This is a genomic window from Bosea vaviloviae (genome assembly GCF_001741865.1).
Classification (GTDB): Bacteria; Pseudomonadota; Alphaproteobacteria; order Rhizobiales; family Beijerinckiaceae; genus Allobosea; species Allobosea vaviloviae.
Genome location: NZ_CP017147.1, coordinates 1,411,449 through 1,526,477, shown reverse-complemented (window position 1 = coordinate 1,526,477; position 115,029 = coordinate 1,411,449). Strand labels below are relative to the sequence as shown.

The 115,029-nt window shown below is 66.0% G+C and carries 103 protein-coding genes (2 of these 103 running past the window's edge); 49 read left to right on the top strand and 54 right to left on the bottom strand.

What is annotated here, in order from left to right; genetic code table 11:
• The 4 genes from BHK69_RS07160 to BHK69_RS07145 all read right to left on the bottom strand — a co-directional run.
• A protein-coding gene (locus tag BHK69_RS07160) for an amino acid ABC transporter permease (protein ID WP_069693448.1) crosses the window boundary here: on the bottom strand, positions 1-421 show its 5' portion. It extends 239 nt beyond the left edge of the window; 421 of the gene's 660 nt are visible here — the first part of the coding sequence; it begins with the start codon at positions 419-421; its stop codon lies off the left edge, out of view.
• Between the two features lie 223 nt (positions 422-644).
• Positions 645-1,448 (bottom strand): transporter substrate-binding domain-containing protein, encoded by an 804-nt coding sequence (locus tag BHK69_RS07155; RefSeq protein WP_069689493.1) that lies wholly within the window; start codon positions 1,446-1,448, stop codon positions 645-647.
• 96 nt (positions 1,449-1,544) lie between these two features.
• Positions 1,545-2,525, bottom strand: a complete 981-nt coding sequence (locus tag BHK69_RS07150) for a 2-hydroxyacid dehydrogenase (RefSeq protein WP_069689492.1) — start codon at positions 2,523-2,525, stop codon at positions 1,545-1,547.
• A gap of 58 nt (positions 2,526-2,583) precedes the next feature.
• Positions 2,584-3,345, bottom strand: a complete 762-nt coding sequence (locus BHK69_RS07145; protein ID WP_069689491.1) for a GntR family transcriptional regulator — start codon at positions 3,343-3,345, stop codon at positions 2,584-2,586.
• Positions 3,346-3,552: 207 nt separating this feature from the next.
• Here BHK69_RS07145 and BHK69_RS07140 point away from each other — a divergent pair, with 207 nt between their 5' ends.
• Positions 3,553-4,752 (top strand): mandelate racemase/muconate lactonizing enzyme family protein, encoded by a 1,200-nt coding sequence (locus BHK69_RS07140; protein WP_069693447.1) that lies wholly within the window; start codon positions 3,553-3,555, stop codon positions 4,750-4,752.
• A gap of 11 nt (positions 4,753-4,763) precedes the next feature.
• Positions 4,764-5,531, top strand: a complete 768-nt coding sequence (locus BHK69_RS07135) for an SDR family oxidoreductase (RefSeq protein ID WP_069689490.1) — start codon at positions 4,764-4,766, stop codon at positions 5,529-5,531.
• Between the two features lie 48 nt (positions 5,532-5,579).
• On the opposite strand, the gene BHK69_RS07130 is transcribed toward BHK69_RS07135, so the two are convergent.
• The 4 genes from BHK69_RS07130 to BHK69_RS07115 all read right to left on the bottom strand — a co-directional run bounded on the left by BHK69_RS07130 (position 5,580) and on the right by BHK69_RS07115 (position 9,924).
• On the bottom strand, positions 5,580-6,470 hold the full coding sequence (locus tag BHK69_RS07130; protein WP_069689489.1) for an ABC transporter permease: 891 nt from the start codon (positions 6,468-6,470) through the stop codon (positions 5,580-5,582).
• Positions 6,471-6,476: 6 nt separating this feature from the next.
• Positions 6,477-7,364: an ABC transporter permease gene (locus tag BHK69_RS07125; protein ID WP_069689488.1), complete on the bottom strand. Its 888-nt coding sequence runs from the start codon at positions 7,362-7,364 to the stop codon at positions 6,477-6,479.
• Between the two features lie 202 nt (positions 7,365-7,566).
• A complete protein-coding gene (locus BHK69_RS07120; RefSeq protein WP_069693446.1) occupies positions 7,567-8,859 on the bottom strand; it encodes an ABC transporter substrate-binding protein in 1,293 nt (430 codons plus the stop codon).
• Positions 8,860-8,913: 54 nt separating this feature from the next.
• Positions 8,914-9,924, bottom strand: coding sequence for an ABC transporter ATP-binding protein (locus tag BHK69_RS07115; protein ID WP_069689487.1), 1,011 nt, complete (start codon positions 9,922-9,924; stop codon positions 8,914-8,916).
• Between the two features lie 351 nt (positions 9,925-10,275).
• On the opposite strand from BHK69_RS07115, the gene BHK69_RS07105 reads away from it, so the two are divergent.
• The 5 genes from BHK69_RS07105 (at position 10,276) to BHK69_RS07085 (ending at position 14,671) form a co-directional block, all read left to right on the top strand.
• The gene (locus BHK69_RS07105; RefSeq protein WP_069693445.1) at positions 10,276-11,130 is read left to right on the top strand and encodes a transporter substrate-binding domain-containing protein; all 855 of its coding nucleotides are present in this window, start codon (positions 10,276-10,278) and stop codon (positions 11,128-11,130) included.
• 147 nt (positions 11,131-11,277) lie between these two features.
• Positions 11,278-11,940, top strand: coding sequence for an amino acid ABC transporter permease (locus BHK69_RS07100; protein WP_069689485.1), 663 nt, complete (start codon positions 11,278-11,280; stop codon positions 11,938-11,940).
• A gap of 9 nt (positions 11,941-11,949) precedes the next feature.
• The gene (locus BHK69_RS07095; protein WP_069689484.1) at positions 11,950-12,777 is read left to right on the top strand and encodes an amino acid ABC transporter ATP-binding protein; all 828 of its coding nucleotides are present in this window, start codon (positions 11,950-11,952) and stop codon (positions 12,775-12,777) included.
• Positions 12,777-13,532 carry an SDR family NAD(P)-dependent oxidoreductase gene (locus BHK69_RS07090; RefSeq protein WP_069689483.1) on the top strand — a complete coding sequence of 252 codons (756 nt, stop codon included), beginning with the start codon at positions 12,777-12,779 and terminating at the stop codon, positions 13,530-13,532. The genes BHK69_RS07095 and BHK69_RS07090 overlap by 1 nt, the downstream gene beginning before the upstream one ends.
• A gap of 11 nt (positions 13,533-13,543) precedes the next feature.
• Positions 13,544-14,671, top strand: a complete 1,128-nt coding sequence (locus BHK69_RS07085) for an enolase C-terminal domain-like protein (protein ID WP_069693444.1) — start codon at positions 13,544-13,546, stop codon at positions 14,669-14,671.
• Positions 14,672-14,832: 161 nt separating this feature from the next.
• On the opposite strand, the gene BHK69_RS07080 is transcribed toward BHK69_RS07085, so the two are convergent.
• The 9 genes from BHK69_RS07080 to BHK69_RS07040 all read right to left on the bottom strand — a co-directional run bounded on the left by BHK69_RS07080 (position 14,833) and on the right by BHK69_RS07040 (position 24,658).
• Positions 14,833-15,174 (bottom strand): DHCW motif cupin fold protein, encoded by a 342-nt coding sequence (locus BHK69_RS07080; protein WP_069689482.1) that lies wholly within the window; start codon positions 15,172-15,174, stop codon positions 14,833-14,835.
• Positions 15,175-15,232: 58 nt separating this feature from the next.
• Entirely contained in the window at positions 15,233-15,976 is a 744-nt protein-coding gene (locus BHK69_RS07075; RefSeq protein ID WP_199579060.1) for a transporter substrate-binding domain-containing protein, read from the bottom strand.
• A gap of 181 nt (positions 15,977-16,157) precedes the next feature.
• The gene (locus BHK69_RS07070; protein WP_069689481.1) at positions 16,158-17,126 is read right to left on the bottom strand and encodes an ABC transporter ATP-binding protein; all 969 of its coding nucleotides are present in this window, start codon (positions 17,124-17,126) and stop codon (positions 16,158-16,160) included.
• Complete coding sequence (locus BHK69_RS07065) at positions 17,119-18,105, bottom strand: ABC transporter ATP-binding protein (RefSeq protein WP_069689480.1); 987 nt, start codon at positions 18,103-18,105, stop codon at positions 17,119-17,121. Before BHK69_RS07065 ends, BHK69_RS07070 begins: the two co-directional genes overlap by 8 nt.
• Positions 18,102-19,607 carry an amidohydrolase family protein gene (locus tag BHK69_RS07060; protein ID WP_244548422.1) on the bottom strand — a complete coding sequence of 502 codons (1,506 nt, stop codon included), beginning with the start codon at positions 19,605-19,607 and terminating at the stop codon, positions 18,102-18,104. Before BHK69_RS07060 ends, BHK69_RS07065 begins: the two co-directional genes overlap by 4 nt.
• Entirely contained in the window at positions 19,604-20,800 is a 1,197-nt protein-coding gene (locus tag BHK69_RS07055; protein ID WP_069689479.1) for an amidohydrolase family protein, read from the bottom strand. The genes BHK69_RS07060 and BHK69_RS07055 overlap by 4 nt, the downstream gene beginning before the upstream one ends.
• A gap of 168 nt (positions 20,801-20,968) precedes the next feature.
• Positions 20,969-21,913, bottom strand: a complete 945-nt coding sequence (locus tag BHK69_RS07050) for an ABC transporter permease (protein WP_069689478.1) — start codon at positions 21,911-21,913, stop codon at positions 20,969-20,971.
• Complete coding sequence (locus BHK69_RS07045; protein WP_069689477.1) at positions 21,903-22,895, bottom strand: ABC transporter permease; 993 nt, start codon at positions 22,893-22,895, stop codon at positions 21,903-21,905. The genes BHK69_RS07050 and BHK69_RS07045 overlap by 11 nt, the downstream gene beginning before the upstream one ends.
• Before the next feature lie 194 nt (positions 22,896-23,089).
• On the bottom strand, positions 23,090-24,658 hold the full coding sequence (locus tag BHK69_RS07040; RefSeq protein WP_069689476.1) for an ABC transporter substrate-binding protein: 1,569 nt from the start codon (positions 24,656-24,658) through the stop codon (positions 23,090-23,092).
• 256 nt (positions 24,659-24,914) lie between these two features.
• On the opposite strand from BHK69_RS07040, the gene BHK69_RS07035 reads away from it, so the two are divergent.
• From BHK69_RS07035 to BHK69_RS06980, 12 genes are all read left to right on the top strand, one after another.
• A complete protein-coding gene (locus BHK69_RS07035; RefSeq protein WP_069689475.1) occupies positions 24,915-25,622 on the top strand; it encodes a GntR family transcriptional regulator in 708 nt (235 codons plus the stop codon).
• Positions 25,619-26,317, top strand: coding sequence for a flavin reductase family protein (locus BHK69_RS07030; protein ID WP_244548421.1), 699 nt, complete (start codon positions 25,619-25,621; stop codon positions 26,315-26,317). The genes BHK69_RS07035 and BHK69_RS07030 overlap by 4 nt, the downstream gene beginning before the upstream one ends.
• Positions 26,318-26,406: 89 nt before the next feature.
• Positions 26,407-27,303 (top strand): LysR family transcriptional regulator, encoded by an 897-nt coding sequence (locus BHK69_RS07025; protein ID WP_069689474.1) that lies wholly within the window; start codon positions 26,407-26,409, stop codon positions 27,301-27,303.
• A 207-nt stretch (positions 27,304-27,510) separates the two neighbouring features.
• A complete protein-coding gene (locus BHK69_RS07020; RefSeq protein ID WP_092174447.1) occupies positions 27,511-28,317 on the top strand; it encodes a carbon-nitrogen hydrolase family protein in 807 nt (268 codons plus the stop codon).
• A gap of 14 nt (positions 28,318-28,331) precedes the next feature.
• Positions 28,332-29,000: an RraA family protein gene (locus tag BHK69_RS07015; protein WP_069689473.1), complete on the top strand. Its 669-nt coding sequence runs from the start codon at positions 28,332-28,334 to the stop codon at positions 28,998-29,000.
• 70 nt (positions 29,001-29,070) lie between these two features.
• A complete protein-coding gene (locus BHK69_RS07010) occupies positions 29,071-30,117 on the top strand; it encodes an ABC transporter substrate-binding protein (protein WP_069689472.1) in 1,047 nt (348 codons plus the stop codon).
• Between the two features lie 39 nt (positions 30,118-30,156).
• Complete coding sequence (locus tag BHK69_RS07005; protein WP_069689471.1) at positions 30,157-31,254, top strand: ABC transporter ATP-binding protein; 1,098 nt, start codon at positions 30,157-30,159, stop codon at positions 31,252-31,254.
• Complete coding sequence (locus BHK69_RS07000) at positions 31,251-32,135, top strand: ABC transporter permease (protein WP_069689470.1); 885 nt, start codon at positions 31,251-31,253, stop codon at positions 32,133-32,135. The genes BHK69_RS07005 and BHK69_RS07000 overlap by 4 nt, the downstream gene beginning before the upstream one ends.
• 12 nt (positions 32,136-32,147) lie before the next feature.
• Positions 32,148-32,942: an ABC transporter permease gene (locus BHK69_RS06995; protein ID WP_069689469.1), complete on the top strand. Its 795-nt coding sequence runs from the start codon at positions 32,148-32,150 to the stop codon at positions 32,940-32,942.
• Between the two features lie 250 nt (positions 32,943-33,192).
• A complete protein-coding gene (locus tag BHK69_RS06990) occupies positions 33,193-35,241 on the top strand; it encodes a hydantoinase/oxoprolinase family protein (RefSeq protein WP_069689468.1) in 2,049 nt (682 codons plus the stop codon).
• 11 nt (positions 35,242-35,252) lie between these two features.
• On the top strand, positions 35,253-36,953 hold the full coding sequence (locus tag BHK69_RS06985; RefSeq protein WP_069689467.1) for a hydantoinase B/oxoprolinase family protein: 1,701 nt from the start codon (positions 35,253-35,255) through the stop codon (positions 36,951-36,953).
• A complete protein-coding gene (locus BHK69_RS06980; RefSeq protein ID WP_069689466.1) occupies positions 36,950-37,981 on the top strand; it encodes an Ldh family oxidoreductase in 1,032 nt (343 codons plus the stop codon). Before BHK69_RS06985 ends, BHK69_RS06980 begins: the two co-directional genes overlap by 4 nt.
• Before the next feature lie 41 nt (positions 37,982-38,022).
• Here the strand turns inward: BHK69_RS06980 and BHK69_RS06975 are convergent, their stop codons facing one another.
• Positions 38,023-38,703, bottom strand: coding sequence for a GntR family transcriptional regulator (locus BHK69_RS06975; protein ID WP_069689465.1), 681 nt, complete (start codon positions 38,701-38,703; stop codon positions 38,023-38,025).
• A gap of 263 nt (positions 38,704-38,966) precedes the next feature.
• Here BHK69_RS06975 and BHK69_RS06970 point away from each other — a divergent pair, with 263 nt between their 5' ends.
• The 11 genes from BHK69_RS06970 to BHK69_RS06920 all read left to right on the top strand — a co-directional run bounded on the left by BHK69_RS06970 (position 38,967) and on the right by BHK69_RS06920 (position 50,328).
• The gene (locus tag BHK69_RS06970; protein ID WP_069689464.1) at positions 38,967-40,499 is read left to right on the top strand and encodes an ABC transporter substrate-binding protein; all 1,533 of its coding nucleotides are present in this window, start codon (positions 38,967-38,969) and stop codon (positions 40,497-40,499) included.
• Positions 40,496-41,452 (top strand): ABC transporter permease, encoded by a 957-nt coding sequence (locus BHK69_RS06965; RefSeq protein ID WP_069689463.1) that lies wholly within the window; start codon positions 40,496-40,498, stop codon positions 41,450-41,452. The genes BHK69_RS06970 and BHK69_RS06965 overlap by 4 nt, the downstream gene beginning before the upstream one ends.
• Positions 41,449-42,252 carry an ABC transporter permease gene (locus BHK69_RS06960; RefSeq protein ID WP_069689462.1) on the top strand — a complete coding sequence of 268 codons (804 nt, stop codon included), beginning with the start codon at positions 41,449-41,451 and terminating at the stop codon, positions 42,250-42,252. Before BHK69_RS06965 ends, BHK69_RS06960 begins: the two co-directional genes overlap by 4 nt.
• A 47-nt stretch (positions 42,253-42,299) precedes the next feature.
• Positions 42,300-43,124 (top strand): creatininase family protein, encoded by an 825-nt coding sequence (locus BHK69_RS06955; RefSeq protein ID WP_069689461.1) that lies wholly within the window; start codon positions 42,300-42,302, stop codon positions 43,122-43,124.
• 71 nt (positions 43,125-43,195) lie between these two features.
• Positions 43,196-44,254 carry an extracellular solute-binding protein gene (locus BHK69_RS06950; protein ID WP_069689460.1) on the top strand — a complete coding sequence of 353 codons (1,059 nt, stop codon included), beginning with the start codon at positions 43,196-43,198 and terminating at the stop codon, positions 44,252-44,254.
• A gap of 13 nt (positions 44,255-44,267) precedes the next feature.
• On the top strand, positions 44,268-45,323 hold the full coding sequence (locus BHK69_RS06945) for an ABC transporter ATP-binding protein (protein WP_069689459.1): 1,056 nt from the start codon (positions 44,268-44,270) through the stop codon (positions 45,321-45,323).
• Positions 45,320-46,162: an ABC transporter permease gene (locus BHK69_RS06940; RefSeq protein ID WP_069689458.1), complete on the top strand. Its 843-nt coding sequence runs from the start codon at positions 45,320-45,322 to the stop codon at positions 46,160-46,162. Before BHK69_RS06945 ends, BHK69_RS06940 begins: the two co-directional genes overlap by 4 nt.
• Positions 46,159-46,947, top strand: a complete 789-nt coding sequence (locus BHK69_RS06935) for an ABC transporter permease (protein WP_069689457.1) — start codon at positions 46,159-46,161, stop codon at positions 46,945-46,947. The genes BHK69_RS06940 and BHK69_RS06935 overlap by 4 nt, the downstream gene beginning before the upstream one ends.
• A 9-nt stretch (positions 46,948-46,956) precedes the next feature.
• Positions 46,957-47,637 (top strand): RraA family protein, encoded by a 681-nt coding sequence (locus BHK69_RS06930; protein WP_069689456.1) that lies wholly within the window; start codon positions 46,957-46,959, stop codon positions 47,635-47,637.
• 84 nt (positions 47,638-47,721) lie between these two features.
• Complete coding sequence (gene ggt, locus BHK69_RS06925; RefSeq protein WP_083269809.1) at positions 47,722-49,323, top strand: gamma-glutamyltransferase; 1,602 nt, start codon at positions 47,722-47,724, stop codon at positions 49,321-49,323.
• A 39-nt stretch (positions 49,324-49,362) separates the two neighbouring features.
• The gene (locus BHK69_RS06920; protein WP_069689454.1) at positions 49,363-50,328 is read left to right on the top strand and encodes a 2-hydroxyacid dehydrogenase; all 966 of its coding nucleotides are present in this window, start codon (positions 49,363-49,365) and stop codon (positions 50,326-50,328) included.
• Between the two features lie 65 nt (positions 50,329-50,393).
• Here BHK69_RS06920 and BHK69_RS06915 read toward each other — a convergent pair whose 3' ends face one another.
• From BHK69_RS06915 to BHK69_RS06905, 3 genes are all read right to left on the bottom strand, one after another.
• Positions 50,394-53,576, bottom strand: coding sequence for an efflux RND transporter permease subunit (locus BHK69_RS06915; RefSeq protein WP_069689453.1), 3,183 nt, complete (start codon positions 53,574-53,576; stop codon positions 50,394-50,396).
• Between the two features lie 166 nt (positions 53,577-53,742).
• Positions 53,743-54,948, bottom strand: a complete 1,206-nt coding sequence (locus BHK69_RS06910) for an efflux RND transporter periplasmic adaptor subunit (RefSeq protein WP_069689452.1) — start codon at positions 54,946-54,948, stop codon at positions 53,743-53,745.
• A gap of 51 nt (positions 54,949-54,999) precedes the next feature.
• On the bottom strand, positions 55,000-55,836 hold the full coding sequence (locus tag BHK69_RS06905; RefSeq protein WP_069689451.1) for an alpha/beta hydrolase fold domain-containing protein: 837 nt from the start codon (positions 55,834-55,836) through the stop codon (positions 55,000-55,002).
• 124 nt (positions 55,837-55,960) lie between these two features.
• Between BHK69_RS06905 and BHK69_RS06900 the strand changes: the two genes are divergently transcribed.
• On the top strand, positions 55,961-56,911 hold the full coding sequence (locus tag BHK69_RS06900) for a LysR family transcriptional regulator (protein WP_069689450.1): 951 nt from the start codon (positions 55,961-55,963) through the stop codon (positions 56,909-56,911).
• A 193-nt stretch (positions 56,912-57,104) separates the two neighbouring features.
• Here the strand turns inward: BHK69_RS06900 and BHK69_RS06895 are convergent, their stop codons facing one another.
• From BHK69_RS06895 to BHK69_RS06875, 5 genes are all read right to left on the bottom strand, one after another.
• Complete coding sequence (locus tag BHK69_RS06895; protein ID WP_069689449.1) at positions 57,105-57,797, bottom strand: SDR family NAD(P)-dependent oxidoreductase; 693 nt, start codon at positions 57,795-57,797, stop codon at positions 57,105-57,107.
• A 30-nt stretch (positions 57,798-57,827) separates the two neighbouring features.
• Complete coding sequence (locus BHK69_RS06890; protein WP_069689448.1) at positions 57,828-59,144, bottom strand: MFS transporter; 1,317 nt, start codon at positions 59,142-59,144, stop codon at positions 57,828-57,830.
• A 45-nt stretch (positions 59,145-59,189) separates the two neighbouring features.
• The gene (locus BHK69_RS06885) at positions 59,190-59,588 is read right to left on the bottom strand and encodes a MarR family winged helix-turn-helix transcriptional regulator (protein ID WP_069693439.1); all 399 of its coding nucleotides are present in this window, start codon (positions 59,586-59,588) and stop codon (positions 59,190-59,192) included.
• 228 nt (positions 59,589-59,816) lie between these two features.
• Positions 59,817-60,920, bottom strand: coding sequence for an IS5 family transposase (locus BHK69_RS06880; RefSeq protein WP_069693320.1), 1,104 nt, complete (start codon positions 60,918-60,920; stop codon positions 59,817-59,819).
• 77 nt (positions 60,921-60,997) lie between these two features.
• On the bottom strand, positions 60,998-61,732 hold the full coding sequence (locus BHK69_RS06875; RefSeq protein WP_069689447.1) for a metallophosphoesterase family protein: 735 nt from the start codon (positions 61,730-61,732) through the stop codon (positions 60,998-61,000).
• Positions 61,733-61,880: 148 nt separating this feature from the next.
• Between BHK69_RS06875 and BHK69_RS06870 the strand changes: the two genes are divergently transcribed.
• From BHK69_RS06870 to BHK69_RS06860, 3 genes are all read left to right on the top strand, one after another.
• Positions 61,881-62,783, top strand: a complete 903-nt coding sequence (locus tag BHK69_RS06870) for a LysR family transcriptional regulator (RefSeq protein WP_069689446.1) — start codon at positions 61,881-61,883, stop codon at positions 62,781-62,783.
• Positions 62,784-62,883: 100 nt separating this feature from the next.
• On the top strand, positions 62,884-64,935 hold the full coding sequence (locus BHK69_RS06865; RefSeq protein ID WP_069689445.1) for a hydantoinase/oxoprolinase family protein: 2,052 nt from the start codon (positions 62,884-62,886) through the stop codon (positions 64,933-64,935).
• 2 nt (positions 64,936-64,937) lie between these two features.
• Positions 64,938-66,920 (top strand): hydantoinase B/oxoprolinase family protein, encoded by a 1,983-nt coding sequence (locus BHK69_RS06860; protein ID WP_069689444.1) that lies wholly within the window; start codon positions 64,938-64,940, stop codon positions 66,918-66,920.
• A gap of 65 nt (positions 66,921-66,985) precedes the next feature.
• Here the strand turns inward: BHK69_RS06860 and BHK69_RS06855 are convergent, their stop codons facing one another.
• The 6 genes from BHK69_RS06855 to BHK69_RS06830 all read right to left on the bottom strand — a co-directional run bounded on the left by BHK69_RS06855 (position 66,986) and on the right by BHK69_RS06830 (position 74,515).
• Positions 66,986-68,089 carry an NAD(P)/FAD-dependent oxidoreductase gene (locus tag BHK69_RS06855; protein ID WP_069689443.1) on the bottom strand — a complete coding sequence of 368 codons (1,104 nt, stop codon included), beginning with the start codon at positions 68,087-68,089 and terminating at the stop codon, positions 66,986-66,988.
• Positions 68,090-68,118: 29 nt separating this feature from the next.
• Entirely contained in the window at positions 68,119-68,847 is a 729-nt protein-coding gene (locus BHK69_RS06850; protein ID WP_083269168.1) for an MOSC domain-containing protein, read from the bottom strand.
• The gene (locus tag BHK69_RS06845) at positions 68,844-69,746 is read right to left on the bottom strand and encodes an ABC transporter permease (protein ID WP_083269167.1); all 903 of its coding nucleotides are present in this window, start codon (positions 69,744-69,746) and stop codon (positions 68,844-68,846) included. The genes BHK69_RS06850 and BHK69_RS06845 overlap by 4 nt, the downstream gene beginning before the upstream one ends.
• Positions 69,746-70,699 carry an ABC transporter permease gene (locus BHK69_RS06840; RefSeq protein ID WP_069689442.1) on the bottom strand — a complete coding sequence of 318 codons (954 nt, stop codon included), beginning with the start codon at positions 70,697-70,699 and terminating at the stop codon, positions 69,746-69,748. The genes BHK69_RS06845 and BHK69_RS06840 overlap by 1 nt, the downstream gene beginning before the upstream one ends.
• Before the next feature lie 33 nt (positions 70,700-70,732).
• Positions 70,733-72,421 carry a peptide ABC transporter substrate-binding protein gene (locus tag BHK69_RS06835; RefSeq protein WP_069689441.1) on the bottom strand — a complete coding sequence of 563 codons (1,689 nt, stop codon included), beginning with the start codon at positions 72,419-72,421 and terminating at the stop codon, positions 70,733-70,735.
• Between the two features lie 414 nt (positions 72,422-72,835).
• A complete protein-coding gene (locus BHK69_RS06830) occupies positions 72,836-74,515 on the bottom strand; it encodes a peptide ABC transporter substrate-binding protein (protein ID WP_069689440.1) in 1,680 nt (559 codons plus the stop codon).
• 346 nt (positions 74,516-74,861) lie between these two features.
• Here BHK69_RS06830 and BHK69_RS06825 point away from each other — a divergent pair, with 346 nt between their 5' ends.
• The 5 genes from BHK69_RS06825 to BHK69_RS06805 all read left to right on the top strand — a co-directional run bounded on the left by BHK69_RS06825 (position 74,862) and on the right by BHK69_RS06805 (position 80,108).
• Positions 74,862-75,485, top strand: coding sequence for a helix-turn-helix domain-containing protein (locus tag BHK69_RS06825; RefSeq protein WP_199579057.1), 624 nt, complete (start codon positions 74,862-74,864; stop codon positions 75,483-75,485).
• A gap of 59 nt (positions 75,486-75,544) precedes the next feature.
• Positions 75,545-76,873, top strand: coding sequence for an NAD(P)/FAD-dependent oxidoreductase (locus BHK69_RS06820; protein ID WP_069689439.1), 1,329 nt, complete (start codon positions 75,545-75,547; stop codon positions 76,871-76,873).
• A gap of 88 nt (positions 76,874-76,961) precedes the next feature.
• Entirely contained in the window at positions 76,962-77,306 is a 345-nt protein-coding gene (locus BHK69_RS06815; protein WP_069689438.1) for a RidA family protein, read from the top strand.
• Positions 77,307-77,347: 41 nt separating this feature from the next.
• The gene (locus BHK69_RS06810) at positions 77,348-78,694 is read left to right on the top strand and encodes an amidase (RefSeq protein ID WP_069689437.1); all 1,347 of its coding nucleotides are present in this window, start codon (positions 77,348-77,350) and stop codon (positions 78,692-78,694) included.
• An 88-nt stretch (positions 78,695-78,782) separates the two neighbouring features.
• Positions 78,783-80,108, top strand: coding sequence for an NAD(P)/FAD-dependent oxidoreductase (locus BHK69_RS06805; protein WP_069689436.1), 1,326 nt, complete (start codon positions 78,783-78,785; stop codon positions 80,106-80,108).
• A 181-nt stretch (positions 80,109-80,289) separates the two neighbouring features.
• On the opposite strand, the gene BHK69_RS06800 is transcribed toward BHK69_RS06805, so the two are convergent.
• Both BHK69_RS06800 and argE read right to left on the bottom strand, forming a co-directional pair.
• Positions 80,290-80,670, bottom strand: a complete 381-nt coding sequence (locus BHK69_RS06800; protein ID WP_069689435.1) for a nuclear transport factor 2 family protein — start codon at positions 80,668-80,670, stop codon at positions 80,290-80,292.
• Between the two features lie 80 nt (positions 80,671-80,750).
• Positions 80,751-81,896, bottom strand: a complete 1,146-nt coding sequence (argE, locus tag BHK69_RS06795) for an acetylornithine deacetylase (protein ID WP_069689434.1) — start codon at positions 81,894-81,896, stop codon at positions 80,751-80,753.
• A 247-nt stretch (positions 81,897-82,143) separates the two neighbouring features.
• Here argE and BHK69_RS06790 point away from each other — a divergent pair, with 247 nt between their 5' ends.
• Together BHK69_RS06790 and BHK69_RS06785 are read left to right on the top strand one after the other, a co-directional pair.
• Positions 82,144-82,812 (top strand): haloacid dehalogenase type II, encoded by a 669-nt coding sequence (locus BHK69_RS06790; protein ID WP_069689433.1) that lies wholly within the window; start codon positions 82,144-82,146, stop codon positions 82,810-82,812.
• A 5-nt stretch (positions 82,813-82,817) separates the two neighbouring features.
• Complete coding sequence (locus tag BHK69_RS06785) at positions 82,818-84,290, top strand: aldehyde dehydrogenase family protein (protein WP_069693435.1); 1,473 nt, start codon at positions 82,818-82,820, stop codon at positions 84,288-84,290.
• Between the two features lie 286 nt (positions 84,291-84,576).
• Here the strand turns inward: BHK69_RS06785 and BHK69_RS06780 are convergent, their stop codons facing one another.
• Positions 84,577-85,530 (bottom strand): LysR family transcriptional regulator, encoded by a 954-nt coding sequence (locus BHK69_RS06780; protein ID WP_069689432.1) that lies wholly within the window; start codon positions 85,528-85,530, stop codon positions 84,577-84,579.
• 233 nt (positions 85,531-85,763) lie between these two features.
• On the opposite strand from BHK69_RS06780, the gene BHK69_RS06775 reads away from it, so the two are divergent.
• The 6 genes from BHK69_RS06775 (at position 85,764) to BHK69_RS06750 (ending at position 91,798) form a co-directional block, all read left to right on the top strand.
• Positions 85,764-86,849 carry an ABC transporter ATP-binding protein gene (locus BHK69_RS06775; RefSeq protein WP_069689431.1) on the top strand — a complete coding sequence of 362 codons (1,086 nt, stop codon included), beginning with the start codon at positions 85,764-85,766 and terminating at the stop codon, positions 86,847-86,849.
• Between the two features lie 61 nt (positions 86,850-86,910).
• Positions 86,911-87,615: an HAD-IA family hydrolase gene (locus tag BHK69_RS06770; protein ID WP_069689430.1), complete on the top strand. Its 705-nt coding sequence runs from the start codon at positions 86,911-86,913 to the stop codon at positions 87,613-87,615.
• Positions 87,616-87,621: 6 nt separating this feature from the next.
• A complete protein-coding gene (locus BHK69_RS06765) occupies positions 87,622-88,935 on the top strand; it encodes an NAD(P)/FAD-dependent oxidoreductase (RefSeq protein ID WP_069689429.1) in 1,314 nt (437 codons plus the stop codon).
• A gap of 103 nt (positions 88,936-89,038) precedes the next feature.
• A complete protein-coding gene (locus BHK69_RS06760; RefSeq protein ID WP_069689428.1) occupies positions 89,039-90,049 on the top strand; it encodes an ABC transporter substrate-binding protein in 1,011 nt (336 codons plus the stop codon).
• A gap of 100 nt (positions 90,050-90,149) precedes the next feature.
• Positions 90,150-91,013, top strand: a complete 864-nt coding sequence (locus BHK69_RS06755) for an ABC transporter permease (protein ID WP_244548420.1) — start codon at positions 90,150-90,152, stop codon at positions 91,011-91,013.
• Complete coding sequence (locus BHK69_RS06750) at positions 91,010-91,798, top strand: ABC transporter permease (protein ID WP_069689427.1); 789 nt, start codon at positions 91,010-91,012, stop codon at positions 91,796-91,798. Before BHK69_RS06755 ends, BHK69_RS06750 begins: the two co-directional genes overlap by 4 nt.
• A 211-nt stretch (positions 91,799-92,009) precedes the next feature.
• On the opposite strand, the gene BHK69_RS06745 is transcribed toward BHK69_RS06750, so the two are convergent.
• Positions 92,010-93,287 carry an NAD(P)/FAD-dependent oxidoreductase gene (locus BHK69_RS06745; protein WP_069693433.1) on the bottom strand — a complete coding sequence of 426 codons (1,278 nt, stop codon included), beginning with the start codon at positions 93,285-93,287 and terminating at the stop codon, positions 92,010-92,012.
• A 208-nt stretch (positions 93,288-93,495) separates the two neighbouring features.
• Between BHK69_RS06745 and BHK69_RS06740 the strand changes: the two genes are divergently transcribed.
• The gene (locus BHK69_RS06740) at positions 93,496-94,371 is read left to right on the top strand and encodes a GNAT family N-acetyltransferase (protein ID WP_069689426.1); all 876 of its coding nucleotides are present in this window, start codon (positions 93,496-93,498) and stop codon (positions 94,369-94,371) included.
• 83 nt (positions 94,372-94,454) lie between these two features.
• Here BHK69_RS06740 and BHK69_RS06735 read toward each other — a convergent pair whose 3' ends face one another.
• The 13 genes from BHK69_RS06735 to BHK69_RS06675 form a co-directional block, all read right to left on the bottom strand.
• Positions 94,455-94,931: an Lrp/AsnC family transcriptional regulator gene (locus BHK69_RS06735; protein WP_199579204.1), complete on the bottom strand. Its 477-nt coding sequence runs from the start codon at positions 94,929-94,931 to the stop codon at positions 94,455-94,457.
• A gap of 128 nt (positions 94,932-95,059) precedes the next feature.
• Positions 95,060-96,439: an aminotransferase class III-fold pyridoxal phosphate-dependent enzyme gene (locus BHK69_RS06730; RefSeq protein WP_069689424.1), complete on the bottom strand. Its 1,380-nt coding sequence runs from the start codon at positions 96,437-96,439 to the stop codon at positions 95,060-95,062.
• Between the two features lie 51 nt (positions 96,440-96,490).
• Positions 96,491-96,907, bottom strand: coding sequence for a helix-turn-helix transcriptional regulator (locus BHK69_RS06725; RefSeq protein WP_069689423.1), 417 nt, complete (start codon positions 96,905-96,907; stop codon positions 96,491-96,493).
• A gap of 305 nt (positions 96,908-97,212) precedes the next feature.
• Positions 97,213-97,809 (bottom strand): NAD(P)-dependent oxidoreductase, encoded by a 597-nt coding sequence (locus tag BHK69_RS06720; protein WP_069689422.1) that lies wholly within the window; start codon positions 97,807-97,809, stop codon positions 97,213-97,215.
• A 37-nt stretch (positions 97,810-97,846) separates the two neighbouring features.
• The gene (locus tag BHK69_RS06715; RefSeq protein ID WP_069693432.1) at positions 97,847-98,707 is read right to left on the bottom strand and encodes a GNAT family N-acetyltransferase; all 861 of its coding nucleotides are present in this window, start codon (positions 98,705-98,707) and stop codon (positions 97,847-97,849) included.
• 41 nt (positions 98,708-98,748) lie between these two features.
• Positions 98,749-99,471, bottom strand: a complete 723-nt coding sequence (locus tag BHK69_RS06710) for a cupin domain-containing protein (protein WP_069693431.1) — start codon at positions 99,469-99,471, stop codon at positions 98,749-98,751.
• Between the two features lie 126 nt (positions 99,472-99,597).
• The gene (locus tag BHK69_RS06705) at positions 99,598-100,623 is read right to left on the bottom strand and encodes an SIS domain-containing protein (protein WP_199579054.1); all 1,026 of its coding nucleotides are present in this window, start codon (positions 100,621-100,623) and stop codon (positions 99,598-99,600) included.
• A complete protein-coding gene (locus BHK69_RS06700; protein ID WP_069689420.1) occupies positions 100,616-101,563 on the bottom strand; it encodes a carbohydrate kinase family protein in 948 nt (315 codons plus the stop codon). Before BHK69_RS06700 ends, BHK69_RS06705 begins: the two co-directional genes overlap by 8 nt.
• The gene (locus tag BHK69_RS06695) at positions 101,560-102,636 is read right to left on the bottom strand and encodes an ABC transporter ATP-binding protein (protein ID WP_069689419.1); all 1,077 of its coding nucleotides are present in this window, start codon (positions 102,634-102,636) and stop codon (positions 101,560-101,562) included. The genes BHK69_RS06700 and BHK69_RS06695 overlap by 4 nt, the downstream gene beginning before the upstream one ends.
• Complete coding sequence (gene argH, locus BHK69_RS06690) at positions 102,636-104,153, bottom strand: argininosuccinate lyase (protein ID WP_069689418.1); 1,518 nt, start codon at positions 104,151-104,153, stop codon at positions 102,636-102,638. Before argH ends, BHK69_RS06695 begins: the two co-directional genes overlap by 1 nt.
• Before the next feature lie 4 nt (positions 104,154-104,157).
• Positions 104,158-105,024 carry a carbohydrate ABC transporter permease gene (locus BHK69_RS06685; protein WP_069693430.1) on the bottom strand — a complete coding sequence of 289 codons (867 nt, stop codon included), beginning with the start codon at positions 105,022-105,024 and terminating at the stop codon, positions 104,158-104,160.
• A gap of 20 nt (positions 105,025-105,044) precedes the next feature.
• Positions 105,045-105,965, bottom strand: coding sequence for a carbohydrate ABC transporter permease (locus tag BHK69_RS06680; protein WP_425285561.1), 921 nt, complete (start codon positions 105,963-105,965; stop codon positions 105,045-105,047).
• Between the two features lie 185 nt (positions 105,966-106,150).
• Positions 106,151-107,410 (bottom strand): sugar ABC transporter substrate-binding protein, encoded by a 1,260-nt coding sequence (locus BHK69_RS06675; RefSeq protein WP_069693429.1) that lies wholly within the window; start codon positions 107,408-107,410, stop codon positions 106,151-106,153.
• A gap of 170 nt (positions 107,411-107,580) precedes the next feature.
• Between BHK69_RS06675 and BHK69_RS06670 the strand changes: the two genes are divergently transcribed.
• A complete protein-coding gene (locus tag BHK69_RS06670) occupies positions 107,581-108,831 on the top strand; it encodes an ROK family transcriptional regulator (RefSeq protein WP_069689416.1) in 1,251 nt (416 codons plus the stop codon).
• 3 nt (positions 108,832-108,834) lie between these two features.
• Here BHK69_RS06670 and BHK69_RS06665 read toward each other — a convergent pair whose 3' ends face one another.
• From BHK69_RS06665 to BHK69_RS06645, 5 genes are all read right to left on the bottom strand, one after another.
• Positions 108,835-110,136 carry a four-carbon acid sugar kinase family protein gene (locus tag BHK69_RS06665; RefSeq protein WP_069689415.1) on the bottom strand — a complete coding sequence of 434 codons (1,302 nt, stop codon included), beginning with the start codon at positions 110,134-110,136 and terminating at the stop codon, positions 108,835-108,837.
• A 7-nt stretch (positions 110,137-110,143) separates the two neighbouring features.
• Positions 110,144-111,418, bottom strand: a complete 1,275-nt coding sequence (locus BHK69_RS06660; protein WP_069689414.1) for a ribulose-bisphosphate carboxylase large subunit family protein — start codon at positions 111,416-111,418, stop codon at positions 110,144-110,146.
• Positions 111,419-111,572: 154 nt separating this feature from the next.
• On the bottom strand, positions 111,573-112,112 hold the full coding sequence (locus tag BHK69_RS06655; RefSeq protein WP_069689413.1) for a VOC family protein: 540 nt from the start codon (positions 112,110-112,112) through the stop codon (positions 111,573-111,575).
• A gap of 33 nt (positions 112,113-112,145) precedes the next feature.
• Entirely contained in the window at positions 112,146-114,026 is a 1,881-nt protein-coding gene (locus BHK69_RS06650) for a TRAP transporter large permease (protein ID WP_069689412.1), read from the bottom strand.
• Between the two features lie 38 nt (positions 114,027-114,064).
• A protein-coding gene (locus tag BHK69_RS06645; protein ID WP_069689411.1) for a TRAP transporter substrate-binding protein crosses the window boundary here: on the bottom strand, positions 114,065-115,029 show its 3' portion. 67 nt of this gene lie beyond the right edge of the window; 965 of the gene's 1,032 nt are visible here — the last part of the coding sequence; the start codon falls outside the window, past its right edge; the stop codon is at positions 114,065-114,067.

Here is a 115,029-nt window from a genome sequence, read left to right as displayed (position 1 = left end):
CGAACTGGCTCGACAGCGCCGGCCAGACGCGAGCGAAGGCGGGCTGCAGCACGACATATTGGAAGACCTGGCGCCGGCTCATCGCCAGCGCCAGCCCGGCCTCGATTTGTGATTTGTGGATCGAGTCGACGCCGGCGCGAATGATCTCGGTCGCATAGGCGGCGAGGTTGAGCGTCATCGCCAGCATGGAGGCTTCGAGGCCGTTCATGCGGATGCCGATCTGGGGCAACCCGAAGAAGATCATGAAGAGCTGCACCAGGAAGGGCGTGTTGCGCATCAATTCGACATAGGCGTCGACGATGTAGCCGGCCCAGCTGCCCGCGAGGCTGCGCAGCGCGCTCATCAGCGTCGCCAGCACGAGGCCGAGCGCGATGGCGACGAAGGACAGCGCGATGGTGAGCATGACCCCGTTCAGGATCATGGGCCATTTGGAAATGACGTCTTGGAAGAGCAACCGCGCGCTCCTTCGGCAGCGATCACGCCGCAACCGGACAAAATCGTCCGATTGCGACAAGCGTGACCGTCAGGAAAAACAGAGCATGGCCTGTGCGAAAACCGGTTCCGGCTTTTCGCGCCATGTTCCCGAGGTCGAGGATTGCCGGCGCGCTGTGCGAGGCAGCGCGCCGGCCTTCGGGTCAGGCGGATCAGAAGGTCGGGAGCGCCGGCAGCGGGCCACCGACCCACTTCTCGGAAATCGTGTTCAGCTCGCCGTTCTGCTTGACGTAGTAAATGAAGTTGTTGAGCCACTGGCGCAGCTCATAGGCGTCCTTGCGCATGGTCATCGAGTTGGGCTGCATGCCGAAGACGAATTTGAGCTCGGTCTCGGTCTCGCCGCGCGCCTTCATGGCAGCGTTGGCCTGCGCGTCGGGACCGGCGATCGCCTCGACCTGGCCGGAGAACAGCGCCTGCATGGTGGTGGCGTCGTCCTCGAAGCGCAGGATGGTGAGGTTCAGCTCCTTCTCGCGGCTGGTGAATTCGCGCTCGACGCTGGAGCCGCGATTGACGCCGACCTTCTTGCCCTTGAGGTCGTCCCAGCTTTTGATGGCGACGCTCTTCTTGGCGTAGATGCCGGTCTGGAAGGCGCTGTAGGGAATCGAGAACATCACCGCCTTGGCGCGCTCGGGCGTCGGCGCCAGCGTGGCGACGAGGAAATCGACCTTATTGGCTTCCAGCGCCGGGATGCGGGCCGGCGGGGTGAGCTGCACCATCTCGACCTTGACGCCGAGATATTTGCCGATCAGCGCGATGACGTCGGCATCGTAGCCGATCGCATTGCCCTGCGAGTCGACGGAGCCATAGGGCGGGGCGCCGATCAGCACGCCGATCTTGACCGAGCCGCGCTTGATGATGTCGGTGATCGTCTGGGCCGAGGCCTGGCTTGCGGCAAGCATGCCGGCGCCGAGCGCGAGCAGCGTCCCGGCGACCTTGAGATGTTTCATCAGGTTCATTGGTTGCGTTTCCTTGGGCTTCGCGGATGGGTTTGCTTTTTGCCCCGGCTTCGTTCGGCCGGTTGCTTGATCGTCAGGTCGCAGAACGTCCTTCTCTCACGACATTCTCGCTCTCACGACATTCTCGAGCGAGGAGCCGGAGAAGCACCGCTTGATGTTGTCGGCCATAGTCTGCTGACGACGGCGGATAGTTCCGCTGGTCCAGCCGGACATGTGCGGCGTCATTAAAACGTTTGAAAGCTCGTGGAAAGGTTGTTTCGACGGCAAGATTTCGGCCTGATCCGGGCCGGGATATTGATACCATGTGTCGATGATCGCGCCGCCGATCCGGCCGGCCTTGAGCGCCTCGAACAGCGCCGTCTCATCGATGGTCGGGCCCCGCCCGACATTGACGACCACGGCGCCCGGCTTCATCGCGGCGAAGGCTGCGGCCCCGACGATGCCCTTGGTCTCCTCAGTCAACGGCACCGAGACGATGATAGAGTCGGCCGAGCCCCAGAACGCGTCGAGCCGGTCGAGCGTGAAGGCGCGATCGACAAGGTCCGAGGTCGGTACGGCGCTGCGGTTGGCGACATGGACGTTCATCTCGAAGGCCTTGGCGCGCCTTGCGATCGCCTTGCCGATATGGCCGAAGCCGAGCAGGCCGATGGTCTTGCCCGCGATCTCGCCATGGACCCGCTCGGGAGAGCCCGCCCAATAGGCCCAGTCGCCTCGGCGCAGACGCCGGTCGGCATCCGCGAGCGGAATGCTCCGGGCGAGCAATGCGCTCATCACATATTCGGCGATCGCCTGCTCATGGCCGAAGCAGTTGCAGACGCTCGCCGAGGCCGGAAGCAGGCCGAGATCGACCGCGTCATAGCCGGCGCCGGGCACATGGAAGAGCTTCAACCGCGACGGAACCGGCAGGCTGGCACCGAACTTCGTGCCGATGATGACATCGGCATCGGCATAAGCGCGCTCATCGGCGCCGACGTCGAGGACATCCGGCAGGATGCGGATATCGGCCTGTGGGCCGACGAGATCGGCGAAACCGGCGCTGAAGGAGGCGGCGTTCTCGCCGTGGAAGATGATGCGCATGGGCGGCAGGGCTTTTCGTGTTTCAGGGACTTGTCGAGTTTCAGGGGCTTCTTGCGGTTCAGGCGCCGAGCAGGGGTTCGATGCTGCAATCCAGGAGAGAAGGGTCGATCCGGCTCTCCATCTCGTCGAACATGCCGTCGACAAAGGCGATCAGCGCGTCCGAGGCCGCGACCGCGCGGTCGACATGCTTGGTGGCAACGGCGTTGAGCACGGCAAGGTGATGGTCGATCGTGCCGTCGAGATTCGTCTTCTCGGCCATATAGCTGTGATGGATGAAGCCGATGCGGCGGAAGATGGTGTGGAGCGGTCGAAGCGTATGCTCCAGGAAGGGCTCGCCGGCGGCGGCCAGCACCATCTGGTCGATACGGCGGTCGAGCGTGTTGAACTCGGCAAGCGTCAAGCCAGCGCGCTTCTCGCGCAGCAAACGCTCCATATGCAGCATCTGGTTGCGGTGCGAGGGTCCGGCGCGTTCGGCGGCGAGCCTGATGACGAAGCGCTCGATATCGCGGCGCAGATGTAAAAGCACGCGCTCGCGGGCGAGGTCGATCGGCGCGATCTGCAGGCCGTGGCGCGGGCGGATGATGATCAGCGTGTCGGCGGCGAGACGGTTCACCGCGTGATGGACCGGTGTCCGGCCGAAACCGGTCATGTCCTGGAGATCCTGCATGGCGAGGAAGCGCCCGGGCGCGAGCTCGCACCGCACCAGCAATTCCTCGATGCGGTGATAGGCCAGCTCGAACAGATTGACGCGGTTGCGGCGCGGCGGGGCACTCGCCTCACTCACCTCGATCAGGGCCGGCCGGCTCGCGCGCTTGGCCATACTCGCATCTCCTCCGCCGTGGAACTCATTAGTGCGGCTCCATCTTGGCACCGACCATAAACATGTTGTGATATTTTACAAGCGCTCCTATGGTCGCCCTGCTTTGACCTGATGCCTCCATTTGGAGCTATGGTCGACACGACAATCAACCAAGGCGTTCCCCTGCGCAAGCCGGCGAAGAACGCCAGCCGCCATGGGAGGCAGGCCTTGAAGATCACCGCCATCGAAACGCTGCGGACGGAAGAGTTCGCCAATGTCCTGTGGGTGCGCGTGCATACCGATGCCGGCGTGATCGGGCTCGGCGAGACCTTCTACGGCGCCGGCGCGGTCGAATCCCACCTGCACGACACGCTCGCCATGCGGCTTCTGGGCAAGAACCCGCTGCATATCGAGGCGCTGCATCGCGAGATGTCGAACCTGCCGATGGCGCAGGCCTCGACCGGCGTCGAATCCCGCGCAACCTCGGCCGTCGACATCGCGCTCTGGGATGTGTTCGGCAAGGTCTGCGGCCAGCCGGTGCACCAGATGCTCGGCGGCCTCTGCCGCGACAAGCAGCGCATCTACAACACTTGCGCCGGCTACAAATATGTTCGCTCGCACAACATCAAGCCGGTCTCGACCTGGAATCTCGGCGAAACCTCCGGCCCCTATGAGGATCTCGACGGTTTCATGAACCGCGCCGACGCGGTCGCCGAGAGCCTGCTCGAAAGCGGCATCACGGCGATGAAGATCTGGCCGTTCGACCCGCCGGCGATCGAGAACCAGGGCCTCTACATCACGCCAGCGCAGATGAAGAAGGCGGTCGAGCCCTTCGAGAAGATCCGCAAGGCCGTCGGCGACAAGATCGAGATCATGGTCGAGTTCCATTCGCTCTGGAACCTGCCGACCGCGATCAAGATCGCCCGCGAGCTCGAGCAGTATAGCCCGACCTGGTACGAGGATCCGATCCGGATGAACTCGCCGCAGGCGCTGGCCGAATACGCCCGTTCGACGACGGTCTCAGTCTGCGCCAGCGAGACCCTGGGCTCGCGCTTCCCCTATAAGGACATGCTCGACCGCGACGCCATGCACATCGTCATGGCCGATCTGTGCTGGACCGGTGGCCTGACCGAGGGCCGCAAGATCGCGGCGATGGCGGAAACCTATCACCGCCCCTTCGCGCCGCATGACTGCATCGGCCCGGTCGGCTTCATCGCCGCGATCCACGCCTCCTTCAGCCAGCCCAACACGCTGATCCAGGAATCGGTGCGCGCCTTCTATACCGGCTGGTACAATGAGCTCGTCACCACCATGCCGGTGATCAAGGACGGCTATGTCCTGCCGATGGAAGGCCCGGGGCTGGGCGTCGAACTCCTGCCCGCCGTCTTCGAGCGTTCGGACCTCACCGTCCGCCGCTCAAGCCTCTGACGGGTGCAGGGATGAGCAACCCTCTCTTCGACCTCACCGGAAAAACCGCGCTCGTCACCGGCTCGTCGCGCGGGCTCGGCCGCGCCATGGCGGAAGGACTGGCCGTCGCCGGCGCGCGCATCCTGATCAACGGCACGGATCCGGGCCGCGTGGCGGAAGCCGTGGCGGAATTCCGGGCCGCCGGCCATCAAGCCGAACCCGCGCCCTTCAATGTCACCGACGAGACCGAGATCCTGCGCGCCTTTGAAGGCTTCGACACGGCGGGCATCGCGGTCGACATCCTCGTCAACAATGCCGGCATCCAGTTTCGCAAGCCGATGGTCGAGCTCGCCACGGCCGACTGGCAACGCGTGATCGACACCAACCTGACCTCGGCCTTCATGATCGGGCGCGAGGCGGCCAAACGGATGATCGCGCGCGGCCACGGCAAGGTCATCAATATCGGCTCGCTGACCAGCGAGCTCGCCCGTGCCACGGTCGCGCCCTATACGGTCGCCAAGGGCGGCATCAAGATGCTGACGCGGGCCATGGCGGCGGAATGGGCCGAGCACGGCATCCAGGCCAATGCGATCGGGCCCGGCTACATGATCACCGACATGAACCAGGCCTTGATCGACAATCCGAGCTTCGACGCCTGGGTCAAGGGCCGCACTCCGGCCAAGCGCTGGGGCAAGCCCGGAGAGCTTGTCGGCACCGCCGTCTTCCTGGCCTCCGAAGCCTCGAACTACGTCAACGGCCAGATCATCTATGTCGATGGCGGAATGTCGTCGGTCCTCTGACACCTGCCCGCTTGTCGACGCGCAGGTCTTCCGGTGCGGCCCACCCGGCTAAACCATGCCCTTGCCGGCATCCGAGCCGCGCCGCGCCTGGCGCGCCCTCAGGCTCAGGATCGCAGCGAGCGCCAGGCCGATCACCAGGAAAGAGACGCCGGTGGTGACGGTGCCGAGCGCATAGATCTCCGGCGTGGTCACGGTCGAGGTCAGCGCCTGGAGTTCGAGCGGCAGGGTGTTCTTCTCGCCGATCGCCTGCGAGGAGCGCGCGATCTCATCCCAGGACAAAGTGAAGCCGAAGAGCCCGACGCCGATCAGCGAGGGCAGGATCACCGGCAGGATGACATGGCGAAAGGTCTGCCAGGGCGTAGCACCAAGATCGCGCGCCGCCTCCTCCAGCCGGCCGTCGAAGCGGTTGAAGATCGCGAACATGATCAGCAGGCCGAAGGGCAAGGCCCAGGTCAGATGCGCGCCGAGGCCGGAGGTGAAGATGCCCATCGCAGTGGTGTAGCTTTCGGCGATGAAGCCCGGCGCATAGGCCTTCACCGCCTCGTCGAAGAGGCGGAATTGCAGGGCGATGCCGAGCGAGGTCACGATCGAGGGCACGATCAGGCTGGCGATGGTGACGTAGAACAGCAGGTTCTGGCCCTTGAAGCGCTTGCGGAAGGCAAGCCCGGCCAGAACCGAGAAGACCATGGTGATCAGCATCACCATCAACCCGAGCTGGAGCGAGCGCCAGAAGGCCGATTTGATGTCGACGATGCCACCACCGCTCCAGAGCTTGCCGAACCAGTGCAGCGAGACCCCGTTCATCGGGAAGGTCATGCCGCCGGTCGGCCCCTGGAAGGAGAGCACGAAGATCGCGATCATCGGCCCGTAGAGGAACAGCACGAACAGCCCGAAGAAGGCGGCGAGCCAGTAGAAGGAGGCGGGACGGCCCTCGCGCATCAGGATTCAAAGCTCCTTGCGGATGTCGACGAAGCGGTTCAGCGCCGTGATGATCAGGAGCGTGATCGCCAGCAGGATCACGGCGTTGGCGGCCGCCGGCGGGAATTGCAGCGCATTCAGCCGCGTCTCGATGATCTTGCCGGCCGAGGCGATCTGCTGGCCGCCCATCACGCCCACCGTGATGAAATCGCCCATCACGATGGTGACGACGAAGATCGAGCCGATGACGATGCCGGGCTTGGCCAGCGGGATGACCACGTTCCAGAGCGTCTGCCAGCCGCTGGCGCCGGCGTCATAGGCGGCCTCGAGCAGGCGCTTGTCGATGCGCGCCATCGAATTGAAGATCGGGATCACCATGAAGAAGGTGAACAGGTGCACGAAGGCGAGCACCACGGAGAATTGCGAGAACAGGAGCCACTCGATCGGCTGATTGATCAGGCCGGCATTCATCAGGGCGCTGTTGACCAGGCCGTTGCGGCCGAGCAGCGGCACCCAGGAGATCATCCGGATGACGTTCGAGGTCCAGAAGGGAATCGTGCAGACCAGCGCGAGCGTCATCTGCATCGTCACGGACTGGACGTGGAAGGCGAGGAAATAGGCGATGGTGAAGCCGATCACCAACGTGATCGCCCAGACGATCAGGCAGAACTTCACCGTCGAGAGATAGGTCTTCAGGATCGTACAGAGCTCGGGCAGCTGGTCGTAGCAGCCCTCGAAGGTCTCGACATAGGAGCGCGTCGTGAAGCTCGGGATGATCGAATAGTCGTTGTAGTCCCAGAACGAGACCATCACGACGAAGAGCAAGGGAACGACGAAAAACAGCGCGAAGACGCCGGCAAAGGGCAAGGCCTGAAGCCAGGCCGGCGGCGCATAGGCGGTTTTCGTCGCTGGCATGGGTGGGGCTTTTCGGTCCGTTCAGGGCCTAACATGTGTCGTCGAACCGCACCGTCATCCTGGGCGACCGCAGGTCGTCCCGGGATCCATCGTAGGGCTCAGGCGCTCTACGATGGATCCCGGATCTGCGCCGCTTCGCGGCTTGTCCAGGATGACGGCGCGGGTGTCATCTATCGATCGACGATGTGCAGCAGTGTTCACATCACGCCGCGATGAACTCGTTCCATTTGCGGACCATGTAGTCGTTCTCGTCCATCACCGCGTTCCAGCAGGCGACATTGCCCATGCGGTCGTCATAGGAGCCGCCGTCGCGGCTTGAGCCGGCCTTCTCCAGCAGCGAGCCGTCGGGCGCCTTGATGTCCTTTTCGGCAGCCTTGCCCTCCATCCAATAGGCCCATTCATAAGGTTCCATATTGGCCTTGGCAGTGGAGAGGACGGCGGAATAATAGCCCTGCCGGTTGAGATAGGCGCCGGCCCAGCCCGACAGGAACCAGTTGACGAACTCATAGGCGAGCTCGGCCTTGCGGCCCGTGACCGATTTCGACAGGCAGAAGCCCGAGGCCCAGGAGCGATAGCCCTCCTTCAGCGGCTGGAAGGTGCAGGCGATGCCCTTGGTGCGCACCGCCGTGACGGCCGGCGACCACATCGACTGAATCACCGTCTCGCCCGAGGCCATCAGGTTGACGCTCTCGTTGAAGTCCTTCCAGAAGGCGCGGAACTGGCCGCTCTTCTTCGCCTCGGTCAGGACCTTCATGGTCAGGTCAATCTCGGCGCGGGTCATGTTGCCCTTGTCGGGATATTTGTAGAGCCCGGCCGCCTCGACCACCATCGCCGCATCCATGATGCCGATCGAGGGGATGTTGAGGATCGAGGCCTTGCCCTTGAATTCCGGGTTCAGGAGCTCCTTCCAGCTCTCGATCGGGCGCTTGATCAGATCGGGGCGGATGCCGAGCGTGTCGGCGTTGTAGACGGTCGGGATCAGCGTCACCCATTGCGTCACGCCAGACGCGAATTTGGTCGAGTTCGCGCCCTCGACGAACATCACCTTCTTGGGCGCGGTGCCCTGGTCGCCGATGACCTTGCCATTAGGCAACTGGCCCTTGGTGAAGACCGGCGTGATGTTGTCGAACTCCTTGATCTTGCGGGCGTCCATGCCGAGGATGTTGCCCGACGGCACGAGCTTCTTCAGGCTGAAATATTCGGTGTCGAGCACGTCGAAGGAGTTCGGCTGGGTGATGACGCGCTTGGTCACGTCGTCGGTCGTCGCCGAGATGTATTCGATGGTGATGCCGGTATCGGCCTTGACCTTCTTGGTAATGTCATCGGCCTGGTTCACGGCCGTGCCGAGATAGCGCAGCACCTTGGGCTCCTGCGACCAGACCGCGGGGAAACCGGTGATCGCGCCCGAACCGGCGGCCACACCTGCGGCAGCCCCGGCGCCCTTGAGCAGCGTGCGCCGCGAGACGCCTTTCGTATCCTTCGTCGTCCTACCCATCACTCTCTCCTTCTCATCGATCTTGCTCATCGAGCTTGCTCATCGGTCTTGTTCTCAGGTGGCAGCGCCCAGCCGGTGGATATCGGCCTCGCGCCAGCTGACGGCGACGGTGTCGCCGGGGTTGAACGGCTCGGCGTCGAAGGCGGCTTCGCTCAGATTGGCGGTCAATTCCGTGGCGAAATCCGCCGCCAGGCCGACCTGGACATAGGAGCCCTGATATTCGACATCGCTGACCACAGCGGTACGGGCTGCACCGTTCACGGCCTTGGTCAGGCGCAGCTTGTCGGTGCGGACCGCAATCGCGCCTGATGCATCGGCGACGATGTTGTGGCCGCCGATGAAGCGGGCGATGAAGGCGGTCGCCGGCGCATTGAAGACCTCGCGCGGCGTGCCCGCCTGCTCGATCAGGCCCTGGTTCATCACCACCATCAGATCGGCCAGCGCCATCGCCTCGTCCTCGCCATGGGTGACGTGGATGAAGGTGATGCCGAGCTCTTTCTGCAGCTTCTTCAGTTCGGCGCGCATCTTGATGCGCAGGAACGGATCGAGCGCCGAAAGCGGCTCGTCGAGCAGCAGGATCTGCGGCTTGGTGATCAGGGCACGGGCGAGCGCGACGCGCTGCTGCTGGCCGCCCGAAAGCTGCGCCGGCAGGCGCTCGGCATAGCGCTCCATCGCAACGAGCTCGAGCAGGCGCATCGCCTCCGCCCGACGCTGCGCCTTCGCGACGCCACGCATCTTCAAGGAGAAGGCGACATTGTCGGCGCAGGAGAGATGCGGAAACAGCGCATAGCTCTGGAACATCATCGCCGTGCCGCGCCTGGCCGGAGGCAGATCGGTGACGTTGGTCGGGCCCAGGATGATGTCGCCTTCGCTCACCGCCTCATGGCCGGCGATCATCCGCAAGGTCGAGGATTTGCCGCAGCCGGACGGGCCGAGCAGGCAGCAATAGGTACCGGCCTTGACGCGCAGATTGATCGCATCGACGGCAACCGTCGCGCCATAGCGCTTGGTGACCTGAACGAGTTCGAGATCGGAACCGCGCAATCCTGCCTCCTGGTTGGGCATGGGCCCCTACAAGGGGCGTGCCAAACGCCAGGCGGCCATCGCGGCAGCGCATGCCGCCAGCACCATCGCGATTTTCGCGGACATGTTGTCCCGGAAGAGCCGGCAGACCGCTGAACGATTAGGCACTCGCCTAAATCAGAAGCAGGCCCTGCCCTCAGCATCCGAGCCGCCGCCCTTGCCGGCAAAGCTGCACGGGTCGCATCTTGCCAGGCCAATTCGTCACGGAAGCGCGCATATCTGCGGTGTCATCCACGCAGAAGGCGCTTGATCGGGGCGATCTTCCGGCAGAGTAAAGACGACGAGATGTCGATCGCGCCAGGGCTGGCCGGTCATCAGAGTGAGGGGATCACCATGGTTTCGCGCAGGGATATCGCCACCGCCATCGGCGCGGCGGCCGTCGGGATAGCGGCAGCCGGCATCGTCTCGCCCGCCGCGGCCCAGGCGCCGGCAGCCGGAGGCGAGACCGCCTTCGAGCGCATCCGCCGGACCAAGAAGCTGCGCATCGGCGCGGTGGCCGGAGCGGCCCCCTATTACAACAAGGATATCTCGAGCGGTCAGTGGGGTGGCTTCTATATCGACCTGTCGAAGGCGCTGGCCGAGGAGCTCGAAGTCGAGCTCGAGATCCTCGAGACGACCTGGGGCAATTCCGTCCTCGACCTGCAGGCGAACAAGATCGACATCTTCTTCGGCCTCAACCCGACGCCGAAGCGCGCCCTGGTGATCGATTTCTCGGTGCCGGTGTTCAACAACGCCTTCACGATGATCACCAAGAAGGGCCTGGGCAAGAAGACCTGGGACGATTTCAACAACCCCGCCCTCAAGATCACCGTCGATGCCGGCTCCTCTCAGGACCAGGTCGCGACACGGCTCTGTTCGAAGGCGCAGATCTCGCGCTTCAAGAGCGTCGACGACGCAGCCGCCGCCATCATGACCGGCCGCGCCGACGCGCAATGCATCGTGATGATGCTCTCGCTGACCATGCTCAAGAAGAACCCGGCGCTCGGAGAGCTCGTGGTGCCGACCCCGGTCTTCGCCACGACCTCGAATGCCGGCTTCCGCCGCGAGGCCGACCAGACCTGGCCCAAATATGTCAACACCTGGCTCGAGTTCAATCGCGGGCTCGGCCTGATCCGCAGCGTGATCATCAAGAACATGGAGTCGGTCGGCATCACCGAAGCCGACATGCCCGCCGGCGTCCAGCTCTGAGGGCGGAGCGCTCGGCCTTGCCCGGCAAGGCATCCAACCGAACCGAAGCGTCGTCCCGGGCGACCGCAGGTCGACCCGGAATGACGGCGCGGTTCTCCAGATAGCGTGACAGCCGTCACGGTCATCGTTCTTCCTGGACCTCGCCTCATGTATCAGTGGGATTTCGGCTCGCTCTGGAGCTATCGCTGGCTGTTCCTGAACGGCTTGTGGGTCACGGTCGGCTTCACCGTCGCCATCGTCGTGCTCGGGCTGCTCATCGGGCTTGTGGGGGCGCTTGCGAAACTCTCTCCCTTCGCCCCGCTGCGCTGGCTCGCGCTGGCCTATATCGAGGTCTTCCGCTGCACGCCCGTGCTGGTGCAGCTGGTCTGGTTCTACTATGCCCTGCCGATCCTCAGCGGCATCGAGATCTCGGCCATCACGGCCTCGATCCTGGCGCTCTCGCTCTATGGCGGCTCGTTCTATGCCGAGATCATCCGCGGCGGCATCGTCTCGATCGATCCCGGCCAGCCGGAAGCCGCTGCCGCGCTCGGCATGACCCCGTTCCAGTCGATGCGCCGGATCATCCTGCCGCAGGCGCTGAAGCGCATGATCCCGCCGCTGATGAACCAGTCGATCATCCAGTTCAAGAACACCTCGCTGGTCTCGGTGCTGGCAGTGCCCGACCTGCTCTATCAGGGCCAGATCGCGGCGCATGACAGCTATCGGCCGCTGGAGGTCTACAGCGCCGTGGCGGTCGCCTATTTCGTGCTTCTCTTCCCGCTCACGATCATCGTGCGGCAAGGCGAGAAGAAGCTGTCCACGAGCGATTGAGGCCAGGCGATGGACACCACACCCAAGATCGAGACGCCCGAGATCGAAACACCCAAGATCGAGGTCGCCGCGCTGCGCAAGCAGTTCGGCGAGCTCGTCGTCCTCAAGGACATCAATCTGAAGGTCGCGGCGGGAAGCGTGGTGGCGCTGATCGGCCCCTCCGGCTCGGGCAAATCGACCCTGCTGCGCTGCATCAACCTGCTGGTGACGCCCGATGGCGGGCGCGTGCGGGTCGGAGAGGACAGCTTCGCCTTCGGTGTCGGCAGCAAGCCACCCAGGACCAGGGAGCTCGCCCGCTTTCGCACCAACACGGGCATGGTGTTCCAGCACTTCAACCTGTTCCCGCATATGACGGCGCTCGGCAACGTCATGGAAGCGCCGATCACCGTCCGCAAGAAGCCCAAGGCACAGGCGCGCGAGCAGGCGCTGGCGCTGCTTGCCAAGGTCGGGCTCGCCGACAAGGTCGATGAATATCCCAGCCGCCTGTCGGGCGGGCAGAAGCAGCGCGTCGCGATTGCGCGCGCGCTCGCCATGGAGCCGGAGGTGATGCTGTTCGACGAGGCGACCTCGGCGCTCGACCCCGAGCTCGTCGGCGAGGTCCTGGGCGTGATGCAGAAGCTGGCCTCGGAAGGCATGACGATGGTGATCGTCACCCATGAGATCGCCTTCGCGCGCGAGGTCGCGGACCGCGTCATCTTCATGCGCGACGGCGTGGTCATCGAGGAAGGACCGGCGCGGCAAGTGATCGACGCGCCGCGCGAACCCGCGACGCAGGCCTTCCTCGGCCATTTCCATCGCGGCGGCGCGGCTCAAGCCCCGGCCGAAAAGGCGCTGTGATGCCCAGCCTCGATCGTGTCTATCTCGTCACCGGTGCGGCGAGCGGCATCGGCCGGGCGACCGCGCAATTGCTGGCCGGACCCGGTATCGGCCTCGTGCTGCATACCGGCACCAATCGCACCGGGCTCGACGCCGTCGCCGAGGCGGCTCGCACTGCCGGAGCCAAGGTCGAGACCATCCTTGGCGACATGGCTGCGAAGGCGACCTGCGACCAGATCGTGGCGCTCGCAGCCAATGGCTTTGGCACACTCGACGGCCTGATCGCGGTCGCCGGTCATGCCCGCAGGGCCGGCGTCATGGATCTGCCGGAAAGCGAAATCGGGCAGGCGATGGACGAATCCGTTGCCGCCCTCATGCACATGGCGCGCGCCGCGCGCCCGCTGCTGAAGGCCAGTGGCAGCGGCCGGATCGTCGCCACCTCGTCCTTCGTCGCCCACGCCCTGCGCACCGATCTCCAGCCCTTCGCCGCGACGGCTGTGAGCCGCGCCGCGCTGGAGACGGTGGTGAAGCTGATGGCGCATGAACTCGCCGCCGATGCCATCACCGTCAACGCCGTCGCGCCCGGGCTGATTCGCAAGGACGAAGGCAGGGGCAGCAAGCTCAGCCTGGAGGCGATCGCCCGCATGGAAGCGATCATTCCGCTCGGGCGGCGCGGCCTGCCCGAGGAGGTCGCGACCATGATCGCCTTCCTCGCCTCGCCGGCTGCGTCCTACGTCACCGGCCAGATCATACACGTCAATGGAGGGCTCGCATGAGCCAGGACATCATCAACCAGGCCGTTGTCGAGCGGATCAGGCTCTTCTTCATCGAAAGCCCGATCAAGATGGCCCGGCTCCAGGGCGTCGGGAACGTCAAGGGCACGGTCAAGCGCGTCCTCGTCGAGTTGACGGCAAGCGACGGCGTGGTGGGCTGGGGCGAAGCCGCTCCCTGGGAGGTCTTCACGGGCACGGCGGAAGCCGCGCTGGCGGCGATCGACGTCTATCTGCGCCCGGTACTGATGGGCCGCCCCGTCAGGCGCGTGCGCGAGACGATGACCTTGCTCGACCGTGCGCTTGTCGGCCATGCCGAGGCCAAGGTCGCGATCGAGATGGCGCTCCTCGACATCGTCGGCAAGGCCTCGGGCCTTTCGGTCGCCGACCTGCTTGGCGGGCGGGTGCGCGACACGATCCCGCTTTCCTTCTCGATCGCCGATCCGGATTTCGCCGCCGATCTCGAGCGGATGCGCGCCATGGTCCCGGCCGGCAACGTGATCTACAAGGTCAAGACCGGCGTGAAGCCGCATAAGGAGGATCTCGCCCATCTCGAAGCGATGCGCTCCGAATTCGGCGACGCGATCGACCTGAGGCTCGACTACAATCAGGCGCTGCAGCCTTTCGGCGCGATCAAGATCCTGCGCGATGTCGACGCGTTCGCACCGACCTTCATCGAGCAGCCGGTTCCGCGCGACAATCTCGACGCGATGGCCGCCTTCGTGGCGGCGTTGGACACGCCGATCCTGGCCGATGAAAGCTGTTTCGACGCCCGCGATCTCAACGAGGTGATCCGCCTCAAGGCCGCAAACGCGATCTCGGTCAAGCTGATGAAGGCGGGCGGGTTGCTCAAGGCGCAAGCCATCATGGCGATCGCCGATCAGGCCGGGCTGCCGGGCTATGGCGGCACGCTCTGGGAGGGCGGCATCGGGCTTGCCGCCGGCACCCAGCTCATCGCCGCGACGCCCGGCATCTCGCTCGGCTGCGAATTCTACATGCCCCACCATGTCCTGACCGAGGACGTGCTGGAGGAGCGCGTCGCCAACCGCAACGGGCATGTCGTGGTGCCAGACGGGCCGGGGCTCGGCATCCGCGTCAGCGAAGCCTCGGTGCGGGCCAATGCGCGGATCCTGGCCGAGCGCTGAGTCCGTTTGGAAACTCCAGCCCTGATCCTGAGGAGCCATGACGGCGAGTGGCGAATGGCGAATGGAAGCTTTACCTCGCCATTCGCTATTCGCCACTCGCCGTGAGGAAGGGTTCGTCAGGATGAGGGCTCGGGAGGTTTCCAAGCAGCCCCTGAGCTCTTTCAGTCGACGATGAAGAGCTTGGCGCCCTTCGTCGTGCGCGAGCGATGCGCTTCGGCGCCGTCGGCGACCTGATAGCTCATGCCCGGCGTCAGCACCGAGACGCGGCCATCCTCCAGCGTCGTCTCCAGTTCGCCTTCAAGGCAGAGGATGACGTGGCCCTTGCTGCACCAATGGTCGGCGACATAGCCCGGTGAATATTCGACGATGCGGACGCGGATCTGATTGTCCTGCGGCCCGAAGAAGCGCGTGCGCCAGGTCGCCTCGCCCTCCTCGCCGGCATGGCGGGTCGGCTCGACCTGCGACCAGTCGACCGTGGAAAAAGCGATCTCGGACATCTTCATGGGAGTGGCTTTCACTTCAGGTTGAAGGCGGATGCGGCAGAGGCGGATGCAGCCAGGCTCAGGCGACGCTGAGACCTTCGACGCCGTGCTTGCGAATGAGCTCGGCGACGAAGCCGGAGCTTCTGGCGGCCTCGACGAATTTCGTGAGATAGGCGATCGCATCGCCGGTCGCCTTCGGGACGCCGATCGCCTGCTGAACCGCCATGAACCGGCCATCGAGGATGCGTGTACCGGGAACCAGCGCGACATCCGAATTGAGCCGCGGCCGCAAGCCTGCGAGCGCATCGAGCTTCTTGTCGCTGAAATCCGCCAACGCCTCGTCCATCGTCGTCGAGCGCACCAATTCGGCATGGGCGATGTTGCGGTCGAGCCAGAGCCCATAGGCGGTGCGGCCGGTGACGGCGATCCGGACGCCTGCCGCATCGACCTCGGCCGGGCTCTGGAAACGCGATCCCACGGGAACGAGATAGGTCGCCTCGATCGCGGCATAGGCCGGCGTGAAGCTGATCACCTCCGCGCGCTGCGGCTCTGCCCCGATCAGGCCGATATCCCATTCGTCGCGCCCCGCTGCATCGGCGAGCAGGCCCGGCGATTCATAGGGGACATAACGCAGCGCGACACCGAGCGTGTCGGCGATCGCGCCGGCCATGTCGGGCGAGACGCCGGCGGGGCCGCCATCCGGCGTGCGGCTCGACACCAGCAGGAAATTCGACAGGTTGATGCCGGCGCGCAGCACGCCACCGGGCGCCAGGCGCTCGCGCAACTCCTCCGGCATCGTGCCGATATCGGGGCGAAATGACATGGCGGCGTCCTTTATCGTGACCGAGTCTTGCATCGTGACCAAGCCTTGCATCGTGACAGAGTCTTGCGCGAATGCCGCGCAGGATGCCGCACCGCCAGACAACGGACTACACGATATCCTGGGGCTCGCGCAGCTGCCTGGCGCGCATCTCGGCTATGAGCATCGCCGCAGAACGCGGCAATCAGCCGAAATGGCAAGCCAGCGCGCCAGCCGCCACAATGCGCAAGGGAGGCCGTTCGACCCGGCAGATATCGGCCGCCATGGCGCAACGCGGATGAAAGGCGCAGCCGGGAGGCGGCGCGATCGGGCTCGGCACCTCGCCCGACATCGGCCGGCGCGCGCGATTGGGCTTCTCGACATCGGGGATCGTCTCGAGCAGCAGCCGCGTATAGGGGTGGCGCGGATTGCCGAAGACCTCGTCTGCCGGCCCCGTCTCGACGAAGCGGCCGAGATACATGATCGCGAGCTGGTCCGACATGTGCCGCACGACCGAGAGATTGTGGCTGATGAAGAGATAGGTCAGCCCGAACTCCTTCTGGAGTTTGACCATCAGGTTGAGGATCTGCGCCTGCACGGAGACGTCGAGCGCCGAGGTCGGTTCGTCGCAGACCAGGAAATCGGCCTCGGTCGCAAGCGCACGCGCAATCGAGATGCGCTGGCGCTGGCCGCCGGAGAAGGCATGCGGATAGCGCGACGCGTCGGTGCGCGACAAGCCGACGATCTCCAGGAGGTCGCCGACGCGCTGCATGATCGCCGCCTCGTCCTGACGCAGCTTCAATTCACGGATCGGCTCGGCAATGATGTCGCCGACGCGCCAGCGCGGGTTCAGCGAGGCGTAAGGGTCCTGAAAAATCATCTGCACGCGCGGCGGGCCGATCGTGCCGTCGATGCGGGTGATGTCGGAGAAATGCAGCGCGCCTTCGGTCGGCCGCTGCAGGCCCACCACCATGCGCGCCAGCGTCGATTTCCCGCAGCCGGATTCGCCGACGATGCTGAAGGTCGTGCCGCGCTCGACCGTGAAGGAGACGGTCTCGACCGCGCGCAGGATACGGCACGGCTCGCGCGTCAGCAGGCGCGATAGTGCCGGCGCCGAGACGTCGAAGCGGCAGGAAGCGGCCGATACGGTGAGGATGGGGCCGCTCTCACGCATGCGCCGGCTCCATCAGCGGGAAATGACAGGCAGCGGCATGGGCCGAGACCGGCAAGCCGGGCTTATGCTCGCGGCAGAGCTCGCTTGCGAACCCGCAGCGGGGATTGAAGGAACAGCCTTCCGGAATGGCATTCAGACGCGGCATCGCGCCGTCGATCTGGCTGAGGACGGCGTTGCGGGTGTGGACGCTCGGGATCGAGGCCATCAGACCGGCGGTATAGGGATGATGCGGACGGCGCGTGACCTCCGCAACCGGGCCGATCTCGACGATGCGCCCGGCATACATCACCGCGACCCGATCAGCCGTCTCGGCAATGACGCCCATATCGTGCGTCACCAGCATGATCGCCGTGCCGTGCTCGCGACAAAGGCGCTTCAGCAGCGTGGTGATCTGCGCCTGGATCGAAACGTCGAGCGCCGTGGTCGGCTCGTCGGCAATGATCAGCTTCGGCTCGGCGCAGAGCGCCAGTGCGATCACGACGCGCTGGCGCATGCCGCCGGAAAACTGGTGCGGATACTGGTCGATCCGCGTTTCGGCGGCGGGGATGCCGACCTCCTTCAGGAGGTCGAGCGCGCGCTTGCGCGCCTGCACCTTGCCGACCGGAAGATGCGTCAGGATCGTCTCGACAAGCTGGTCGCCGACGGTCAGCAGCGGATGCAGCGAGGTCAAAGGGTCCTGGAAGATCGCGCCGATCTGGCGGCCGCGCAGCTTGCGCATCGGCTCGGGCGGGAGATCGTCGATACGACGCCCATCGAGATGGATCGAGCCGCCGCTGATGCGGCCCGGCGGATCGAGCAGGCCGATCACCGCCGTTCCGGTCAGGGATTTGCCGGCGCCGGATTCGCCGACCACGCCAAGAATTTCGCCGGGCGCGATGTCGAAGGAGATGCCGTCGAGCGCGGTCAACGGGCCATGACGGCCATCGAAGACGATGCGCAGATCGCGCACCGAGAGCAGCGGCGAAGCGACGGCGCTCATGTTGCCCCTCCCGCACGTTCGACCGGATAGCTCGAGGAGAAAATCCCGCTCGCGGCTGGGTGCCCATGCGTGCGCTGCGGATAGCGCGCCATCACGCCCTCGAACTGCTTTTGAGCACGGAGCTTGTCCGCCGCCTCATCGACGCCCGGGATCACGCGCTCCTCCATCACGAAGCGCCCGTCGATGATCACCGTCGCGAAATCGCGGCCATGACCGGCGAGCAGCATGGTCTGGATGGGATCGATGACCTGGCCGAGATGCGGGCGGTCGAGATCGAAGACGGTGATGTCGGCGCGCGCACCGGGCTGGAGCCGGCCGAGATCGGGGCGGCCCAGCGCCTCGGCCCCGCCGATGGTCGCTGCGTCGTAATAATCCTCGCTGCGCACTGCATGGACGCTGCCGGCCATGGTGCGGGCCAGGATCATGCCGACCTGCAGGTTCATGATCATGTCGGGCGGGCTTGTATCCGTACCCATGGCGAGCTTCAGCCCGATCTCGCGATAGCGGCCGAAATGGTCGATGGCGTTGCCGTGCCGGCCTGAGACCAGCGGGCAATGCACGATCGTGGCGCCGGCATCGCGAATGATCTCGAGGTCGCGGCCGGGGCGGTCGATATGGCGGCTGCCCGAGACATAGGTCCCGTGCGGCAGCAGCGAACGCTGGTTGAGGAAGCCGAGGCTCTGCAGCCATTCCGGCGGACTCATACCATGCTGAGCCAGCACGAGGTCGTATTCGATCTTCGACTGGCAGCAATGCAGGCGCACCGGCACCTTCAGGGCGCGCCCGGCAGCAGCCGTGCGACGCAGCAATTCGGCTGTCGACGTCTCGATCCGGTCTGGCGCCAGCATGGTGCGGATCAGCCCTCCGGCGGCGCCTTCGTTGCGCTCGCAGAAATTGATCGCGGCATCGAGTTCCGCCAGGCCACGCGGCTCGTCGTAATGCGTGGTGATGCGGCCGTCGGCCTCGACCAGCTGATTGCCGGTGCGATAGGCCGGGCCGAGATAGGCGCGCAGGCCAAGCCCGGCGGCCGCTTCCGCCGCATCCTGGAATTCCTCGGGCGTCTCGCCCCAGGCGCGGTAGAATAATGAGGCGATCGGCAGCGCAGTGGTGATGCCGTTGCGGATCAGCGTGGCGAAGGCGTGCTTCTTCTGGAAAGCGAGCTCCTCGCGCGAATACATCTCGTAGGGGCCGGCTTCGAGATAGGAGCGCGGCCAGACGCGGCCCTTCTTCCAGGCCGGCTGATTGTCATAGGCCAGGATCGTGGTGTCGAGATCCGAAAGCGCGTCGCAATCGACGAAACCCGGCCCGATCAGCGCATTGCCATAGTCGATGCGGCTGGAAACCTCGCCCGGAAAACCATGGCCGATGAAGATGACTTCGCCATCCTCGAAGACGATCTCGCCGTCCTCATAGAGGCGATGCCGCCCTTGCGCGTGGCCGACGAGCCAGCGCGCGGTCAGGAGGATGCGCCCTTCCAGGCGTTTGGCGGCGCGCAAGCTCACGGCGCGGTCCTGATCGAGACGCCGTCGCGCGCGACGACCTTGCCGCGCTTGACAACGCGGCGCTTGGGCGAGCGCGTCACGATCGCTTCGGCAACGGTCTCGCCCGGCAGGATCACGACATCGGCGTTGCTGCCCTCGGCCAGCCCGTAGCCTTCGATCTCCATCACCTTGGCGCCCTCGCTGGTGCAGACGTCGAGCGCCATCCTGAGTTCGTCGTCGCGGCGGAAATTGTTGCGCAGGCCGACGAACATGGCGCGCTCCAGCATGTCGGCATTGCCATAGGGGCCCCAGGTATCGCGGATGCCGTCATTGCCGGAGCAGACGCGCACACCGGCTTCGATCAGCTTGCGCACCGGCGGAGCCGGGCGGCTGGCGGGGGCCGTCGTCATGATCGCGATGTCGAGCTCGGCGAGCTGCGCGATCAGCGGATCGACCAGCGCGGCATCGACACCGAGGCAGAAGGCGTGACTGACCGTGACCTTGCCCTTCATGCCAAGCGCACGCGTCCGCTCGACGATCAGGTCGAAGGAGAACAGCCCCATTTCGCCGGGCTCGTGCAGGTGGATGTCGAGCGGCTTGCCGTATTTTTGGCAGAGCGCGAAGACGGCATCGAGATGGCCCTTGGGATCGCGGTCGATGGCGCAAGGGTCGAGCCCGCCGACGATCTCGCAGCCGGCCTTCATCGCCTGGTCCATCAGCTCCAGCGTGCCCGGCCGGCGCAGCAGGCCCGATTGCGGGAAGGCGACGAGCTCGATGTCGACGATGTCGCGATACTCGTCGCGGGTGCGCATCACCCCTTCGACGCCCCACATCCCATGCTCGGTGTCGACATCGACATGGCTGCGGATATGGGTCGAGCCCATCAGCGAGGACTGGATGCTCTGCCGGGCCGACTGGCTGTAGGGGTCGATGTTCAGGCGCTTCTTGTTCTCGCGCTCGTTGTCGATCTTGTCGAGGAGCTTGGGGCCGACTTCGTTCTTGTACCAGGGCAGGCCCCAGAGGCTTTTGTCGAGATGGGTATGCGCCTCGACGAGGCCGGGGATGACGATCTCGCCGCGGCCATCCTCGACCGGCACACCGGCAGGGGCCTCGATGGCGGAGGCAATGCGGCTGATCTTGCCGTCCACGACCAGGATGTCGGTGGCGGCATTGCCATAAGGGCGAACGTTGCGAAGGAGTAGGGAGGCGGTCATCTCAGGCGTTTCCTCGTTGTTTTTTAAGCGTCGCGGTCGAGCTTGCCGCCCCGTCATGCTCGCCCTTGTGGCGAGCATCCACGTCTTGGACACGCCCCTCGATCGAGGAAGACGTGGATGGTCGGGACAAGCCCGACCATGACGGGAAAGGGCATCGCCTCGCCGTCATCACCGCAGCTTCGGGTTCAGCGCGTCGCGCAGCCAGTCGCCCAGCAAATTGACCGAGAGCACGATCAATCCGAGCTGGAGCGAGGGGAAGACGACCAGCCACCAGGAGCCGGAGAAGAGATACTGGTTGCCGATACGGATCAGCGTGCCCAGCGAGGGCTGTGTGATCGGCATGCCGACGCCCAGAAAGGAGAGCGTCGCCTCCGACAGGATGGCGAGGCCGAGATTCAGCGTTGCCGCCACCATCACGGGAGTGAGCGTGTTGGGCAGGATGTGGCGGGCCATGATGCGTGTCGCCGCGACTTTGATGATGCGGGCGGCGAGCACATATTCCTTGCGACGCTCGACCATGGTCGAGGCGCGGACCGTGCGGGCATATTGCACCCAGTTGGTCAGCGAGATCGAGACCACGAGCACGACGGCGGCGAAGGGTTCACGCAGCGCCGGCGGCAAAAGCTCGCGGAAGATCGCGCTGACCAGGATCGCCATCAGCAGCGTCGGGATCGAGAGCACGGTATCGCCGAGCCGCATCAGCAGATTGTCGATGCGCCCGCCATAATAGCCGGAGACCAGTCCGATGCTGACGCCGAGCGCCATCGAGACGATGACGGCGGCGATCCCGATGATCAGCGAGACGCGCGTGCCGTAGAGGATGGCGGAGAGCACGTCGCGCCCCTGCGGATCGGTGCCGAGCAGGAAAGGCCATTCGCCATCCCTGGCCCAGATCGGCGGGATCTCGGCCTTGTCGATGAAGATCTGCGAGAGGTCGTGCGGGTTCTGGACTGCGATCAGCGGGGCCAGCAACGCCGTGACGATCAGCAGGACGAGCACGATCGCCGAGAGCCAAGCGGCCGGCGTGCGCCGAAAGCTCCAGCCGATATCGCTGTCGAGGAAGCGGCGCAGGCGGCCGGGCTTCCTGAGCGCCTTTGCGGAATCAGCGGGCATTGGCGGCTCCCGAGATCGCATCCTCGCGCAGGCGAGGATCGACATAGGCGTAGAGCAGGTCGACCAGCGTGTTCAGCGAGACGAAGATGAAGGAGACCACGATCAGATAGGCCGCCATCACCGGGATATCGACGAAGGTCACCGCCTGGACGAAGAGCAGGCCCATGCCCGGCCACTGGAACACCGTCTCCGTGACCAGCGCGAAGGCGATCAGATTGCCGATCTGCAGCCCCGTCACGGTGATCACCGGCATCAGGCAATTGCGCAGAGCGTGGCGGAAGTGGACGGCGCGCAGCGTCAGTCCGCGCGCCCGGGCGAAGCGGATGAAATCGGTGCGCATCGTCTCCAGCATCTCGGCCCGGACCAACCGCATCACCAGCGTGATCTGGAAGAGCGAAAGCGTGATGCCCGGCAGGATCAGCGCCAACCGGCCAGAGGGCGTGAGGAATCCCGTGCTCCACCAGCCGATCTGCACGACCTGGCCGCGCCCGAAGGCCGGCAGCCATTGCAGCGTCACCGAAAACAGCAGGATGAACAGGATGCCGAGCGCGAAGCTCGGCAGCGAAACGCCGAGCACCGAGACGAATTGCAGGAATTTGGCCATCAGGCTGTCGCGCTTGATGGCGGTGTAGACGCCCAGCGGAATCCCGACCGCAAGCGAGAGAAACGTCGCCACCAGCACCAGCTCGAAGGTCGCGGGGAAGCGCTCGGAGATCAGCGTGAAGACCTCCTGCTGATTGCGATAGGAGATGCCGAAATCACCATGCAACGCATTGCCGACGAAGGTCGCGAACTGCAGGACGAAGCCCTTGTCGAGCCCGAGCCTGATCCGCAATTCGTCGCGCTGGGCCTGGCTCGCCTGCTCGTTCAGCATCAATTCGACGGGATCGCCGACGAAACGGAAAATCAGGAAGGCGAGGAAGGCGACCGCGAGCATGACGCCGGCCGCGTTCAGGAGGCGCTTGAAGAGAAAGGCCGGCATGGTGCGTCTCCGGTTGGGAGGCGGAAGGTTCCGTCGGATCGGACAGGCTGGTCGCTCGCCAAGCCCCCACCGTCATCCTGGGCACCCGAAGGGTGGCCGGGATCTATCGGAGGGCTCCGGAGCTCTACGATGGATCCCCGAGCTGCGCGGCTTCGCCGCTCGTCCAGGATGACGTGGGAGGGAGACGAGAGCCTTCACTTCATCGTCGTCAGCCACAGCCTCGGCTTGTTGTCGGAAGCCTGCACGGTCGCGGCCACGGTGTTGCGCATCGCCCAGGCCATCGGCTGCTGGTGCAGCGGGATGAAGAGGTGCTCGGTCTTGGCGATCTTCAGCGCCTCCATCATCATCGGGATGCGCTTGCTGTTGTCGAGCTCGACGCCGGCCTTGTCGATCAAGGCATCGATGCGCGGATCGCCCCAATTGCCCCAGTTGAACACGCCACCCGAACCGCTCTTCGAGCGCATCACCTGGATCAGGATCGAATAGGCGTCGATCATCGGCTCATTGGCCCAGCCGAAGGAGATCACGTCGAACTCGCCCTTGACGCGCTTGGGCGTCTGCTGGCTGCGCGGGCCGAGGCTCAGATTGGGCCGCAAGCCGGCGCGCGACCACATCGAGGCGACCGCCTGACAGAACTCCTCCTCATTGACGAGACCGTCGCTCTGGCAGTTCATCTGGAAGGAGAAGCCGTTGGGATAGCCCGCCGCGGCCAGCAGCTTCTTGGCGCCGTCGAGATCGAAGGGCAGGCGCACATCCTGCGAGGGCTCATAGCCTGGAATGGCCGGAGCGATCAGGGCGCCGGTGTTGCGCGACAGTCCGCGCATGGCGCGCTTCTGGACGGCGTCGATGTCGATGGCGCGGTAGAGCGCCTCGCGAACGCGGATATCCTTGAGCGGGTTTTTATCCTTCACATCGCTCTCGAACAGCGTGTCCTTGAGGTTGAGCGCGAAGATCACGGTGCGCAGTTCATTGGTCTGCAGCACCTTGACCTCGGGCGAGGCCGAGAGGCGCGGCAGATCCTGCAAGGGCGCGACATTGGTGAAGTCGATCTCGCCCGAGAGCAGCGCCGCGACACGGGTCGAGGCCGAGGCGATCGGCAGGAACTCGATCGTGTCGATGTTGTGCTGCGGCTTGTCCCACCAGTTCGGGTTCTTGACATAGACGGTCTTGGCGTCGGCGCGGCGGCTCTCGACGATGAAGGGGCCGGTGCCGTTGGCGTTGTCGGTGGCATAGCCCTTCACGCCCTTGCCGGAATCGGTCGGCAGCAGCGAGTTGTTGGCGACGAGCCAGGCCTTGTTGAAGATGAAGATGTTGGTGAGGTCGTTGAGCAGCAGCGGATAAGGGCCGTTGACCTCGATCTCGACGGTGTAGTCGTCGATCTTTTTCGAGGATTTATAGGCCGGCAGATTGCCCTTGAGCGGCGAGGCGTCGTTGGTGACGCGCTCCAGCGAGGCGACGACGTCGTCGGCCGTGAACGGGTTGCCGTTGTGGAACTTCACGCCCTGGCGGAGCTTGAAGCGCCAGACCGTCGGCGAGACCGTCTCCCAGGACTCCGCCAGCGCCGGCTCGATCTTGAGATCGCCGGTGTAGCGCACCAACCCCTCATAGACATGGTTCAGCACCGAAAGCGTGAAGGTATCGCCATAGGAATAGGGGTCGAGCGAAGCGATCTCGCGCGCCGCGCCCCATTTCAGCGTCTTCGCCTCGGCCGCGCCGGTCAGCGCGAAGGCGGCAATGGCCGCCAGCATCCAAGCTCTCTTCATCGAAACTCTCCCTTTCGATGAGCCCGCTGCGCGTCTTCGGCGCTCGCCCGGCCCGCTGCCCCTCGTCTATGCCGCTTTATCCACCAGATTGACGTCTTCCGCGGCACGGCGTGTGCGATTAATAATCAATCTTGCATACGATTATGATATCGTATTGTATGCGATTATTGAAGACAAGCGAAAAACTGGAGCGGAGCCGAATCCCGTGACATGGAGTGAGCCTCAGAGGGCTGAACCAGGACAGAAACGGGCTGCGATGACCGATTCCCGCCAACCCGGATTGCGCGCGCAATCGGTATACAGAGCGCTCCGGCGCGCCATCATCGAACAGGCGCTGAAGCCCGGCATGAAGCTGCCGGAGGATTCGATCGGCGAGCAGCTCGGGGTGAGCCGCACACTGGTGCGCGAGGCCTTCGGCCGATTGGCCGTCGAAGGCCTGGTCGAGCTCAAGCCCAATCGCGGCGCCTCGGTGGCCTATCCGACCCTGGAGGAGGCGCGCGACGTCTTCGACGTGCGCCGGGGGCTCGAACGCCTCGTCGCCGAGAACCTCGCCGGGCGGCTCACCGCCGCGCAGGCGGCCGAGCTCGAGGATCATGTCCGGCAAGAGGACAAGGCGCATGGCCAGGATGGGCCTGAATCGATCCGGCTCGCCGGCGAGTTCCACATCAAGCTCGCCGAGATGACCGGCAACGCCCTGCTGCTGCGCTATGTCCAGGAAGTCTCCTCGCGCTGCTCGCTGATCCTGGCGATCTATGGCCGGCCGCATTCCTCGGAATGCGCGGTTTCGGAGCATCGCCAGCTGATCGAGGCCTTGCGAGCGGGCGATGGCGCGCGCGCCGCCCATCTCATGGACCATCATCTCCAGGCCGTGGTGACGCGGGCCCTGCTGACGCCGCGCGCCGAGCGCGACATCCGCGACCTCCTCGCCCCCTATGCCCTCAGCGAAGGACTGAACCCGCCGTGACCGACCTCTCGACAGAGCCGAAGCCGATCGAGGCGGCCCCGCCGGTCGTCACCTTCGATTTCGCGAAGCTTTCGCCGCGCGAGCGCTACAAGCTCTTGATCGGCGCGGTCGTGCCGCGCCCGATCGCCCTGGTGACGACGGTCGATGCGCAGGGCGTCGTCAACGCCGCGCCGTTCTCGTTCTTCAACTGCCTCTCGGCCGATCCCGCGATCCTGGCGCTCGGCGTCGAGTACCGGCCGACCGGCGGGCAGAAGGACACCGGCCGCAATGTGCGCGAGACGCTCGCCTTCACCGTCAACATCGTCTCCGACGCCCTGGTCGAGGGCATGAATATCTGCGCCGTGCCGTTCGAGCCCGGCATCGACGAGCTGGCTCGGGCCGGCCTCACCGCCATGCCTGGCGTCAAGGTGCCCTGCCCCTGGATCGGCCAGGCGCCGGCCGCGTTCGAATGCCGCCACCACACCACGCTCGGCATCGGCAATTCGCGCGAGATCATCCTGGGCGAGGTGGTCTATGCGCATTTCCGCGCGGATACGATCGATGCCGAGAAGCTCTATGTCGATCCCGCCGCGCTCGACGCCGTTGGTCGCATGGGCGGCCATGGCTATGCGACGACGCGCGACTATTTCGACCTGCCGACCATGTCCGCCGCGACCTGGCAGTCCGATCCGGCAGCAGCGAACCGGCGACGTTAGTTCAGTCCTTCCCGGCGAGGGGCAAACGGGGCTAAGTCAGGGCGGGCGGCGCAGGCTGGCGCCGCGCCCTCACGCGAAGCGGCTCCGATTTGAACCTCAAATTCCTCGAAACCTTCGTCTGGGTCGCGCGATTGCGGAATTTTTCGGTCGCGGCCGACAAGCTTTGCACGACCCAGGCCGCCGTCTCGAACCGGATCGCCACCTTGGAGCGCGAGCTCGGCGTGCGCCTGTTCGAGCGCGACCTGCGCACCGTCAGCCTGACCTCGCACGGCCAGCGCGCCTTGCCCCAGGCCGAGGCGATCGTGCGCATGGTCGGCGAATTGGAGCGGCTGATCGCCGATACCGGGCAGATGCGCGGCACGGTCATGATCGGGGCGATCGACTCGATCGTCTATGCCTGGCTGCCGCGACTGATCGAGCGGGTGAAGGTCGCTTATCCCAATGTCACGATCGATCTGAATGTCGATACCAGCCTCAACCTCGCCCGCCAGATCCAGGACGGCCAGATCGATCTCGGCCTGATCATGGGCCCCGTGGTGGCGCCCCATATCCGCAATATCGAGCTCTGTGTCTTCGATTGCCTCTGGATCGGCTCGCCGCGCCTTGCCCTGAAACCGGGCCGGCTCGCCATCGCCGATTTCGCCGACTACCCGATCTTCGCCTATTCCAAGGGCTCGCAGCCGCATCAATCCGTGCTGCGCGCGATCGAGCTCGCTGGGCTCGATGCGGGGGCGGTGCGCGTCTTCAATTCCAATTCGCTCGCCACGATCACGCGCCTGATCCGCGACGGCGTCGGTGTCGCCGTGCTGCCGCAGGTCGTGGTCCAGGAGTTCCTCGATAATGGCGAGCTGCATGTGCTCGATGTCGATGCCAAGCTGCCGCCGCTGCATCTCCACGCGGTCTTCGCCGACAATCCCGGCAACGCCCTGCCCGCGCTGATCGCCGACATGGCGGTGGGAATCGCGGCCACACAACCACCCGCCTGACGGCACCGCCCCTGCCCGCAAATGCGGCAGGGGCCGACCATGCCGGTCTCATAAGCAATTCTTGTCGAGACGAACAAGAATTTCGCGTTTGCCGCGCTTGCCCAGGTTTGGTCTGCTGCGGGACGGCCGCAACAGAGCAGGATGTCGCCCGGCAACCGGGCGTCCTCGTCACGCGTCACGCTCAAGGCCTTTGCAGGGAGAACGCCGGTGAAAGTCTCGCTCGTCCAGATGAACTCGCAGGATGACAAATCCGCGAACCTCAAAATGGCCAAGGCGCTGATCGAGAAGGTCGTCGCCGAGGAGAATCCTGATCTCGTCGTGCTGCCGGAATATTACGCCTTCCTCGACGGCAGCCCGGAGGCGATGCGCAACAGCGCCGAGACCTTCCCCAATGGCGAGAGCTACCGCCTGATGTCGGGCCTGGCCGAGAAGCACGGCATCACGCTGCATGCCGGCAGCGTCTGCGAGCGCGACGGCGACGACTATTTCAATGCGACCATCGTGTTCGGGCCGGACGGAAAGCAGATCGCGCATTACCGCAAGATCCATCTGTTCGACGTTGATGCCCCCGGCGGCGTCAGCTACCGTGAATCCAACATGGTCTCGCGCGGCAAGGATATCGTCACCTACAAGGTCGACGACACCACCGTCGGCTGCGCCATCTGCTACGACATCCGCTTCCCCGAGCTCTTCCGCAAATTGCGCGACGCCGGCGCCGACATCATCGTCCTGCCCGCCGCCTTCACGCTGATGACCGGCAAGGACCATTGGGAGCTGCTGGCGAGGGCGCGCGCCTGCGAGACGCAGACCTGGTTCCTGGCGACCGGCCAGACCGGCACCCACGCCCAAGGCAAGAACGCCTGCTACGGCCACTCCATGGTGATCAATCCCTGGGGTCATATCGCAGCGCAGGCCTCCGACGGCGTCGGCACGACCAGTGCAAGGCTCGATTTCGATTACACGGCCAAGGTCCGCGCGGCCGTGCCGGTCGCCAACCATCACGTCGTCGCCTGAGCGGAAAGCCCATCATGTTCATCGTCAATCCCATGCCGGCGCAGATCTCCGCCGACCTCGTTGCCCTGCTCGAGCAATGCGAAGTCGCGACCATCGGCCATGTGCTGCATTCCGGCTTCGTCGATCGTGAAATTCGCGCGGTCCTGCCGACCAAGCGCGTCGCCGGCACCGCCGTCACCATCCGCATCCCGCATGCGGACTCGACTGCCCTGCACTACCTGACCAAGATGGTGCGGCCGGGCGATGTCGTCGTCATCGACCGCTGCGGCGACACCAAGCATGCCTGCTGGGGCGGCGTCGTGACCCATTCCATGAAACTCGCAGGCGTGACGGCGGGCGTGATCGACGGCCCGGCGACCGACTTCTCCGAGATCGTCAAGACCGACATGCCGATGTGGTGCCGCGGTCCCTCGCCGATCACCACCAAGATCCTCGGCACCGAGGGCGCGATCAACGTGCCGGTCAGCGTCGGCGGCCAGACGATCGAGCCCGGCGATGCCGTGCTCTGCGACGAAAGCGGCGTGGTCGTGCTCAAGGCCGCGACGGCGGAAGCCTATGCCCGCCGCGCGATCGAGATGCAGCAGCAGGAACTCGTGCTGCTGGAGCGCCTGCGCAAGGGCGAGAAACTGTCCGACATCTCCGGCGCGACCGCCATGGTGGAGGGCAAGCTCGCCAAGGCCTGAGGACGAACCGACTGAACAGCCTGACGACGGGCGGATAACCGCCCGCGCATCACATAAGAGGGGATTTCGCATGCAGATTTCGACCAAATTCGCCATCGCTGCCGCCATCGCGGCCGGGCTTTCGTCCCATTCCGCCATGGCCCAGCAGACCGTGACGCTGATGGCCTATTCCGGCCTGTTCCAGGAGCGCTACACCAAGGCCGTGGTCGAGCCGTTCATGAAGGCCAATCCCGGCATCAAGATCGAATACTTCCCGATGCCGAACTCGGCCCAGATGCTGGGCAATCTGCGCGCCCAGAAGGCCGCGCCGCAGGCCGATGTCGTGATCATGGACGTCTCGGTCTCGAAGGCCGCGACCGACGAGAAACTGCTGACCAAGATCGACGAGAAGACCAGCCCCAACGTCGCCGACCTGTTCTCGGCGGCGCGCATCGCCGATGTCGACGGCGTCGCAGTGACCTTCGACAACCTGGTGATGCTCTACAACTCCGAGGTTGTGAAAGAGGCCCCCACGAGCTGGATGGATCTCGCCGACAAGAAATATGCCGGCAAGGTCGCGATCCCCGGCATGCCCGACATCCAGGGCCTCTCGCTCGTCCTGATCCTGGAGAAGGCGCGCGGCGGCTTCAACCATCTCCGCAGCGTCGACAAGGGCATCGCGGCGATGGGCGAGATCGCGCCCAACGTCCAGACCTGGGAGCCCAAGCCGGAGGTCTATCCGGTGATCATCTCCGGGCAGGCGATTATCGGAGCCGGCTGGAACGCGCGCGCGCAGGTCAATGCCGACAACTCCAACGGCAAGCTCAAGGCCGTGCTGCCGCAGGAAGGCAGCGTCTTCCAGATCAACACGATCAACCATGTCGCCGGCGGGCCGGGCAAGGACGCCACCGCCAAGTTCATCGATTACGCGCTGAGCCCCGAGGCGCAGAAGGCCTTCACCGAAAGCATGTTCTACGCTCCGACCAACGCCAAGGCGCTGATTTCGGAGGCGGCGATCGCCCGCACCGCCGTCAAGTCGATGGACAAGGTCATCCCGGTCGACTGGATCGCTCTCGCCAAGGTCCGCGAGCCGATCATGGACCAGTGGCGCCGCAAGGTGATCCCGCTGAGCCGCTGATCGAACCGAAGGGCTTGTACGACAAGGGCTTGCACGATCATGACCGACCGCATCACCGCTCCGGCCGCCGGCCAAGCCGGCGAGGGCTTCCTCTCGCTCAAGGGGTTGACCAAGAGCTATGGCGGCTTTGCGGCGGTCGACAATCTCGATCTCGAGGTTCCCAAGGGCGAGCTCGTCGCCTTCCTCGGCCCCTCCGGCTGCGGCAAGACGACCTCGCTCAGGATGATCGCCGGCTTGGTGCCGGCGACATCGGGCCGCATCGTCGTCGGCGGGCAGGATCTCACCGAGGTCCCGACGCATCGCCGCGATATGGGTCTCGTCTTCCAGAGCTACGCGCTGTTTCCGCATATGAGCGTGGCCCGGAACGTCGCCTTCGGGCTGGAGATGCGCAAGGTCGGCAAGGACGAGATCGCCCGGCGCGTGAAGGAGGCGATCGCGCTCGTGCATCTCTCCGGCAAGGAGGAGCACCGGCCGAGCCAGCTTTCCGGCGGCCAGCAGCAGCGCGTGGCGCTGGCGCGCGCGCTCGTCGTGCGCCCCTCGATCCTGCTGCTCGACGAGCCGCTCTCCAATCTCGATGCCAAATTGCGCGATGAGATGCGCAACGAAATCCGTGACATCCAGAAGCGGCTCGGCATCACCGCGATCTTCGTGACGCATGATCAGGTCGAGGCCCTGACCATGTGCGACAAGGTCGTGGTCATGAACCAGGGCCGGCTCGAACAGGTCGGCACCCCGGTCGATCTCTACGAGGCACCGAAGACCGCCTTCGTCGCCGGCTTCGTCGGCCGCAGCAACCGGCTGAAGGCCACGGCCCGGGACGGCGTGGCCGAATTCGCCGGCGAGAGCTTCGCTGCGCAGCCAAGTCTCTCCGGCCCCGTCGAGATCATGGTCCGCCCGCACCGCGTCGCGCTGTCGGCAGCGGGCGCGGATGTGACGGCCGGCGAACACCGCGTTTCCGGCGTCGTCGCGCGCACCATCTTCGCCGGCGATATCCTGCAATATGACGTCGATGTCGCCGGGCAGATCGTCTCGGTCGAGCTTGCGACGCGCGGCGGCGAGACCGTGCTGCAGCCGGGCGCCGCCGTGACCTTGTCCTGGCGGCGGCAGGACGTCTTCGTCTACGGGGCCGCGGCATGAGTGCGGCGCCCGCCATCGCGACTCCCGCGCCGGTCTCGGAAGCGCGCCGGAGCGGCCTGGCGCTGGTCGTCCTGCTGATCGCGCCGATCGCGCTGGTCAATGCGCTCGGCTTCCTCGTGCCGGTGCTGAATCTGGCGCGGATGTCGTTCTACGAGGTCGAGCCGACCGGCGCGATGCGCGAGGTCTACACGCTCGCGACCTGGCTCACCGTCTTCCAGGACACGTTCTACGCCGAATTGATCCTGAACAGCATCACGGTCAGCCTCGGCATCACGCTGCTGACGCTAGTTTGCTCCTACCCGATCGCGCTTTATCTGCACCGCTCCAGCGGCACCTGGCGGACCATCCTGCTGGTGCTGGTGATCTCGCCATTGCTGACCTCGGCAGTGGTGCGCACCTATGGCTGGATCGCAATCCTCTCCGAGAGCGGGCTCGTCAACAACGCGCTCTCCGCCATCGGCATCGCGCCGCTGCGATTGATGTTCAACAAGACCGGCGTCGTCATCGGCCTCACCGAGATCCTGATGCCCTATATGATCCTGGCGCTGCTCGCCGGCTTCGGCCGGCTCGATCCGCGCGTCGAGGAAGCCGCCTCCACATTGGGTGCGCCGCCCTTCACGATCTTCCGCCGCATCATCCTGCCATTGACGCTGCCGGGCATCGCGCTCGGCTGCCTGCTCTGCTTCGTGCTCGCGGTCTCCTCCTTCATCACGCCGAAGCTGCTTGGCGGCGGCCGCGTCTTCCTGCTCGCCACCGAGATCTACGATCAGGCGATCGTGACGCTGCACTGGCCGCTGGCCGCCACGCTCTCGATCCTGGTGCTCGTCATCTTCGGCGGCGCGCTCGTGCTCTATACCCGCGCTCTACGCGCGATCATGTGAGGGAGGTTGATCATGGATGAACGTCCCGTCTCGCTCGCCCTGAAGCTCATGGCGCTCACGATGTTCGTGTTCCTGCTGGCGCCATTGATCGTCGTCGTGCCGATCTCGTTTTCCGGCGACAGCTACATGATGTTCCCGCCCTCGAGCTGGAGCCTGAAATGGTACCCGGCGATCTTCGCCGACGGGAAGATGACCTCGGCCTTCTGGACGAGCCTGCTGCTCGCCTTCGTGGTGACGGTCTTGAGCCTGCTGATCGGCCTGCCCGCGGCCTATGCGCTGGTGCGGCTCAAGCCCCGCGGCTCGGAAGCGATGAGCGCCCTGTTCACCGCGCCGCTGCTGCTGCCCACCATCGTGCTCGGCCTCGCCATTCTGATCGTGTTCTCACGCTATGGCCTGCTCGCGACCTTCCAGGGGCTGGTCGTCGCTCATCTCGTGGTGACGCTGCCCTATGCGATCCGGGTGCTGGCGACCGCGCTCGCGACCCTGCCGATCCCGATCGAGGAGGCGGCGGCGACGCTTGGCGCCTCGCCCTTCACCGTGTTTCGCCGCATCACCCTGCCGATGATGAAATCGGGGCTGATCGGCACGACGGCGCTGTGCTTCCTGGTCTCCTTCGACGAGGTCGTGCTGTCGCTGTTCATGACCGGCCCGCGCATCTCGACCTTGCCGGTGGCGATGTATCACCATGTCGAGCAGCAGGCCGACCCGCTGGTCGCATCGCTCTCGGTCCTGCTCGTCATCCTCACCTTGCTCGTCGTGCTCGTGGTCGACCGGACGTCCGGCCTCGCCAAGACCTTCGTGAAGTGACCTCGCTCGGACACACCTCGTCATTCCGGACAAGCCGCGCCAGCGGCGCAGATCCGGAATCCATCGTAGAGCCAGATCCGTCAAAGGATTGGCCCTCCGATGGATTCCGGGTCTCCGCTGCGCTGCGCCCGGAATGACGGCGTGTTTCAATCGACGGACCATCCTACTCTAGAACCGCCTAACCGAACGCCGCCTCTCGCAAGACATGACCTGCTCGCCCTGGCGAGCGGGAGCACCGGAGCTTTGCCTCATGCAGCAAGATATCCGCATCGCCGTCGACATCGGCGGCACCTTCACCGACATCGAAATCCTCGATGCAGGCTCCGGCGCGATCCACCAGATCAAGACGCCGAGCACGCCGGCCGACCCCTCGATCGGCCTGTTGACCGGCATCCGCCAGGCCTCCGAGCGCTTCGGCTTTCCGATGGAGGCGGTGCAATACCTGCTGCACGGCACGACGATCGCGACCAATGCCGTGCTCGAACGCAAGCTGCCATTGGGCGCCATCGTCACCACGGCAGGCTTCGAGGACGTCATGCAGATCGGCCGGCATGGCCGCACCGATGTCTACGCGATCACGCTCGCCCAGCCCGAGCCGCTGGTCGCGCGCCGCTTCTGCTTTGGCGTGACCGAGCGTGTCAACGCCGAGGGCAAGGTCACGGTGCCGCTCGACGAGGATGGCGTGCGCCGCATCGCGGCCGAGCTCGCCAGGGCCGAGGTGAAGTCGGTCGCGGTCTGCCTGTTGCACGCCTATGCCAATCCCGCACATGAGCGCCGCATCGGCGCGCTTCTCACCGAGCTGCTGCCGAATCTGGCGATCACGCTCGCCTCCGACATCTCGCCGGAGATCCGCGAATATGAGCGCATGTCGACCACGGCGCTCAACGCCATGCTGGTGCCGATCGTGCAGCGCTACACCGACCGGCTCGCCGGCCGGCTTAGGGACGAAATTCCCGAGGCCCAGGTCTATCTCGTGCAGTCGAATGGCGGCGTCTCGGGCCTTGCCAAGGCGGGGCGCGAGCCGGCGCGATTGCTGCTCTCAGGCCCGAGCGGCGGAGCGGCCGCGGCCAGGCGGCTCTCGCTCGAGCTCGCCGAACCCAACCTCGTCGCCGTCGATATGGGCGGCACCTCCTTCGACGTCTCGGTCGTCCATGACGGCCAGATCTCGATGGTCAATGAAGGCGAGGTCGATGGCCTGCCGGTGCGGCTGCCGATGATCGAGATGCGCACCATCGGCGCCGGCGGCGGCTCGATCGCCTGGGTCGATGACGGCCATCGCCTGCGCATCGGCCCGCATTCGGCCGGCGCTGACCCGGGCCCAGCCTGCTACGGCAAAGGTGGCACCCGCCTGACCGTGACCGACGCCAACCTGTTGCTCGGCCGCCTCGACGGGGCGAGCTTCATGGGTGGAGCGATGCCGCTCGACCACGAGGCCGCGCGGAAGGCGGCGCAGGAGATCGCCGCCAAGCTCGATCTCTCGATCGATCAGGTCGCAGCCGGCGTCATCGACGTGGCGAATTCAGCGCTCGCGACCGCGACGCGGCTCTCGCTCTTCGAGAAGGGCATGGACCCGGAGGATTTCGCGCTGCTCTCCTTTGGCGGCGCCGGCGGGGTGCATGCCTGCGAGGTCGCCGAAGAGCTCGGCATAAACCGCGTGATTTTCCCGGCTCATGCCTCGACGCTTTCGGCCTGGGGCATCCTCTGGTCCGACATCGCCCATGATCTCAGCGCCACGCAGATCGGGCTCTTCGCCGAGCTCGCGCCGTCGCTCGGTGACAAGGCGGAGCGCCTCGTCGTCGAGGCGCAGGCTTTGCTGGCAGAGGACGGCGTCGCCCCCGAAGCACAGCGCTTCGAATGGGCCGTCGATCTGCGCTATGCCGGCCAGGCCTTCGATCTGCGCGTGCCTTTGGACGGAGCGGACTTTTCGATCGCCGGCGTCGCCAAGGCTACCGCGGCGTTCCACGACCTGCATCGCCAGCGCTTCTCCTATGACGAGCCACAGGTCGCGGTGGAGGTCGTGGCGCTCAGGCTGAAGGCGATCGGCGGGCTGGCGAAACCCGTAGCTGCGCGCGGCGGCCTTCATCAAACAGAGGCCTCGACCCGCAGCCGGCCCGTCCATGGTCGCCATGGCGCGGTCGCGACGCCGGTCTGGGATCGCGATGCGATCAGCAGCAGCCAGCCCCTCGCCGGCCCCGCCATCGTCGAGGAACCCTATACCTCGGTCTACCTGCCAGCCGGCTGGACGATCCTCACCCATGAATCGGGCGCGCTCGTCGCCGACCGCAGCGCCAGCCATTGAGGTTTGACACTATGAGCGATCTTCAGCACGGCATCGACCCGATCCGCCTCGAAGTGATCCGCAACGCACTCGTCGCCGCAGCCGAGGAGATGAGCATCACGATCTGGCGCACCAGCCGCTCGACCGTAGTGCGCGAGATCCTCGATTTCTCCACCGCTGTCTTCGATGCGCAGGGCAACAACATCGCCCAATCCGCGCGCATTCCGGTCCATCTCAACTCGATGTCGGACTGCCTGCGCACGATCCTCGACCGCTTCATCCCGCTCGAACACTGGAACGACGGCGACGTCATCGTCACCAATGATCCCTATTCCGGCGGCCAGCACCTGCCCGATATCCAGACCTTCCGGCCGGTCTTCGTCGACGGCAGGCGCGCCGCCATCGTCGGCACGCTCTGCCACCATGTCGATGTCGGCGGCGGCGCGGCCGGCAGCTATTATGCGGGCGCGACCGAAATCTTCCATGAAGGCATCCGCATCCCGCCGCTCAGGCTCGTCGACAAGGGCGTGCTGAACAGCGGCGTCTTCGAGATGCTGCTGCACAATGTCCGCCAGCCCGACGAAACCCGCGGCGACCTCAACGCCCAGATCGCGGCGCTCGGCATCGGCGAGCGCGCGGTCGCGCGCATGGCGAAGAAATACGGCTCAGACCCGCTCGCTGCGGCGATGGCGGCGATCCTCGACGGCTCGGAGCGGATGATGCGCGCCGCGCTGAAGGCATTGCCGGATGGCGAGGCCTGCTTCGTCGAACTGGTCGATGATGACGGGCAGTCGGACGAACCGATCCGGCTCCAGGTCAAGATCACCAAGACGGGCGAGACGATCGGGCTCGACTTCGCCGGCTCCAGCCCCCAGGTGCGCGGCCCCGTCAACAACACGCCGGCGATGACCTGCTCGGCGGTCTATTACGCGCTGCTCGCGGCGCTCGGCGGCGACATTCCGGCCAATTCCGGCTGCTACCGCGCCGTAACCGTGACGCTGCCCGAAGGCAGCGTCGTCAACGCCGCCTTCCCGGCGCCGGTCGCGGGTCGCATGGTCGTCAACCACCGCATCGCGACGGCCGTCTTCGGCGCGCTGGCGCAGATCGTGCCCGAGCGCATTCCGGCGGCCTATTACGCGATCTCCTATGTCTACGCGCTGCAGACGACCAACGCGGCCGGCAAGCGCCAGGTCTATTTCGACATCGAGGTCGGCGGCTGGGGCGGCCATGCCAGGGGTGACGGCGCCAGCGCCCTCTCCTGCGGCCTGCACAACAACACCAATGCGCCGATCGAGATGGTCGAAGCGAAATATCCGGTGACCTTCACGAAATACGGGCTGATCCCGGATTCGGGCGGCGCCGGCCAGTTCCGCGGGGGCCTGGGCCTCGTGCGCGAATGGCGGCTCGATGCGGCGGAAGGCTCGCTCTCGACCAATTTCGAGCGCTTCCGGCACGCCCCCTATGGCATCCAGGGCGGCGAGCCCGGCTCGCTCAGCCGCACCACGGTGACCCGCGCTGATGGCTCGCAGCTCTCGCTGCGCTCGAAAGTCTCCGGCATTCCGCTGGCGGCCGGCGACATCGTCACCATCGAGACCTCCGGCGGCGGCGGCTTCGGCGACCCGCAGAAGCGCGACCCGCAGCGCCTCGCCAAGGATCTCACTGATGGCATGGTCAGCCCGCAACAGGCGGCCTCGCTCTACGGCGCCGAGATCGAGAAGGGAGCCGCGGCATGAGCGCTCATCAGCCAGCGGACGGCGTTCCGCTCAGCCTCGCGCAGGTCGAGACGCTGACGCGACGGGCCTTGCTCGCCTGCGGCGTCGACCCGCGCAACGAAGCTGCGATCACCGCCTCCGTCGTCGCGGCCGAGGCCGAGGGCATCCATAGCCACGGCCTCGCCCGGCTGCCGACCTATTGCGAGCATGCCAGGGTCGGCAAGATCGACGGCCGAGCGCGGCCGGTGCTCGACAGCCCCAAGCCCGGCCTGGTGCGCGTCGACGCCAAGGGCGGCTTCGCCCATCCGGCAATCGATTTCGGTCTGCCGGCGCTATGCGAGGCGGCGAAGGCCCAGGGCATCGCCGCGCTGGCGGTGACCAATTCCTATAATTGCGGCGTCGTCGGCTACCATGTCGAGCGCATCGCCAGGGAGGGCCTGCTGGCGCTCGGCTTCGTCAATGCGCCGGCCTCGATCGCGCCGATGGGCGGCACCAGGCCGGTCTTCGGCACCAATCCGATCGCCATTGCCGTGCCCCGCGCCGGCCGCGAGCCGCTCGTGCTCGACCAGTCTTCGAGCGTCGTCGCCAAGAGCGAGATCGTCGTCCATCAGCAGCGCGGCGAGCCGATCCCGCTCGGCTGGGCGCTCGACAGGGACGGCAACCCGACGACCGATCCGAAGGCCGCGCTGTCCGGCGGCACCATGGTGCCGGCAGGCGGCTATAAGGGCGCGGGGCTCGCGCTGATCGTCGAGATCTTCGCCGCCTGGCTGACCGGGGCCAATCTCTCGATCGACGCCTCTTCCTTTGCCGACAATCTCGGCGGCTCGCCCCGCACGGGCCAATGCTTCATCGCGATCGATTTCGGGGCGCTGACTGAGGATGGCGCATCGGACCGGCTGGAACGGCTGTTCAGCGCGATCACCGGGCAGGAGGGCGCACGGCTCCCCGGCGAGAGGCGCAATGGCGCGCGCCAGCGCACCGCACGCGATGGCGTCGTGATCTCGCGCAAACTGTTCGAAACGCTCGAGGCTTATGCGGGGGCGGCATGAACGCGCGCCAACGGCGTCATTCCTCCCCGCTGCCGCACGCCTCAGTCGCCTTCGCCCGGCCCATAACCCGGCAGCCGCGAGACGACGCCGACGATCGGGCGCAGATGCTGCTCCAGCACTGCGCGCGCCTGCGCCTCGTCGCCCGCCTGCAAGGCCGCGAGCAAGGCGCGATGCTCGATCCGGATACGATCGACCCGGTTAGGATCGACGCTCATCGCGGTCATCGCGACACGCTGCTGCCGCGAGCCGAGCGACTGATAAAGCTCGGACAACACCTCGTTGCCGAGCGCGCCGACCATGGTGAAATGGAAACGCCGGTTGAGCTCGACGCGCGGAAAATGATCGCCGCCGGCGAACTGCTCCATCTCATCAAGGATCGTCGCCATCTCGGCGGGAACGGGAATCTTCTGCTGGCAGATCCGCGCCACCGCATAGCCTTCGATCATGCGCCTGGTCTCGTAGAGGTCGACAAGCTCCTGCGCCGTCACCTGCCGGACAAGCGCGCCGCGGCGCGGCAGCAGGTCGATGAAGCGCTCGGCCTCCAGCCGGTGGAACGCCTCGCGGACGGGCGTGCGCGACACCTTCATCGCGGACGAAATCTGCTCCTCCTCGATGAAGGAGCCGCCGGCGAAATGCCCGCGCAGGATCTCTTCCCGAACATAGAGATAGACCCGCTCCCGGGCGGGTTTCGCGACCGATGGCTGCGCCTGGCGCGGCTTCATGTTTCCATCCGTTTGCAGCGTGCGACCGCGTTTCATAGCGAGCGGGGTCGTAGACATCAAAACATCCGCCACGTATACATGAGGCATCATGAAATTGCACGACGAGCGGAAAGATCGAATAGAGGCTTGCGCACAGCCTGGACTGGCGCAGGATGTGCTCGCTCGGGCCGCCGGGCGCACCGCACCATGATGGCGCTTTTCTTGCTCAGCGCGGCGACGCCCGAAACCGGCGCCGAATGCGGCCCCAAGCAAAGGATCAGCGCATGACGATCTCCCGCCGCACCGTCCTTGGAGCAGGCCTCGCAGCCCCGCTGCTGGCATCGCCTCTCCTCTCCCGGCCCGCGGCGGCGCAGCGCGCCAACGGCATTCTCCGCTTCGGCCTCTCGGCCTTTCCGCCGAACCTGCAGCCCTGGGTCTCGACCGGCGCTTCGGCCGGCACGGTCAAGATGCTGACGCATCGCAGCCTGGTCACCTATGACAGCAAGGGCGAATTGCGCGGCGAACTGGCGGAGTCCTGGTCGATCGACGGGGGCGGCGCCTGGGTCTTCAAGCTGCGCCAGGGCTGCCTGTTCCATAATGGCGAGCCGGTCACCGCCGAGGACGTGAAGTGGTCGATCGAGCAGATCGCCGGCGAGAAATCGACGGCCTATATGCGCTCCCAGTTCCAGGGCATCGAGCGGGTCGAAATCCCTGACCCGCGCAGCATCCGCATCGTCACCAAGGAACCCCAGGCGACGCTGCCGACCTGGTTTGCCAACTACAACACCTTCATCATCTGGCGGAACTCGGCGGCAAACGAGCCGATCGGCGCTGGCCCCTTCCGGCTCGTCGGACAGGAGCGCGGCACCTCGCTCAGCCTCGTGGCCTTCGAGAAGTTCTACAAGCCCGGCTTCCCCAAGCTGAAGGGCATCAAGTTCATCGTCTATGCCGACGAGAACCTGCGCAACGCCGCGCTGCAGTCCGGCGATGTCGACATGATCGAATATGTGCCGTGGCAGTCCATGGCCGCAGTCGAGGCCGACCCGCGCCTCAAGCTCGATACCGTCGAAGGGCCGTTCATGGACGTGCTCTTCAACGGTACGAAGCCGCCCTTCAACGATGCGCGCGTGCGCCGCGCCGTCGCCCACGCGATCAGGCGCGAGGACATCGTCAAGGTCGCCTTCTTCGGCCGCGGCAAGCCGCTCGAAGGCCTGCCGATCGTCGAGGGCACGCCCTGGTACGACAAGGAGCTGGCGCATGGCTGGAACTACGACCCCGCCCGGGCCAAGGCGCTGCTGACTGAAGCAGGCTATGCCAGCGGCTTCCAGACGACGCTGCTCTCAACCGCGCAGTTCGGCATGCACAAGGACACCGCCGAGGTCGTGCAGCAGCATCTGGCGGCGATCGGCATCCAATGCGAGCTGCAACTGCCGGACTGGTCGACCCGCGTCTCCAGAGGCTCGCGCGGCCAGTACGACATGGCGATCCACGGCGTCTCCGCCGACAACAACGATCCCGACGGATTGACCGTGGTGCTCGACACCTCGCTCTCGCCGACCCATGGCCGCTCCTTCAAGGTCGATGCGCCGCGCACCGTCGCCGCCCTGGCGAAGGGCCGCGCCGAGTTCGACCAGAGCAAGCGCGTCGAGATCTACAAGGAGATGCAGCGTGCGGCCTTGGAGGAGGTGCCGCTCGTCGGTCTTGCCTGGCGCGAACAGGGCTATGGCATGGACAAGGGCGTCAAGGGCTTCACCAACCTGCCTGGCGCGCTGACGACGTCGTCCGGCGGCATGCTCGAAGAGACCTTCTTCGGATGAGCGCGATCTGGTTCGCACACCGCATCCTGATCGCGCTGGTCCTGGCCTGGATCGTCGCGACGATCGTCTTCATGGCGCTGCACATGGTGCCGGGAGATCCCGCTGAGCTCCTGCTTTCGACCGGCGGCACTTCGCCCGACCCCGCAACCGTCGCGGAACTGCGTGAGAAGCTTGGCCTCAACCAGCCCATCCTGGTGCAATATGGCAGCTTTCTCGCCGGCTTGCTCCGGGCCGATCTCGGCAATTCGCTCGTCGACGATTATCCGGTGCTGAGCGAGATCGCGCTCAGGCTGCCGCGCACGCTGGAGCTGATCTTCGCCGGGACGCTGCTTGCGATCGCGATCGGCGTGCCGGCCGGCGTCTATGCGGCGCTGCATCGCGGCGGCCGGTTCGACCGGATCGCGTCCGGCGTCACCGCCCTGCTGCTGGCGATACCGGTCTTCGTGGTCGGCACGCTGCTCGTGCTGCTGTTCGCGCAGACCCTGCGATTGATGCCGGCCGGTGGCTTCACGCCGCTGACGCAGGACCCCGTCCTGCATCTCAAGCTCCTGACCCTGCCGGCGATCGCCATCGGCAAGGGGCTGGCAGCCGTGCTGTTCCGGATGACGCGGGCCTCGATGCTCGACGCGCTGGCCAATGACTATGTTCGCACCGCGCGCGCCAAGGGCCTAGCACCCGGACGCGTGCTCTTCGTCCATGTGCTGCGCAACGCGCTGAACCCCGTCGTCACCGTGCTCGGCCTGCAGATGGGCACCTTGCTGGGAGGCACCGTTCTGGTCGAATACGTCTTCAACTGGCCAGGCCTCTCGACGCCGCTGCTGCGCGCGGTCGAGGCGCGCGACTACCCGATGGTGGTCGGCATCGTCCTGACGATCTCGGTGCTGTTCCTGCTGATCAACCTGATCGTGGAACTGATCCACGCCCTCCTCGATCCCCGGGTCAGCGCACCATGAAGCGGCTCTGGTTCCCCGGCGCCTTCGTCGCGCTGATCCTCCTCATCGCCATCGCCGCGCCCGTGCTCGGCCTGCCTGATCCGGTGCGGCAGGACATCGCCCGGCGATTGGCTGCGCCGACCGCGACCTCCTGGCTCGGCCGCGACGAATTCGGCCGCGACGTGCTCTCCCGCCTGATCTGGGGCGCCCGCACCAGTCTGGGCGTCGCCTTCGCCTCGGCGCTGACGGCAGGCTTCATCGGCGTCGTGCTCGGCCTGATCGGCGGCTGGTCGCGCGGCACCGCCGCCTTCCTGTCGGTGCGCAGCATGGACATCATCCTGTGCTTCCCGCCGGTACTGCTGGCGCTGCTCGTGGTGACCTTGCTCGGACCGGGCGCGGCGACGCTGATCCTCGTCCTCTCCGTGCTGTATCTGCCGGGCTTTGCGCGCGTGACCTATTCCGAGGTGCTCTCGGTGCGCGGGCGCGACTATGTCGAGGCGACGCGCGCGCTCGGCGGGCGCACCTGGTACATCCTGCTGCGCACGGTGCTGCCCAACATCGCCGGACCGATCCTTGTGCAGTTGTCGCTGGCGGTCGCCGCCGCCGTGGTGCTCGAGAGCGGCCTGTCCTTCCTGGGTCTCGGCGTCGTGCCGCCGGCCCCGTCCTGGGGGCTGATGATCCGGGGCGCGCGCGCCACTATGGAGCAGGCTCCGCTGCTCCTGGTCTGGCCCTGCGCCGCGCTGACGCTGACGATCCTCGCGATGAACCTGCTCTGCGACGCGCTGCGCGACGCTGTCGATCCACGCACGTCGGGACGTTGACCCGCCGGGACCTCTTTACCACCAGCCTCGACACAGGAACCTGACCCATGGCTGCAAAGACCGATCCGCTCGTCCATATGGGCACGATCTCCGGCGGCGAAGCCCGGGAGATCCTGAAGACGAATCCCGTGATCCTGCTGCCGATGGGCAGCCATGAGGATCAGGGCCCGCATGCGCCGATGGGCGATTATCTGCTGGCCGAAAAGATCGCCGAGCTCGCCGCCATCCGCGCCACCAAGGCCGGCACGCGCACGCTCGTCGCCCCCGTCCTGCCCTTCGGCGGCGCCGACTGGTTCGGCTCGATGACCGGCGGCATCGCGATCTCGCAGGCGACGCTGACCACCGTCATCGCCGAGATGGTCGACAGCCTGCATCGCAACGGCCTGACCCGCATCATCGTGATCAACGGCCATGGCGGCAATGTCGGGCCGATCGGCGAGGTCGCGCGCGAGCTCTATCTGCGCGAGCAGATCGTGCTGCCGAGCCTCTATCTCTGGCGCATCGGCTACGGCCTGCTGCCCTCGATCGTTGGCGCCGAGAAGGCGGCCGCCGTCTCCGGCCATGGCGCCGACCCGCTGACCTCGATCGGCCTGCATCTCTTCCCCGAATTGATCCGCAAGGATTTGATCCCGGAGGGCAAGCCGCTGAAGCGTGACCCCATCCTCGACCTGCCCTTCACCGGGCTCGGCACCGCAAGCTTCGAGGGCGCGGAAGTGGCGATGCCCAATGAATATGACGAGGTCTACAATCTCGGCGTCGCCAAGGGCGATCCCAAGCTGTGCTCGGCCGAGACCGGGGCAGCGCTGACCGAGAAGCTGACCGAGATCTGCGCCCGCTTCATCGCGCATTTCGCCAGCAAGATCGAAGCCTGAGCTTCCGTTTCCGATGAGGATCGGCGGCGCATCGGCGCCGCCGGCCAACAATCCCTGCAGGAGGTGTCCCCATGCCGACACGGCGTCTCGTCATCCAGGCCGGCCTTGCCAGCATCGCCGCCCCCGCGATCGTCCGGGCGCAGGGCCTCAGCGGCTCGATCACGCTGATGTCCTATAGCGGCATCTTCCAGGACAATTACACCAAGACCGTGATCGAGCCGTTCCAGCAGGCCTTTCCCGGCATCAAGGTGAACTTCGCCCCCGGCGGCACCTCGGCCCAGATGGTCGGCAGCGTGCGCGCCCAGAAGGCCGACCCGCAGATCGACGTCGCGATCATGGATGTGACGACCTCGAGCATCGGCAACAGCGAGGGCCTGTTCGAGAAGCTGACGCCGGCGGAATTCCCGGTGCTGAACGAGCTCCTGCCCGAGGCGCGGGCCGCCGGCGGCGAATACGGCCCAGCCGTGACCTTCGACCATCTCGTGCTGGTCTACGACACCCAGAACCTCAAGCCGCCGCTCACGACGCTCGCCGATCTCTGGCGGCCCGACCTCAAGGGCCAGCTCGCGATCTCTGCCCCGCCCAATATCCAGGGCCTGGCGCTGACCGCGATGGTCGAGAAGATGACCGGCGGCGACTATCGCAAATCGATCGATGGCGCGATCAAGAAGCTGCGCGAACTCGCGCCTTCCGTGAACACCTTCGAGCCCAATCCCGACGGCTACTCGCTGATCCTCAACGGCGTGGTGAAGGTCGCCACCGGCTGGAATGCGCGCTCGCAGCTCTATGCCGACCAGACCGGCGGCAAGATCGCTGCCTTGCTGCCGCCGGAGGGCTCGGTCTTCCAGATCAACACGATCAACCTGACCGCCGGCTCGAAGAACCGCGCGGCCGCAGCCGCCTTCATCAATTACGCCCTGTCGCAAGCCGCGCAGAAGGCCTTCACCGAGCGCATGTTCTACGCGCCGACCAACGCCCAGGCCGCGATCGACCCCAAGGCGATCGCTCGCACCGCCGCCGCGCCGGAAAGCCGCGCCCGCATGATCGGGCTCGACTGGAACGACGTGCTCAAGGTGCGCGACCAGTGGAACAACCGCTGGCGGCGCGAAGTGATCGCGGCGGCACGGTGAGCAGAACCACCCAATGAGCTATCTCGAACTCTCCGGCCTGCAGAAGCGCTATCGCGATTCCGTCGCGGTTGACGACGTCTCGCTCTCCGTCGAGCAAGGAGAGGCCGTCGCGCTGCTCGGCCCCTCCGGCTGCGGCAAGACCACGACCTTGCGCATGCTGGCGGGGCTGGTCGACCCCGATCGCGGCGCGATCCACCTCGACGGGACCGAGATCACGCGGCTGCCGGCGCATCGGCGCAATATGGGCTATGTCTTCCAGTCCTATGCGCTGTTTCCGCACCTCTCCGTCGCGCGCAATGTCGGCTTCGGCCTGGAGGAGCGCGGCGTCAACAAGGCGGAGATCGCGCGGCAAGTCACGGAAGCGCTGGCACTGGTGCGATTGGCGGGCCTTGACGGGCGGCGGCCGCGCGAACTTTCAGGCGGGCAGCAGCAGCGCGTGGCGCTGGCGCGCGCATTGGTGATCCGGCCCGCCGTGCTCCTGCTCGACGAATCGCTCTCCAATCTCGACGCCAAGCTGCGCGACACGATGCGCCACGAGATCCGCTCGATTCAGCGCTCGCTCGGGATCACCACACTGTTCGTCACGCATGACCAGGTCGAGGCCTTGACGATGTGCGACCGGATCGCGGTGATGAATCGCGGGCGGATCGCGCAGATCGGCTCGCCCGAGGATATCTATGAGCGCCCGGCGACCCGCTTCGTCGCCGAATTCGTCGGCCGCGCCAATGCGCTGCCGGCGACGCGCAATGCTGAAGGCCACGCCGTGCTCTGGGGCCAGGCTCTGCCGGTCAAGGCTCCGGCAAGCGGCGAGTTCGACCTGTTCGTCCGGCCGCAACGCATGCGGATCGTGCCTGTCTCCGAACCCGTTGCGGATGGCATGGCGCGCGTGACCGGCCGCGTGCTGCGCAGCGTCTTCGTCGGCGACCATGTCGAGGTTCTGCTCGAGGGGGCAGGCGGACAGCTCACGATCGAAACGCAATCGGGCTCGGCTGCCTTGCCGGAGGGCGCCGAGGTCGCGGTGATCTGGCAGGCGCGGGACACCTTATCCTTCGCCCGCGAGACGCCATGACCGGCACGGCGCGCCTGAAGCTGCTGGTCCTGCCCGCGGCGCTGTTCGTGCTCGCGGTCTATGCCTGGCCGACGCTCGGCCTGTTCCGGAACGCCTTCCACGAAACCGGCCCGACCGGCGCAATGATCGAGGCCTGGTCGCTGAAAACCGCGCAGGAGGTCTTCAGCGACGGCTTCACCTTCGAATTAACGCTGAACTCGCTCTGGCTCTCGCTCAGCGCGACGCTGATTGCGCTGATGCTGTCCTACCCGGTCGCGCTGTTCCTGTTCCGCACCACTTCGCGCTTTCGCGGGTTGCTCGCTGTGATCGCGATCATGCCGATGCTGATCTCGGGCGTGGTGCGCGTCTTCGGCTGGCTCGCGATCCTGGGCGATCGCGGCCTCGTCAACACGCTGGCCCAGTCGCTCGGCCTGATCTCGACGCCCCTCAAGCTCGTCTTCAACTGGACCGGCGTCACCATCGGCCTGGCCGAGAGCATCATGCCCTATATGATCCTGGCGCTGCTCGCGGGCTTCGGCCAGCTCGACCGGACGCTGGAAGAGGCCTCGCGCAGCCTGGGCGCCTCGCCGGCGCGCACCTTCTGGCGCGTGACGCTGCCGCTCAGCCTGCCGGCGCTGGCGCTGGCGGCGGGCCTCGGCTTCGTGCTCTCGATGTCGGCCTATATCACGCCAAAGCTGCTCGGCGGCGGGCGCGTCTTCGTGCTGGCGACGGAAATCTTCGAGCAGGCGACGACCAACACCAATTGGCCCACAGCCTCGGTGCTGGCGATCTACACGCTGGTGCTTCTGCTGCTGCTGCTCGTCGCCTCCAACATCGCCGCAAGAGGATTGCAGCGATGAACGGCGCCGGACGCGTTCTCTCCAGCCTTGCGGCGATCGTCTATGTGCTGATCCTGGCGCCGATCGCGATCGTGGTGGCGCTTGCCTTCTCCGCCGATAATTTCATCCTGTTCCCGCCCTCCGGCTATTCGCTGCGCTGGTTCAACCAGCTCGCGCATAACGCGCCGCTGCTGACCGCGCTGTGGCTCAGCGTGCAGATCGCCTGCGTGGTCACGCTGCTCTCGCTGGCGCTCGGCGTGCCTGCGGCACTCGCGCTGAACAAGGGGCAGTTCCGCTGGCGCGGCGCGTTGACCAATTTCTTCCTCGCGCCGCTGCTGCTGCCGACCCTGATCACGGGCCTTGCGCTGCTCCTGTTCTTCACGCCCCTGCGCTTGACCGCGACCCTGCCCGGCCTCGTGCTCGGCCACATGACCGTGACCGTGCCCTTCGTGATCCGGATGATGACGACGGCCTTCGCGACCTTGCCCGACGACATCGAGGCCGCCGCCGCAACGCTCGGTGCGAAACCCTGGCGCGTCGTCTGGCGGGTGACCCTGCCGCTGGCGACGCCGGGACTGATCGCCTGCGCCTGCCTGTCCTTCCTCTTGTCCTTCGACGAAACCGTGATCTCGCTGTTCCTGTCGGGACCGCGCGCCGCGACCTTGCCGGTCGAGATGGTGCGCTATGTCGAGGGTCGTACCGACCCGCTGGTCGCGGCCCTGTCCGTCTTGCTGATCGTCGCGACGCTGATCGTCGTCGTCATCGTGGAACGTCTTGTCGGCGTCGCGCGCGCCGTTGGAAAATAGGAGAACATCATGCCCGATTACCGCATCGCCCCCATGCCCGAGCAGCTGCCGGCCGCGCTCGTCGAGAAGCTCCAGCGCGTCGAAACCGCGACCATCGGCCATTCCCAGCATTGGGGCTTCATGGATCGCGGTATCCAGCCGCTGCTGCGCGGCAAGCGCATTGCCGGCGCCGCCGTGACGCTCGCCATCCCCGGCCAGGATTCGACCCTGCTGCACCACACGCTCGGCCTGCTGCGGCCCGGCGACATCCTTGTCGTCGACCGGCTCGGCGACGACAAGCATGCCTGCTGGGGCGGCGGCGTCACGGTCGCGGCCAAGGCTGCGGGCGCGATCGGCGGGATTGTCGACGGGCCCTGCACCGACCTGACCGAGATCGAGGACAGCGATTTCCCGATGTGGTGCCGGGGCATGTCGCCGATCACGACGCGGCTCTACAATCTCGGCGGCACGCTGAACCTGCCGATCTCCTGCGGCAATGTTCCGGTCAAGGCCGGCGACGTCATCCTGGCCGATGAATCGGGCGTGCTGGTGCTGCCGCGCGACGAGGCCGAGGCCATCGCCGATGCCGCACTGGCCCGGCAGGAACGCGGCGAGCGCAGCCAGGACCGCGTCAAGGCCGGCGAAAAGCTCGGCGATCTTTCCGGGGCGACCAAGATGGTGCTCGACGCCATCGCCGCGGCGAAGGGCTGAGACGACACCGTGACCTCCGCTCCCCCCGCCCCGCGCGTCGCGACCTTCACCTGCGAGAAGAAGCCCGCCACCGGTTCACGCGGCATGGTGGTGACGAACCACCCGCTGGCCTCGGCGGCGGGCTCGCAGATGCTGCTGGCCGGCGGCAACGCCGTCGATGCCGCCGTCGCCTCGCTCTTCGCGCTCACCGTCGTCGAACCGATGATGGTCGGCATCCTCGGCGGCGGCGTCGCGCATATCCGCATGGCCGATGGCCGCCATGTCGTGCTCGACGGTCTCTCGACCGCGCCGCTCAAGGCGAGCGCCGAGATGTATGACTGCCTCTCCGACGAGGTCGGCCGGCAGCGCGACGTGCGCGACCGGCTCAACGTCGTCGGGCCGAAGGCGGTCGCGGTTCCCGGCGCGCTCGCCGGCTGGTGCGAGGCCCTGGCGCGTTTCGGCACGCTCTCACTCGAGGAGGTGCTGCAGCCGGCGATCGGACTGGCCGAACGCGGCTTCGTCACGACGCCTTATCTCTCCAACTGCATCAGCGACAATGTCGCCGACCTCGCGCGCGATCCCGGTCTTTCGGCGCTACTGCTGGTGGGAGGCAAAGCGATCGAGCCCGGCACGCGGCTGGTTCAGGCCGACTATGCCGCAAGCCTGCGCCTGATCGCCAGGCAGGGACCGGCTGCGCTCTATGACGGTCCGCTCGGCAAGGCGCTGACGGATTTCATGGCGGCGAATGGCGGCCTGATCGAGCAGGCGGACCTTGCCGCCTACAAGGTCGCGACGCGCGAGCCGGTGCGCGGCTCCTATCGCGGCTACGAGATCGTCGGCCCGCCGCCGCCCTCCTCCTCGGGCGTGCACATCGTGCAGATGCTCAACATCCTCGAGGGCTACGGCATCGGCTCGCTCGGCTTCGGCTCGGCGGATTCAGTGCATCTGCTGGCTGAAGCGCTGAAGATCGCCTTCGCCGATCGTGCCGTGGCCACCGCCGACCCCGCCTTCATCAAGGTCCCGGTCGAGCGTCTGATCGACAAGGCCTATGCCAGCGAGCGGCGCGCGCTGATCGCGATGGACCAGGCCAGGAGCTGGAGCGCCGGGCTCTCGGGCGGAGAATCCATGGACACGACCCATGTCACGGTCGCCGATGCCCAAGGCAATGTCGTCACCTCGACCCAGACGATCAACGGCCTGTTCGGCGCCTGCACGCAGATCCCCGGCACGGGGATGCTCACCAACAACTACATGTTCAATTTCGACCCGCATCCCGGCCGCGCCCTCTCGATCGCGCCCGGCAAGCGCGTCTTCACCTCGATGGCGCCGATGATAGTGCTGCGCGACGGCAAGCTCGCCTTCGCGCTCGGCCTGCCCGGCGCGCTGCGCATCTTCCCCTCGGCGCTGCAGGCGATCGTCAACCTGATCGACCACAGCATGAGCCTGCAGGAGGCGGTCGAGGCGCCGCGCATCTGGACCGAGGGCGGGGCCCTCGAGCTGGAGGCCGCGATCCCCGACAGCGTCGCTGATGAGCTCACGGCGCGCGGTCACAGGATCGTTCGCATGCCACGCGTCGCCGGCGGCATGAACGCCATTTCCTTCAACCCCGACGGCACGCTGACCGGCGCCGCCTGCTGGCGCGCCGACGGCACCCCCGTGGCGATCTCCGGTGGGCTCGCCCGCGCCGGCGTGCGCTTCTCCATTTGACCCTTCTACGCTGACCCTTCTGCGACCGGATCCCTGACCATGACCGAAACCATCGTCCTCCTCGATTCCACCACCCCGGAGCGGGCCGACAGGCTGCGCGCGCTGCTGCCGCCCGGTTTCGTGCTGACCCACGGCACAGCGCGCGGCGACGAGCACATGAAGCAGATCATCGCCGAGGCCGACTACGCCATCTCCGGCCAGGTCGGCGTTTCCGCCGATGTGCTGCGCGCGGCGAAGAAGCTGAAGCTCCTCCATAAATGGGGCGTCGGCGTCGACAATATCGACGTCGCCGCGGCAAAGGAGCTCGGCATCAAGGTCGCCCGCACCACCGGCAGCAATGCCGTGCCAGTCGCCGAATTCACGCTTGGACTGATGATCTCGGCGCTGCGCTATATCGGCTATGGCCATGCCGAGCTGAAGAAGGGGCAGTGGGCCACCGGACGCCTGCCGGGCGAGACCTTCATGCTCTCGGGCAAGACGGTCGGCATCGTCGGCTTTGGGGCCATCGGCAAGAATGTCGCCAGGCTGCTCAAGGGTTTTGGCTGCACCATCCTCTATTCCAAGCGCCAGCCGCTCAGCGCCAGCGAGGAAGCCGCGCTCGGCGTGAAGCACGCCACGATGGCCGAGCTTCTGGCCCAGTCCGACGTCGTCTCGCTGCATTGCCCGCTGACGCCGGAGACCACCAATCTGATCGACCAGGCCGCCTTGGCCGCGATGAAGAAGACGGCGGTGCTGATCAATGTCGCGCGCGGAGGCGTCGTCAACGAGGCCGATCTGGTGGTGGCGCTGCGCGCCAAGGACATCGCCGGCGCGGCGATGGATGTCTACTCCGTCGAACCGCTGCCGGCTGAGAGCGAGTTGCTGACGCTCGACAACATCGTCGTGACGCCGCATCTCGCCGCCATGGCCGCCGATAATTTCGCGCCGACGGTGACGCGCATGTTCGCCAACATGGCCCATGTCTCGCGCGGCGAGCCGGTGCCGCCGCTCGACCTCGTCGTCTGAACGAAAAATCGCCGGAGCGGGGAACGCTCCGGCGATCATGTCTTTCAACCTTCAAGCCTCATGCCTCAGGCCACCTCGGTCAGCCGCGGGACAGGCGGATGATCGATCTGCTTCAGCGGCTTATTGCCGGTCAGCTTGCGCATCAGCACGTAGAACACCGGCGTCAGGAAGATGCCGAAGGCGGTGACGCCGATCATGCCGGCGAAGACCGCGACGCCCATGGCGTGGCGCATCTCGGCGCCTGCCCCGGTCGACGTCACCAGCGGCACCACGCCCATGATGAAGGCAAGCGAGGTCATCAGGATCGGACGCAGGCGCAGGCGGCTCGCCTCGATCGCGGCCTCGACCGGCGTCCTGCCCTCGAACTCCAATTCGCGGGCGAACTCGACGATCAGGATCGCGTTCTTGGCGGATAGTCCCACCAGGACGACGAGGCCGATCTGGGTGAAGACATTGTTGTCGCCGCCCGTGTACCAGACGCCGGTCATCGCCGCGAGCAGGCCCATCGGGATGATCATGATGATCGCGATCGGCAGGGTCAGGCTCTCATATTGCGCCGCCAGCACCAGGAAGACGAGCAGGATCGCCAGCGGGAAGACGAGCAGCGACGAGTTGCCCGCCAGGATCTCCTGATAGGTCAGCTCGGTCCATTCGAAGGCGAAGCCCTTGGGCAGCGTCTCCTTGGCGATGCGCTCGGCAGCGGCCTGGGCCTGCCCCGAGGAGTAGCCCGGGGCGGCGCCGGCATTGATGTCGGCGCTGAGGAAGCCGTTATAGCGCATGGCGCGTTCCGGCCCGGTGTCGTTGCGCACGTTCAGCACGGCGTTGAGCGGCACCATCTCACCCGATTTCGAGCGGACCTTCAGCTTGCCGATATCCTCGGCATAGGCGCGGAAGGGCGCATCGGCCTGGACGCGCACCGTGTAGGTGCGGCCGAACTTGTTGAAGTCGTTCACATAGGACGAGCCGAGATAGATCTGCAGCGTCTCGAAGACATCGGTCACGGCAACGCCGAGCTGGCGCGCCTTGGTGCGGTCGATATCGGCATAGAGCTGCGGGACGTTGACCTGGAAGCTCGAGAACATGCCGGCGAGCTCGGGCGCCGTCGCGGCCTTGGCCATGAAGGCCTTGGTCGCCTCGTCCAACGCCTTGTAGCCGAGGCCGGCACGATCCTCGATCTGCAGCTTGAAGCCGCCGATGGTGCCGAGACCCTGGACGGGCGGCGGCGGGAACATGGCGATGAACGCCTCCTTGATGCTGGCAAACTCCTTGTTGAGCTGCATGGCGATGGCGGCGCCATTGAGATCGGGCGTCTTGCGCTGGTCGAAGGACTTCAGCCCGACGAAGACGATGCCGGCATTCGAGGAGTTGGTGAAGCCGTTGATCGAGAGGCCGGGAAAGGAGATCGCATTCTCGACGCCGGGATGCTTCAGGGCGATCTCGTCCATGCGGCGGATGACGTCCTCCGTGCGGTCGAGTGTCGCGGCGTCAGGCAGTTGCGCGAAGCCGACGAGGTACTGCTTGTCCTGGCCGGGCACGAAGCCGCCGGGGATGGTACGGAACAGGCCGACGGTCAGCGCGACCAAGCCGATATAGACCACCATCATCACCGTCTTGCGGCCGAGAATGCGCTTCACGCCGCCGCCATAGGCCTGCGAGGAGCGGTTGAAGAAGCGGTTGAAGCCGCGGAAGAACCAGCCGAAGACGCCGTCCATGGCGCGGGTCAGCAGGTCCTTGGGCGCATCGTGCGAGCGCAGCAGCAGTGCGGCAAGCGCCGGAGACAATGTCAGCGAATTCACCGCCGAGATCACCGTCGAGATCGCGATGGTGAGCGCGAACTGACGGTAGAACTGGCCGGTCAGGCCGCTGATGAAGGCCAGCGGCACAAAGACCGCGACGAGCACGAGCGCGATCGCGATGATCGGGCCGGAAACCTCGCGCATCGCCTTGTAGGTCGCCTCGCGCGGCTCCAGGCCTCCCTCGATGTTGCGCTCGACATTCTCGACCACGACGATGGCGTCGTCGACGACGATACCGATCGCCAGCACCAGGCCGAACAGGCTGAGCGCGTTGATCGAGAAGCCGAAGAGATACATCACCGCGAAGGTGCCAATGACCGAGATCGGCACGGCGACGAGCGGGATGATCGAGGCCCGCCAGGTCTGCAGGAAGACGATGACGACGAGCACGACGAGCGCGATCGCCTCCAGCAGCGTATGGACGACGGCCTCGATCGAGGCCCGCACGAACTGGGTGGTGTCGTAGACGATCGAGTAGTCCACGCCCTCGGGCATGTTCTGCTTGATCTCCTGCATCACCTCCCGGACACGGTCGGCAATGGCGATGGCGTTCGAGTTCGGGGCCTGGAAGACCGGGACCGCGACGGCCGATTTGCCGTTGAGCAGCGAGCGCAGCGCGTATTCGGCCGCACCGAGCTCGATGCGGGCGACGTCGCGCAGGCGGGTCACTGCACCCGACGCGCTGGTCTTGATGATGATGTCGCCGAACTCCTCCTCGCTCTGGAGGCGGCCCTGCGCATTGACCGAAAGCTGCAGGTCGAGCCCGGGCGCATTCGGCGAGGAACCGATGACGCCGGCGGCGGCCTGGACGTTCTGGGCGCGGATCTCGTTGACGACGTCGCTCGGCGAAAGGCCATGCTCGGCCATCCTCTGCGGATCGAGCCAGACGCGCAGCGAATAATCGCCGGAGCCGAAGAGCTGGACCTGGCCGACGCCATCGATGCGCGCCAGCCGGTCCTTGACGTTGAGGACGGCGTAGTTGCGCAGATAGGTCATGTCGTAGCGGCCGTTCGGCGAGGTGATGTGGACCACCATCGTCAGGTCGGGCGAGCTCTTGATCGTGGTCACGCCGAGGCGGCGGACCTCTTCCGGCAGCCGCGGCTCGGCCTGGCTGACGCGGTTCTGGACGAGCTGCTGGGCCTTGTCGGGGTCGGTGCCGAGCTTGAAGGTGACGTTCAGCGTCATCACGCCGTCGGTCGTCGCCTGGCTCGACATGTAGAGCATGCCTTCGACGCCGTTGATCTGCTCCTCGATCGGCGTGGCGACGGTCTCGGCGATGACGCGCGGGTTGGCGCCTGGATACTGCGCGCGCACCACGATGGTCGGCGGCACGACCTCGGGATATTCCGAGATCGGCAGGACCCGCAGCGAGAGCAGGCCTGCGACGAGGATGAGCACGGAAAGGACGCCGGCGAAGATCGGCCGGTCGATGAAGAATTTGGACAGGTTCATGGCACGCCCCCCTTTGGAGCGGATGTCTTGCGTGGAAACACGCCGTCATGGCCGGGCTTGACCCGGCCATCTCCTGCAGGAGCTTCTCGGGTCTGCGCGGAGTTTATCCTTGGGCCGATCGAAGATCGGACCCGAGGGCTTCGCCCGAGAATGACGGCTAAAGCCCTCAGCGTTGGGCGAGTTCGGTCTTGGCGGCGCGCAGTTCGGACTTTTCGGCCATCGGCACGGATTCGGGCGCGACGGTCGCTCCCGGCCGGATGCGCTGCAGGCCATTGACGATGATCCGCTCGCCAGCCTTCAGGCCGCTGGTGACGATGCGCAGCCCGTCATTCGACGCGCCGAGCGTGACCTCGCGCCAGGCGGCCTTGCTGTCGGCGCCGACGACGAAGACGAACTTCTTGTTCTGGTCGGTGCCGACGGCGCGATCGTTGATGACCAGCGCCGGCTCGGAACGGGCCTGCCCCATCTGGACCCGGACGAACTGGCCCGGCATCAGCTTGCCGCCGGGATTGTCGAGCACGGCGCGCACGCGCACCGTGCCGCTGGCGGCGTCGATGCCGTTGTCGACGAAGCGCAGCTTGCCGGTGAAGCTCGCGCCTTCGCTGGTTGCGGTGGTGAGCCTGACCGGGATCTGCTCGAGCGAGCGATTGCCCTCCGGCAGCGAAGCCAGCGCGTCGAGCACCGTCTTCTCGTCGGCATTGAAGGCGGCATAGATCGGATCGACCGAGAGCAGCGTCGTCATCAGCGGCGCGCTTGCACCCGCCGCGACGAGATTGCCGGTGGTGACGTCGAGCCGGCCGATGCGCCCACTGATCGGCGCGCGGATCTGGGTGTAGTCGAGGTTGAGCCGCGCGGTCTGCTGGGCGGCCTGAGCGGCGCGCAGATTGGCCTGCGCCTCGCGCAGCGCGTTGAAGCGCGTGTCGAGATCCTTCTGCGAGACGTTGCGGCTCGCCATCAATTGCTGGCCGCGCTCATTCTCGCCGGCCGCCAGCGCAACCCGGGCTTCCGCCGCCAGCACCTGCGCCTGCGTCCGCTCGAACTCTGCGAGATAAGGCGCCTGGTCGATGCTGATCAGCAGGTCGCCCTGCTTGACGAGGCTGCCCTCGCGGAAATGCACAGCCTCGATCACGCCGGAGACGCGCGAGCGCACCTCGACGCGCTCGATCGCCTCCAGCCGGCCGGAGAACTCGGCCCAGGCGACGAGATCGCGCTGCTCCACGGTCGCAACCGAAACGGGGGTCGCCGGCGGGGCGGCGGGCGGGGTGTCGCCCTGCGCGTGATTGGCGGTGGCATTGACGATGACAATGGCCGCGAGCGAAGCGCTGGCGGCAAAGCCGCCCAAAAGGCGACGACGGTTCGTTCCCTGAATCATGGGTCCATTCCTTCCAAGAGATAAAATTGAAAATCGTTGCCGGGAGTGCGCCTAGGGCGGCGCGGTCAGGGCATAGAATTCAGTGACATGGTTGCATGCCAGACAGAGGCAGGAGCCTTCCTCGGGAGCACCGGCATAGGCATCCGGCCATTGCGTCGGGCCAGTCTGCACATGGTGGCGGACCGTCACACCCGCTTCCTGCAACCGCGCTGCATAATGTGCGGCTTCGTCCCGCAACGGATCGTCCTGCGACGAGATCAGGAGCGCCGGCGCGAGGCCCGTCAGCCTGGAGGCGTTGAGCGGGGCCGCGTAAGGGTGGGCCGCCTTGTCCGGCGTGCCGAGATAATCGGCCCAGCCATCGGCCCAGCGGCACCCAACCGGACCCGCCTCGGCCGTGCGCAGCGAATAGGTGCCGAGACAGGCATCGAGCATCGGCGAGAACAGGATCTGGCCGGCCAGCTCCGGTCCACGACGATCACGCGCCATCAAGGCAAGCGCGGCGGCAAGGTTGCCGCCCGCCTCCTCGCCCGCCACATAGATTGGCGCATGTTTCGAGGCCCAGCGGGCACGGCCCTTGGCCAGCGTCTGGAGCGCGGCATAGGCGGCCTCGAGCGCCTCGGGAAAGCGGTGGCCTGGCGCCAGCGGATAATCGATCGACATGACGATAGCCCCGGCCTCGGCCAGCGCCGTCGCAACCGCCTCGCCCTCCGCCAGCGAACCGCTGCTGAAGGAACCGCCATGGAGATGCAGGACCAACCCGGCCTCGGGCTCGATCTCGGCCGGGGCATAGAGCCGGGCGGCAAGCGAGCCCTGCGCAGCCGCAATCGTCTCCTGCCGCCAGAAGACGGCGCGCCGGGTACGAAGTTGCGGAAGGGGCGAAACGGACATGGGGTCGCCAATTGCTGTTGCAGTGCAGCGTGATTTAAGTGATGCTCATCGGGTAATAAATGGCATATTTGCTCATTCATTATTTCCACAGGGAAACAATGACTGAGAGGCCGAGGAGAATGGGATGGACCAGCTCAACGCCATGCGCGCCTTCGTCCGGGTCGTCGAAGCCGGCACCTTCACGCGCGCCGCCGATCTGCTCGACATGCCCAAGCCCACCGTGACGAAACAGATCCAGCAATTGGAGGCGCATCTGCGCGCCAAGCTGCTCAACCGTACCACCCGGCGCGTGACCGTGACGATGGACGGAGCCGCCTATTATGAACGCGCCCTGCGCGTGCTGAGCGAAATCGACGAGCTCGATTCCAGCATGGCGCTGTCGCAGGCCCGGCCGAGCGGGCGGTTGCGCGTGGATTGCAGCACCTTGCTGGCGATAACGGTGCTGATCCCCGCATTGCCCGGCTTCCATGCGCGTTATCCGGAGATCCAGCTCGATCTCGGCCTGAGCGACCGCCCGGCAGACCTCGTCGCCGAAAATCTCGACTGCGCCATCCGCGCCGGCGAGATCCAGGATCAGAGCCTGATCGCGCGGCGCATCGGGGAGATGTACCTGATCACCTGCGCCGCGCCCGACTACATCGCCCGCCACGGCACGCCGCGCCATCCCAGCGAGCTCGAGGCCGACCACTACATCGTCGGCTATCGCGGCGCCGGCACCAGCCGCACCGTGCCGTTCACCTATGTCGACGCCAAGGAGAGCATCGAGGTCCGGGGGCGCTATATCGTTTCGCTGAACGAGGGTGCCGGCTACGTCGCCTCGGCGGTGGCGGGGCTCGGTATCATCCAGGCGCCGAGCTTCATGGTGCAGGAGCATGTCACGGCGGGCCGGCTCGTGCCATTGCTCTCAAGCTGGTGCTCGGCACCGAAACCCTTGCACATCGTCTATCCGCCGAACCGCCATCTCAGCAACAAGGTGCGCGTCTTCGTCGACTGGTTGGCCGAGCTTTTCGGCAAGAACGACCTGATCCAGCGCAAGTCCAGCCTGCCGCATAGCGAGGCCTGCGCGGCCGGTTAGAGCATTTTCGAGCGAAGTGGGCACCGGTTCGCGTGAAGAAAATGCGATAAAACAAGGAGGTAGAGCGTTTTCCCGTTCGGCTCGCCGTCATTGCGAGCGCAGCGAAGCAATCCAGGAGGCGTCGAGCGAGCCCTTCTGGATTGCTTCGCTGCGCTCGCAATGACGGGATGGGTTGCGTAAAAACGATCCGGCCTCAGAAGGTCTCGGCCCATGGCCTGAGATCGACCTCCATCGTCCAGGCATTCCTCGGCTGGCGCAGCACATCGAGATAGCTCTGCGCGATGGCGTCGGGATCGAGCGTATTGTCCGACGCATCGGGCCGCTTGGCACTGCGCACGCCGCCGTCGATGACGAAATGCGCGACATGGATGCCTTTCGGGCCAAGCTCGCGCGCCGCACTCTGAGCAAGGCCGCGCAGGGCGAATTTGCCCATGGCGAAGGGGGCGGAGCGGGCAAAGCCCTTGATGCCGGCCGTGGCGCCGGTGAGCAGGATCGCGCCCCGCTCCCGCGGCAGCATCCGCCGCGCCGCCTGCTGCACCACCAGGAAGGCGCCGAAGGCATTGACCGACAGCGATTGCGCCACTGTGGCTGGATCAAGTTCGGCAAGCGGCCCGCGCACGGCCATGCTGGCATTGTAGATCACGATATCGGGCTCGCCGAGCCTGGCCTCGACCTCGTCGAAAAGCCGCGCGACGCCGTCCTGCTCTGAAGCGTCGACCGAGAAGATCGAGGCGCCGGTCTCCACAGCCAATGGCGCGAGCTTCTCGACATGGCGCGCGGCCAGCGCGACCTGCACGCCGCTGGCCGACAGCTTGCGGGCGAGCGAGGCGCTGATGCCGGGGCCGGCTCCGACGATCAGCGCGGTACGATAGGAAAAGGCCGTCATGAGCTGGCTCCTGCGACAGGTTCGGTAGGATCAGGCCGCGACCGACTTCAGGCGCGGCATCGCCGTGCCACGCAGCGTCACCACAAAGGCGGCAGCAAACAGGCAAAGCGCGCCGGCGATGAAGAAGGCCGGCAGATAGCTCTCATAGACCGTCCGGCTGAAGCCCGCGCCATAGGCGGCAAAGGCTGCGCCGATCTGGTGCCCGGCAAAGATCCAGCCGAAGACGAGATTGGACTTCTCGCCGAAGCGGTCGGCCGCGATCTTGATCGTCGGCGGCACGGTCGCGACCCAGTCCAGCCCGTAGAAGACGGCAAAGAGCGACAAGCCGTAGAAGGAGAAATCGGTGAAGGGCAGATAGAGCAGCGAAAGCCCGCGCAGGCCATAATACCAGAACAGCAGCCAGCGGCTGTCATAGCGATCCGAGAGCCAGCCCGAACCAACCGTGCCGACGAAATCGAAGACGCCGATCATCGCGAGCACGCCGGCCGCCGTCACCGCCGCCATGCCGTAGTCCCCGCAGAGCGAGACGAAATGGGTCTGGACGAGGCCGTTGGTGCTGGCCCCACAGACGAAGAAGGTGCCGAACAGAACCCAGAAGGTGTGCGTACGCGAAGCATCCCTGAGCGCCACCAGCGGCGACACCAGCATCGCGCCGAAACTCGCAGCCTGAGCCGGGGCCGGGACGATTGCGTCAGCGCCATAGGGGGCGAGCCCGATATCGGATGGGCGATCGCGCATCAAGGCGAGCACGGCGACGACCGCGACGACCAGCATGGCCAGGACGAAGACGAGCGCGCTGCGCCAGCCGACCTGCTCGGTCAGGCTCGCAAGCAGCGGCAGGAAGACGAGCTGGCCTGTCGCCGTGCTCGCCGTCAGCAGGCCGAGCACGAGACCCCGCCGATGCGAGAACCAGCGCGTCGCGACCGTCGCGCCGAGCACCATGGCGGTGAGCCCGGTGCCGAGGCCGACGACGATGCCCCAGAGCAGCACGAGGTGCCAAAGCTGCGTCATGTAGAAGGAGCCGAGGATGCCGCTGCCGATCAGCGTGAGCGCAACGGTCGCGACCCTGCGCACGCCGAAGCGGTTCATGAAGGCCGCCGCAAATGGCCCCATCAAACCAAACAGCATCAGGCGGACCGCCAGGGCCGAGGAGATGTCGGAGGTCGCCCAGCCGAATTCGCGCTGCAGCGGGGTGATCAATACGCCGGGAGCGCCAACCGCGCCGGCCGTCACCAGCATGGTCAGGAAGGTCACGGCGGCGACGACCCAGCCATAGTGGATTCCGCGTCGCGCCAGCAGCCTCGCGAGCGCAGAGGTCGGGGTCAAACTATCGGCGAAGGACGCCATGGCAGTCTCCTATTGGGGGTATCTACCCGCAAATTGTCGAGAAAATCAGATCCGATTCAGGATCTCGCGTAGTTCCTGCGTGGCCTTGACGCCCATTCGCGCTTCCAGGGCCGCCTGCGCCGCCTCCCAAAGCGGCGCGGCCTCTTGCAGAACCCGACGCCCCGCCTCGGTCAGCGTCACGGTCGCCTCGCGCCGATCCTTGCCGCTGCCGAGCTGCACCAAATCCATCCGCTCGAGCACACGGACATTGCGCCCGATCGTCGAACGATCGAGCTCCATCCGCCGGCCGAGCTCGGTCAGGATGACGGGCTCGAGCCGCGCGATCGAGCGCAGCAAGCTGAACTGGGCGATGTTGATGCCCAAGGGCGCCATCGCCTCGTCATAGAACGCCGCCATCCGCCGAGTGGCGGATCTCAGGACGGTGCAATAGCAATCAACCTTCATGATGCGGGTATATGCCCCCATTATGATAATGACAAGTCCTGCCGGCATGTGAGACTGGCGAATGACGTGGCCGAGCGCTAGCAGGCTGCTGAAGAAGTCTGTTCTGGCTCTTGGTTTAGATGGTCTTTGCTGTTTTGGCAGCGACTGGCGCAGCTGGGAAGCGTCGGCGGCTTGTCTTCTGGTGGATGCTGCTGCCGGAGCGTGGCTTGGTCCGCTTGGCGCTGCCCTTCATGCGGTCGCCTGGGCTAGAAGCTTGGGGATGCGGACGAGGTTGTAGGCGGCAACTGCGAAGGTGAAGACCGCCTCGGCCTTGGTCCGGGACCGGACCTTGACCTTGGCCAGCCCGGCCTGGGTCTTGATCCAGCCGAAGACCTCCTCGATGCGCTTGCGGCAACGCTGGCTGATCGCGTAGCCGGGATGGCGGGTGATGCGGCCGTCGATGGCGGTCTTGCGCACCTTGCCGGTCTTGGACACCGCGCCGTTGATGGCGATGTGCGGCGTCACCTGGCGCGCCCGCAGGTCGCCCACGAAGGCCTCGACATCGTAGGCCTTGTCGGCTCCCAACGTGATCCGATGTCGGCTTTCGCGCCGGTCGAGCATCGCAAGCGTTGCCTCGCGCTCGGCCGTGCCGGTGGCGTGGGTCAGCGTCGCGTCCACCACGAGGCCATGGCGGTTCTCCATCAGCGCATGGCCTATGAAGCACAGCCGGCTCTCGTGCCCGTCGCTCTTGCGATAGAGCCGGGCATCGGGATCGGTGGTCGAGGCATGGGTTACATTCGAGCGCTTTTCCTTGCGGAAGTTGCGCTCGCCGTTGCGGCCAGGCCCAGGCGGCTCGTCCGAGCCGTCCTTGCGCCGGAAGCTCTTCATCGAGGCCCAGGCATCGATCAGCGTGCCATCGACGGAGAAGTGGTCGCTCGACAGGAGCTGCTTCACCTGACGCAAAGCCAGCAGCCCCGACAGGAAGGCGTGGGCCACATCCGCTTCCAGAAGCCGGTCGCGGTTGTGCGTGAACACCGTCGGGTGCCAGACCGCGGCATCCATCTCAAGCCCGACGAACCACCGGAACAGCAGATTGTAGTCGATCTGCTCCATCAGCATCCGCTCGGAGCGAACCGAGAAGAACGCCTGCAGCAGCGTCGCGCGCAGCAGCATCTCCGGTGGGATCGAGGGCCGACCCATCTGCGAATACAGCGTCTCGAAGCGACCGTTCAGACCCGCCAGAACCTCGTCCGCCAAAGCCCGGATCGCTCGCAGCGGATGATCCGCAGGAACCCGCTCTTCCAGCCGGATGTAGCTGAACAGGCTATCCGACCGATCCTCACGTCCCCGCATCGCAAGACCCCGCATCTGCCTCAGACAGAATGAATCATCTCCAAGACGATCCCGCCAGAGACTTCTGCAGCAGCCTGCTAGCTCATCCAGCCCTTCAACAGGGCCTGCGCCCAATCCTCGCGGCCATTCTCTCGCGCACGGCGGGCGGCTGCGTCCCAGTCATAGGCAATCGCCTGGAACGCGACCTCGACCTTGTCTCCCTCCACGGTCACGAGCGCGAAACGGGCATGGGGCGAGCCGCTTTCCGAGACATGGGCGGGCGCGTCGGGATCGTCATAGGCCGGGCAGCCGACACTGCCGGGGTTGACGATGGTGGCGCCGCTCCCCAGCCGCAGAAGACGCGGCAGATGGCTGTGGGCGCATAGGATCAGCCGCGCGTCCTGGCCTTCCAGCCTGCCTTCGACCTCCGCCAGGGAGGCCGGCAGCAGGCGTCCCGCCACGACGCTCTCGAGCAGATAGGTGTTGTCGTCATGCGGACTGGCATGGATGCAGAGCGCACCTGCGACGGACAGGCTGAAGGGAAGCGCATGCAGCCAATCGCGCGCCTCCTGATCGAGCTGCGACCGGGCATAGGTGTCGGACGGGCCGAGCCCCGTGGAATCCGGCGCGCCGACCACCCGGTCGTGATTGCCGCGGACATGGTGAAACCCGCTCTTGCGCAGCAGCGCGACGGACTCGGCCGGCCAGAGCGGGCTCGACGCGCAATCGCCGAGATTGACGACCGCATCGAGCTCCAGCCCGGCGAGCCGCTCCATCACGGCCTCCAGGGCCGGGAGGTTGCCGTGAACATCCGCGATGACGCCAAGCCGCATGTCGGGACCAGCCTTTCCGTGTCGATGACCGCCCCGATTCGCCCGGGAGCCTTCGCAGGCTAATACCTCTCGGAGCTTCCCGCACGAGCGATTCATCCAATCCCGGCGCGGGACTCATGCTATAAGGCCTCATTATGGAATGAGGCGGATGCGCGCGCGGCAACTCGAAGTCTTTCGCATGGTGATGCGCTGCGGCACGCTGACCAGCGCGGCCGAGGCGCTCAACGTCTCGCAGCCGGCCTTGAGCCAGATCCTGCTGCACACCGAGGACGAGCTCGGCTTCAAGCTGTTCCTGCGGATCAAGGGCCGATTGATCCCGACGCCGGAGGCGGAGGAGCTCTATCCGGAAGTCGACCGGCTGTTCAGCGATCTCGAAGGGCTGCGGCAGCGCGCCGGCGATCTGCGCCAGAGCAAATCCGGCGTGGTGCGGCTCGCGGCCTCCGCGCCACCTTCGCTGGCTCTGGTGCCGGAGGCCTTGCGCCATTTCCGGGCGGCCCATGCCGATATCCGCATCCTGTCCTTTGTCGTGCCGGCCGAGGTGATCGTGGCGATGCTGGATCGCGGCCAGGCCGGCCTCGGCATCGCGATGACCGATCAATCGTTTCCCCTGATCGATACGGAGATCATCGGCCACACCCGCATCGTCTGCGTCCTGCCCTCGGCCCACCCTCTCGCCTCCCGCGAGGCGATCGGCCCAGCCGATCTGCGGGGCGAGACGCTGATTTCCTATCGCGCCGAATCCCTTCCCGGGCAGTTGCTGCGGGCGGCGCTGGGGCGCGAAGGCGTCAGCATCCAGCCGGAGATGGAGATCGACGTCTCGATCATCGCGCTCGCCTTCGTGCAGCAGGGGCTCGGCATTGCGATCGTCGATGGGCTTTTGCCCTGGCACAGCTTTCCGGGACTGGTGACCCGCCCCTTCCGGCCAAATGTCGCCTTGCCGCTTTGCCTGCTGACGAGTTCGCGCCGGCCGCTTTCGCGCAATCACGAATTGCTGCGGGCCCATCTGCGCAACGCCTGCAAAAGCCTCGGCCTCGAACAGCACGAACCCTGATTCCATAAGCCAGGCTTATCCGCCTGTCGCATTTTGCTCTTGGACGGTGCCGCCCCCTGCCCTCAGATTGCCAACTGCATTCTCGCGAGCGGGCGGATTCATGAGCTGGCGTATCGGCGTCGACATCGGCGGCACCTTCATCGACTTCTGCGCGATGGAAACCGGCACCAACCGGTTCGAGACCATCAAGGTCCTGACCACGCCGAACGAACCCGGCAAGGAGCTGCTCGACGGCTTGAGCCTCCTGCAGGAGCGCCATGGCGTGGCGCCCGAGGAGGTCATCTCCTTCGTCCACGGCACCACGGTCGGCATCAACACCATCATCCAGCGCAAGGGCAGCCGGCTCGCCCTGATCACCACCGCCGGTTTCGAGGACGTGATCGAACTCGCCCGGCTGCGCATGCCGGAGATGTATTCGCTGTTCTGCGCCAGGCCCGAGCAATTGATCCCGCGCGACCTGATCCATGGCGTCAGGCAGCGCCAGCTCGCCAATGGCGCGGTCGCCGAGGAGCTCGACCGCGCGGCGCTGGCCGATGTCATCGCGACAATCCGCAGCAAGGACGTGGACGGCGTCGTCATCTCCTTCCTGCACGCCTATCGCAATCCCGTCCATGAGGCGCAGGCCAAGGCGCTGATCGCGGAGCTTGCGCCGGAACTCTTCGTCTTCACCTCCAGCGAGGTCTGGCCGGTGATCCGCGAATATGAGCGCAGCACGACTGCGATCCTGAACGGCTATGTCCATCCGCGCGTCGCCGGCTATCTCGGCGCGCTCGAGGCGGCTCTCGCCTCGCGCGGCGTGCCAGCTGGGCCGATGCTGACCAAATCCAATGGCGGGCTGATGAATGCGCAGACCGGCAAGCGCGCCTGCGTCAACATGCTGCTCTCGGGCACGGCGTCCGGCGTCATCGGTGCGGCCTATCTCGCCGAACAGGCCGGCATCGCCCATGTGCTGACGCTCGATATCGGCGGCACCAGCGCCGACCTCGCCTTGATCATCGACGGCAAGCCGCAATTCGGCACCGGCGAGACCGTCGGCGATTTCCCACTCTTCGTGCCCAGCGTCTCCGTCACATCCATCGGCAGCGGCGGCGGCTCGATCGCCTGGGCCGACGCCTTCGGCGTGCTCAAGGTCGGACCGGAAAGCGCCGGCTCGACCCCAGGCCCGGCCTGCTATGGCCGCGGCGGCATGCGCGCGACCGTCACCGACGCGATGGCCGCTTGCGGTTTCCTCGGCCATACCCCGATCGCCTATGACCAGATCGGCATGCGGCGCGACCGGGCCGAGGCCGTGATCGGCGAGCTCGCCGGGCTCTTGGGCCTCGCCTCGCAAGCGACGGCGGAGGCGATCATCGCGGTGGCGGTCTCGGAGATGTTCGTCGAGGTCAACAAGCTCGTCGCGCGTTATGGCGTCGACCTGCGCGAGTTCACGCTGATGCCGTTTGGCGGCGCCGGCCCGATGCTGGGCTGCTTCCTGGCGCGCGAGCTCGGCATTCCCCATGTGATGGTGCCGCAACGGCCAGGCGTGGTCAGCGCGCTCGGCGGCCTGATCGCCGATGTGAAGGGCGACTTCATCCAGACGATCTTCGCGCCCTCCGCAGCAGAATCCTTGCCGCGTCTCAGGGAAGCGCTTCTCCGGCTCAAGGCCGACGGCTCGACCTGGATCCGGGATGAGCAAGGCTTCACCGGCCAGGTCATCGAGACCCTCTCGGCCGATATGCGCTATCACGGCCAGTCCTTCGAGATCGAGGTGCCGCTCTCCGAGGCCTGGCTGGCGGAGGGCGACATTGCCGCGATCAATGCTGCCTTCCACCGCCAGCATCTGGCGATCTACGATTTCAACGACGAGGCCGGGGAGGTCCAGATCGTCAATCTGCGCCTCGTCGTCAGCGGCACGACCGAGCGGCCAGGCCTCACCGCCGTACCGGAGGCCGCATCCGGGACCGTCACAGCCGAGCGGTTGATCCCGGTCTGGCTCGACGGGACAAGCCAGGAGGTCGCGCTCTATCACCGCAACGCGCTGCGCCACGGCCACCGCTTTTCCGGCCCCGCCATCGTGGCGCAGGACGACACCACCATCTGCATTCCCGCCGGCTTCGAGGCCCATGTCGATGGCTGGCTGAACCTTCACCTCACCTTGCGGACGGAGGCTTGAGCATGGTCGACAAGGTGACATTGCAGGTTCTGGCGAACCATTGCCGGGCCGCGGCCGAGAACATGGCCTACACGCTCTACCGCACGGCGCACTCGACCTTCGTCAAGGAGACCGAGGACTTCACCGTGATGGTGATGGACAAGACCGGCCGCGTCGTCGCCGTGCCGATGGATCTGGGCGCGACCTGGTATCCGGGCATGAACTACAACCGCGCCATCAACCTCGTCGACGAATACCGGCCGGGCGACATCGCCTTCACCAACGATCCCTATAGCGGCTATCTCGCGACGCACGCCCCCGACACGCATCTCTGGAAGCCGATCTTCCATGAAGGCGAGATCGTCTGCTTCGTCGGCGGCCATGTCCACAACACCGATATGGGCGGCGCGGTGCCCGCCAGCCTGTCGCGCTCGCTGACCGAGATCCACCAGGAGGGCATCCGTTTCCCGCCGATGACATTGATGCGCGACGGCGTCTTCGACGAGAAGGTGCTGCGCATCATGATGATGAATGTGCGCAAGCCCGACCTCAACATGGGCGACCTCAAGGCGCTGGCCGGCGCGCTCAACACCGGCGAGCGCAAGATTCAGGCGATGATCGCGAAGTTCGGCGCCAAGGGCTTCATGGAGGGGCTCGACGGGTTGATGGACTATGCCGAGCACCAGGCCCGCGAGATCCTGCGCTCGATCCCAGATGGCGAATACTTCTTCTCCGACTATGCCGATGAGGACAGCGTCGACGGCAATCCCTGCCGGCTCGCGCTGACGCTGACGATCAAGGGCTGCGAAGCGGTACTCGATTTCACCGGCTCCGACCCGCAGCTCGGCTCCTCGCTCAATGTTCCCACCGGCAGCGACCCGCGCCACACCCTGCTGCTCGTCGGCGTCTATTACGTGCTCTATACGCTCAACCCGCAGCTCCTGCTCAACTCCGGCCTGACGCGCCCCTTCACCTGCATCGCGCCCGAGGGCACGGTGCTGAACCCGTCCTTCCCGGCGGCGGTGGGCATGCGCAGCCTGACCTGCGGACGGGTGCGCAGCCTGATCTTCGGCGCCTTCAGCCTCGCCATCCCCGAGCGCATGCCGGCGGCGCCGGCGGGCTCGAGCTCGATCGTCAATGTGATGACGACCGACGAAAAGACGCATCGCAGCATCATCGCCGCAATCAATCCGGTGGTCGGCGGCGGCGGCGGCATGCCGCATCGCGACGGCCCCAACGGCTCGGGCGCCGACGCCGCCTATCTCAAGAACACGCCGATCGAGATCACCGAGACGGAGGTGCCGATCCAGTTCGTGCGCTATGGCCTGCTGCCCGATTCCGGCGGCGCCGGGCGCTGGCGCGGCGGGCTTGCGACCGTGATGGAGTTCAAGGTCTTCGCGCCCAACACCCGCATCACCGCGCGCAACCGCGACCGCTCGATCTTCCGGCCCTGGGGCACGCTGGGCGGGCTTTCGGCCGAGCCCTCGAACTTCATCATCAACCCCGGCGCCGCCAATGAACGCGTGCTCGGCAACACCGACATCGCCGTCACCGAGCCCGGCGACATCATCCACATCCATTCGCCGGGTGGCGGCGGGCGCGGTTCACCGCTGGAGCGCGAACCCGAGCGCGTGCTGCTCGATGTCGCGCGCGGCTATGTCAGCGTGGCAGCGGCGAAAGACCGCTATGGCGTGGTGATCCGGGACAGAGCGGTCGATGCCGAGGCGACGGCTGCACTCAGGGCGGAGATGAAGCCGAACGCGCATGGCAGGCATTTCCATTTCGGCCCGGAGCGCGACGCCTTCGAGAGCGTCTGGCACGACGGGAACTACGCCGCCCTGACGCGCCTGCTCGCGGCCCTGCCGGTGCATTGGCGCTTCTTCACCAAGACGAAGATCTTTGCGGCGATGCGCGAGGCCGGCTCGCAAGCTGACGTCCCGTCTTCCTTCGCCACTGTCCGGCGCGACTATCCGCAGGTGCCGGAGATCGCGCTCGCGGCGGAGTAGGCCCCGCCTCGATTAATCAATCCCGCGCCCTCATCCCGAGGAGCGGGCTATGTTTCCGAGGCGGTTCAATATCCCGCCGCCCAATGGGCGAGATCGTTTGCGCTCTCCTCGCCCGCGAACATGCGCAGGATGCGCTCGCCGAGGAGCGGGCCGAACTTGAACATCTGGCCGTCGCAGTTCGTGACGACGAGGCCGCGCCCGGTCTGCGCGACCTCGAAACGCCGCGCGGCGTCGAGCACGTAATAGCCGACCTGGATGCGCGTTGGCCTATAGGCCTCGAAATCGCGGAAGTAAGGCTTGAAAGCGCCGAGGATGGCGCGGCTCTCATTTTCCAGATCGGAGCCGAAGCCGTCCTTCTCGGGGCGTGCTAAGCGGCGATGCGCGGAGTAGCCGATCTTGAGGCCGGCGCCGCGACGATCGGGCAGCGTATAGCCGGTGTGGTCGCCGATGGCCGCGATCGCAGGAGCCTCGCGCCAGCTTTGCTCGTACTGCGCCGGCGGCTCGACATAGCAGAGCCCCTGCCGATAGACCGAGGCCTCGCCATAGCGCTCCGGCAGCAGCGCCGGCAGCCAGGCGCCGGCTGCGACCAGAAGCAGATCGCCAGCGACCTCGGAGCCGTCGGCGCGGATAGCGATGCCGGCATCGAGATCAACCCGCGCGACGCGGCAATCATGCTCGATGACCCCGCCATGGTCGCGCACCCATTGCGCCAGCTCGGTCACGATACGGCCGGCGAAGAGCGGCCCGCCGGGGAAAGAGACCACGCCCCAGGCATGAGCGGGCAAGCTCAGATGCGGGCAGAGTGCCTCGACGCCGTCGCGAGAGAGCACCTCATGGGGCAGCCCGACAGCCTTGAACGTGTCGAGGGTCTTCTGCGCGTAGTCGCCGGCCTCGAGCGAGATCGCGATCGCGCCCGTATTCTCGAAATGCACCGTACCGAGATCCGACCAGAGCCGGTCCCAGGCCGCAAAGGCCTCGGTGACCATGCGTGTGTAGCCGGCGGCCGAACCGTAGGGGTAGCGGATCATGCGGTGGTTATCGAAGGAGGCCGCCTGCGGGTTGGGCGCCGGGCCCTGCTCCAGGACGACGATGTCATGGCCGCGCTTGAGGGCTGCGCGGGCAACCGACAGGCCGACGATGCCGGCCCCGATGATGACGATACGGCTCATGATCAGATATCCTCGGGAACGTAACGCCTTCAGGCGCTGACAGGAGCAACCGTCACGGTGTCTCCGGGCTTGATCTCGCCGGGGACCAGGACGTCGCAGTAGATTCCGAAATTGCGGTTGTGACGCTTCACCACCGTGCGCAGCAGCTCGACATCAAGCGGAATGCCGTCCTGCGCGATGGTGATGAAGCCGCAGCGCCCACAGGGGACGCTGCCTTTCAGGACGGCATCGCCAATGCGGATCTCGCGGCCGAGCCAGCCATTCTCCGGAATCGGCTCCTGCTCATCGGGCCAATCGACGACGATATTGGGCCGGAAGCGGCGCTCGTCGACGATGCTGCCCGGCATCTCGCGCTCCAGGCTTCGCAGCGCGGCCGTGCTCAGGAGATGGATCGGCGCATGCTCGTAGCGCGGCCGGAACCCCTCCTGCCCGCGCCGCACGAACGGCTTCAACTGCGCCGGGAAGCCGAAGAGCAAGGACAGCTTCCCGATGATTTCCGCGTCGTCCGGCCTTGCCCAGCTGGTGCCGTCAGCCGAGATCGCCGGACCATCCTGAGCCGTCCAGCGGGCATATCCGCGGGGAACTTCGATGAAATGCTTCTCGCGGCCAGGCGAGGCGATGCGCTCGCTGGACGCATCGACAACGCCCCAGAGCCGATCTCCGACGATGCCGGACGCGTCGAGCGGAGCGAACTCCAGCCGCTCGCCCGCCATCGAACTCACGGGATAGCGCCAGAGCGCCGCGACGCTGCCGGTCACGGCAGGTCCATGCGCGGATCGAGCGCATCGCGCAAGCCGTCGCCGACGAAGTTGAAGCTGGTGACGGCGAGCGTGATCGCGGCTCCCGGCAGGATCGCGAGCCAGGGCGCGCTGGTGAGGTAGCTCTGCGCGCCCTCCAGCATATTGCCCCAGCTCGGCGTCGGCGGCTGGATGCCGTAGCCGAGGAAGGAGATGTAGCTCTCGGCCAGGATCGCATGCGCCACGTTCAGCGTCGCGGCCACGACGATGGGCGCGACCGCGTTCGGCAGCAGTTCGCGCACCATGATGCGAGCATTGCTCGCACCCATAGCGACGGCGGCTTGAGCGAATTCCCGCCGGCGCAGCGAGCGCATCTGCGCCTCGACGACGCGCGCCACCTCCATCCAGGAGGTCATCGCGATCAGCATCACGATCGAGGGGACGGAAGGCGAGATTAGCGCGGAGATGGCGAGCAGCAGGAAGATCGAGGGAAAGCACAGCATCGCATCGACGAAGCGCATCAGCGTGGCGCCGATGGCGCCTTCATAGAAGCCCGCGACCATGCCGACGAAGATGCCGATCGCCATGCTGATGATCATCGCGGAAAAGCCGACCGCAAGCGAGATCCGCCCGGCCATCAGCAGACGCGCGAGGATGTCGCGCCCGAGCGGGTCGGTACCCAGCACATGCGGGCCGGAGAAGGGCGGCGCAAAGCGCTGCCGGATGTCGATGAAGGTGTCGTTATAGGGCAGCAGCATCGGCCCGAAGATGCAGGCGAGCGTCATCGTGACGATCGCCGCCGCGCCGAAAACCGCGAGCTTGTGGCGGCGGAAGCGGCGAAAGCCCGGGCTGTTCCAGGCGGTCGGCGCGGGCGGCAGCGCCGGCTCTGCCGTGCTGGCGGTGAAGGGAGCGTCGTTCATCAACCGTTCCTCGCGATGCGCGGATCCGCGACGCCATAGAGCAGGTCGGCGATCAGGCTTCCCAACAGGACGAGCACGGCGGTGAACATCAGGATGCCCATCACGACGGGATAGTCGCGATAGCTGATCGAATCGAGAAAGAGCCGGCCCATGCCCGGCCAGGTGAAGACGGTCTCCGTCACCAGCGCCCCGCTGAGCAGGGTCGGCACATGCAGGCCGGTGATGGTGATCATCGGCAGGAGCGCATTGCGGAAGGCGTGGCGCAGCAGGATCTGACCCTCCGGCACGCCCTTGGCGCGGGCGGTGCGGATATAGTCCTGGTTGATCACCTCCAGCATCGAGGAGCGCATGTAACGGCTCCAGACCGCGGTCGAGACCAGCGCCAGCACGATGCAGGGTCCGATCAGATGGTGGATCTGGTTGAGGAAGGAACCGTCGCCGATGGTGTAGCGATTGCCCGAGGGCAGCCAGCCGAGCCCGACCGAGAAGACATAGATCACGACCAGACCGAACCAGAAGGTCGGGATCGAGAGCGCGATCATCGCGCCGATCGTCGCCAGGCTGTCGAACAGCGAGTAGCGCTTGATCGCGCCGAGAATGCCGATCCAGGCGCCGAGCAGCATGGCGAGCAGCGTCGAGGTCAGCATCAATTCCAGCGTCGCCCCGATATGGGAGGCGATGATGTGGAGCACCGGCTGGTGGTCGCGATAGGACAGGCCCCAATCGCCGCGCAGCATGCGCCAGAGCCATTCCGCATATTGCACCGGCAGCGCGCGGTTGAGGCCGAGCTGCTCGGTGATGCGGTCGAGATCCTCCTGGCTCATCTCGCCGCCGGCGGCGAATTGCGAGAGCGGCCCGCCCGGGGCCAGGTGCAGGATGGCGAAGCCGATCATCGAGACGATGAGCAGCAGGACCAGCGCCTGCATCAGCCTTTGCACCAGGAACGTGCTCATGGCGTGGTTTTCCGGACGGGCTTGCTCATGGTCTCAGCGCGCCCAGTACCAGCTGCCCATGTTCCAGGTGTTCTGGCGGGCGTTGATGTTGGGCTCGTAGCCGATGAGGCCTTCCTTGTAGCCCTCGATCGGGGCGTACTGGAAGATCGGCAGGATCGGCAACTCCTCGCGGGCGATCTCCTGCAGCTTCCAGTAGATCTCCTTGCGCTTGGCCTGGTCGAAGGTCTCCTGGCCGGCCTTGAGCAGCTTGTCGACCTCGGCGTTCTGCCACTGCATCTGGTTGGCGCCGCTGCCGTTCTTGGCCGGGATCGCATCAGAGGCGAAGCGCGAGGCCGGATCGGGATCGATCACGGTGCGGAAGGCGGTGCCGACGAGCAGAGACTGGAATTTCGAGCGGGTGTAAAACTCACCCCAGATCACGGCGGCCGGCATGTTGCTGATCGTCATCTTGACGCCGACCTGCTGCCAGTCCTGCATCATCAATTGCTGGCACTGCTCGCGCAGCGCCGCGCCCGTCGTGGTCGAAACCGCGAATTCGAGCGGCACACCGTTCTTCATGCGCACGCCCGAGCCCGAGCGCTTCCAGCCGGCCTCGTCGAGGATCTTGTTGGCCTTGGCGAGATCGTATTGCTGCTTGGGCAGATTCGGGTTGTAGGCCCAGGATTCCTGCGGCGCGAAGGACTCGGTCGGCTTGTGGGTGCCGTAGTAGATCACGTCGATGATCGCCTGCTTGTTGATCGAGGCGTAGAGCGCCTGGCGCACCGCCTTCTCAGCCAGGACCGGGTTCTCCAGGTTAGGCATCAGGATCTCGAGCGAGGCGTTCGGGATCATCACGACCTTGCGGCCCGGCAGCTTCTTGGCTTCCTCGTAGAAATTCGCGGGGATGCCGGTGCCGATGATGAGGTCGACCTGGCCGGTGCGGAACTGGGCGTAGAGCGCGGTCTGGTCGGGCACATATTTGAGGACGGCCTTCTCCAGATAAGGCCCCTTGCCATGGTACTTCTCATTGGCGACGAGGGTGATGTTGTCGCCGGGCTGGCGCGTGCCCCATTTGAACGGGCCGGTGCCGACAGGCGCGCTGTTGAAGGGAGCGGTGTTGGGATCGCTCGCCTTCTCCAGCAGATGCTTGGGCACGATGAAGGTGTTGGAGAGCAGCGCAAGATAAGGCGCATAGGCCTTTTCCATGCGCCAGGTGATCTCCAATGGCCCGGTGACCTTGATGTCCTTGACCAGGGCATGGCCGACGCGGGTACGGCTCTTGAAGCCCGGCGCGTTGATGAGTTCGAGCGTGTATTTCACGTCCTCGGCGGTGAAGGGCGTGCCGTCATGCCAGGTCACGCCCGCGCGCAGCTTGACCTTCCAGACCAGGCCGCCTTCCGAGATGCCGCCATTCGCCTCGCTGGGGATCTCGGCCGCAAGGTCAGGCATCAGGTTGCCCTGCGGATCGGCCAGCCACATCGTGTTGAAGAGCTGCATCCAGACGGTCTCGTCGACCTCGATGCCGGGCATCAGCGGATTGAAGGCGGTCGGCTCCTGCGACAGGCCGACGACGACCTGGCCGGTCGGCTTGGCTGGAGGCGGCGGCGCGGCCTTGGTCTGGGCGCGGGCGCCAAGGCCGGAGGCGGCGAGCAGGCCGCCAGCACCGAGCGCAAGAACCTCGCGGCGATGCAAGGCCGGCATCGGGAAGGTCGATCTGATCGTTTCGTTGGAATGCTTGGTCATCGAGAAACCCCTCTGTTCTTTGTTTTGCGGAAGGCAATCCGAACCGGCGCGACGCGCGCCCCGGCCTGATCCAGATCAGTTCGGCCGCTAGAGCAGGATGCGAAAAAGTGGGAACCGGTTTTTCGCATTGATCCTGCTCTAACTCCTTGATGAGAGCCGGATGATTTCAGACGGTGTCACTTTGTGACACCGTCTGAAATCATCCGGCTCTTGGCCATGCACTCCCGCTTCGTCTGGCGGGTCGCTCATGGTTGGCCGATCTTTCAACCTTCCCCCTAGGTTAGGCTTGCGGCGCCCTCATTCGGATACCGATCGCGGCCGCATGCCGGATAGAATCTGCCGATTTGACCGCCATTGACGGCATAGGCTTCTGCGCCGGCTCGGCTCCTCGCCGGAACCATTCCCGGCGCGGTCTCAGGCCCAGTACCAACTGCCGGCATTCCAGGCGTTGGAGAGCGCGTTGACGTTGTTGGCGAAGCCGACGAGCCCGGCCTTGGTGCCCTCGACCTGCACCGACTGGAAAATCGGCAGCATCGGCAGATCGTCGAGGATCAGCGCCTGCGCCTCTCGGTATGTCTCAGCGCGCTGGGCGATATCGGTCACAGCGATGCCCTTCGCCAGCAAGCTGTCGACCTTCGGGTTTTCGTACTGGCTGACATTGGAGCCCGTACCGGCCTTGAGCGGGATCGACTTGCCGCCAAAGCGGTGCATCACGTCGGGATCGGAGGCGACCGTGTAGGTCGTGTTGGTCATCAGGCTGTCGAATTGGGACTCCGCCCAGAACTTCGCCCAGAGCACGGCGGCCGGCATGTTCTTGATGGTCATCTCGGCGCCGATCTTGGCCCAATCCTGCACCAGCAACTGCTGGGCCTGTTCACGCGTCGGATTCCCGGTCGTGGTCGAGTTGGTGAAGGCGAGACGCACGCCGTCCTTCACGCGCACCCCGTCGGGGCCGGGCTTCCAGCCGGCCGCATCGAGAATGGCCCTGGCCTTGGCCGGATCATGGACATGGCGCGGAAGCGCGTCGTTAAAGGCCCAGTTCTGCGGCGGCATGAAGCTGGAAGCGGGAAGGGGAAGCCCGTAATAGAGCGCCTCGATGATCGCGTTCTTGTCCAGACCGAGATAGAGCGCCTGCCGGACCACCTTCTCCTTCAGTGCGGGATGGGCGAGATTGAGCGTGAGGTTCTCGACGGAAGCCCGTGGGCAGAGATGCACGGCGACGTTCTTGAGTGTCTTTGCCTCGGCGTAGTGGTGGGGCGGAATGCCCTGGAGGCCGATATAGTCGATCTCACCCGTCCGGAACTGCGTGAACATCGCGTTGAGGTCGGGCACATAACGGAAGACCAGCCGCTCCAGATAGGGCCCTTCGCCGAAATAGGCCGTGTTGGCCGCGAGCAGGACATGACTGCCGGTCTTGCGCTCGACGAATTTGAACGGGCCCGTGCCGACGGGGTTGGCCTGGAAGGGCGTCGCGTTCGGATCGGCCGCCCCATCGAGCAGATGCCTGGGCACGATGAAGGTCCAGGCGAGGAAGGACAGGAACGGTGCAAAGGGCTCCTTCATCCGCCAGCTGATTGTGTCGCCTTCCGTCTTGACGTCTTCGAGGAGACTGAAGCCGGAGCGGCTGCGCGTACGGAACTGCGGATTCCGGATGAGATCGAAGGTGAACCGGACATCCTCGGCCGAAAAATCCCGGCCGTCATGCCATTTGACGCCCTCGCGCAGCGTCACCTTCCAGACCAATCCGTCGGCGGAAATCCCGCCATTGGCCACGGTCGGCACCTCCTTGGCCAATACGGGGACGAATTTGCCAGCCTGATCCAGCGCCCATAGCGGGCTGAACAGATTCCACCAGACGCCCTGATCGACCTCGTTGGCCGGCATCAGCGGGTGCAGGACGGTGATCTCCTGGGAATAGCCGATGACCGCCTGTCCCTTGGGCGCGGATGGCGGTTTCGTCGGCTTCGGCGCAGGCTGCGCCTGCGACCCGGCCCCCCACGGAAGCGCAGCCAGGACGCTCGCCCCGAATAACAATGCCCGGCGCGACACGGCCATTGCGCCGGCCTGCGGCCCGATCCCGGATTCATCTGCCATCGCAAAGCCCTCTGACGCGGCGGAGCGATCCGCCAATGGGTTGCTGACGCGACGCCTGCCCGACGTCGTGGCCTGCCGGCATTCGTGGACGCTCCAGTCGGGGAGGCTCAGGAACAACGTCGGCCCCGACGATTTTCATTATATTGATTTTCTCGTCAAGGCATTCCGCGTCATCCCGCACTGCCCTCCGTCCGGAAGCTCGGAATGAAAGCATGGAGAATGCGCAGTTTTGTACAATTTTTCCGCCAATCCATGAATTTTTGAAGCGATATCGATGCTCTTCCGATTGCGTCGGCACAACCGAGCCCCTATGATTCAAATTCACTAAGATGGAAATTTGAGCACGATGCCTGCAAATAGTGCGCGCGACATCAAGGCGGACGAGGCGATGACGCCTCCGGAAGGTGGCGCGAGGCAGATCGGAGAGCGGCTGCGCAGTCTGCGGGCGGAGCGCAACCTCACCATTCTCGATCTCGCGGCAAAGGCTGGCGTCTCGGCCGGCATCATCAGCCAGATCGAACGCGGCAACTCCAACCCGTCGATGAAGACGCTGCAGCGCATCAGGGCCGCGCTCGGCGTGAACCTCTGGGAATTCCTGGAGCAGCGTGAGCCACAGACGACGCAAGACCCGCCCTTCGTACGGCGCGGCGCACAGCGGCCGCGCATCGTCGTCGGCGAGACGCGGCTGGTGAAGGAACTGCTCTCGCCCCGCAATGACGAGAATCTGCGCTTCATGATCGTGACGCTGCCGCCGGGCGGAATCAGCGAGGACGTGCTCATCGGCACCGGGCAGAAGGGCGGCTATGTCATGTCGGGAAGCATCGAGCTGACCGTCGGCGAGCGCACAGCCAGGCTTGCCGAGGGCGACAGCTTCCAGTTCAAGAGCGATGCCCCGCACCACATCGCCAACCGCTCGGATGCGGACGCCAAGCTGCTCTGGATCATGAGCGTCCTCGACACGCATCTTTAGAACCCAATTTAGAGCCCAACCCTTCTCCCGAAATACGCCACGCCAAGGAAAGCCAGCCCATGTCGCCTCCGGTCACGCGCATTCGCAGCGATGAGACGCTGCCGAGTTCAGCCGATGTCGTCGTGATCGGCGGCGGCATCGCCGGCATCACCACCGCCTATCATCTCGCCAAAAAAGGCCATTCCGTCGCGGTGGTCGAGAAGGGCTATGTCGCGGGCGAGCAATCGAGCCGGAACTGGGGCTGGTGCCGCCAGCAGAATCGCGACCTGCGCGAATTGCCGCTGGCCCAGCGCGCCATCGAGATGTGGAACGGGCTCAACGAGGAACTGGGCGCGGATACCGGCTTCCGGCGCACCGGCCTGGTCTATGTGACGACCAAGCAATCCGATCTCGACGCCTGGTCCAACTGGACCGACAAGGCGCGCGAGATGCAGATGCATAGCCGCGTGCTCTCCGCCGCCGAGGCCAAGGCGATGTCGCCGGGCTCGACCGAGAACTGGATCGGCGGCATCCATTCGCCGACCGACGGCAAGGCCGAACCGGCGCTCGCCACCCCGGCCTTTGCGGAAGCGGCCCGCAGGCTCGGCGTGACGATCCATCAGGATTGTGCGGCGCGTGGGCTTGAGACCTCGGCGGGCCGTGTCTCGGCAGTCGTGACCGAGAAGGGCACGATCCGCACCAGCACCGTGCTGGTCGCCGGCGGCGTCTGGACCTCGATGTTTTGCCGGCACCACGGCATCGACATGCCATTGGCCGGCGTGCAGTCGACCTCGTTCTTCACCGCGCCGGCACCCGAGGTCACCGTCGGTGGCATCTCGACGCCGGACATCACCTTCAGGCGCCGGCTCGACGGCGGCTACACGATCGGCATCAGCGGGCGCGGGCTGCTTCGGCTCAGCCCGCAGGGAATGATGTACGCCAAGCCGTTCTGGCCCACCTTCAAGAAGCGCCACAGGCTGTTGACCATCCGCGCCGACAAAACCTTCTTTTCGGGCCCCGAGGCCCTGATGCGCTGGAACAATGACAGCATCTCGCCTTTCGAGACGATGCGGACCTACGACCCGCCGCCGCAGGAAAAGCTGATCAGCTTCGCGCTGAAGCGCATCGGCGAGATCTATCCGCAGCTCGCCGATGTGAAGATCATGCACAAATATGGCGGCCTGATCGATTTCACGGCCGATTGGGTGCCGGTGATCTCGGCCATCGACAAGCTGCCGGGCCTGCATGTCTCGGCCGGCTTCAGCGGCCATGGCTTCGGCGTCGGGCCGGCGGCCGGCCGGCTCGCGGCCGACATCATCGCGGGCGACGCGCCGATCGTCGATCCCCACCCCTATCGCTATAGCCGCCTCGTCGATGGCAGCGATCTCGGCGAACCCGGATTGATGTGAAAGCGGGCAGCGCACTGTCCCCAGCTACCTCTTTTTCCTTCCCCGGCCGTTCGCCTCTGCGGCACGGCCAATAACGGACACGACCACTATGATCACCCGTCACGAGAAGAGCGCCCGGCTCAGCCGCGTCGTCGTCGCCAACGGCTTCGCCTTCCTCTCCGGCATCACGGCCAAGGATCGCAGCGGCGGCGCCAAGGAACAGACCGCCGACATCCTGGCGCAGATCGACCATTTCCTGGCGCTGGCCGGCACCAGCAAATCGAAGATCGTCACCGCCAATATCTGGCTGAAGGACATCGGCGCGTTCAACGAAATGAACGCAGCCTGGGACGAATGGGTCGACCCCGAAGCGCCTCCGGCGCGCGCCACCGTCGAGTCCCGCCTTGCAGCCGAAGCGATTCTCGTCGAAATCCAAGTTCAGGCCCTGGTCTGACGCAGATCGTGCTGCGAGGGTGGGCGAAGGAGACGGACGAGATGCGCACCCTGCAGGACACCGCCAAGGCACTGGCAAACGAGACGCTCACCGCCCGCGCCCTCGTGGAGGAATGCCTGGCCAAGATCGCCGACCCCGCCGGCGAAGGCGCACGCGCCTTCATCTGCGTCTCGGCGGATGCAGCCCGCAGCTCCGCCGACGCGCATGACGCGCTGCGGCGCGCCGGCCGCGCAGCCGGCCCCTTCGCCGGCATCCCCTTCGCGGTGAAGGATCTCTACGACGTCGCCGGCGAACGCAGCATGGCCGGCTCGCGCGCGCTCGCCGATAGCGCGCCGGCAAAAGCCCATGCGCCGACGATCGCGCGCATGCTGGCGGCCGGATTCATCCCCATCGGCCGCGCCAACATGACCGAATTCGCCTATTCCGGCATCGGCGCTAACCCGCATTACGGCACGCCGCTCAGCCCCTGGGACCGCACCTCGCGCCGCATTCCGGGCGGCAGCTCGTCAGGCTCGGCCGTGGCGGTCGCGGATGGAATGGCACTCGTCGCACTCGGCAGCGACACCGGCGGCTCCTGCCGCATTCCAGCCGCGCTCTGCGGCATCGTCGGCTACAAGCCGACCGCGCGGCGGGTGCCGCTCGACGGCGTCATCCCGCTTTCGGGCAGCTTGGATTCGCTCGGGCCGCTCGGCGCCAGCGTCGGCTGCTGCGCCATCGTCGACGGCGTGCTGGCGGGCGAGACGCCTGCCTTGCCCGCAGCGCGGCCCGCGTCGGGCCTGCGCCTGGCGATCCCGACCCAGATCGTGCGCGACGGCATGGATGCAGCGGTCTCCGCCGCCTTCGACAAGGCGATCACGCGATTGAGCGGGTTTGGGGCGCGCATCGTCGAAATCGATTTCGCGCCGCTCTCCGAGATCGGCCAGGCGATGGTCATAGCCAAGGGTGGCTTCGCGGCGCCCGAAGCCTTTGCCTGGCACCGGGCGTTGCTGGCGAGCAAGGGCGATCTCTACGATCCACGCATCAGCAGCAGGATCGCGACCGGCGCGCAGATGCTGGCCGCAGACTATTACAATCTGGTTCAGGCGCGGCGCGATATCATTGCGGCGATGGATGCGCAGACGGCCGAATACGACGCGCTGGTGATGCCGACCTGCCCGATCATCGCGCCGCGCCTCGACGAGCTCGCCGGGGATGCCGAGTATTTCCGGCTCAACGCGCTGCTGCTGCGCAATCCGAGCCTCGGCAATTTCCTCGACCGCTGCTCGATCAGCCTGCCTTGCCACGAGCCCGGACAAGCGCCGGTCGGACTGATGCTGACGGGCGAGACCGGCGGCGATCATGCCTTGTTTTCGATCGCGGCTGGGATCGAGGCCGCCCTGCGGCATTGAGACCGACGCAGACGCAAAGATGATCCAATGCCGGCAGCCGCTCGCGCGCTAACGTCGCGACGAGACTGTCCCCCGGAGCTTTGGATTCATGTCACCGACGATCGAACGCATCGCCAGCGACGAGCGCCTGCCGACCGAGGTCGATGTCGTGGTCATCGGCGCCGGCATCGTTGGCAGCGCCGCGGCCTATTATCTGGCGAAGCGCGGCCATTCCGTCGCGCTGCTGGAGAAGGGCGTCGTCGGCGGCGAACAATCGAGCCGCAACTGGGGCTGGTGCCGGCAACAGAACCGCGATGCGCGCGAATTGCCGCTCGCCATGCGCGCCATGGAATTGTGGGAGCGCTTCAACGGCGAGATCGGCCGCGATATCGGCTTCCGGCGCAGCGGGCTGGTCTATGCCAGCAACGATGCCAGCCAGATCGCGCAATGGGAGAAATGGCGCGGAACGGCCCAGCAATTCGGCATCGACACGCGCATGTTGTCGGGTGCCGAGGCCAGCGCCATGACAAGCGGCACCGGCAAATCCTGGCTCGGCGGCGTGCATTCGGTCAGCGATGGCAAGGCCGAACCAGCCCTGGCCGCTCCGGTGCTCGCTCATGGCGCAAGGCTGAACGGCGCGACGATCCATCAGGATTGCGCCGCGCGCGGGCTCGACATCACCAATGGCGCCGTCACGGGCGTGATCACCGAGAAGGGATCGATCCGGACCCGGTCCGTCATCCTGTCCGGCGGCGCCTGGGCTTCGGCCTTCTGCCGCCGCCATGGTCTTCGCTTCCCCCAGGCGAGCGCCCGCCAGTCAATTCTGCGGACGGAGATCGCGCCGCAACTGCTCGATGCACTCTATACGCCCGACTGCGCGCTGACACGCCGGCTCGACGGCAGCTATACGATCGCGATCAGCGGCAAGGCGACGCTCGATGTGACGCCGCAGGGCCTGCGCTATGCCCGCGACTTCATGCCGATGTTCGTCCGGCGCCTGAAGGCGCTGGAGTTTGGCATCGGCCCCTCCTTCTTCAAGGGGCCCGAAGCCATGATGGGGAACTGGGCCTTCGACAAGGAAACGCCGTTCGAACGCATCCGCGTGCTCGATCCCGCCCCCAGCCGCAGCGCCATCGCATTGACGATGGCGCGGGCACGCGCGCTCTATCCCGCGCTCAAGGATGTCGGCGTCCGCGAAAGCTGGAGCGGTTATGTCGATTCGACGCCGGACGCCGTGCCGGTGATCTCGCCCGTCGCCGGGCTGAAGGGCTTTGTGCTCGCGGCCGGCTGCAGCGGACATGGCTTCGGGCTCGGGCCCGGCATCGGCCATCTCGCCGCCGACCTGGCAGTCGGAGACACGCCGATCGTCGATCCCAGCCCCTTCCGGCATTCACGATTGATCGACGGTTCCAAGGGCGAGATCGGCGAATTCTAGAGCCCGCCGTCATTCTCGGGCTTGACCCGAGCATCTCGTAATGGAGGAGCCTGCCTTTGCCGACGCCTCTTCCGGCCCGAGATTCTCGGGACAAGCCCGAGAATGACGCTCTACGATGGATCTGCGCGGCTGCGCCGCTTGTCCAGGATGACGGCGAGGTTCCGAGGCAAGGCAGTATTGCCTACCCCGGCTCGACCACGCGCCAGGCCGTGGCCGTGTCATAGAAGAAGCGCTCCTCGATGATGCGATCGCCGCGCCAGCGCTGGATCGCGAGCTCCTCGAGCCGCCGGGTCACTCCGCTCTGGTCGGTCGCGTCGAACACCCAGTTGATCACCACCCTGTCGCCATCGACGAGGACGGCGCGGGCGGGGTGGGTGTGCATTCGCTGCAATCGGGCCAGGGCCTTGGCCTCATGGGCCATCAGAACATCTCGTCCCCGGCGTGGCTCGGTTGCGTTCTCCTGCATGGAGGCGTCCTCGCAGTAGAAGTCCCGGATGGCGCCGACATGATCGCCACTGACGACGGCGGCGACGAAGGCCTCGACACGCTTGCGCTCAGGCATGCGCTACTCCTTGCTGATGATCTTCAGCAGTCTTCTACTCCGATTTTGCCAGGCGGCATCGCTTGAAAGCGCAGGGTCGGTCAGGCAGCCAGCGTATCGGCAAGCCGTGAGATCATCGCCATCGCACCCGCGAGTTCGCCGTCGGTGATGTATTCCTCCGGCTTGTGGGCGCGGTTGACGTCGCCCGGCCCGCACACGATCGCAGCGATGCCCGCCGCCTGATAGAGCCCGGCCTCGGTGCCGAAGCTGACCGCCTGCTGGCGCTTCATCCCTGACGCCGTCTCGGTCAACGCGACCAGCGGATCGGCCTCGTCGAGATCGAGCGGCGGGTAGTTGCTCATCGTCTCGAAGCCGAAGGCGACGCGATGGCCGGTCTTCTCGGCTGCCTCGCGAATGCGCTCGGCCTCCCCCGGCAGGAACGCCAGCAGGCCAGCAGGCTCCTGGCCGGCGATGGCGCGCGCCTCGATCTCGAAGACACATTGCGCCGGCACGATATTGATGCCGGTGCCGCCATGGATGGTGCCGACCTGGATCGTCGAATAGGGCGGCGCGAAGGCGGGCGCGAACGGACCTGCCACGGCATGCCGCAGCGCCTCATCCTGCACGGCGGCGATCAGTTGCGCGGCATAGTGGATCGCGTTGTCGCCGAGGTCGGGGCGGGAGGAGTGCCCGGCCTTGCCGTCGACCGTGACGCGCTGGGCGATCTTGCCCTTGTGTCGCAGCACGGGATGCAAGCCGCTGGGCTCGCCGACGATGCAGCCCACCGGCTGCGGACAGAGCTCCGGCAGCCTCGCGATGAGATGGCGCACACCGACGCAGCCGACCTCCTCATCATAGGACAAGGCGATATGGACAGGGCGCGCCAGCTTGCGCGAGACGAGACCGGGCACGCTCGCCAGCACGCAGGCGACGAAGCCCTTCATGTCCACAGTGCCGCGCCCGATCAAGCGCTCGCCATTGCGCCGCAAGCTGAAGGGATCGCCAAGCCAGCCCTCGGGAGCCGCCGGCACGACGTCGAGATGGGCCGACAGGATGATGCCGCCGGGAACACGCGGCCCGATCGTGGCGAAGAGGTTCGAGCGGTCTCCCTCCGGCCCGGGCAGGACCACGCTCTCGACGCCGTAGCCGGCAAGAAAGCCGCGGACATGCGCGACGATCGCGCCGTTCGGCGTACGGCATACGGACGGAAAGGCCACGAGATCGGCCAGCACGGCTTCGACAGTCATTGAGTATCCGCCATCAGGTCATAGGCGCTCGGTCGAGCGGCGATGGCAGGAGCCTAACAGAGCCCACCGGCCATCCCGCGCATCCTTTCGCCTGCTGCGGCAATCCATGCCGAACCGGGCCATCTGATCGGCAGAATCTTCGTTGGACCGGACGCGATTCCACCTCCGTGCCTGTGCGTCCGCCCTAATCTTTGATGAAACGCGGCGGATTGGGCCGTCGCGGCCACATCCGAAGACGAGAGACGCAATGAGCACCGCTCGGCCGAAATTCATCACCTTCGACTGCTACGGCACGCTGATCGATTTCCAGATGGGGCCGGCCGCGCGGCGGGTCTACAGCTCCAGGCTGACGCCCGAGGTGATGGACGGGTTCTACGAGAGTTTCCGCGGCTATCGTCTCGACGAGGTTCTCGGCGCCTGGAAGCCGTTCGTCGAAGTCGTCCACAACGCGGTCGAGCGCAGCTGCAAGGCCTGGAACGTGCCGTTCGATCCGGCCGACGCCCAGCGGATCTATGACGAGATTCCGAGCTGGATTCCGCATCCCGACGTGCCCGCGGGCCTCGCCAAGGTCGCCAAGGAAATCCCGCTCGTCGTCCTCTCTAATTCGATGACGGACCTTATCCCCTATTCCATGGCCAAGCTCGGCGCGCCCTTCCATGCCGCCTATACGGCGCAGGAGGCGCAAGCCTACAAGCCGCTGCAGCGGGCTTTCGAATACATGTTCGACATGCTGGGCTGCGGTCCGGCCGACGTCATGCATTGCTCGTCGAGCCTGCGCTACGATCTGATGACCGCCTACGACATGAAGATCGGCCAGCGTGTCTTCGTGAATCGCGGCCATGAGCCGGGCATCGATTCCTACGGCTATCACGAGATCAAGGACATTGGCGGCTTGCCCGGCCTGCTCGGGCTTTGACGCGCATGCGCGATTTCAATCCCGACAGCGTCGCCTTCGCCAAGGGCCATTTCATCGCCGGCGCCGTCATCGATGAGCCCGGCGAGCGATTATCCGTCGCAAGACCATCCGACGCGGTGGATTATGCGGAATTGCCGGTCGCGTCGGTCGAGACGGTCGATCGCGCCGTCAAGGACGCGACCGAGGCGGTGAAGCGCAGCGGCTGGGCGACGCGGCCGCCGCGCGAGCGGGCGCGCGCCATGCAGCGCTGGGCCGAGCTGATCGAGGCAAAGGCCGAGGAGCTCGGGCAGCTGGAAGCGCTGGGCTCGACCCGGCCGATCGCCCAGGCCGTGACCGGCGACGTGATGGGCACGGCGGAAGGCATCCGCTTCTTCTCCGAATATGCCGACAAGCTCGGCGGCGAGGTCGCGGCGACACGGACCGACCATTTCGGCATGATCGTCTCCGAGCCCTATGGCGTCGTCGGCGCGATCACGCCCTGGAATTTCCCGCTCAGCATGGCGTCCTGGAAGGTCGGCCCGGCGCTGGCGGCGGGCAACGCCATCGTGTTGAAGCCCTCCGAGCTGACGCCGTTCTCGACCGTGCGGCTGGCACAACTCGCCGTCGAGGCCGGTATTCCTGCCGGCATCTTCAATGTCGTGCAGGGCACGGGGGCGGTCACCGGCGATGCGCTGAGCCGCCATCCCGGCATCGCAAAGCTCTCCTTCACCGGCTCGACCCGCACCGGCATCGCGATCATGAAGGCAGCGGCCGAAAGCGGCATCAAGCCGGTGACGCTGGAGCTCGGCGGCAAGAGCCCGCAACTGGTCTTCGCCGATGCCGATCTCGACAAGGCGGCCGACTGCATAGCCGGCTCATTGATCGCCAATGCCGGGCAGGCCTGCGTCGCCGGATCGCGCCTGATCGTGCAGCGGCAGGTCGCTGACGCGCTGGTGGCGGCGTTGAAAAGCCGGCTCGCGCACGTGGCGCCCGGCCCGACCTGGAAATCCTCGACCGGCTTCGCACCGATCATCTCGGAATTGCAGGCGCGCCGGATCGACACCATCCTGGCGCGCAGCCGCGAGCAAGGCGCCGAGCTGCTGCTGGGCGGCAGCCGGATCGAGGGGCATGGCGGCGCGTTCTACCAGCCGACCCTGCTCGCGGGCGTCACGACCGAGAATGCCGCCGTGCGTGAGGAAATCTTCGGCCCGGTCCTCACCATCCAGAGCTTCGAGACGGAGGAAGAGGGTTTCGCGCTCGCCGACCATCCCGAATACGGGCTGGCGGCCGGCGTCTACACCGCCGATCTCGGCCGGGGCCTGCGGGCCGTGCGCCAGCTCAAGGCCGGCACGGTCTGGATCAACCGCTATAGCCGCACGCTCGACTTCATCCTGCCGACCGGCGGCTATAAGAGCTCCGGCATCGGCAAGGATCTCGGCCGGCAGGCTGTCGAGGCCAATCTGCGGCATAAGACAGTGCTGATCGATATCGGGGCGTGAGGCTTCCGTCGGCGCCGCGCGGCCCTCTTCCCTTCTCCCCCATCAAAGTCGGCTGTTGCCGACTTTGACACTTTGGATTGCCCATCTCGGGCAAGCCGAGATGGCTGGGAGAAGGTGGGCCGGCGAAGCCGGGTCGGATGAGAAAAGGAACCGCGCCGGAGCAAGACTTCCCTCATCCGTCAGCGCTACGCGCTGCCACCTTCTCCCCCAGAGGGGAGAAGGCCTCCCCGCGCCCTCTCCGTCAGCTCTAAGCATGACGGCGTAGGAGCATGACATTGATTCCGCTCTAATAGCTCGCCCGCAGCAGGCCGAGGGCGGGGTGAAGCTTGTCGATCGCCTCGATCTCGGCGCGCAACTCGGCGATGATCCAGTCGCGGATCTCTTTCACGATCGGCCGGGCCGGACGGTTGGGCGGCGTCACCAGCACGCAAACACGGGCTCCCGCCGTCAGCCGATCGGAAGCCGGCGTCAGCGCACCCGAGATCAGCGCATGCGAGACGACCGTGATCCAGCCGAAGGCGATACCCTGCCCAAGCAGCGCCGCCTGCACGACGACGGCATAATCGGAGAGGCTCAGCGTCTTGACCGGGCCGGAGCGGCCGGTGGCGAAGGGCGGATACTGGCTCGGCCAGTCCAGCGGGCTGTCGGTCAGCTGGATGATGGTGTTGCCGTCGTCAGTGGAGCCCGGTCCTGCCGATCCAGGCCGACAATAGCCCGGGCTGCAGACCGGCAGCATGACTTCACGGATGACGAGCGAGCCGGGTTGGACAACCTCGTCGGCTGCTGCGAAGCGCATGCCGAGATCGACATTCTCGACCGGGCCGCGCAACGACCCGGCGATCATCTGGAAACGCAGATCAGCGGCCGGAAAGCGCCTCTGGAAGCGGTCCATGCGCGGCATCAGCCAATGCGTGGTGAAGGCCGAGGAGACCGAAAGGGTCACCGTCTCCTTGCCCGCGCGCAAGTGCTCGATCTCGCGCAACCCCACCTCGATGCTGCGGAAACCATCGGAGACGCGACGGTACAGCGTCTCCCCCTCCGGCGTCAGGACCGCGCCCTTGCCGCCGCGCTCGAACAGCCGGACGCCGAGATAACTTTCGAAGCGCGCCAGCATGCGGCTCACCGCCGGCTGGGTGACGTTCAATTCATCCGCCGCGCGCGTGAAGCTGCCGCCCCGGGCCGCCGCCTCGAACACGAAGAGCGCATTGCTAGACGACACCATGCGGCGCAGATCCGACATTACATGAAGTTATGACCTTCCTGATTATTTGGCAATTGCCGTCTCCTGCCGAAACCCCTTTCATGACCCTGTCGAATGCAGCTTGCGGCGACGGGTTCACAGAGGCCCGCGCCACCAGATGGCATGTTCGGGACGGCACCGCCAGGCCATAAGCCAGCCTTATGGCGTAGCCTGAAATCGGTCCTTGTCCGCGCGCGCCAGCAGCCGCTGTATTCATGACGGGAGGGTTTGGAATGGCAGAGTTGGGTGGCGAGCGCGTCGAAATCCGGTCCGCGAGCAAGATCTACGGATCGGTGCGGGCGCTCGACGACGTATCGCTCGATGTCGCGCCCCATGAATTCGTCTCGTTGCTCGGCCCTTCCGGCTCGGGCAAGACCACTTTGCTCGGCATCCTCGGCGGTTTCATCCAGCCTTCGGGCGGGTCGATCCATTTCGGCGGGCGCGACGTCACCTTCACCCCGCCGCACAAGCGCGACATCGGCATCGTCTTCCAGAACTACGCGCTGTTTCCGCATATGAGCGTCGGCGAGAACGTCGCCTTTCCCCTGCGGGCACGGCGACTGCCGAAATCGACCTATGCCGAGCGCGTCAAGGGCGCGCTCGCGATGGTCGATCTTGCCGGCTATGAGGAGCGCGGCATCGCCCAGCTCTCGGGCGGCCAGCGCCAGCGCGTCGCGCTCGCCCGCGCCATGATCTTCGAGCCGCGCCTGATCCTGATGGACGAGCCCTTGTCGGCGCTCGACAAGCAATTGCGCGAGACCATGCAGATCGAACTGCGCCAGCTCCACAAGCGGCTCGGCGCCACCATCATCTATGTCACGCATGACCAGCGCGAGGCGCTGACGATGAGCGACCGCGTCGCCATCCTGAAGGACGGCAAGCTCGTCCAGATCGACGCGCCGACGCGCCTGCACGACCACCCGGCCAACGCCTTCGTGGCGAGCTTCATCGGCGAGGCGACCTTGCTGCCGGTCACGCGGATCGATGCCTCAAGCGTCGCGCTCGCAGGCGCAGTGCTGAAGACCAGCCGCCCGATCGCGCCTAGCGGTGATCTCGTACTGGCGATCCAGACCGAGAAGCTGCTGATTGAGGACGGTACCGGCGCGCCCGAGCGCAACCGCTTCTCGGCCCGCGTGACCGATGTCGTCTTCCAGGGCGAGAGCCTGCGCGTCTTCCTCACGCTCGACGACGGCGCCGCCTTGAGCCTGCGCCAGCCCAGCCATTACGAGGCCGCCCGCCGCATTCCTCCGATCGGCGAGCGCCTCGCAGTCAGCCTGCATCCGCAGGACACGATCATCGTCCCGAAAACGGACGGCTGATCGAGCCTTTTACCCTTCCAATCGTCCAAATCCTTCCAACGATCCAAGAGAAGTCGACGCCATGGCGCTCAGTGATTTCAAGGTTCTCACATTCGATGTCGTCGGCACGCTGATCGACTTCGAAAGCGGCGTTCTCAATGCGGTGCGCCGCATCGGCGGCCCAGCGGCGGCGAAGCTGAGCGATGACGAGATCTTCGCGCCCTATCTCAGGGGGCGCGAGCTCAACTACGAGCGCTCCAGCGAGGTGATGAAGCTGGTCTACATCCACCTTGCCAAGGAACTCGGCCTGCCTGCCGACGAGACCTCCGCCGACTCCTTCCAATACGCCATTCTGCAGCATCCGGCCTTCCCGGATTCCGTCCAGGCGTTGGCGCGGCTGCGCAAGCACTACCGGCTGGTCGCGATGACCAATGCCGACCGCTCGACCTTCACCTTCTATTCGCACACGCTCGGCAACCCGTTCCACGACAGCGTCACCGCCGACGAGGCGGTCCATCCCAAGCCTGATCCGCTGTTCTTCGCCTTCAACCGCGGCCGCCAGTCGGCCTTCGGCTACAAGCAGGAGGAGATCCTGCATGTCGCCCAGAGCCAGTATCACGACATCGGCGTCGCGAAATCGCTCGGCTACAAGACCTGCTGGATCGAGCGGCGCCAGGGCCAGAAAGGTTTCGGCGGCACGCCGGCCGTGCCGGAACTGACCAGGCCCGACTATCATTTCCCGACCCTGGCGGCGCTCGCCGACGCGGTCGAGGCCGAGACGGCGTAAGCGCCGGTGTCCAGCGGAGCGCCCTGGCAGGCCCTCGATCCGGCGCCGTCGCTCTGGCAGGCGACGGCCGCGCCATTGCGCGACCTGCCGCCTCTGCAGGGCGACGCGCAGGCCGATGTCGTCATCATTGGGGCGGGCTATACGGGGCTGTCGGCAGCGCATCACCTGGCGCAAAGCGGCCTCCAGCCGATCGTGCTGGAGGCCAACCGGCCGGGCTGGGGCGCAAGCGGGCGCAATGGCGGCGTCATCACCGCGAAGTTCCGCATCTCCTTCCCCGCCATTGCCGCTGCTTATGGCCGCGACATGGCGCGGCGCATGTACGATATCGCGCTTGAGGCGACCGATATCGTCTCCGAGCTCGTCGATGAATTCGGCATCGAGCACGCGGCCCTGACACGTTCAGGCCAGGTCAAGGCGGCGCATAACCACGAGACCCTGAACTACGCCATCACCGAGGCGCAATGGCTGAAGGCCGAGCTCGGCGACACCACCATGTCGGTGCTCGACGCCGATCAGGTGCGCGAGGAGACCGGCTCGGACGGCTTCGTCGGCGGCGTGCTCAATGCCGGCTCCGGCGGCATCCACCCGCTGAACTACCTGCATGGCTTGGCCAGGGGCGTCACCAAGCGCGGCATCGCGATCCATGCCGGGACGCCGGCCTTGCGGCTGCGGCGCGAGGGCAGCGGCGTGCTGGTCGAGACGCCGGGCGGGACGGTCCGGGCGCGGCAGGCGATCATCGCCACCAACAGCTATTCCGAGCTGACCCCGGCGACGGCCGCGTTCCGCACCACGCTGATCCCGTTCCGCAGCGCCATCATCGCAACCGAAAAACTCTCGCCCAATCTGGCAGCGAGCGTGATGCCGACGCGGCGAACCTATACCGAGACCAAGCGGATGATGCGCTGGTTCCGCGTGGTCGACGACCGGGTGGTCTTCGGCGGACGCGGCGCCTTCGGGAAGCAGGATTCTCCCGCTGCCTTCCGCGCCCTGCACAAGGCGATGACCGGCATCTTTCCGCAGCTTTCGGAGGTGCCCCTGGCCTATCGCTGGTCCGGGCTGGTCGCGATGACGCTCGACTCGGTGCCCCATGTCGGGCGCCTCGACGACCGCGTGATGTTCGCCATGGGCTACAATGGCGCGGGCGTCGCGATGTCGAGCCTGATGGGGCGCTACCTCGCTGCGTTCGCGCGTGGCGAAGCGCCCGATGTCGGGCTGCTCGACGCCGCCCGGATGCGGCGCGTGCCGTTCTACCCGCTTCGAGAACCGGCCGTCCGCATGGTCGCCGGCTGGTATCAGTTTCTAGACGCGATCGGACGGTAGCTCGAAGATCCGATCCAAAAACAGGGGACTAGACATGCTTAAGCACGATTTGGCCAAACGACGCGTGAACACCCGGCTTGCTTGCGCTACTGCAGGTTTCGCCATGGCGCTGATGAGCACGGTCCCGGCATTCGCCGCCGAGCAGATGCTCTTCGTCTCGCAGGGCGGCGCCTATCAGAAGGCGCAGACGATCGCGATCCTCGACCCCGCCGCCAAGAAGCTCGGCATCACCATCAACCAGGACAGCGTGCCCGACGCCTGGCCGATCATGCGCTCCCAGGTCGCCACGGGTAAACCGACCTGGGACGTCGTCGACGTCGCCACCAATTTCTGCCTGCGCGGCGGCGAGCAGGGCATCGTCGAGAAGCTCGACTTCAGCAAGATCCCGAACGCGGCGGCAATGCCGGCGGAATATCGCAGCGACTACTCCATCGCCTACGAATTCTATTCCAGCGTGATGGGCTACAGCCTGAAGAAATTCCCGGACGCGGCCACCGCGCCCAAGACCTGGGCCGATTTCTGGGACGTGAAGAAGTTCCCGGGCCGGCGCTCGCTGCGCAACAACCCGCTCGCCACGCTCGAAGCCGCGCTGATGGCCGACGGCGTCGCACCCGACAAGCTCTACCCGCTCGATGTCGACCGCGCCTTCAAGAAGCTCGAGGAGATCAAGCCCAACATCACCGTCTGGTGGACCTCGGGCGCGCAATCGGCCCAGCTCCTCAACGATGGCGAGGTCGATATGGTGATGGCCTGGAACGGCCGCATCAGCGCGCTGGTCAAGGAAGGCGCCAAGGTCACCTACACTTATAACCAGGGCATCCTGCAGAGCACCTCGCTCTGCGTGCTCAAGGGCGCGCCGAACCTGCCGACCGCGATCAAGTTCCTGAACGAGGCAGTCGACCCGGTGCATCAGGCCAATCTGCCGATGCAGATCGATTACGGCCCGGCGAACCCGAAAGCCTACGACACCGGCGTGATCCCGGCCGCGCGCGTCAAGGAACTGCCGAGCGCGCCGGAGAATGCCAAGGCCCAGGCGCTGATGTCCTATGCCTGGTGGACCTCGGCCGCCGGCGAAGCGGCGGAAAAGCGCTGGCTCGCCTTCGCCCAGAAGTGAGCAGCCGACAGACGTCATTCTCGGGCCGCGCCAGGCGCGGACCCGAGAACCTCTTGCAGGAAATGCTCGGGTCGAGCCCGAGCATGACGGGAGAGACGAGATGAGCGCGATCGACCCATCCCTCCGCTACCTGCGCCGCGAACAGGGGCTGATGCTCCTGCTCGCCTCGCCGGCCGTGATCGTGATCGTGGCGCTCGTCGTGCTGCCCGTGGGCTGGCTGATGGGCCAGTCCTTCTATGATGGCGGCTTCACGCTGGAGCACTACAAGCGCATCTTCAGCGAGGACATCTATTGGCGCAGCTTCCTGCTGACCTTCCGCATCGCGTTCACGGTCACGGTCCTGACGCTCATCCTCGGCTATCCCGTCGCCTATGCCGCCGCCCATGCCAAGCGGCCCTGGGACATGCTGATCCTGTCCTTCGTGATCCTGCCGTTCTGGACCAGCGTCCTGGTGCGCGCCTATGCCTGGCTCGTGCTGCTGCAACGCACCGGCGTGGCCAATCAGGTGCTCGAACGGTTCGGACTGATCAGCGACCCGCTGGCGCTGGTGCATAACGAGCTCGGCACGGTGATCGCGACCGTCCACATCCTGCTGCCCTTCATGGTGCTGCCGCTCTACTCGACCATGCAGAAGATCCCGCGCGAGTTGATGCTGGCCGGGGCGAGCCTCGGCGGCGGGCCGCTCCATACCTTCCTGCGCGTGTTCCTGCCACTGTCCCTGCCTGGCGTCGTCGCCGGGCTGACGCTGGTCTTCGTGCTGACGCTCGGCTTCTACATCACGCCGGAGCTGCTCGGCGGCGGCCGGACGATCATGATCTCGATGGTCGTGAGCCGGAATGTCGAGCTCTACAATCAATGGGGCGCGGCGAGCGCGATCGGCGTCGTGCTGCTCGTCTGCGTGCTGGCGATCTTCATGTTGGTCAGCCGCATCATCCCGCTCGACAAGATGCTGGGGCAGAAATGAACCGTCCTCTCCTCCCGCGTCTCGCCTTTTGCCTCTTCGTCGGGCTGGTGCTGGCCTATCTGATCGTGCCGCTCGCGATCATCGTGCCGATGTCGTTCTCCGGCACGCGCTTCCTGACCTTCCCGCCGCCGTCCTTCTCGCTGCGCTGGTATGAGGAGTATTTCGGCAACCCGGCCTGGATGCAGGCGACCAGGGTGAGCCTGACGATCGCGGCGCTGACGGTGGCGCTCGCGACGCCGCTCGGTGTAGCCGCCGCCTATGCCATCAGCAATTCGCAAAGCCGGCTGATGCGCTCGTTCCACATGGTGCTGATGCTGCCGCTGATCGTGCCGATCATCATCATCGCGATCGGCATCTTCTTCGTCTATGCGAAGGTCGGCCTGATCGCGACGCTGCCCGGGCTCGTTCTCGCCAATGTCATGCTCGGCCTGCCCTATGTCATCACCTCGGTGGTCGCCGGGCTGCAGAGCTTCGATCCGGCGCAGGAGATGGTGGCGCGCAGCCTCGGCATGAACCGCCTGCGCGCCTTCCTCACCGTGACGCTGCCGCAGATCAAGGCCAGCGTCTTCGCCGGCGGCATCTTCGCCTTCATCTCGGCGATCGACGAGACGATCATCTCGCTCTTCGTCTCGGGCGGGCAGTATCAGACGCTGACGCGGCGGATGTTCACCGCGCTGCGCGACGAGATCGACCCGACCATCGCCTCGATCTCGACCTTGCTGACGGCGGCCTCCTTCGTGCTCGTGCTGCTGGCGATGAGCGGGCAGAAGAAGGCGGCGGCGTAGCCGTCATTGCGAGCGCAAGCGAAGCAATCCAGGGGGCGGCAGCGCTCTACGTCCCCTGGATTGCCTCGTCGCTACGCTCCTCGCAATGACGGATGACGCGGCGGCGTCAGTGGCGCCAGTCCTAATGGCGATAATAGGCTCCCTGTCCGTGAGCACCGGAAGCGCAGAAAGCTGCGTCAGACGGCCTCCGGAGTAGAGTTTCGGGACAGGCTCATTGGCGCCAGTCCTGGTAGCGGTAGTATGCGCCAACAAAGGGCAGGAACCAGGGCGGGCCGAAATGACCGGGCACGGCCGGCCAGTCGAGCCCCGCCAGCGGGTTCGCCTTGGCGTCGCCGCCCATGACGCGCGCCATGATCTGCCCCATATGCACCGACATCTGCGTGCCATGGCCGCTATAGCCCAGCGCGTAGAACAGGCCGTCGCGCTCGCCGGCGCGCGGCAGGCGGTCCGAGGTCATGTCGACCAGCCCGCCCCAGCAATAATCGATGCGTGTGCCGGCAAGCTGGGGGAAGAGCTCCAGCATCCGCGCCTGCAGGATCGCGCCGCTCTTGGCGTCCGATTTCGGGCTCGACAGCGCAAAGCGTGCCCGCCCACCGAAGATCAACCGGTTGTCGTGCGTCAGGCGGAAGTAATTGCCGATATTCTTGGTCGTCGTCGCGGTGCGCCGCGTCGGCATGATCGAGGTCGCGAGATTATCCGAAAGCGGCTCGGTCGCGATGATGAAGCTGCCGACCGGAACGATGCGCCGCCGCAACCAGGCGAAGGGGCCCTGCCGGGAGGCGCCGGTCGCCAGCAGGACCTGCCCGGCCTCGATCTCGCCACGCGTCGTCACGACCCGATGCGCGTTGCCGTTCAAGCGGTGAAGGCCGGTCACAAGGGCATTCTCAAAGATGCCGGCGCCGCGCCGCGCCGCCGCATTCGCAAGGCCCGCGCCGAAGCGGCCCATATGCATATGGGCGCCGCGCGGGAAGACCAGACCGCCATGGAAGCCGTCCGAGCCGATCTCGCTCCTGGTCTCCTCCGGCCGCACGATGACGAGATCGGGTTCGACCGTGCGCTGCAGCAATTCGGCGCTTTTTTCGAGCTTGGCGAAATGCGCAGGCTTGGCGGCAAGCTTGATCTTGCCGGTGCGACGGAAATCGCAATCGATCGCCTCCTCCGCGACCAGCGCCTCGACCTGATCGACGGCGGCGTCAAAAGCGCGGTAGAGCGCGCTCGCACGTTCAAGCCCGAGACTCGCGGCCAGGCCACCGAGATCATGCGCCGTACCGTTGTTGCAATGCCCGCCATTACGGCCCGACGCCTCGCCAATGACGCGGCCTGCTTCCAATACAGCTACGCTCGCGCCGGATTTCGCCAGCGCCAGCGCCGCCGACAGGCCGGTGAAACCGCCGCCGACGATGGCGACATCGACCTTGCCGGCGAGTGGTCCAGCCGTATCCGCATCGAAACGCGGCGCCGAATCGAGCCAATAGGGTTCCAATTTCATGAGCATACGGGTCCGCGCGTCGGCATGAGCTATCAGGGTCCGTGAAGCGTATCGAGCCAATTCAAGGCAAACGTCGACCCTGGATCAGATCCAGCCCCGCCGCCTCAGCTTGCACCAAGTTAAGCCTCTGTATTGTATGAATTTTACTATTCTCGAATGCTCCCGACGGACCTATACTTACGTTCCATTTCGCACGAGGCCAGCAGCGGTGGTTTACAGAACGGCCAAGCGCAAACTCGACTACGACATCGACATCCGGGCGATGACCGAGGCCGATCTGGTGCAGGCGCATCAGCTTTCGATCGGCGTCGGCTGGCCGCACCGCCCTGAGGATTGGCGGCTGGTGCTCGAGGTCGGACACGGCTTCGTTGCCTGCGACGCGATCGGACGCGCGCTCGGCTCGGCGATGTGGTGGCCCTTCGGCGAGCATTTCGCCACCTGCGGCATGGTCATCACCTCGCCAAGGCTGCAAGCGCAAGGTGCGGGGCGGCGCCTGATGGACACGATCTTCGAACAGTCCGGCGCGCGCGATCTGCGCCTCAATTCGACGAGGGCCGGCTATCGGCTCTATCGCTCGCTCGGCTTCGAGCCGGTCGGGCGCATCTTCCAGCACCAGGGCCGGGCCCAGCTTTCAGAGCTCCCGACAGGGGACGAGATTGCAGTGCGCGACATCGTCGCAGGTGACCGCGAAGCCATCACCCGGCTCGACGGCATGGCCTATGGCGCGGACCGGGCGAGGGTGATCGCGGCCTTGATGGCGCAATCGGCCGGGACGATCGTCGAGCGCAATGGCGAGGTCGTCGGCTTCGCGCTGTGCCGGCGCTTCGGCCGCGGCCATGTCGTCGGGCCGATCGTCGCCGAGGGCGACGCGATGGCGATCGCGCTGACGAGGCCGCATGTCGCCGCGCATGAAGGCGCCTTCCTGCGCGTCGATACCGCCCAGGAGCAAGGCTTGTTCGGCGGCTTCCTCGAAGCCAGCGGCATGACGATCTTCGACAGCGTGACGACGATGATCCGCGGCCGCAATCACGGTGCGCAGGGCGCGGCACGCACCTTCGGACTGGTCAACCAGGCCTTGGGCTGACCTGGCGCTGGGCTGAGCCCTTTGTTTTGTCGCGTTTTCTTCACGCGAACCGGTGTCCACTTCGCTCGAAAACGCTCTGGAGATCAGACTTCGAACAGCACCGGCAGCGGGTAACCCGATTTCTGGATCGGCGTCTTGATGACGATGTAGCTGAAATATTTCGAGATGCCGAGATTACGGTCGAGCAGCGTCTCGATCAGTGACTGGTAGTGCGTCAGCCCGCGCGTCACGAACTTGACCAGATAATCGTAGCCGCCGCTGACCAGATGGCATTCCACCACCTCGTCGACCCGTCGCAGCGCGGTCTCGAAGCGGATGAAATACTCTTTGGTATGGTCGGCCAGCGTGATCTCGGTGAAGACCGTGATGGTCTCACCGAGCTTCTGCAGGTTGATCGTCGCGCCATAGCCGGAAATGAAACCGGCCTGCTCCAGCCGCTTCACCCGCAGCAGGCAGGGGCTTGGCGACAAGCCCACAGCATCGGCCAGGGTGACATTGGTCATCCGGCCATTGTTCTGGAGTTCGACCAGAATCTTCATGTCGATGCGGTCGAGCCGCACGCCCGGTGTCACGACGAAAGCCTCACCATCACGCTCCTCAAGCCGGACATTCCCGTCTCGCCCGCTGGGAGAGCCTAGACGGTTCGGTTGGCCTCGGCAAAGCGAGGATCATGCCGGCATCGCCGCGCTTACCGCAGCTCCGCCTTGACCTCGGGAATGGCGAGCATGTCGTCGAGCGTCTGGCGCAGGCGCGCGACGATCAGGTCGATCTCGCTCTCGCTGCAGCACAGCGGCGGGGCGAGCCCGATGATGTCGTCGCCGAAGGCCCGGAAGATCACGCCATTGGCGTAACCACGCGCAAAGAGATGCTCCGGCAGCCTGGCCGCGCGGGAGAATTTCTCCTTGCTCGCCTTGTCGGCGACGAGCTCGATGCCGGCGAGCAGGCCGCGCGCCCGGACCTCACCGACGAGGGGATGGTCGGCGAGCGTTGCCAGCTTCTTTTCGAAATAAGCGCCGACGCGCTGGCCATTGGCGAGGATGCCGCCCTCGTCATAGAGCCGCAGCACCTCGAGCGCGACGGCGGCCGAAACGGGATGGCCGGAATAGGTCTGGCCATGGCCGACCAGCCCACCGTCGGGGGCATTGTCCTTGATGCCCTTGTAAACCTTCTCGCCGATCGCAAGCGCACCCAGCGGCGCATAGCCCGAGGTCAGTCCCTTCGCCATCGTCATCATGTCAGGCACCACGCCTTCCGCCTCGCAGGCGAACATCGGCCCGGTGCGGCCGAAACCGGTGATAACCTCGTCGGCCAGGAAGAGGATGTCGAGTTCGGCCGCCGTATCGCGCATCGCCTTGAGCCAACCCTTCGGCGGCACGATGACGCCGCCGGAGCCTACGACCGGCTCACAAAAGAAGGCCGCGACATTGTCCGCTCCGAGCTCCTCGACCTTGGCGCGAAGCGAGGCGACGCTGGCCGCGATCACCGCCGCATCGTCGGAACCGGTGGGGTTGCGATAGGCGTAAGGAGCGGCAACGTAGTGGCGGACATGGGAGGGGAAGTCGAAATTGGCGTGGAAGGCCGGCAGCGCGGTGACGCCGGCGCCCGTCGAGCTCGAGCCGTGATAGCCACGCTCCAGCGAGAGGATGGCCTTCTTCGTCGGCCGGCCGGTGACATTGTAGTAGAACTGGATGAGACGCAGCGCGCCGTCGATCGCATCCGAACCGCCCAGCGAGAAATAGATGTGGTTGAGGTCGCCGGGGGTGAGTTCGGCGAGCTTGGCCGCGAGCAGGATCGTCGGCTCGCTGCCGAAGCTGAAATAGCCGGTCGCATAGGGCAGTTCGCGCATCTGCGCGGCTGCCGCCTCGACGATGCTCTCATGCCCATAGCCGACATTGACGCACCAGAGGCCGGCGAAGCCGTCGATCAATTCATGCCCGTCCGCATCCGTGATGAAGGCGCCCTTGGCCGACTTCAGGATGGTGACGCCGCGCTTCTCGTGACCCGCCCAGTTTGCCACCGGGTGGACCCAATGCATGCGGTCGAGAGCTTCGAGCGAATTGACGGTCATGGGCACAGGCCTTGGTGAGTGGATGTACTGGAGCAGGAGGGATCGGGCGCGTCAGACCGCAGCGGCCTGGATATAGGTGCCGCGTGCGGCCCGAGGCCTCTCGGGCTGCGCCAGATCGCGCAGATAGCGACCGGGCGTCACGCCGCAGATGCTCTTGAAATGGCGCGAGAGATGGCTCTGGTCGAAGAAGCCGGCCTCGGATGCGGCCTGCGCCATCGGCACGCCCTCGCGCAGCAGCGCCTTGGCATGGCGAATGCGCCGGTGACAGATGAAGCGATGCGGCGTCAGGCCGACCTGCCGGCGAAACACCGTGACGAAGCGACAGACGCTCAGGCCCGCGAGAACGGCGAGATCCTCGAGATAGACGCTGTCGGTGAAATGCCGCTCGATATGGACAAGCGCACGCCGGATTCCGGGATTGACCCCGGGCGGGAGCTTTTCACCGAGATCAAGAACGGGCTCTTGCATGGATCAGCTTTCCTCGCTCACGGCACTGATGCCGCTTCGTCACAAGGCTAGAGGCAAGCCGCCATGCTGTCGGCGCGACGTGGCGGGCTGCGATGACATCCCCTGCGCTATTGGCTCGCGGCGACAGCAGATCATGCTTTGAGCGCTCACGATCGCCCCATGGGCAATAGACCTACCCACGCAGAGGTGCCTCGGCACGGTGGCCCGCTGGAGCCGGATGATTTCAGATGGCATCACGAAGTGATCCCAGCTGAAATCTGAATCCGTCTCTCATCTAAAAGTGAGAGCAGGATGCCGTCTTCCGGCTAGATCATGCCGGCGATATGGCTGGTGATCAGCACGCGGGGATCGCTCCAGAGCGCATGGCCCTTGGGAAGCTCCGCCTCGGAGGAGACGTCCAGCACAGCGGCCGAAACCTGGCCGTCGTCGAGCGCGGCGTGCAGCGCATCCTGATCGAGATGATCGCGGCCGCCCGCACTCAGCAGCCTCGCACCACGCGGCAGTTTTGCAAAAAGCGCGGCATCGAGGCCGACGCGCGCCTCACCGGCCGGCGGCGGCAGGCACACCAGGATCTCGCTGCGGGCGAGAAATTGCGCCATCTCGTCGGGACCGGCTGAACAGGCGACGCCGTCGATCTCGCACCGCGAACCGCTCCAGCCCGCGACCTGGAAGCCAAAGCCGGCGAGCTTGCGGCAAGCGGCCTCGCCAAGCACACCCAGCCCGAGAACGCCGACTTTGCGGCTCGAAGCCGGCAAGATCCGCATCTGCTGCCAGCCCTGGCTGCGCTGCATGGCGATATAGGGCACGAGGTCGCGATGCAGCGCCAGCACCGACATGGTGACATATTCGACCACGCCATCGACGATGTCCGGCTGGCCGGATTTGGAGAGAAGCGCCATCATGTCCGCCTTGATCCTTTCGCACCCGGCCGGCTGAGACTCAGCCGAGTGCCTGGTTGATCACCGCGTAGAGCCGCGCGGGGCCTGACGGAACCGGTTTCTCGCCGCGCACCATCGAGGTCACGGGGCCTGCAGGTTTCAGGCCGCTTTGCATCAGCCAATCCTCCAGCCCGGTATCCAAGGGAACATCGATCCGCACGAACTGGCCGCGTTGCTCATGCAGCCAATGCGCGATCAGGATTTGCGCGTCGCCGCCATTGGCGGCGACCACCGGGCCGATGACATGCCCCCGGCCGAAACGACGCAAGACGCTGAAGCCGACGGGCTTGCCGTCTCGCTCCAGCACGATGCATTCGCCGCACGCGAGGAGCACCGCGAGCGCCGGTTTGCGCGCCAGTCCCGTCGCCTGCGTATCGAACCGCTCCAACAGCGGCAGGTCATCGGGGCCGCCAAGGCGCAGCGTCTCGCCCGGCTGCAGTACCGGCGCGGCGTTGGCGCGCGATTCGCCATGATACTGGAGCACGCCGCCCCAGGGCACGAAGCCGTTCCTGGCGTAAAGCGGCTCGCCCGCCACCGTGGCGTTGAGCAGTTGCGAGCGCCCCTGCGTCTGTTCGAGCAGCGCGTGTATCAAGCGCTTGCCGATGCCGCCGCCCTGCTGCGCGGGCAAGACGATGATCGAGCCGAGCGTGGCGTGGGTCTCGCCATAGGGCCACCACAGCGCCGACGCCACGATCTCCTCGCCCAGCGTCGCGACGACGCCATGGCCGAGACCGATCAACATCTCCCAATCCTCGACGCGGTGCGGCCAGCCGACGGCGCGCGACAGCGCCTGGCAGGCGGCAGCATCGGCCAGCGCAACCTCGCGCAGGATCAGAGCCTCTTGAGGGGCAGTGTCAGACATGACGGACTCCAGGGCCAGGACCGCGGCGCGAGCGCTCACGCTCAGCCGGCGACCTCCTGCACGACATAGAATTTGGCGACATGAACGCTGCTGTCCCAGGCGCAAGGCGCGCCATGGGCGACGAAGACGCTGTCGCCTTGATCGACGCGCGTGACGGTTCCATCCGGCCCGGTCAGATCGATGCTGCCCGTCACCACATGCATCAGCTCGTTGAGGCGGTGCGGGCGCAAAATCCGGCGATAGGGCGTCGAATCCCAGGTGCCGGCCCGGAAGCGCGTGGCCTCGTCGGTGAAGGCGTTGAAGCTGCGGCATTGCGGCGTCGGCCCGACCAGCGCCTCGACCGGCGGCGCGGCGGAGGGCGAAAGCGGTGCGTCCGCCAGGATCTCCTGCAGACCCGGCGCAGCCGAGCTCGCTCCGCTGGCGGCGCAGAAGACGAGGCGCGTGCCGGGCTCCGCCTCGACCTTCACAGCGGTTCCGCGCGCGATCACGGCGCCGCGGCCAGGCGAAAGCTCCAGGGCGGCCTTTCCGGGCTCGGCAAGACGCAGATGGCCGGCGACGACCACGACGAATTCGGTGTGCGGAAACGCCGCGCTCTCATAGGCACCCGCCAGATTCACCCGGCCCGCAGTCATGGCGTCAGGGCCCATCCAGGCGATGTCGCGCCCAGCGCCGAAGGGGTCGTTCTCGCCCAGCGCGGCCGACCGGAAGGGGGTGGCGAGCGGCGCATCGCCAGCCCGGTTAAGAAGAAGGATTCCTGAGGACATCAGCCGCTGTTCCGTCATTCGAGATGCTTCCGAGCTAACGCGAATAACCCAGCCGTGATTGGACGGTTTTGTCGGCGTGCGCCGGAAGTGCTCCATGCGCGGCTGATCCGGCTCAGAGTGTCCGGGTCAGAGCGTCCGAGTCACCTTGTTGAGATGCGGGGGATTGTCGGGATCGAGCCCGCGCGCAACCGCAAGCGCGGCAATGCCGCCATAGAAAGCCCGCGCCTGGACCAGCGGGGCGAGCGCGGGAGAGACGTTCGACGGCATCGGCAGGGCCGTACCGACATTCCGGCCATGTCCGGCATAGGCGACCTCGGCGCCGAAGCGCGCGAGCGCCGTCGCGACGGACAAGGTGCTGTCGCGCCCCTCATCGGCTGGATCGAGCACGATCGCCGGGAAGCCCAGACCGACCAGCGCCAAGGGCCCATGCAGCACCTCAGCCGCGCTGAAGGCTTCGGCGTGGATGCGGCAGGTTTCCTTGAACTTCAGCGCCATTTCCTGCGCAATGCCGAGGCCGAGGCCACGGCCGATCACATAGAGGCTGGCGGCATCCTTCAGCCCGGCGAACATGGGCGACCAGTCGCAATCGCCCGCCTCAGTGAGCCGCCGCGGCGCCTGCTCCAAGGCGGCGACGAGCGCCTCGTCCTGACTCCAGGCCGCCGTGAGATGAAGGAAGGCGATGCAGGTGGCGAGGAAGCTCTTCGTCGCAGCGACGCTTTTCTCCGGCCCCGCCCGCAGCGGAACCAGCACATCGACCAGGCCCGCCAGCGGCGAAGCCTCGTCATTGACTAAGCCGACCACCAGCGCGCCGCCGCGCTTGGCGGCCTCGGTCAAGCGCAAGGCGTCGGGGCTATGGCCGGATTGCGAGACGGCGATGAACAACGCGCCGGAGAGATCGAGCTTGCCGCCGTAGACCGAGGCGAGGCTCGGGCCGAGCGATGCCACCGGCAAGCCCAGCGTCCGCTCGATCAGGTATTTGCCATAGGTCGCGGCATGGTCCGACGAGCCGCGCGCACAGCTTGCGACGAAGGCGGGTCTTTGCCGGCGCAAGCGCTCGCCAAGCTCTGCCATGACCACGGCATTGCCCATGATCTGCCTTTCGGCGACCAGGGCGGCCTCGGCGGCCTCGCTCGTCAGAAGCGCTTCAGGCATCGATGCGACCATGCTCCTCGAGCAGCGTCTTGCTGATATCGGCGACCCGGCCGCGAGCGAGCCGTATACCGGCGCCGCCCACGCCCTGGACGGAGAGCGTCCCGCAGGCGATCCCCTCGGCAAGGGCCTGGCCCGGTGGACGTCCCGCGATCCAGGCCGCGATGAAGCCGGCATTGAAGGCATCGCCCGCGCCAGTGGTGTCGAGAACCGGGCCGCCCTGTGGCGCGGGCAGGTTCAGGCTCTGCTCGCGCTGGAACAGGCGTGCACCGGCCGCACCATCCTTGACGACGACGACGGGGAAATGACGAGCGAGCCGGCGGCCCGCCTGGTCGAGATCCTCGCAGCCGGCAATCGCCCGGGCCTCGGAGGCGTTGGGCAGGAAGATATCGGTGCCGGTCGAGCGCAGGACGAGATCGGGATCGTGGATCAGGGCGTCGTCCCAGCTCGGATCGAGCGAGACGGTGAGGCCTGCGAGCTTGGCGAGGGAGACCAGTTCCGGACTCTCGGCAAGCGTCGCGAATTCGGCGATGTGCAGATGGCGCGCCTCGGCATCCGCCAAGGCGGCTTCGAGGGTGGTGGGCCGCGCCTTCCCGGCCCGGCGCGACAGGAAGGCGCGTTCGCCTGCTTGCACCATCACCACGGTGGGTTGCGGCCCGGCATCGCAGGCCCGCTCGAGCCAGCGCAGATCGACGCCGCTCTGCTGCAGCGCCGGCGCGATGGCCTCCGACAAGGGATCGGTTCCGATGCGCGCGAGCAGCGCCGCCCGCTCGCCAAGCGATGCCAGATGGGCCGCCGTGATAAAGCCGCCGCCCCCGGGCACGACCGAAACCTCCTTGGCGAAGCGCTCCTCGCCGAGCCTGGGCAGCGCCTCCAACCCGCGGAAGACGAGATCGCAATAGAGCCGGCCGATGCTGAGGACGAGATTGCGTCCGCCGTTCATAGTGCGCGCTCGCTTGCAGCATCGAACAGCGTCAAGGCAGCCACGGGCGCGCCAAGCCGCACGGCATCGCCGACAGCAGGCGGCGACTTGGCGGGAGCCGAGGCCAGGATCAGCCCGCCGCCGAACTCGACATGGACGAAAGTCTCGGAGCCGAGCGGCTCGATCACCGCCACAGTGCCGGTCAGCACGAGATCGGCCGGCTCATCGCCCGCCAGAACGCGCAATTGCTGCGGCCTGACGCCGACAAGGACATCCGCGGGGATCTCCCCTGGGCTGCCCGGCAAGGCGACCGGTTTCTCGCCCAGTGTCAGCGTCGCTAGCCCGGCCTGGGTCGTCACGCACCCAGGCAGGACATTCATGGTCGGCGAGCCGATGAAGCGGGCAGTGAAGACATCGGCGGGCTTCTCGTAAAGCTCCATCGGCGCACCAACCTGGAGGATGCGGCCATCGCGCATCACGACGATGCGATCGGCCAGCGTCATCGCCTCGACCTGGTCATGCGTGACGAAGACGATGGTGGTGCCGAGCCGCTGGTGCAGGCGCTTGATCTCCAGCCGCATCTGCGCGCGCAATTGCGCGTCGAGATTGGAGAGCGGCTCGTCGAAGAGGAAGACCGTGGGATTGCGCACCATGGCGCGGCCGATGGCGACGCGCTGGCGCTGGCCGCCGGACAAGGCCGAGGGCCTGCGCTCCAGCAGCGGCTCCAGCCCGAGAATGCCGGCGACCTGCTCGACCCGCTTGCGCTTCTCGGCCTTGTCGAGCTTGGCGGTATGGAGGCCGAAGCCGATATTCTCGGCGACGCTCATATGCGGGTAGATCGCATAGTTCTGGAACACCATCGCGATGTTGCGATCCTTCGGCTCCAGCCGGTTCACGACCCTGCCGCCGATGCTGATCTGCCCGCCGTCGATGTCCTCCAGCCCCGCGATCATGCGCAGCGTCGTCGACTTGCCGCAGCCTGACGGGCCGACGAAGACGACGAACTCGCCATCGGCGACAGTGAGGTCGATGCCGTGGACGACCTGCGTCGCGCCATAGCGCTTGACCAGCCCTTGAAGTTCGATACCCGCCATTACGCCGTTTCCATCAGAGCGGCGAAGGCCGCGTCGAGTTCCTGCCGTGCAGCCTGTTCGCGCATGGCGATGTCGGCTGCAGCGCCATCAGCCGCATCGAGCCTGGCGCGATAGCCCGCCAGCGCCTTGCCCAGCGCCTGCGGACCCGGCCCGCCGAAGCGCTCACGCACCGCGACGAAGTTCTCCGGCGAGACCACGCCCGCGAAATCGCCTGCCGTCAGCGCCGGCTCACGGCCGGTGTGATGGCGGAAGGCCTCAAGGAAGGGGGCATAGCCATCGCGCGGCAGATCGCCATCGAGCGCGACGACGGCACGCGCGACGCTGGCTGCAATCTCATGCGCGGCTCGGAAGGAGAGCCCCTCGCGGCGCACCAGCGTATCGGCGAGTTCGGTGATGGTGATGCAGGAGCGGCGGATGTTCTCGGCGACACGGCGGCCGTCGACGCTCATCGATGGCAGCAGCGCGGCGAGCAGATCGAGCACGCGCTCGCCCGTGGCGAAGGCCTGGTAGCCGGCCTCGTTGGTCTCGCCTTCCGCGTCGTTCATGTCGGTGAAGGGGGTGTTGTGGACGACGTCCCTGACCAGCCGGGCGCGCGCCATCGCCTGCGAAGAGAGATGGCGCAGATGTTCGATCGGCACCGGATTGCGCTTCTGCGGCATGATCGAGGAGATCTGCACGAAGGCGTTGGGCACATAGAGCTGGCCGACCTCGAAGGCAGTCCAGACCTGGAGATCCTGGATCAACCGGCCGAGATGCAGGAAGACCAATTCGACCGCGCTGTAGGTCGCGGTGACGTAGTCGATCGCGGCGATGCAGCCATAGGAGTTCTCCAATGGCTCGGCGAAACCCAGAAGCTGCGCGACACGGGCCCGGTCGAGCGGGAATCCGGAGGTGGTGATCGCGGCTGCGCCCATCGGCGAAAGGTCGAGCAATTCGCGCGCCTGCATCAATCGCTCATGATCGCGCAGCATCACCTCGATGGCCGCCGCCAGATAATGCCCGAAGGTCGTCGGCTGGGCCGGCTGGCCATGGGTGTAGGCGACGATCAGCGTCGCCTTCTCGCGCTCAGCCAGGGCCAGCGTCGCGGCGATCAGCGCGCGCAGCTTGGCCGCAAGCCGGTCGAGGCGCGGCTTCAGCGCCAGCTTGAACAAGGTATGGTCGATGTCGTTGCGCGAGCGGCCGGTGTGCAGACAGCCAGTGTCGTCGGGGCTGAGCCGCTTGCGCAGCTCCGCTTCGATCAGGAAGAAGAAATCCTCGACCTCGCCGGTATAGCTCAGCGCGGCCGGGTCGATCTCGGCATCGATCTCATCGAGCGCCCTAGCGATACGGCCAGCGGTCTCGCGCGGCAGGATGCCGGTCTCGGTCAGCATGACGAGATGGGCGCGGTCGATGGCGCGGAAACCCTCGACATGGTGCGTCTTGGCCCCGTCGAAGAGCGGGCGCAGCACGGTTTCCTTGTAGACCGGATCGGGGAAGACGGAGGCGTCGCTCAGGCGCGGATCTGCATGTCTGCTCATCGGATCAACCCTTCAGACCGGCCATCACCACGCCGCGCACGATGTAGCGCTGCAGCACGAGGAAGACCGTCAGCGTCGGCAGCGTCGCGAGCGCCGCGCCCGTCATGATCAGCTCCCACTGGATCTGCGACTCCACGGCGAAGCTCGATAGGCCGACGGGCAGCGTGTAGAGTTCCTTGCTGGTGGTCACGATCAGCGGCCAGATGAAGGCCGTCCAATTGCTCAGGAAGGTGAAGATCGCGAGCGCCGAGAGCGCCGGCGTCACCAGCGGCATGGCGATGCGCCAGAAGATCGCAAATTCGTTGAGGCCGTCGACGCGGGCGGCTTCGAGGAAGTCGTCGGGCACCGTCTCGAAGAACTGCTTCATCAGGAAGGTGCCGAAGGCCGTCATCATGCCCGGGAACATGATGCCCCAATAGGTGTCGAGCCAGCCGAAATTCCGGGCCATGACGTACCAGGGAATGACCAGCATCTCGGTCGGGATCATCAGCGTCGAGAGGATCGCCAGGAAGACGATGTAGCGTCCGCGGAACTGGAATTTCGCCAGGGTGTAGCCGACCAGGCTGTCGAAGAAGACGTTCGACAGCGTCACCGCCGTGGCGATGCCCAGCGAATTGCCGAACCAGCGCAGGAAGCGCCCATCGGACAGCACCGTGACATAGTTGTCGAGCGTCGGATGGGCCGGCACCAGTCTGAGATCGTAGACCTCGGAGGCGTCCTTCAGCGAGGTCGAGAACATGAAGAGCAGCGGCGTGATCATCAGCACGCCGCCCGCGAGCAGCAGCAGCCAGATGGCGATGCGGCCGGGCTGGAAACGGCCAGACTTGGCAAGAGCAGACTTGGCAAGAGCAGACTTGGCAAGAGCTGGCATGGCAAAGGACAGCGCGGCCATCAGCGGTCCCTCAGCAGGCGCAATTGCAGGAAGGAGACGGCGAGCAGGACGAGGAAGAGCACCACCGTCTGCGCCGCCGCATAGCCCATCTCGAAGGAGGAGAAGGCGGTCTGGTAGATCATCAGCACCAGCGGCTTGGTGGCGTTCAGAGGCCCGCCGGGATCGCCGCTCGTCATGTTGTAGACCTGGTCGAAGATGCGCAGGAAGCCGATCGAAGAGAACACGACGAGGAAGATGATCGTCGGTTTCAGCAGGGGAATCGTGATCCGGCGCAGGATCGTCAGATTGGAGACGCCGTCGATGCGGGCCGCCTCGTAATAGGTGTTCGGGATGGCGCGCAGGCCGGCGAGGAAGATCACCACCTGGAAGCCCAGCCCCGCCCAGATTGCCGGCGCCAGCACCGAGGGCAGAGCCTGGCTGGTCGAACGCAGGAAGGGCTGCTGCGGCAGGCCGAAGCTTGAGAGCAGATCGTTGATCATGCCGATCGGCACCGGCTGGTAGAACCAGCGCCAGACCCAGGCCATGGCAGCCGCCGTCGTCAGGAAGGGCAGGAAATAGAGCGCCCGGATGAAGCCGTGCAGGAAGCGGACGCGGTCGAGGTGATAGGCGATGGTGAAGGCCAGGATCAGGCTCACCGGCGTGCCGATGGCGAGATAGAGCACGGTGTTGCGAAAGACCTGCCAGAACACGACATCGGCCCAGAGCCGCTGGAAGTTCGACAGCCCGACGAATCCGGGCTTGGAGAACAGGTTCCAATTGGTCGTCGACAGATAGAACGCCTCGACCGTCGGATAGAAGCGGATCAGCGCATAAAACAGGATCGGGACGGCCAGGAAGGCCCAGGCCCAGACGACCTGCTTCCGGCGCAGGGAGAGCCCGCCCCAAAAGCGGCCGCCGGAGATTTCCTGTTGGATTGGCATGCTCATAACGACGAGATCTGACTCTAGGGGAAACTGTTTTGGCTCGCCTCGCCACGTCATTCCGGGCGGAGCGAAGCGGAGGCCCGGAATCCATCGGAGGGTTCCGGAGCTCTAGGATGGATTCCGGATCGGGGCGGCTTCGCCGCTTGTCCGGAATGACGACGCGGTTCCGAGGAAACTCGCCCCTACTTCTTGTAGAACTTGTCGAGGATCGCCTGTTCGGCCTTGGCTGCATCGGCGAGCGAGGCCTTGGCGTCCTGGTTCTGGATCAGCACGCGGTTGATCATGTCGAGCGAGACCTGGCGCTGGCCCATCTCGTCGACGAAGACCGTGGCATGGGAATAGTTCAGCGCCTTCAGGAAAGGCCCGTAGATCGGGTGATTCAGGTTCTTCTCGGTCTCGGCCGCGGCCTTGCGGGCCGGCAGTTCGCCGACGGTCTCGAGCCAGAGCTGCATCGCTTCCGGCGTGGTGACGAAGGCCATGAACTTCTTGGCGGCTTCGAGCTTCTCGCCGGTGGGCTTGGCGGTGATGGCGTTGACCCAGTAGCTGGCGAAGTTCGCCTTCTTGCCGTCGGCGCCCGCCGGCAGTTCGGCGACGCCCCATTCGAAGGCCTTGATCGCTCCGAACCCGCCGAGCCGGAACGAGCCGTCAATGGTCATCGCGGCGCGGCCGGCGCGGAAGGCGGCCTGACCTTCATCCATGAAGCCGACCTGGCCGACCTTGTGGACGCGCTGGAGATCGGCATACCAGTTCAGGGACTTGGCGCCGGCCTCGCTGTCATAGGTGACCTTCCGGTTGTCGTCGCTATAGGGCGCACCGCCATTCTGGCGCAGCAGCGTCTCGCGCCACCAATGATAGTCCTGCCCGGGGAAATCGAGCGTGATGCCGGCCGAGAGCATGTTGCCGGCAGCGTCGCGCTTGGTCGTCTTCTTGGCCGCGTCGAGGAGTTCGTCGATCGTCGCGGGCGGCTTGGCGGGATCAAGCCCCGCCTCCTGGAACAGCTTCTTGTTGTAGAACAGCGCCAGCGAGCGCACCGCGGTCGGCAGGCCGTAATACTCGCCATCGCGCTTCATCGCGGAGACGATCGGATAGAACTCCTTCTCGATCATCGCAGGCGGAAAGGCGTCGCGCGGCAGCGGCTGGATGAATTTGGCGGCGACGAAATTGTCGAGCCAGCCATAGAACAGCTGCACCACATCCGGCCCCTGGCCGGCGGGAACGGCGGCCGCAATCTTGGTCTGGTAATCGGCATAGGGGAAGGTCGTGTGCTTGACCTTGATATTGGGATTGGCAGCCTCGAACCGCTTGATCAGCTCGTTCATCGCCTTGATGCGAGCGTCGAAGACATATTGCCAATATTCGATCTCGACCGTCTGAGCCGCCGCGCCGGTGACCGCACCGAACGAAACCAGCAGACCCAACAGCATTCCTCGAAAGCCGCGCATGATCCTCTCCCCTGTCGTGACGACGCCTGTGCCCTTGCCCTCGAATTCGGCATTCAAGACGTGCGAGCGTCATGCTCGCTCCAGCCCCGCCATCCTGTCAATCGATTAATTCACTTGAGTTGGATTAATCGAAAGCGCAGCCTGTCGATCTCAACAAGCACTGGCCCATCATGCCTCACCGCCGCTCTCCCCCGTCCCGCAGCGTCGCCGTCGGCACCAATCCCGAGCGAACGCGCAGTCATAACCGCCGCGTGGTACTGGAGACGGTGCGCCAGCACGGCCGGCTCGGCCGCTCCGACATCGCCGCCCTGACGCGGCTGACGGCGCAGGCGGTCTCGAACATCGTCGCGGAGCTGGTCGGCGAAGGTTTCCTGATCGAGTTGGGGCGCCGGCGCACGGCGCGCGGCCAGCCGCCGATGGAGCTCGCGGTCAATGCCGATGGCGGCATGACCGCCGGCATGGAGATCGCGGCCGACCACATCACCACCGTCCTGGTCGATCTCGCCGGCGAAGTCCGGGCGCAGCGCATCGTGCCTTTGGGCGATTCCGCGCTCGAGGCCGTGCAGGTGCTCGCCGCTGCCGAACTCGCCCTTGCCCGCACCGGGACGGGATTACCGCGCCGCCTGCTCGGCTGCGGTGTAGTGATGCCGGGCCCGTTCGAGATCGAGGGGATGAGCTCGGTCGGCTCATCACCGCTGCCGGGCTGGGCCGGGCACGATGCCGGCCAGCTCCTGTCATTGGCGTTGCAGACACCCGTCACGATCGAGAACGACGCGACGGCGGCCGCCGTCGGCGAGCATCTGCACGGGCTGGGGCGAAACCTGCGGCATTTCTGCCTGATCTATTTCGGCGCGGGCCTGGGGCTCGGCACCATCATCGGCGGGCAGCCCTATCGCGGCGCCTTCGGCAATGCCGGCGAGATCGGCCATATCCCTGTCGTCCAGAACGGGCTCGCTTGCGCCTGCGGCGGCCAGGGCTGCCTCGAACGCTATGCCTCGACCCATGCGTTGAGCGAGGCCCTGCGCGCCGCCGGGATTGCGCATGCCGGCCCCGACGAGGTCGCGCGGCTGCATCTGGCCGGACACCCCGCCGTGTTGGGCTGGATCACGGAAGCGGCCCGACTTCTCGCGCCGATGCTGGTGATGCTGGAAAACCTGTTCGACCCGGAGACCATCATCCTGGGCGGCGGCTTGCCGGATGGCGTCATCGACGCCTTGATCGACGCGATGTCGCCTTTCGCCGTCTCGGTCTCGAACCGCTCCGGCCGCAGCGTGCCGCGCGTGCAGCGTGGCGCGACCGGCAGGCTCACCGCGGCGCTCGGCGCGGCCGCCTTGCCGCTGCTCGACACGATGACGCCGAAACTCGACCGCACCGTTCTGCATGAGCAGGACGAAACCGCGGCGGCGGAAGAGGCCTCCTAACGATCAGCCGGCGGTCGCTCTCGCGAAGAAATCGACCGGTCCCATCTGGCCGCCCTTCAGGACGATATCGAGATCGTCCAGGCGAGGATCATCGCTATGGGTCCGGCAGAGCGGCGCGCCCGAAGCGAGCGGACCGCGATAGGACAGCCCCCAGATATCGAGCGATTTGACGGCGAGGCTCGACGTGTCGCCGCCGGCCACGACGAGCCGGGACAGGCGCGCTTGCGCAATGATGCCGCGCAGCAGCAGGCCGGTTGCCGCCGCGACGCTGCCGGCATTCTCCGGAGCCTGCGACGGACGCTCGGTGATCAGCATGACATGGCCCTCCGCCAATCGCCGGAGAGCCTCCTGCCGCAACGCCTCGGCATAGGCTGCGTCATCGAGGAGCCTGCGCGGCTCGATCGCCAGCTTCGCAAAGCCCGTCGCCACCTCGACCTGCGCCCGGGTCACGGGCGAAAGACTGCCAACCAGCGCCAGCACGGGACCATCGCGCCGCCAAGGAGCGCCCCTCGCATCAGGAACGGCCCTCGCACCCGCAACCTCGTCCTGGACACCCCACAAGCCAGCCAGCGCCTGGGCGACGGAGCTCGGACCGACGGCAAGCATCGGCTGCGCCTGCGCCCGCTGCGAGATCAGCTTGCCGATGACCGGGAGATCGGAGGCGCGGGCGATATCGAGCAGGACCGCGCCAGGCTCGGTTGCGAGACAGGCCATGAGCGCATCCTCCGCCCCGTCATCCCAATTGCGATAGTCGAGCAGGGCGATCCGCTCCAGCCCTTGCGCCGTGAGATGCCGGCGCAGATCCGCCTCCGCCATTGGCGTGACCGGATGGACGCTCATCGTCGGATGACGGTCGATCCTGTGGACCACGCCGCCGATGCCGGCCGCGGCGAAGAGGTTTCCGAACAGGCAGTAGCGGCCGAGATTGGGCTGCCCGCCGAGGATCGGCAGGAAAGGGTTTTGGAAATATGGGCGCAACGCCTTCACCGCCGCGCCGATGCTGCCGATAAGCGGGGCGCTGTCGAAGGTCGAGCAGCATTTATAGTGCAGCAGCGCGACGCCTTGCCCGGCGAAGAAGCGGCCGGCCTCGTCGAGCTCGGCGGCCATCGCGACGGGTTCCATCGAGCGGGTCGCCCCGGCGATGCCGATGGCGTCGAGCGGGCCGGCAGCGATCAGTTGCTCCGGCGTCGGAATCCGCAGGAACAGCAGCGCGCGCCGTCCCTGTTCCGCCAGCGCCGACAAGGTGTCGGTCGCTCCGGTGAAATCGTCGCCGTACCAGCCATAGAGCGGTGATGGGTTTGTCATCAGGGCCTCAGCCAGCGAGCTTGCCGAAGAAATCGAGCGCCTGCCGCAACTCGCCCTGCGTCCTGGCGGCCTCCTCCAGCGAAATGCCCGCCATCACCGCGTCCCAGGCCTGGCGGATGCTGACCACGCCGGCCGCCGGTCCTCCGGGATGGGCGAGGATGCCGCCGCCGGCCATGAAGAGCAGATCGGAATGGCCGATCGCATCCCAGGTCGGCTGGGCCGTGCCGGCCCATTGGCCCGAGGAGAAGGCCGGCATGACGCGGTCATCGATGCCCGCGCTCAACGGCGTCACGCAGTCCCTGGCGGAGGAAACGACCTCCTCGTCCTCCTGCGCGAATTTTCCCTGCAGGCCGTGGACATGCATGTGATCGACGCCGGCGAGCCGCCAGAGCGTCTGATAGGCCTGGAAGGAGATACCGAGCATGGGATGGCGCGAGAGCGCGCCATAGCCGTTGCGATGGCCGTGCACAGCGAGATCGGTCGAACGGCGCAGCGTCTCCATTGCCGAGAACCCGCACCAGTTCAGGCTCGTCATGACGCAGGTGCCGCCCTCGCGTGCCACAAGATCGGCATGGCGGCGCATCGCGTCGGTCTCGTCGGTGATGTTGAAGGCGACCATCACCGCCTTGCCGGTACGATCCTGATGGCGACGCACGGCGGCCATCACCGCCGGCACGCGCTGCGCCAGCGGCGCATGGACGGGATCGGCAGAGATCTCGTCATCCTTGATGAAATCGAGGCCTGCCTCGCAGAGCTTGGCGACGAGCGCCGCCGTCTCCTCCACGCTCAGGCCGACATTGGGCTTGATGATCGAGCCGACCAGCGGACCTTGTGGAACACCCGTCAGCCGGCGTGTCCCAGCGATGCCCTGGCTCGGCAGCGGGAAGCGGCTGCGGAAGGAGGCGGGCAGCGTGATCGTGTCGAGCCTGAGGCCCGTGACCTCGCCGAGATCATAGAGATTGCCGGCAACGATCGCAGCCAGGGTCGCCAGATTGGCGCCGACATTGTCGACTGGGAACGAGATCGCGACACGGGCCCGCCGCCAGGGACCGGAGACGCCTTTGCGGGCGAGCCAGGCATTGGGCAGGCTCGGCGCGGCGACCGTTTCAAGCTCTTCGACCTTGGTGACGACGGCGCTCGCCCGTTCGCGCAATTCGTCGGTCTCGCCGGCGACGCGCGTGAAGGTGCCGCTGGACTGCTCGCCCGCCATCACCTGCGCCACCTTCCTCGGATCGAGCGGTGTCTCGATCAGATAGGTCGCCTCGAAGCGTTCGCTGGTCATCTCGTCGATCCATCATTCGGCTTGCCATTGTTCGGCCTGCCGTCATTACACGAACGCGCGGCCGAATAAGCAATCCGGGGAACCGCCTGCGAGACGCAGGATGGCTTCACCGCGCTCGCAATGACGGGGAAGGCGCCGTCTCGCCGTCCGGCCCTCAGAGCTTGCTGAGATCGGGGAATGGACGCACGGGATCCTTGCCGTCCCAACTCTCGGCGGCCTCGCGGATCAGGCGGAACATCTCGCCCTTGGGGCCGGCGACCTCCGACAGCTCGATCACGGTGCCGGGGTGGTAATGCGTGTCGAAATAGATGAAGCGGCCGCGTTCGCCGACTTCGCCTGACATCACCGGCTTGAAGCCCTGCGCGATCAGGCGTTCGAGATCGGCATCATAGCTGTCGGTCCAATAGGCGACATGCTGCAGGCCGCTATGCCCGGCTTGGGTGAAGTCGCGATACATCGAGGGCACATCGTTGCGGCATTGGATCAGTTCGATCTGGAGCGGCCCGGAATTGGCCAGCGCGACCGAATTATGCGGCTCGTAGCTCTCACCCTTGTAGCGGTAGTTTTTGATCGGAACCTTCGGGTTGTAGAAGAACGGTCCGACGCCGAGGACACGGCTCCAATAGTCCATCGCCGCCTCGATATCGGGGACGACATAGCCAGCCTGGCGGATCTGGCCGAAGAAGCGGCTCATGGGAATGCCTCGCGTTCGAAGAGCGGTGAAGGGTCAGAATTTCAGGAAGCCGGTGGAGATCCACGGCACGGCGGCGACCACGACGAGGCCGATCAGCAGGGCCAGCATGTAGCCCCAGATGTATTTCAGGCCCTCGTCGGGATTGATCTTGCTGATCGCGCAGGCGCCGTAATAGCCAACGCCGAAGGGCGGCGCGAAAAGGCCGATGCCCATCGCGAAGATCACCACCATGGCGTAGTGCACCTCATGCACGCCGACCTGCTTGGCGATCGGGAACAGGAGCGGCCCGAACAGCACGATCGCCGGGATACCCTCCAGCACGCTGCCGAGGATGATGAAGGCGACGATCGAGATCGCCAGGAAGCCCCAGGTTCCGCCCGGCACGGCCGCCATGATCTTCGCCAGATCCTGCGAGAAGCCCGACTGGGTCAGGCCCCAGGCCATGGCCGTGGCGCAACCGACGATGAAGATGATCGCGCCCGTCAGCGAGGCCGTATCGACCAGCATGCGCGGCAGCCGGCGCCAGTCGAACTGGCGATAGACCAGAAGTCCCATCACGACGGAATAGGCGATACCGATGGTCGAGACTTCGGTCGCCGTCGCCACACCCTCGACGACCGCGGCGCGAATGACGAAAGGCAGCGAGACGGCCGGCAGCGCGACCAGAGCGAGCTTGCCGATCTCGCGTTTTGAATAGCGCGCGACATGGCTGAGATCCTCGCCGCGATAGCGCCACCAGATCACGAAGCAGAGCGCGACGCCGAGTACGACACCGGGCAGCATGCCGCCGGTGAAGAGCGCGGCGATCGAGACGCCGGTCACCGAGCCGATGGTGATCAGCACGATCGAGGGCGGAATCGTCTCGGTCTGTGCGCCTGTCGCCGAGAGCAGGGCGACGAGATCGCCGGGCTTGGCGCCGCGCTTCTGCATCTCCGGGAAGAGCACCGGCGCGATCGCGGCCATGTCGGCGATCTTCGAGCCCGAGATGCCCGAAACAAGGTACATCGCCCCGACCAGCACATAGGACAAGCCGCCGCGGACATGGCCGAGCAGCGAAGCGAGGAACTGGATCATGGCGCGGGCCATGCCGGTCATCTCGATCAGCGCGCCCAGGAAGATGAAGAGGGGCACGGCGAGCAGGATGAGATGGCTCATGCCCTCGTCGAGCCGGCCGACCATGACGATCAATGGCGTCGCGGTAGTGAGCGCGAGGTAGCCGAAGGTGGCGAGCGCGAAGGAAAAGGCGATCGGCACGCCGGAGAAGACGTTGAGCGCCACCACCCCGACGAAGAAGACCACGAGGTTGAGCTTGCCGAGCGGCTTCAGCATGGGGCCGGCAAGCCAGAACAGCAGCACGAAGGCAACTGTGAGGCCGAGCGCCAGCAGGACAGGCCTGAGCGAACCGAAACGCAGCAGGCGGAAACACGCCGCCAGCAGCATCAGCCCCATGCCGACGGGTATAGCCGCCGCGCGCCAGGCATTGGTGATCTCCAGCGCCGGGGTGACGATGAACCGCTCCTCCTCGGCATATTCCAGCGCATGGGGCAAAATCATCAGCAGGAAGGCGATCGAGGCGGTGATCGCCAGCGCCTCCAGAAGGCTGCGCGCCCCTGGCCCGACACGGCTGACGAGGCCGGTCATGCGCATATGCTCGCCGCGCCGGAGCGCAACGACCGCGCCCAGCATCGACAGCCACAGGAACAGGATCGAGGCCAGCTCATCCGACCAGATCAAGGGCTTGTGGAAGACATAGCGCGCCGTCACGCCCGCCCCGAGGATGACGATCTCGATCAGGACGAGCGCGGCCGCCACCGCCTCGACGAAGCCGCCGACCGCACGGTCGAGCTTGCCGGCGAGATGCGCAATGCCCTTCTCGGGGAGAGGCGCAGGCGACAGCGCCGCGTGTCCATGCATGACTGAGTTCTCCATCGCTCGGCCGCGACGCGCCGGCCTCAGGCCAGCTTGCCGACGGCGCCTTCGAGCAGCCCCCAAGCCTCGTCCCCGAAGCGCGCCTGCCAATCCTTGTAGAAGCCGGCCTCGCGCAGCTTGGCGCGGAAGGAATCGGGATTGGTCTTGTTGAAGGCGAGGCCCTTGGACTGGAGATCAGCCTGGACCGTTTCGTTGAGGCCCTTGATATCGGCGCGCTGCTTGACGCCGGCCTCGTTGATGGCGTCGCTGACGATCGTCTTGACGTCGGCCGGCAGGGCGTTCCAGGCGCGGCCATTGGCGATGAACCAGAAACCGTCCCAGATATGGTTGCTGACGGCGCAGTTCTTCTGCACCTCATAGAGCTTGGCGACCTGGATGATCGGAAGCGGGTTCTCCTGCGCGTCGACGATCCTGGTCTGGAGCGAGGAATAGACCTCGCTGAACTGCAGGCTGGCGGGAGCGGCTTCCAGCGCCTTGAACATCGCGATCGAAAGCGGGCTCACCGGCACGCGGATCTTCAGGCCCGCCATGTCCTTGGCGGTCTCGATCGGCTTGCCTGATGTCGTCATCTGGCGGAAGCCGTTGTCCCACATCTTCTCGAAGGCGAAGAGGTTCACCTTGGCGATCGCGGCGCGGACATGGGCGCCGAGCGCGCCGTCCATCGCCTTCCAGACCTGGTCGTAATCGGCAAAGGCGAAGCCGACCGCATTGATCGCGGCGACAGGCACCAGCGTCGCGATCACCAGCGCGGACGGCGTGAAGAAGGTGATGCCGCCATTGCGGACCTGGCTCAGCATGTCGGTGTCGCCGCCAAGCTGGTTGTTGGGGAAGATCTTGATTTCGACCCGGCCGTTGGTCTTCGCCTTGATCTGTTCGGCAGCCTCGGCGGCGCGCACGTTCAAGGGATGGCTGAGCGGCAGGTTGTTGCCGTATTTCAATTCGATCTCGGCGGCGCGCGCGATATGCGGCATGCCTATCAAGGGCATGC

Coding starts and splice junctions, on each gene's coding strand:
- BHK69_RS06710 (WP_069693431.1), bottom strand. CDS start 99,471: ATGTCCTCAGGAATCCTTCTTCTTAACCGGGCTGGCGATGCGCCGCTC.
- BHK69_RS06985 (WP_069689467.1), top strand. CDS start 35,253: ATGAGCGATCTTCAGCACGGCATCGACCCGATCCGCCTCGAAGTGATC.
- BHK69_RS07045 (WP_069689477.1), bottom strand. CDS start 22,895: ATGCCGGCCTTTCTCTTCAAGCGCCTCCTGAACGCGGCCGGCGTCATG.
- BHK69_RS06980 (WP_069689466.1), top strand. CDS start 36,950: ATGAGCGCTCATCAGCCAGCGGACGGCGTTCCGCTCAGCCTCGCGCAG.
- BHK69_RS06775 (WP_069689431.1), top strand. CDS start 85,764: ATGGCAGAGTTGGGTGGCGAGCGCGTCGAAATCCGGTCCGCGAGCAAG.
- BHK69_RS06800 (WP_069689435.1), bottom strand. CDS start 80,670: ATGCCTGAGCGCAAGCGTGTCGAGGCCTTCGTCGCCGCCGTCGTCAGT.
- BHK69_RS06760 (WP_069689428.1), top strand. CDS start 89,039: ATGGCGCTGATGAGCACGGTCCCGGCATTCGCCGCCGAGCAGATGCTC.
- argE (WP_069689434.1), bottom strand. CDS start 81,896: ATGACTGTCGAAGCCGTGCTGGCCGATCTCGTGGCCTTTCCGTCCGTA.
- BHK69_RS06815 (WP_069689438.1), top strand. CDS start 76,962: ATGATCACCCGTCACGAGAAGAGCGCCCGGCTCAGCCGCGTCGTCGTC.
- BHK69_RS06965 (WP_069689463.1), top strand. CDS start 40,496: ATGAGCGCGATCTGGTTCGCACACCGCATCCTGATCGCGCTGGTCCTG.
- BHK69_RS07005 (WP_069689471.1), top strand. CDS start 30,157: ATGACCGACCGCATCACCGCTCCGGCCGCCGGCCAAGCCGGCGAGGGC.
- argH (WP_069689418.1), bottom strand. CDS start 104,153: ATGAGCAGACATGCAGATCCGCGCCTGAGCGACGCCTCCGTCTTCCCC.
- BHK69_RS07040 (WP_069689476.1), bottom strand. CDS start 24,658: ATGAAGAGAGCTTGGATGCTGGCGGCCATTGCCGCCTTCGCGCTGACC.
- BHK69_RS07125 (WP_069689488.1), bottom strand. CDS start 7,364: ATGCCAGCGACGAAAACCGCCTATGCGCCGCCGGCCTGGCTTCAGGCC.
- BHK69_RS07095 (WP_069689484.1), top strand. CDS start 11,950: ATGGACACCACACCCAAGATCGAGACGCCCGAGATCGAAACACCCAAG.
- BHK69_RS06930 (WP_069689456.1), top strand. CDS start 46,957: ATGCCCGATTACCGCATCGCCCCCATGCCCGAGCAGCTGCCGGCCGCG.
- BHK69_RS07115 (WP_069689487.1), bottom strand. CDS start 9,924: ATGCCCAACCAGGAGGCAGGATTGCGCGGTTCCGATCTCGAACTCGTT.
- BHK69_RS06725 (WP_069689423.1), bottom strand. CDS start 96,907: ATGCAAGAGCCCGTTCTTGATCTCGGTGAAAAGCTCCCGCCCGGGGTC.
- BHK69_RS06700 (WP_069689420.1), bottom strand. CDS start 101,563: ATGAACGGCGGACGCAATCTCGTCCTCAGCATCGGCCGGCTCTATTGC.
- BHK69_RS06810 (WP_069689437.1), top strand. CDS start 77,348: ATGCGCACCCTGCAGGACACCGCCAAGGCACTGGCAAACGAGACGCTC.
- BHK69_RS06940 (WP_069689458.1), top strand. CDS start 45,320: ATGACCGGCACGGCGCGCCTGAAGCTGCTGGTCCTGCCCGCGGCGCTG.
- BHK69_RS06945 (WP_069689459.1), top strand. CDS start 44,268: ATGAGCTATCTCGAACTCTCCGGCCTGCAGAAGCGCTATCGCGATTCC.
- BHK69_RS06960 (WP_069689462.1), top strand. CDS start 41,449: ATGAAGCGGCTCTGGTTCCCCGGCGCCTTCGTCGCGCTGATCCTCCTC.
- BHK69_RS06805 (WP_069689436.1), top strand. CDS start 78,783: ATGTCACCGACGATCGAACGCATCGCCAGCGACGAGCGCCTGCCGACC.
- BHK69_RS06680 (WP_425285561.1), bottom strand. CDS start 105,965: ATGCCAATCCAACAGGAAATCTCCGGCGGCCGCTTTTGGGGCGGGCTC.
- ggt (WP_083269809.1), top strand. CDS start 47,722: ATGGTGGTGACGAACCACCCGCTGGCCTCGGCGGCGGGCTCGCAGATG.
- BHK69_RS06855 (WP_069689443.1), bottom strand. CDS start 68,089: ATGAGCCGTATCGTCATCATCGGGGCCGGCATCGTCGGCCTGTCGGTT.
- BHK69_RS07080 (WP_069689482.1), bottom strand. CDS start 15,174: ATGAAGATGTCCGAGATCGCTTTTTCCACGGTCGACTGGTCGCAGGTC.
- BHK69_RS07015 (WP_069689473.1), top strand. CDS start 28,332: ATGTTCATCGTCAATCCCATGCCGGCGCAGATCTCCGCCGACCTCGTT.
- BHK69_RS06875 (WP_069689447.1), bottom strand. CDS start 61,732: ATGCGGCTTGGCGTCATCGCGGATGTTCACGGCAACCTCCCGGCCCTG.
- BHK69_RS07065 (WP_069689480.1), bottom strand. CDS start 18,105: ATGAGCGCCGTCGCTTCGCCGCTGCTCTCGGTGCGCGATCTGCGCATC.
- BHK69_RS07120 (WP_069693446.1), bottom strand. CDS start 8,859: ATGGGTAGGACGACGAAGGATACGAAAGGCGTCTCGCGGCGCACGCTG.
- BHK69_RS06935 (WP_069689457.1), top strand. CDS start 46,159: ATGAACGGCGCCGGACGCGTTCTCTCCAGCCTTGCGGCGATCGTCTAT.
- BHK69_RS06720 (WP_069689422.1), bottom strand. CDS start 97,809: ATGATGGCGCTTCTCTCCAAATCCGGCCAGCCGGACATCGTCGATGGC.
- BHK69_RS07135 (WP_069689490.1), top strand. CDS start 4,764: ATGAGCAACCCTCTCTTCGACCTCACCGGAAAAACCGCGCTCGTCACC.
- BHK69_RS07100 (WP_069689485.1), top strand. CDS start 11,278: ATGTATCAGTGGGATTTCGGCTCGCTCTGGAGCTATCGCTGGCTGTTC.
- BHK69_RS06750 (WP_069689427.1), top strand. CDS start 91,010: ATGAACCGTCCTCTCCTCCCGCGTCTCGCCTTTTGCCTCTTCGTCGGG.
- BHK69_RS06870 (WP_069689446.1), top strand. CDS start 61,881: ATGCGCGCGCGGCAACTCGAAGTCTTTCGCATGGTGATGCGCTGCGGC.
- BHK69_RS06650 (WP_069689412.1), bottom strand. CDS start 114,026: ATGCATGGACACGCGGCGCTGTCGCCTGCGCCTCTCCCCGAGAAGGGC.
- BHK69_RS07155 (WP_069689493.1), bottom strand. CDS start 1,448: ATGAACCTGATGAAACATCTCAAGGTCGCCGGGACGCTGCTCGCGCTC.
- BHK69_RS06900 (WP_069689450.1), top strand. CDS start 55,961: ATGGACCAGCTCAACGCCATGCGCGCCTTCGTCCGGGTCGTCGAAGCC.
- BHK69_RS06660 (WP_069689414.1), bottom strand. CDS start 111,418: ATGACCAGCGAACGCTTCGAGGCGACCTATCTGATCGAGACACCGCTC.
- BHK69_RS06885 (WP_069693439.1), bottom strand. CDS start 59,588: ATGAAGGTTGATTGCTATTGCACCGTCCTGAGATCCGCCACTCGGCGG.
- BHK69_RS06825 (WP_199579057.1), top strand. CDS start 74,862: ATGCCTGCAAATAGTGCGCGCGACATCAAGGCGGACGAGGCGATGACG.
- BHK69_RS07035 (WP_069689475.1), top strand. CDS start 24,915: ATGACCGATTCCCGCCAACCCGGATTGCGCGCGCAATCGGTATACAGA.
- BHK69_RS06785 (WP_069693435.1), top strand. CDS start 82,818: ATGCGCGATTTCAATCCCGACAGCGTCGCCTTCGCCAAGGGCCATTTC.
- BHK69_RS06755 (WP_244548420.1), top strand. CDS start 90,150: ATGAGCGCGATCGACCCATCCCTCCGCTACCTGCGCCGCGAACAGGGG.
- BHK69_RS06780 (WP_069689432.1), bottom strand. CDS start 85,530: ATGTCGGATCTGCGCCGCATGGTGTCGTCTAGCAATGCGCTCTTCGTG.
- BHK69_RS06770 (WP_069689430.1), top strand. CDS start 86,911: ATGGCGCTCAGTGATTTCAAGGTTCTCACATTCGATGTCGTCGGCACG.
- BHK69_RS07000 (WP_069689470.1), top strand. CDS start 31,251: ATGAGTGCGGCGCCCGCCATCGCGACTCCCGCGCCGGTCTCGGAAGCG.
- BHK69_RS06845 (WP_083269167.1), bottom strand. CDS start 69,746: ATGAACGACGCTCCCTTCACCGCCAGCACGGCAGAGCCGGCGCTGCCG.
- BHK69_RS06910 (WP_069689452.1), bottom strand. CDS start 54,948: ATGATTCAGGGAACGAACCGTCGTCGCCTTTTGGGCGGCTTTGCCGCC.
- BHK69_RS06975 (WP_069689465.1), bottom strand. CDS start 38,703: ATGAAGCCGCGCCAGGCGCAGCCATCGGTCGCGAAACCCGCCCGGGAG.
- BHK69_RS07090 (WP_069689483.1), top strand. CDS start 12,777: ATGCCCAGCCTCGATCGTGTCTATCTCGTCACCGGTGCGGCGAGCGGC.
- BHK69_RS06890 (WP_069689448.1), bottom strand. CDS start 59,144: ATGGCGTCCTTCGCCGATAGTTTGACCCCGACCTCTGCGCTCGCGAGG.
- BHK69_RS06705 (WP_199579054.1), bottom strand. CDS start 100,623: ATGCCTGAAGCGCTTCTGACGAGCGAGGCCGCCGAGGCCGCCCTGGTC.
- BHK69_RS07050 (WP_069689478.1), bottom strand. CDS start 21,913: ATGCCCGCTGATTCCGCAAAGGCGCTCAGGAAGCCCGGCCGCCTGCGC.
- BHK69_RS06860 (WP_069689444.1), top strand. CDS start 64,938: ATGGTCGACAAGGTGACATTGCAGGTTCTGGCGAACCATTGCCGGGCC.
- BHK69_RS06970 (WP_069689464.1), top strand. CDS start 38,967: ATGACGATCTCCCGCCGCACCGTCCTTGGAGCAGGCCTCGCAGCCCCG.
- BHK69_RS07070 (WP_069689481.1), bottom strand. CDS start 17,126: ATGCGTGAGAGCGGCCCCATCCTCACCGTATCGGCCGCTTCCTGCCGC.
- BHK69_RS07130 (WP_069689489.1), bottom strand. CDS start 6,470: ATGCGCGAGGGCCGTCCCGCCTCCTTCTACTGGCTCGCCGCCTTCTTC.
- BHK69_RS06865 (WP_069689445.1), top strand. CDS start 62,884: ATGAGCTGGCGTATCGGCGTCGACATCGGCGGCACCTTCATCGACTTC.
- BHK69_RS07075 (WP_199579060.1), bottom strand. CDS start 15,976: ATGTCATTTCGCCCCGATATCGGCACGATGCCGGAGGAGTTGCGCGAG.
- BHK69_RS06675 (WP_069693429.1), bottom strand. CDS start 107,410: ATGCGCGGCTTTCGAGGAATGCTGTTGGGTCTGCTGGTTTCGTTCGGT.
- BHK69_RS06670 (WP_069689416.1), top strand. CDS start 107,581: ATGCCTCACCGCCGCTCTCCCCCGTCCCGCAGCGTCGCCGTCGGCACC.
- BHK69_RS06995 (WP_069689469.1), top strand. CDS start 32,148: ATGGATGAACGTCCCGTCTCGCTCGCCCTGAAGCTCATGGCGCTCACG.
- BHK69_RS07105 (WP_069693445.1), top strand. CDS start 10,276: ATGGTTTCGCGCAGGGATATCGCCACCGCCATCGGCGCGGCGGCCGTC.
- BHK69_RS06655 (WP_069689413.1), bottom strand. CDS start 112,112: ATGAGCCGCTTCTTCGGCCAGATCCGCCAGGCTGGCTATGTCGTCCCC.
- BHK69_RS06920 (WP_069689454.1), top strand. CDS start 49,363: ATGACCGAAACCATCGTCCTCCTCGATTCCACCACCCCGGAGCGGGCC.
- BHK69_RS07010 (WP_069689472.1), top strand. CDS start 29,071: ATGCAGATTTCGACCAAATTCGCCATCGCTGCCGCCATCGCGGCCGGG.
- BHK69_RS06695 (WP_069689419.1), bottom strand. CDS start 102,636: ATGGCGGGTATCGAACTTCAAGGGCTGGTCAAGCGCTATGGCGCGACG.
- BHK69_RS06830 (WP_069689440.1), bottom strand. CDS start 74,515: ATGGCAGATGAATCCGGGATCGGGCCGCAGGCCGGCGCAATGGCCGTG.
- BHK69_RS06905 (WP_069689451.1), bottom strand. CDS start 55,836: ATGTCCGTTTCGCCCCTTCCGCAACTTCGTACCCGGCGCGCCGTCTTC.
- BHK69_RS06955 (WP_069689461.1), top strand. CDS start 42,300: ATGGCTGCAAAGACCGATCCGCTCGTCCATATGGGCACGATCTCCGGC.
- BHK69_RS06990 (WP_069689468.1), top strand. CDS start 33,193: ATGCAGCAAGATATCCGCATCGCCGTCGACATCGGCGGCACCTTCACC.
- BHK69_RS07055 (WP_069689479.1), bottom strand. CDS start 20,800: ATGACCGCCTCCCTACTCCTTCGCAACGTTCGCCCTTATGGCAATGCC.
- BHK69_RS06880 (WP_069693320.1), bottom strand. CDS start 60,920: ATGCGGGGACGTGAGGATCGGTCGGATAGCCTGTTCAGCTACATCCGG.
- BHK69_RS06790 (WP_069689433.1), top strand. CDS start 82,144: ATGAGCACCGCTCGGCCGAAATTCATCACCTTCGACTGCTACGGCACG.
- BHK69_RS06745 (WP_069693433.1), bottom strand. CDS start 93,287: ATGAAATTGGAACCCTATTGGCTCGATTCGGCGCCGCGTTTCGATGCG.
- BHK69_RS06685 (WP_069693430.1), bottom strand. CDS start 105,024: ATGCCAGCTCTTGCCAAGTCTGCTCTTGCCAAGTCTGCTCTTGCCAAG.
- BHK69_RS06820 (WP_069689439.1), top strand. CDS start 75,545: ATGTCGCCTCCGGTCACGCGCATTCGCAGCGATGAGACGCTGCCGAGT.
- BHK69_RS07150 (WP_069689492.1), bottom strand. CDS start 2,525: ATGCGCATCATCTTCCACGGCGAGAACGCCGCCTCCTTCAGCGCCGGT.
- BHK69_RS06835 (WP_069689441.1), bottom strand. CDS start 72,421: ATGACCAAGCATTCCAACGAAACGATCAGATCGACCTTCCCGATGCCG.
- BHK69_RS06665 (WP_069689415.1), bottom strand. CDS start 110,136: ATGACAAACCCATCACCGCTCTATGGCTGGTACGGCGACGATTTCACC.
- BHK69_RS06950 (WP_069689460.1), top strand. CDS start 43,196: ATGCCGACACGGCGTCTCGTCATCCAGGCCGGCCTTGCCAGCATCGCC.
- BHK69_RS07145 (WP_069689491.1), bottom strand. CDS start 3,345: ATGGCCAAGCGCGCGAGCCGGCCGGCCCTGATCGAGGTGAGTGAGGCG.
- BHK69_RS06730 (WP_069689424.1), bottom strand. CDS start 96,439: ATGACCGTCAATTCGCTCGAAGCTCTCGACCGCATGCATTGGGTCCAC.
- BHK69_RS06895 (WP_069689449.1), bottom strand. CDS start 57,797: ATGACGGCCTTTTCCTATCGTACCGCGCTGATCGTCGGAGCCGGCCCC.
- BHK69_RS06915 (WP_069689453.1), bottom strand. CDS start 53,576: ATGAACCTGTCCAAATTCTTCATCGACCGGCCGATCTTCGCCGGCGTC.
- BHK69_RS06715 (WP_069693432.1), bottom strand. CDS start 98,707: ATGTCTGACACTGCCCCTCAAGAGGCTCTGATCCTGCGCGAGGTTGCG.
- BHK69_RS06840 (WP_069689442.1), bottom strand. CDS start 70,699: ATGAGCACGTTCCTGGTGCAAAGGCTGATGCAGGCGCTGGTCCTGCTG.